This window comes from Streptomyces sp. CA-142005 (assembly GCF_050942335.1).
Taxonomy (GTDB): domain Bacteria; phylum Actinomycetota; class Actinomycetes; order Streptomycetales; family Streptomycetaceae; genus Streptomyces.
Genome location: NZ_CP192078.1, coordinates 391842 through 501209 on the forward strand (window position 1 = coordinate 391842; position 109368 = coordinate 501209).

At 68.6% G+C, this 109368-nt stretch carries 109 protein-coding genes and 15 pseudogenes (1 of these 124 cut by a window edge); 66 read left to right on the forward strand and 58 right to left on the reverse strand.

From position 1 onward, the window contains the following. Positions 1-81 carry the 3' end of a leucine-rich repeat domain-containing protein gene (locus ACQPXS_RS02045; protein ID WP_433446332.1) on the forward strand. 639 nt of this gene lie to the left of the window's left edge, so the window shows 81 of its 720 coding nt (coding positions 640-720); its start codon lies beyond the left edge, outside the window; the stop codon is at positions 79-81. A gap of 411 nt (positions 82-492) precedes the next feature. Here the strand turns inward: ACQPXS_RS02045 and ACQPXS_RS02050 are convergent, their stop codons facing one another. Then, positions 493-894 carry a DUF6417 family protein gene (locus tag ACQPXS_RS02050; protein ID WP_433446334.1) on the reverse strand — a complete coding sequence of 134 codons (402 nt, stop codon included), beginning with the start codon at positions 892-894 and terminating at the stop codon, positions 493-495. A gap of 137 nt (positions 895-1031) precedes the next feature. Then, complete coding sequence (locus ACQPXS_RS02055) at positions 1032-1355, reverse strand: TetR/AcrR family transcriptional regulator (protein ID WP_433446336.1); 324 nt, start codon at positions 1353-1355, stop codon at positions 1032-1034. 119 nt (positions 1356-1474) lie between these two features. Between ACQPXS_RS02055 and ACQPXS_RS02060 the strand changes: the two genes are divergently transcribed. After that, positions 1475-1993 (forward strand): hypothetical protein, encoded by a 519-nt coding sequence (locus ACQPXS_RS02060; RefSeq protein ID WP_433446338.1) that lies wholly within the window; start codon positions 1475-1477, stop codon positions 1991-1993. Positions 1994-2159: 166 nt separating this feature from the next. Here the strand turns inward: ACQPXS_RS02060 and ACQPXS_RS02065 are convergent, their stop codons facing one another. Both ACQPXS_RS02065 and ACQPXS_RS02070 read right to left on the reverse strand, forming a co-directional pair. Then, entirely contained in the window at positions 2160-2429 is a 270-nt protein-coding gene (locus ACQPXS_RS02065) for a hypothetical protein (RefSeq protein ID WP_433446340.1), read from the reverse strand. Between the two features lie 437 nt (positions 2430-2866). Continuing rightward, entirely contained in the window at positions 2867-3445 is a 579-nt protein-coding gene (locus ACQPXS_RS02070; protein WP_433446342.1) for a TetR/AcrR family transcriptional regulator, read from the reverse strand. A 91-nt stretch (positions 3446-3536) separates the two neighbouring features. Between ACQPXS_RS02070 and ACQPXS_RS02075 the strand changes: the two genes are divergently transcribed. Then, the gene (locus tag ACQPXS_RS02075) at positions 3537-3983 is read left to right on the forward strand and encodes a DUF1772 domain-containing protein (protein ID WP_356318481.1); all 447 of its coding nucleotides are present in this window, start codon (positions 3537-3539) and stop codon (positions 3981-3983) included. 156 nt (positions 3984-4139) lie between these two features. On the opposite strand, the gene ACQPXS_RS02080 is transcribed toward ACQPXS_RS02075, so the two are convergent. Continuing rightward, entirely contained in the window at positions 4140-4715 is a 576-nt protein-coding gene (locus tag ACQPXS_RS02080; RefSeq protein WP_433455662.1) for an IS200/IS605 family accessory protein TnpB-related protein, read from the reverse strand. Continuing rightward, the gene (locus ACQPXS_RS02085; RefSeq protein ID WP_433456265.1) at positions 4604-4936 is read right to left on the reverse strand and encodes a hypothetical protein; all 333 of its coding nucleotides are present in this window, start codon (positions 4934-4936) and stop codon (positions 4604-4606) included. The genes ACQPXS_RS02080 and ACQPXS_RS02085 overlap by 112 nt, the downstream gene beginning before the upstream one ends. A 1091-nt stretch (positions 4937-6027) precedes the next feature. On the opposite strand from ACQPXS_RS02085, the gene ACQPXS_RS02090 reads away from it, so the two are divergent. Together ACQPXS_RS02090 and ACQPXS_RS02095 are read left to right on the forward strand one after the other, a co-directional pair. Continuing rightward, on the forward strand, positions 6028-6822 hold the full coding sequence (locus tag ACQPXS_RS02090; protein ID WP_433446344.1) for an SGNH/GDSL hydrolase family protein: 795 nt from the start codon (positions 6028-6030) through the stop codon (positions 6820-6822). Between the two features lie 129 nt (positions 6823-6951). Next, on the forward strand, positions 6952-7119 hold the full coding sequence (locus tag ACQPXS_RS02095) for a hypothetical protein (RefSeq protein ID WP_433446346.1): 168 nt from the start codon (positions 6952-6954) through the stop codon (positions 7117-7119). A gap of 46 nt (positions 7120-7165) precedes the next feature. Here the strand turns inward: ACQPXS_RS02095 and ACQPXS_RS02100 are convergent, their stop codons facing one another. After that, entirely contained in the window at positions 7166-7555 is a 390-nt protein-coding gene (locus ACQPXS_RS02100) for a hypothetical protein (RefSeq protein ID WP_433446348.1), read from the reverse strand. A 70-nt stretch (positions 7556-7625) separates the two neighbouring features. Between ACQPXS_RS02100 and ACQPXS_RS02105 the strand changes: the two are divergent. Then, a pseudogene (locus ACQPXS_RS02105) lies at positions 7626-8586 on the forward strand (IS982 family transposase). Positions 8587-9190: 604 nt separating this feature from the next. Here ACQPXS_RS02105 and ACQPXS_RS02110 read toward each other — a convergent pair. The 4 genes and pseudogenes from ACQPXS_RS02110 to ACQPXS_RS02125 form a co-directional block, all read right to left on the reverse strand. Beyond that, a complete protein-coding gene (locus ACQPXS_RS02110) occupies positions 9191-9610 on the reverse strand; it encodes an ATP-binding protein (protein WP_433456267.1) in 420 nt (139 codons plus the stop codon). Beyond that, complete coding sequence (locus ACQPXS_RS02115; protein ID WP_433446350.1) at positions 9528-9776, reverse strand: AAA family ATPase; 249 nt, start codon at positions 9774-9776, stop codon at positions 9528-9530. The genes ACQPXS_RS02110 and ACQPXS_RS02115 overlap by 83 nt, the downstream gene beginning before the upstream one ends. Positions 9777-10019: 243 nt before the next feature. Then, positions 10020-10346, reverse strand: a pseudogene (locus tag ACQPXS_RS02120) (transposase); the annotation flags it as partial. Between the two features lie 501 nt (positions 10347-10847). Next, positions 10848-11354, reverse strand: coding sequence for a transglycosylase SLT domain-containing protein (locus ACQPXS_RS02125; protein ID WP_433446352.1), 507 nt, complete (start codon positions 11352-11354; stop codon positions 10848-10850). 1359 nt (positions 11355-12713) lie between these two features. Between ACQPXS_RS02125 and ACQPXS_RS02130 the strand changes: the two genes are divergently transcribed. Together ACQPXS_RS02130 and ACQPXS_RS02135 are read left to right on the forward strand one after the other, a co-directional pair. After that, positions 12714-13034 carry an ArsR/SmtB family transcription factor gene (locus tag ACQPXS_RS02130; protein WP_433446354.1) on the forward strand — a complete coding sequence of 107 codons (321 nt, stop codon included), beginning with the start codon at positions 12714-12716 and terminating at the stop codon, positions 13032-13034. Next, positions 13027-13488 carry an SRPBCC family protein gene (locus ACQPXS_RS02135; protein ID WP_433446356.1) on the forward strand — a complete coding sequence of 154 codons (462 nt, stop codon included), beginning with the start codon at positions 13027-13029 and terminating at the stop codon, positions 13486-13488. Before ACQPXS_RS02130 ends, ACQPXS_RS02135 begins: the two co-directional genes overlap by 8 nt. Positions 13489-15486: 1998 nt before the next feature. Here the strand turns inward: ACQPXS_RS02135 and ACQPXS_RS02140 are convergent. Together ACQPXS_RS02140 and ACQPXS_RS02145 are read right to left on the reverse strand one after the other, a co-directional pair. Further along, on the reverse strand, positions 15487-16287 hold the full coding sequence (locus ACQPXS_RS02140) for an alpha/beta hydrolase (protein WP_433446358.1): 801 nt from the start codon (positions 16285-16287) through the stop codon (positions 15487-15489). Beyond that, positions 16284-17150, reverse strand: a complete 867-nt coding sequence (locus ACQPXS_RS02145; protein ID WP_433446360.1) for an alpha/beta fold hydrolase — start codon at positions 17148-17150, stop codon at positions 16284-16286. Before ACQPXS_RS02145 ends, ACQPXS_RS02140 begins: the two co-directional genes overlap by 4 nt. A 136-nt stretch (positions 17151-17286) precedes the next feature. On the opposite strand from ACQPXS_RS02145, the gene ACQPXS_RS02150 reads away from it, so the two are divergent. After that, a complete protein-coding gene (locus ACQPXS_RS02150) occupies positions 17287-17862 on the forward strand; it encodes a TetR/AcrR family transcriptional regulator (protein ID WP_433446362.1) in 576 nt (191 codons plus the stop codon). A 347-nt stretch (positions 17863-18209) separates the two neighbouring features. Further along, positions 18210-20093, forward strand: coding sequence for a glycoside hydrolase family 15 protein (locus ACQPXS_RS02155; protein WP_433446364.1), 1884 nt, complete (start codon positions 18210-18212; stop codon positions 20091-20093). Between the two features lie 411 nt (positions 20094-20504). On the opposite strand, the gene ACQPXS_RS02160 is transcribed toward ACQPXS_RS02155, so the two are convergent. Together ACQPXS_RS02160 and ACQPXS_RS02165 are read right to left on the reverse strand one after the other, a co-directional pair. Beyond that, positions 20505-21434: an NAD(P)H-binding protein gene (locus ACQPXS_RS02160; RefSeq protein ID WP_433446366.1), complete on the reverse strand. Its 930-nt coding sequence runs from the start codon at positions 21432-21434 to the stop codon at positions 20505-20507. 99 nt (positions 21435-21533) lie between these two features. After that, on the reverse strand, positions 21534-21779 hold the full coding sequence (locus tag ACQPXS_RS02165) for a hypothetical protein (protein ID WP_433446368.1): 246 nt from the start codon (positions 21777-21779) through the stop codon (positions 21534-21536). 196 nt (positions 21780-21975) lie between these two features. On the opposite strand from ACQPXS_RS02165, the gene ACQPXS_RS02170 reads away from it, so the two are divergent. Further along, positions 21976-23112 (forward strand): HoxN/HupN/NixA family nickel/cobalt transporter, encoded by a 1137-nt coding sequence (locus ACQPXS_RS02170; RefSeq protein WP_433446370.1) that lies wholly within the window; start codon positions 21976-21978, stop codon positions 23110-23112. A gap of 167 nt (positions 23113-23279) precedes the next feature. On the opposite strand, the gene ACQPXS_RS02175 is transcribed toward ACQPXS_RS02170, so the two are convergent. Continuing rightward, positions 23280-23480 carry a hypothetical protein gene (locus ACQPXS_RS02175; protein WP_433446372.1) on the reverse strand — a complete coding sequence of 67 codons (201 nt, stop codon included), beginning with the start codon at positions 23478-23480 and terminating at the stop codon, positions 23280-23282. A 47-nt stretch (positions 23481-23527) separates the two neighbouring features. Between ACQPXS_RS02175 and ACQPXS_RS02180 the strand changes: the two genes are divergently transcribed. Continuing rightward, the gene (locus ACQPXS_RS02180) at positions 23528-25426 is read left to right on the forward strand and encodes a SpoIIE family protein phosphatase (RefSeq protein WP_433446374.1); all 1899 of its coding nucleotides are present in this window, start codon (positions 23528-23530) and stop codon (positions 25424-25426) included. On the opposite strand, the gene ACQPXS_RS02185 is transcribed toward ACQPXS_RS02180, so the two are convergent. The 4 genes from ACQPXS_RS02185 to nthB form a co-directional block, all read right to left on the reverse strand. Then, positions 25414-25875 carry a flavin reductase family protein gene (locus ACQPXS_RS02185; RefSeq protein ID WP_433446376.1) on the reverse strand — a complete coding sequence of 154 codons (462 nt, stop codon included), beginning with the start codon at positions 25873-25875 and terminating at the stop codon, positions 25414-25416. The two genes, ACQPXS_RS02180 and ACQPXS_RS02185, sit on opposite strands and share 13 nt — an antisense overlap. 199 nt (positions 25876-26074) lie before the next feature. Then, positions 26075-26431 carry a nitrile hydratase accessory protein gene (locus ACQPXS_RS02190; RefSeq protein WP_433446378.1) on the reverse strand — a complete coding sequence of 119 codons (357 nt, stop codon included), beginning with the start codon at positions 26429-26431 and terminating at the stop codon, positions 26075-26077. Then, positions 26428-27027 (reverse strand): nitrile hydratase subunit alpha, encoded by a 600-nt coding sequence (nthA, locus tag ACQPXS_RS02195; RefSeq protein ID WP_433446380.1) that lies wholly within the window; start codon positions 27025-27027, stop codon positions 26428-26430. The genes ACQPXS_RS02190 and nthA overlap by 4 nt, the downstream gene beginning before the upstream one ends. Then, a complete protein-coding gene (gene nthB / locus ACQPXS_RS02200) occupies positions 27024-27689 on the reverse strand; it encodes a nitrile hydratase subunit beta (protein ID WP_433455664.1) in 666 nt (221 codons plus the stop codon). The genes nthA and nthB overlap by 4 nt, the downstream gene beginning before the upstream one ends. 279 nt (positions 27690-27968) lie before the next feature. On the opposite strand from nthB, the gene ACQPXS_RS02205 reads away from it, so the two are divergent. Continuing rightward, positions 27969-28193, forward strand: coding sequence for a hypothetical protein (locus ACQPXS_RS02205; RefSeq protein WP_433446382.1), 225 nt, complete (start codon positions 27969-27971; stop codon positions 28191-28193). Between the two features lie 203 nt (positions 28194-28396). After that, positions 28397-28690: pseudogene (locus tag ACQPXS_RS02210) on the forward strand (transposase); the annotation flags it as partial. 17 nt (positions 28691-28707) lie between these two features. On the opposite strand, the gene ACQPXS_RS02215 reads toward ACQPXS_RS02210, so the two are convergent. Beyond that, on the reverse strand, positions 28708-29910 hold the full coding sequence (locus ACQPXS_RS02215; protein ID WP_433446384.1) for an IS110 family transposase: 1203 nt from the start codon (positions 29908-29910) through the stop codon (positions 28708-28710). Between the two features lie 165 nt (positions 29911-30075). Here ACQPXS_RS02215 and ACQPXS_RS02220 point away from each other — a divergent pair. After that, a pseudogene (locus ACQPXS_RS02220) lies at positions 30076-30594 on the forward strand (IS5 family transposase); the annotation flags it as partial. A 52-nt stretch (positions 30595-30646) separates the two neighbouring features. On the opposite strand, the gene ACQPXS_RS02225 reads toward ACQPXS_RS02220, so the two are convergent. The 4 genes and pseudogenes from ACQPXS_RS02225 to ACQPXS_RS02240 form a co-directional block, all read right to left on the reverse strand. Beyond that, the gene (locus ACQPXS_RS02225) at positions 30647-31075 is read right to left on the reverse strand and encodes an SMI1/KNR4 family protein (RefSeq protein WP_433446386.1); all 429 of its coding nucleotides are present in this window, start codon (positions 31073-31075) and stop codon (positions 30647-30649) included. Between the two features lie 221 nt (positions 31076-31296). Then, positions 31297-32673: an IS1380 family transposase gene (locus ACQPXS_RS02230; RefSeq protein ID WP_433446388.1), complete on the reverse strand. Its 1377-nt coding sequence runs from the start codon at positions 32671-32673 to the stop codon at positions 31297-31299. A 396-nt stretch (positions 32674-33069) separates the two neighbouring features. Continuing rightward, positions 33070-33189: pseudogene (locus ACQPXS_RS02235) on the reverse strand (hypothetical protein); the annotation flags it as partial. Positions 33190-33430: 241 nt separating this feature from the next. After that, the gene (locus ACQPXS_RS02240) at positions 33431-34147 is read right to left on the reverse strand and encodes a hypothetical protein (RefSeq protein WP_433446390.1); all 717 of its coding nucleotides are present in this window, start codon (positions 34145-34147) and stop codon (positions 33431-33433) included. A 180-nt stretch (positions 34148-34327) separates the two neighbouring features. Between ACQPXS_RS02240 and ACQPXS_RS02245 the strand changes: the two are divergent. Continuing rightward, positions 34328-34492, forward strand: a pseudogene (locus ACQPXS_RS02245) (IS1380 family transposase); the annotation flags it as partial. 140 nt (positions 34493-34632) lie between these two features. Here the strand turns inward: ACQPXS_RS02245 and ACQPXS_RS02250 are convergent. Then, entirely contained in the window at positions 34633-35433 is an 801-nt protein-coding gene (locus tag ACQPXS_RS02250; protein ID WP_433455666.1) for an MBL fold metallo-hydrolase, read from the reverse strand. On the opposite strand from ACQPXS_RS02250, the gene ACQPXS_RS02255 reads away from it, so the two are divergent. Next, positions 35407-35847, forward strand: coding sequence for a hypothetical protein (locus ACQPXS_RS02255; protein WP_433446392.1), 441 nt, complete (start codon positions 35407-35409; stop codon positions 35845-35847). The genes ACQPXS_RS02250 and ACQPXS_RS02255 overlap by 27 nt on opposite strands. A 173-nt stretch (positions 35848-36020) precedes the next feature. Here ACQPXS_RS02255 and ACQPXS_RS02260 read toward each other — a convergent pair whose 3' ends face one another. The 3 genes from ACQPXS_RS02260 to ACQPXS_RS02270 form a co-directional block, all read right to left on the reverse strand. Then, entirely contained in the window at positions 36021-36251 is a 231-nt protein-coding gene (locus ACQPXS_RS02260; protein WP_433446394.1) for a hypothetical protein, read from the reverse strand. Positions 36252-36961: 710 nt separating this feature from the next. Beyond that, positions 36962-38443, reverse strand: coding sequence for an MFS transporter (locus ACQPXS_RS02265; RefSeq protein WP_433446396.1), 1482 nt, complete (start codon positions 38441-38443; stop codon positions 36962-36964). Positions 38444-38758: 315 nt separating this feature from the next. Then, positions 38759-39436 (reverse strand): hypothetical protein, encoded by a 678-nt coding sequence (locus ACQPXS_RS02270; RefSeq protein WP_433446398.1) that lies wholly within the window; start codon positions 39434-39436, stop codon positions 38759-38761. Positions 39437-39766: 330 nt separating this feature from the next. On the opposite strand from ACQPXS_RS02270, the pseudogene ACQPXS_RS02275 reads away from it, so the two are divergent. Next, a pseudogene (locus tag ACQPXS_RS02275) lies at positions 39767-40567 on the forward strand (IS5 family transposase). Between the two features lie 291 nt (positions 40568-40858). Here the strand turns inward: ACQPXS_RS02275 and ACQPXS_RS02280 are convergent. Together ACQPXS_RS02280 and ACQPXS_RS02285 are read right to left on the reverse strand one after the other, a co-directional pair. Further along, entirely contained in the window at positions 40859-41338 is a 480-nt protein-coding gene (locus ACQPXS_RS02280; protein WP_433446400.1) for a MarR family winged helix-turn-helix transcriptional regulator, read from the reverse strand. A gap of 487 nt (positions 41339-41825) precedes the next feature. Beyond that, positions 41826-42287 carry a MarR family winged helix-turn-helix transcriptional regulator gene (locus tag ACQPXS_RS02285; protein WP_433446402.1) on the reverse strand — a complete coding sequence of 154 codons (462 nt, stop codon included), beginning with the start codon at positions 42285-42287 and terminating at the stop codon, positions 41826-41828. 121 nt (positions 42288-42408) lie between these two features. Here ACQPXS_RS02285 and ACQPXS_RS02290 point away from each other — a divergent pair, with 121 nt between their 5' ends. The 5 genes from ACQPXS_RS02290 (at position 42409) to ACQPXS_RS02310 (ending at position 47630) form a co-directional block, all read left to right on the forward strand. Next, positions 42409-42969 (forward strand): NADPH-dependent FMN reductase, encoded by a 561-nt coding sequence (locus ACQPXS_RS02290; RefSeq protein ID WP_433446404.1) that lies wholly within the window; start codon positions 42409-42411, stop codon positions 42967-42969. A gap of 108 nt (positions 42970-43077) precedes the next feature. Then, complete coding sequence (locus ACQPXS_RS02295; protein ID WP_433446406.1) at positions 43078-44142, forward strand: LLM class flavin-dependent oxidoreductase; 1065 nt, start codon at positions 43078-43080, stop codon at positions 44140-44142. A 722-nt stretch (positions 44143-44864) separates the two neighbouring features. Next, positions 44865-45764 carry a DMT family transporter gene (locus ACQPXS_RS02300; RefSeq protein WP_433446408.1) on the forward strand — a complete coding sequence of 300 codons (900 nt, stop codon included), beginning with the start codon at positions 44865-44867 and terminating at the stop codon, positions 45762-45764. A gap of 509 nt (positions 45765-46273) precedes the next feature. Continuing rightward, a complete protein-coding gene (locus ACQPXS_RS02305) occupies positions 46274-46972 on the forward strand; it encodes an SDR family oxidoreductase (RefSeq protein ID WP_433455668.1) in 699 nt (232 codons plus the stop codon). A 67-nt stretch (positions 46973-47039) separates the two neighbouring features. Next, on the forward strand, positions 47040-47630 hold the full coding sequence (locus ACQPXS_RS02310) for a VOC family protein (RefSeq protein ID WP_433446410.1): 591 nt from the start codon (positions 47040-47042) through the stop codon (positions 47628-47630). Between the two features lie 66 nt (positions 47631-47696). Here ACQPXS_RS02310 and ACQPXS_RS02315 read toward each other — a convergent pair whose 3' ends face one another. After that, the gene (locus ACQPXS_RS02315; protein WP_433446412.1) at positions 47697-48878 is read right to left on the reverse strand and encodes an alpha/beta fold hydrolase; all 1182 of its coding nucleotides are present in this window, start codon (positions 48876-48878) and stop codon (positions 47697-47699) included. 274 nt (positions 48879-49152) lie between these two features. Here ACQPXS_RS02315 and ACQPXS_RS02320 point away from each other — a divergent pair, with 274 nt between their 5' ends. The 3 genes from ACQPXS_RS02320 to ACQPXS_RS02330 all read left to right on the forward strand — a co-directional run bounded on the left by ACQPXS_RS02320 (position 49153) and on the right by ACQPXS_RS02330 (position 52015). After that, positions 49153-49782 (forward strand): isochorismatase family cysteine hydrolase, encoded by a 630-nt coding sequence (locus tag ACQPXS_RS02320; protein ID WP_433446414.1) that lies wholly within the window; start codon positions 49153-49155, stop codon positions 49780-49782. Further along, positions 49779-50651, forward strand: coding sequence for an aldehyde dehydrogenase family protein (locus ACQPXS_RS02325; RefSeq protein WP_433446416.1), 873 nt, complete (start codon positions 49779-49781; stop codon positions 50649-50651). Before ACQPXS_RS02320 ends, ACQPXS_RS02325 begins: the two co-directional genes overlap by 4 nt. A 95-nt stretch (positions 50652-50746) precedes the next feature. Continuing rightward, positions 50747-52015 (forward strand): MFS transporter, encoded by a 1269-nt coding sequence (locus ACQPXS_RS02330; protein ID WP_433446418.1) that lies wholly within the window; start codon positions 50747-50749, stop codon positions 52013-52015. 98 nt (positions 52016-52113) lie between these two features. Here ACQPXS_RS02330 and ACQPXS_RS02335 read toward each other — a convergent pair whose 3' ends face one another. Further along, on the reverse strand, positions 52114-52485 hold the full coding sequence (locus ACQPXS_RS02335) for an alpha/beta fold hydrolase (RefSeq protein ID WP_433446420.1): 372 nt from the start codon (positions 52483-52485) through the stop codon (positions 52114-52116). A gap of 62 nt (positions 52486-52547) precedes the next feature. Next, positions 52548-54011 carry an IS1182 family transposase gene (locus ACQPXS_RS02340; protein WP_433446422.1) on the reverse strand — a complete coding sequence of 488 codons (1464 nt, stop codon included), beginning with the start codon at positions 54009-54011 and terminating at the stop codon, positions 52548-52550. Positions 54012-54049: 38 nt separating this feature from the next. On the opposite strand from ACQPXS_RS02340, the pseudogene ACQPXS_RS02345 reads away from it, so the two are divergent. Continuing rightward, positions 54050-54186, forward strand: a pseudogene (locus ACQPXS_RS02345) (RNA-guided endonuclease TnpB family protein); the annotation flags it as partial. Between the two features lie 488 nt (positions 54187-54674). Here ACQPXS_RS02345 and ACQPXS_RS02350 read toward each other — a convergent pair. Next, positions 54675-55259 (reverse strand): TetR/AcrR family transcriptional regulator, encoded by a 585-nt coding sequence (locus tag ACQPXS_RS02350; RefSeq protein WP_433446424.1) that lies wholly within the window; start codon positions 55257-55259, stop codon positions 54675-54677. 2070 nt (positions 55260-57329) lie between these two features. Here ACQPXS_RS02350 and ACQPXS_RS02355 point away from each other — a divergent pair. Beyond that, entirely contained in the window at positions 57330-60962 is a 3633-nt protein-coding gene (locus tag ACQPXS_RS02355; protein WP_433446426.1) for a S8 family serine peptidase, read from the forward strand. A 341-nt stretch (positions 60963-61303) separates the two neighbouring features. Here ACQPXS_RS02355 and ACQPXS_RS02360 read toward each other — a convergent pair. After that, a pseudogene (locus ACQPXS_RS02360) lies at positions 61304-62646 on the reverse strand (RNA-guided endonuclease InsQ/TnpB family protein). Between the two features lie 27 nt (positions 62647-62673). Between ACQPXS_RS02360 and tnpA the strand changes: the two are divergent. Further along, positions 62674-63105 (forward strand): IS200/IS605 family transposase, encoded by a 432-nt coding sequence (gene tnpA / locus ACQPXS_RS02365; protein WP_433446428.1) that lies wholly within the window; start codon positions 62674-62676, stop codon positions 63103-63105. 66 nt (positions 63106-63171) lie between these two features. On the opposite strand, the pseudogene ACQPXS_RS02370 reads toward tnpA, so the two are convergent. Next, positions 63172-63374 (reverse strand): annotated as a pseudogene (locus tag ACQPXS_RS02370) (IS256 family transposase); the annotation flags it as partial. A gap of 262 nt (positions 63375-63636) precedes the next feature. Here ACQPXS_RS02370 and ACQPXS_RS02375 point away from each other — a divergent pair. From ACQPXS_RS02375 to ACQPXS_RS02395, 5 genes are all read left to right on the forward strand, one after another. After that, positions 63637-64824: a CE1758 family FMN-dependent luciferase-like monooxygenase gene (locus ACQPXS_RS02375; RefSeq protein ID WP_433446430.1), complete on the forward strand. Its 1188-nt coding sequence runs from the start codon at positions 63637-63639 to the stop codon at positions 64822-64824. After that, a complete protein-coding gene (locus tag ACQPXS_RS02380; RefSeq protein ID WP_433446432.1) occupies positions 64824-65291 on the forward strand; it encodes a MarR family winged helix-turn-helix transcriptional regulator in 468 nt (155 codons plus the stop codon). The genes ACQPXS_RS02375 and ACQPXS_RS02380 overlap by 1 nt, the downstream gene beginning before the upstream one ends. Then, positions 65288-66016, forward strand: a complete 729-nt coding sequence (locus ACQPXS_RS02385; protein WP_433446433.1) for a CE1759 family FMN reductase — start codon at positions 65288-65290, stop codon at positions 66014-66016. The genes ACQPXS_RS02380 and ACQPXS_RS02385 overlap by 4 nt, the downstream gene beginning before the upstream one ends. A gap of 379 nt (positions 66017-66395) precedes the next feature. Then, positions 66396-66542, forward strand: coding sequence for a heavy-metal-associated domain-containing protein (locus ACQPXS_RS02390; protein ID WP_433446435.1), 147 nt, complete (start codon positions 66396-66398; stop codon positions 66540-66542). Between the two features lie 583 nt (positions 66543-67125). Then, entirely contained in the window at positions 67126-68010 is an 885-nt protein-coding gene (locus ACQPXS_RS02395; protein WP_433446437.1) for a LysR substrate-binding domain-containing protein, read from the forward strand. Between the two features lie 79 nt (positions 68011-68089). Here the strand turns inward: ACQPXS_RS02395 and ACQPXS_RS02400 are convergent, their stop codons facing one another. Continuing rightward, a complete protein-coding gene (locus ACQPXS_RS02400; protein ID WP_433446439.1) occupies positions 68090-68842 on the reverse strand; it encodes an SDR family NAD(P)-dependent oxidoreductase in 753 nt (250 codons plus the stop codon). Positions 68843-69506: 664 nt separating this feature from the next. Between ACQPXS_RS02400 and ACQPXS_RS02405 the strand changes: the two genes are divergently transcribed. From ACQPXS_RS02405 to ACQPXS_RS02415, 3 genes are all read left to right on the forward strand, one after another. Next, the gene (locus ACQPXS_RS02405; protein WP_433446441.1) at positions 69507-69779 is read left to right on the forward strand and encodes a hypothetical protein; all 273 of its coding nucleotides are present in this window, start codon (positions 69507-69509) and stop codon (positions 69777-69779) included. Between the two features lie 128 nt (positions 69780-69907). Beyond that, the gene (locus tag ACQPXS_RS02410; protein WP_433446443.1) at positions 69908-71380 is read left to right on the forward strand and encodes a dihydrolipoyl dehydrogenase family protein; all 1473 of its coding nucleotides are present in this window, start codon (positions 69908-69910) and stop codon (positions 71378-71380) included. A 102-nt stretch (positions 71381-71482) separates the two neighbouring features. Further along, on the forward strand, positions 71483-72274 hold the full coding sequence (locus tag ACQPXS_RS02415) for an alcohol dehydrogenase catalytic domain-containing protein (RefSeq protein ID WP_433446445.1): 792 nt from the start codon (positions 71483-71485) through the stop codon (positions 72272-72274). Here ACQPXS_RS02415 and ACQPXS_RS02420 read toward each other — a convergent pair. From ACQPXS_RS02420 to ACQPXS_RS02430, 3 genes are all read right to left on the reverse strand, one after another. After that, positions 72187-72867: a hypothetical protein gene (locus tag ACQPXS_RS02420; protein ID WP_433446447.1), complete on the reverse strand. Its 681-nt coding sequence runs from the start codon at positions 72865-72867 to the stop codon at positions 72187-72189. The genes ACQPXS_RS02415 and ACQPXS_RS02420 overlap by 88 nt on opposite strands. 11 nt (positions 72868-72878) lie before the next feature. Continuing rightward, entirely contained in the window at positions 72879-73415 is a 537-nt protein-coding gene (locus ACQPXS_RS02425; RefSeq protein ID WP_433446449.1) for a hypothetical protein, read from the reverse strand. A 324-nt stretch (positions 73416-73739) separates the two neighbouring features. Next, on the reverse strand, positions 73740-73961 hold the full coding sequence (locus ACQPXS_RS02430) for a hypothetical protein (RefSeq protein WP_433446451.1): 222 nt from the start codon (positions 73959-73961) through the stop codon (positions 73740-73742). 201 nt (positions 73962-74162) lie between these two features. Between ACQPXS_RS02430 and ACQPXS_RS02435 the strand changes: the two genes are divergently transcribed. Beyond that, on the forward strand, positions 74163-74534 hold the full coding sequence (locus tag ACQPXS_RS02435; protein ID WP_433446453.1) for a cupin domain-containing protein: 372 nt from the start codon (positions 74163-74165) through the stop codon (positions 74532-74534). 207 nt (positions 74535-74741) lie between these two features. Continuing rightward, a complete protein-coding gene (locus tag ACQPXS_RS02440; protein ID WP_433446455.1) occupies positions 74742-75308 on the forward strand; it encodes a hypothetical protein in 567 nt (188 codons plus the stop codon). Positions 75309-75451: 143 nt separating this feature from the next. On the opposite strand, the gene ACQPXS_RS02445 is transcribed toward ACQPXS_RS02440, so the two are convergent. Then, positions 75452-75607 (reverse strand): transposase, encoded by a 156-nt coding sequence (locus ACQPXS_RS02445; RefSeq protein ID WP_433446457.1) that lies wholly within the window; start codon positions 75605-75607, stop codon positions 75452-75454. 143 nt (positions 75608-75750) lie between these two features. Here ACQPXS_RS02445 and ACQPXS_RS02450 point away from each other — a divergent pair, with 143 nt between their 5' ends. Continuing rightward, positions 75751-76494, forward strand: coding sequence for a VOC family protein (locus tag ACQPXS_RS02450; RefSeq protein ID WP_433446459.1), 744 nt, complete (start codon positions 75751-75753; stop codon positions 76492-76494). Here ACQPXS_RS02450 and ACQPXS_RS02455 read toward each other — a convergent pair. Continuing rightward, a pseudogene (locus ACQPXS_RS02455) lies at positions 76400-76695 on the reverse strand (RNA-guided endonuclease TnpB family protein); the annotation flags it as partial. The gene ACQPXS_RS02450 and the pseudogene ACQPXS_RS02455 sit on opposite strands and share 95 nt — an antisense overlap. Positions 76696-78240: 1545 nt before the next feature. On the opposite strand from ACQPXS_RS02455, the gene ACQPXS_RS02460 reads away from it, so the two are divergent. The 4 genes from ACQPXS_RS02460 to ACQPXS_RS02475 all read left to right on the forward strand — a co-directional run bounded on the left by ACQPXS_RS02460 (position 78241) and on the right by ACQPXS_RS02475 (position 81464). After that, entirely contained in the window at positions 78241-78663 is a 423-nt protein-coding gene (locus ACQPXS_RS02460; protein WP_433446461.1) for a GNAT family N-acetyltransferase, read from the forward strand. Positions 78664-78763: 100 nt separating this feature from the next. After that, the gene (locus ACQPXS_RS02465) at positions 78764-78919 is read left to right on the forward strand and encodes a hypothetical protein (RefSeq protein WP_433446463.1); all 156 of its coding nucleotides are present in this window, start codon (positions 78764-78766) and stop codon (positions 78917-78919) included. 111 nt (positions 78920-79030) lie between these two features. Then, a complete protein-coding gene (locus ACQPXS_RS02470) occupies positions 79031-79417 on the forward strand; it encodes a hypothetical protein (RefSeq protein WP_433455670.1) in 387 nt (128 codons plus the stop codon). Between the two features lie 325 nt (positions 79418-79742). Further along, a complete protein-coding gene (locus ACQPXS_RS02475; protein ID WP_433446465.1) occupies positions 79743-81464 on the forward strand; it encodes a hypothetical protein in 1722 nt (573 codons plus the stop codon). Between the two features lie 23 nt (positions 81465-81487). Here the strand turns inward: ACQPXS_RS02475 and ACQPXS_RS02480 are convergent, their stop codons facing one another. Beyond that, entirely contained in the window at positions 81488-82201 is a 714-nt protein-coding gene (locus ACQPXS_RS02480) for an LmeA family phospholipid-binding protein (protein ID WP_433446467.1), read from the reverse strand. A 338-nt stretch (positions 82202-82539) separates the two neighbouring features. Between ACQPXS_RS02480 and ACQPXS_RS02485 the strand changes: the two genes are divergently transcribed. From ACQPXS_RS02485 to ACQPXS_RS02495, 3 genes are all read left to right on the forward strand, one after another. Further along, entirely contained in the window at positions 82540-83124 is a 585-nt protein-coding gene (locus tag ACQPXS_RS02485) for an Rv1733c family protein (protein ID WP_433446469.1), read from the forward strand. Positions 83125-83659: 535 nt separating this feature from the next. Then, the gene (locus ACQPXS_RS02490; protein ID WP_433446471.1) at positions 83660-84184 is read left to right on the forward strand and encodes an NUDIX domain-containing protein; all 525 of its coding nucleotides are present in this window, start codon (positions 83660-83662) and stop codon (positions 84182-84184) included. Between the two features lie 368 nt (positions 84185-84552). After that, positions 84553-85083, forward strand: a complete 531-nt coding sequence (locus ACQPXS_RS02495) for a hypothetical protein (protein WP_433446473.1) — start codon at positions 84553-84555, stop codon at positions 85081-85083. 126 nt (positions 85084-85209) lie between these two features. Here the strand turns inward: ACQPXS_RS02495 and ACQPXS_RS02500 are convergent, their stop codons facing one another. The 4 genes from ACQPXS_RS02500 to ACQPXS_RS02515 form a co-directional block, all read right to left on the reverse strand. Beyond that, a complete protein-coding gene (locus ACQPXS_RS02500; RefSeq protein ID WP_433446475.1) occupies positions 85210-85446 on the reverse strand; it encodes a hypothetical protein in 237 nt (78 codons plus the stop codon). A gap of 109 nt (positions 85447-85555) precedes the next feature. Next, positions 85556-85735, reverse strand: a complete 180-nt coding sequence (locus ACQPXS_RS02505; RefSeq protein ID WP_433446477.1) for a hypothetical protein — start codon at positions 85733-85735, stop codon at positions 85556-85558. Positions 85736-85903: 168 nt separating this feature from the next. After that, positions 85904-86932 (reverse strand): class I SAM-dependent methyltransferase, encoded by a 1029-nt coding sequence (locus tag ACQPXS_RS02510; protein WP_433446479.1) that lies wholly within the window; start codon positions 86930-86932, stop codon positions 85904-85906. A 521-nt stretch (positions 86933-87453) separates the two neighbouring features. Further along, positions 87454-88026 carry a TetR family transcriptional regulator gene (locus tag ACQPXS_RS02515; protein WP_433446481.1) on the reverse strand — a complete coding sequence of 191 codons (573 nt, stop codon included), beginning with the start codon at positions 88024-88026 and terminating at the stop codon, positions 87454-87456. Positions 88027-88162: 136 nt separating this feature from the next. Here ACQPXS_RS02515 and ACQPXS_RS02520 point away from each other — a divergent pair, with 136 nt between their 5' ends. The 4 genes from ACQPXS_RS02520 (at position 88163) to ACQPXS_RS02535 (ending at position 90946) form a co-directional block, all read left to right on the forward strand. Then, complete coding sequence (locus ACQPXS_RS02520; RefSeq protein WP_433446483.1) at positions 88163-89005, forward strand: SDR family oxidoreductase; 843 nt, start codon at positions 88163-88165, stop codon at positions 89003-89005. Between the two features lie 157 nt (positions 89006-89162). Next, positions 89163-89891, forward strand: coding sequence for an SDR family NAD(P)-dependent oxidoreductase (locus ACQPXS_RS02525; protein WP_433446485.1), 729 nt, complete (start codon positions 89163-89165; stop codon positions 89889-89891). A gap of 52 nt (positions 89892-89943) precedes the next feature. Beyond that, positions 89944-90699, forward strand: coding sequence for an SDR family NAD(P)-dependent oxidoreductase (locus tag ACQPXS_RS02530; protein WP_433446487.1), 756 nt, complete (start codon positions 89944-89946; stop codon positions 90697-90699). A 46-nt stretch (positions 90700-90745) separates the two neighbouring features. Then, positions 90746-90946, forward strand: coding sequence for a hypothetical protein (locus ACQPXS_RS02535; RefSeq protein ID WP_433446489.1), 201 nt, complete (start codon positions 90746-90748; stop codon positions 90944-90946). A 305-nt stretch (positions 90947-91251) separates the two neighbouring features. On the opposite strand, the gene ACQPXS_RS02540 is transcribed toward ACQPXS_RS02535, so the two are convergent. The 3 genes from ACQPXS_RS02540 to ACQPXS_RS02550 form a co-directional block, all read right to left on the reverse strand. After that, on the reverse strand, positions 91252-91671 hold the full coding sequence (locus ACQPXS_RS02540) for a hypothetical protein (RefSeq protein ID WP_433446491.1): 420 nt from the start codon (positions 91669-91671) through the stop codon (positions 91252-91254). A 383-nt stretch (positions 91672-92054) separates the two neighbouring features. Next, positions 92055-92207 (reverse strand): hypothetical protein, encoded by a 153-nt coding sequence (locus ACQPXS_RS02545; RefSeq protein ID WP_433446493.1) that lies wholly within the window; start codon positions 92205-92207, stop codon positions 92055-92057. Between the two features lie 11 nt (positions 92208-92218). After that, positions 92219-93031 carry a LysR family transcriptional regulator gene (locus ACQPXS_RS02550; protein WP_433446495.1) on the reverse strand — a complete coding sequence of 271 codons (813 nt, stop codon included), beginning with the start codon at positions 93029-93031 and terminating at the stop codon, positions 92219-92221. 182 nt (positions 93032-93213) lie between these two features. Between ACQPXS_RS02550 and ACQPXS_RS02555 the strand changes: the two are divergent. Together ACQPXS_RS02555 and ACQPXS_RS02560 are read left to right on the forward strand one after the other, a co-directional pair. Next, positions 93214-93702: pseudogene (locus ACQPXS_RS02555) on the forward strand (nuclear transport factor 2 family protein). 11 nt (positions 93703-93713) lie between these two features. Beyond that, complete coding sequence (locus ACQPXS_RS02560) at positions 93714-94625, forward strand: NADP-dependent oxidoreductase (RefSeq protein ID WP_433455672.1); 912 nt, start codon at positions 93714-93716, stop codon at positions 94623-94625. 176 nt (positions 94626-94801) lie between these two features. Here ACQPXS_RS02560 and ACQPXS_RS02565 read toward each other — a convergent pair whose 3' ends face one another. Then, positions 94802-95140, reverse strand: coding sequence for a DUF2000 domain-containing protein (locus ACQPXS_RS02565; protein WP_433446497.1), 339 nt, complete (start codon positions 95138-95140; stop codon positions 94802-94804). A 46-nt stretch (positions 95141-95186) separates the two neighbouring features. Between ACQPXS_RS02565 and ACQPXS_RS02570 the strand changes: the two genes are divergently transcribed. Both ACQPXS_RS02570 and ACQPXS_RS02575 read left to right on the forward strand, forming a co-directional pair. Continuing rightward, positions 95187-95867, forward strand: a complete 681-nt coding sequence (locus ACQPXS_RS02570) for a hypothetical protein (protein WP_433446499.1) — start codon at positions 95187-95189, stop codon at positions 95865-95867. A 26-nt stretch (positions 95868-95893) separates the two neighbouring features. After that, entirely contained in the window at positions 95894-96112 is a 219-nt protein-coding gene (locus ACQPXS_RS02575) for a helix-turn-helix domain-containing protein (protein ID WP_433446501.1), read from the forward strand. Between the two features lie 7 nt (positions 96113-96119). On the opposite strand, the gene ACQPXS_RS02580 is transcribed toward ACQPXS_RS02575, so the two are convergent. After that, complete coding sequence (locus ACQPXS_RS02580; protein WP_433446503.1) at positions 96120-96425, reverse strand: hypothetical protein; 306 nt, start codon at positions 96423-96425, stop codon at positions 96120-96122. A 13-nt stretch (positions 96426-96438) separates the two neighbouring features. On the opposite strand from ACQPXS_RS02580, the gene ACQPXS_RS02585 reads away from it, so the two are divergent. The 3 genes from ACQPXS_RS02585 to ACQPXS_RS02595 all read left to right on the forward strand — a co-directional run bounded on the left by ACQPXS_RS02585 (position 96439) and on the right by ACQPXS_RS02595 (position 98937). Further along, positions 96439-97494 carry an NAD(P)/FAD-dependent oxidoreductase gene (locus ACQPXS_RS02585; protein ID WP_433446505.1) on the forward strand — a complete coding sequence of 352 codons (1056 nt, stop codon included), beginning with the start codon at positions 96439-96441 and terminating at the stop codon, positions 97492-97494. 147 nt (positions 97495-97641) lie between these two features. Further along, positions 97642-98292 carry an ATP-binding cassette domain-containing protein gene (locus tag ACQPXS_RS02590; protein ID WP_433446507.1) on the forward strand — a complete coding sequence of 217 codons (651 nt, stop codon included), beginning with the start codon at positions 97642-97644 and terminating at the stop codon, positions 98290-98292. 21 nt (positions 98293-98313) lie between these two features. Beyond that, on the forward strand, positions 98314-98937 hold the full coding sequence (locus ACQPXS_RS02595) for an ATP-binding cassette domain-containing protein (protein WP_433446509.1): 624 nt from the start codon (positions 98314-98316) through the stop codon (positions 98935-98937). An 81-nt stretch (positions 98938-99018) separates the two neighbouring features. Here the strand turns inward: ACQPXS_RS02595 and ACQPXS_RS02600 are convergent, their stop codons facing one another. Further along, positions 99019-99423 (reverse strand): hypothetical protein, encoded by a 405-nt coding sequence (locus ACQPXS_RS02600; RefSeq protein ID WP_433446511.1) that lies wholly within the window; start codon positions 99421-99423, stop codon positions 99019-99021. 82 nt (positions 99424-99505) lie between these two features. On the opposite strand from ACQPXS_RS02600, the gene ACQPXS_RS02605 reads away from it, so the two are divergent. Together ACQPXS_RS02605 and ACQPXS_RS02610 are read left to right on the forward strand one after the other, a co-directional pair. Then, a protein-coding gene (locus tag ACQPXS_RS02605; protein ID WP_365331516.1) for an IS5 family transposase occupies positions 99506-100314 on the forward strand; the annotation gives its coding sequence in 2 pieces (ribosomal slippage) (positions 99506-99850 and positions 99853-100314; 807 coding nt in all). A gap of 307 nt (positions 100315-100621) precedes the next feature. Next, a pseudogene (locus tag ACQPXS_RS02610) lies at positions 100622-101049 on the forward strand (IS110 family transposase); the annotation flags it as partial. A 46-nt stretch (positions 101050-101095) separates the two neighbouring features. On the opposite strand, the gene ACQPXS_RS02615 reads toward ACQPXS_RS02610, so the two are convergent. Further along, positions 101096-101581 (reverse strand): hypothetical protein, encoded by a 486-nt coding sequence (locus ACQPXS_RS02615; RefSeq protein WP_433446513.1) that lies wholly within the window; start codon positions 101579-101581, stop codon positions 101096-101098. A gap of 75 nt (positions 101582-101656) precedes the next feature. Here ACQPXS_RS02615 and ACQPXS_RS02620 point away from each other — a divergent pair. The 3 genes and pseudogenes from ACQPXS_RS02620 to ACQPXS_RS02630 form a co-directional block, all read left to right on the forward strand. After that, a pseudogene (locus ACQPXS_RS02620) lies at positions 101657-101955 on the forward strand (ATP-binding protein); the annotation flags it as partial. Positions 101956-102048: 93 nt separating this feature from the next. Further along, on the forward strand, positions 102049-103146 hold the full coding sequence (locus tag ACQPXS_RS02625) for an IS630 family transposase (RefSeq protein ID WP_433446515.1): 1098 nt from the start codon (positions 102049-102051) through the stop codon (positions 103144-103146). Between the two features lie 853 nt (positions 103147-103999). Then, positions 104000-104272, forward strand: a complete 273-nt coding sequence (locus ACQPXS_RS02630) for a hypothetical protein (protein WP_433446517.1) — start codon at positions 104000-104002, stop codon at positions 104270-104272. A 441-nt stretch (positions 104273-104713) separates the two neighbouring features. Here ACQPXS_RS02630 and ACQPXS_RS02635 read toward each other — a convergent pair whose 3' ends face one another. Further along, a complete protein-coding gene (locus ACQPXS_RS02635; RefSeq protein WP_356316984.1) occupies positions 104714-104956 on the reverse strand; it encodes a hypothetical protein in 243 nt (80 codons plus the stop codon). A 234-nt stretch (positions 104957-105190) separates the two neighbouring features. Here ACQPXS_RS02635 and ACQPXS_RS02640 point away from each other — a divergent pair, with 234 nt between their 5' ends. Continuing rightward, entirely contained in the window at positions 105191-105532 is a 342-nt protein-coding gene (locus tag ACQPXS_RS02640) for a hypothetical protein (RefSeq protein WP_433446519.1), read from the forward strand. 380 nt (positions 105533-105912) lie between these two features. Beyond that, positions 105913-106221 carry a hypothetical protein gene (locus ACQPXS_RS02645; RefSeq protein WP_433456269.1) on the forward strand — a complete coding sequence of 103 codons (309 nt, stop codon included), beginning with the start codon at positions 105913-105915 and terminating at the stop codon, positions 106219-106221. On the opposite strand, the pseudogene ACQPXS_RS02650 reads toward ACQPXS_RS02645, so the two are convergent. After that, a pseudogene (locus ACQPXS_RS02650) lies at positions 106105-107330 on the reverse strand (RNA-guided endonuclease InsQ/TnpB family protein). The gene ACQPXS_RS02645 and the pseudogene ACQPXS_RS02650 sit on opposite strands and share 117 nt — an antisense overlap. Before the next feature lie 221 nt (positions 107331-107551). Between ACQPXS_RS02650 and ACQPXS_RS02655 the strand changes: the two are divergent. Next, positions 107552-107719 (forward strand): hypothetical protein, encoded by a 168-nt coding sequence (locus ACQPXS_RS02655; RefSeq protein ID WP_433446521.1) that lies wholly within the window; start codon positions 107552-107554, stop codon positions 107717-107719. Between the two features lie 193 nt (positions 107720-107912). On the opposite strand, the gene ACQPXS_RS02660 is transcribed toward ACQPXS_RS02655, so the two are convergent. Further along, positions 107913-109055: a PP2C family protein-serine/threonine phosphatase gene (locus ACQPXS_RS02660; protein WP_433446523.1), complete on the reverse strand. Its 1143-nt coding sequence runs from the start codon at positions 109053-109055 to the stop codon at positions 107913-107915. Positions 109056-109368: the final 313 nt, after the last annotated feature.

A 109368-nucleotide genomic window follows, 5' to 3' on the forward strand; every position in this document is an offset into this window, starting at 1 on the left:
GACCTGCGCTGGAATGCCTGCTCTCCTTCCCCGGCGCTCCTGGACCAGCTGGAGCGGCGCGGCTGCGTCGTCCTGCTGTGAGGCGTGCCGGCGCGCCCTGCAGCAAGCCCATGCAGCAGCAAGGCCATACAGCGGAGCAGGCTCGCGCCGCGATCGCTCGGCACGACGCGGACCCCCCTACCAACTCGTTGGGCCACAGTGGGCAACGGCCGTGGTCCTGCTCAGGGTGTCCTGCATGCGCGGGACTGCGGGGAGGCGCCAAGGACGCGCCTTTGCTCGATCTGGACCGAGCCCTGGACGGTGCAGAGAACCCGGCGACACGGCCGTGCACGCTGTGTGGCTGGGCCCAAGAGCCCACGCCGCTGCTGCGCGGCTTCGATCACATCGGCGACTCCGACGACTCCCGACCCCGAGTTCGGCGCGGCAGCGGTGCCGACGCGCAACACGGCGAGCGCGCCCCGATCCGACGAACCGGACCAGGAGTGTCCGGGGTCAGCGCAGCCGGGTCAACCGCAGACTGTTCGTCGACCGGTCCGAGCGGAAGGCGACGCCGTACTCGCGAGCAAACCTGTTCGCTTCCGTGACAGAACCGCCCATCGAGCGCAGGTGGAAGGCGTAGGCCACCGACTCGATGTGCTCGGAGTTCAAGCACAGCGGCCATCGGTTTCCGGCTCGGTCACAGCAAGCCGTACGCACCCGCTCCGCCAGGCCTTCGGCCGGCGGCACACGCAGCAGCGCCCCGATCCTCATATGCGCGCGCAGTGCGTCCATCTCCGACGGCCGCAGCTCGACCAGCGTTTCGTCGTCCGCCGGGCCCTGGTGCGGCTCGTGAGCAGGGCTGGGGCCCGGTAGGTGAGCACGTAGTGGCCGTGCGGAGACAGACGAGCTGCCCACAGGATCGGCCGACCTTCGGTCGCGGACGACTCAGCGCGCATTTCCCGGTCGGCCGGCTCCGCGAGTGCGCAGATCACCTGACAGCAGCTTCGGCGGCGGTGAAGCCGGCGGTCTCCTGCAGGGCGAGGCTGTGGTCGTCATGGCGGGCTTTGTTCTCGCCGTAGCGCGGCGAATGCCTGCACCAGCCAGGGACGGCGCAGGAACATCCGGTACAGGTCAGTGGCCATAGCGGTGGCCGTGGCGCGCCAATCGGCGCTGTCGAGGTCTGGTAGGTCGAGTTCACCCCACACATGGTCGGTGGCGAGCAGGAGCAGGTTGTCCTTGTTCTCGACGTGCCAGTACACCGCGGTGGCTGGGGAGTTGAGGCGCGCGCCGAGGGCACGCATGTTCAGCCCTTCAAGGCCGAGCAGTTCGATGGCGGTGCGGACGCTCTGATCGCGAGTGAGCGTGTCGCGTTCCATGGCCTCACCGTAGGCATTGCTTGCACTAAGTTCAAGAAGAGCCTTGCACGGTGTTCAAGTGACGGGCTACCGTCGTGCTCGTCCGCTGACTGAACTAAGTGCAATTCAGAGAGGGATCCATGAACAGCCTTGCCGCGGTCATGCAGTTGCTGGTCGCCGCCGCCTTCGTCAGCATCCCGCTGGTGCGCCACCGCTACGGCCCGGCTGCCAAGGCCGCGGCTGTGGCGGAACTGCGGCGGCAGGGTGTTCGCCCGGAGGTGCTGGAGGAGAACAAGCTCCGCTTCGACGCCGGCGGTCACGAGACCGCGGCCCCGGCGACCGTCGCCATGGTGATGACCGCCCTCGCCGTGATGAACGGCGCCGGGATGGAGTCGGCCCGGCTGCTGACCTGGATATTCTGCTCCTTGGTCTTGCTGATGAACGTGGGCATCGTCTACAGCAACCTCACCGCGGTGAAGTCCGTCGAAGCGGCTTTTGGCCGCAAGGGCGACCCGGAGCTGGCTCGCATTGAGGTAGGCCCGTTCCTGAAGGCCGCGGAAGACGCCTTCCCGGACTGGGTGCGGGCACAGACCTACGTGCGCAACACCATCGTCTTCGCCGGCTCCGTCCTCGCCATGGTCGCCGTCACCTTCGCCTGACCACAGGCAATCGTCCCGCTACGGCGAACGCAGGCAGGCCTTCTGGGCAGTGGCACCGCCCATGGCCTGCACATTTGGTGGGCCCGGATAGAACGTCGCGAACGGGCACGGCGGCAGGATTCGCGCGGCAGTCTTCTGACGGGCTCGTCCGGGGGACTTCTCGGAACTAGGGGGGCCTGTGGGAGCGGCGTGGCGAAAGAGACACCCGTACCCCGCCGCACCGGCTGGACCAACTCTGACCGGCGGCGACAGCCGCGGCACCGTCGGAGCGCATGCGGTTCTGCAGAGGGATGACGCATGACAGCATGGCGTCCCGCTGCGCGTACTGGTAGCGGTTGTACATGCGGCGTGCGGAATCGGCCAGGCTCACGGCCGCGGCCTCCACGCTGTCGAAGTCACCCGCGGCCATGCCGTCGGGCTCCCATTCCCAGGCCATGTGCACATCCATGCCAATCCGAGTAGGCCTGCCGGACTCCATTCATGCCATCACGCCCATAGTTCTTGCCTCATTCTCACCTGGCGCACTGCCGGCCGAACATGGCGTGACGGACCGCTCCCGCGGCAGGCCTCCTGCCGCATGCGCAGGGGCCTGACCTGGGACTGTTTGCTCAATCCACATAGTGCGGTAGCCGCGCGGCGCTTTGGGGGAAACGCGAGCTCAGCCGAACGTAGGCGCCCCAATGCGCTGTGTGGTCGCCGACCGCTCCCTCCCGGCTGGACAGTCTGCGAGTAGCGCGCCTCGTCATTCACCGGCCACCACGGCGGCAACGACGACCAGCCCAGACATCGGGCCCAGTGTCCGCTGCCGCGCATAGGGCGGCGCCCCACCGCCAGGTCGACCGAAAGGCCCCGACCGACCGCCGGGATGGTGTGTCAGAGGATGGCGAGGCGGTCCACCAGCAGCTCCACTCTCGGCTCGGCGTCCTCGGGCAGCAGGCGGCCCGCTCGGGTCAGGGTGGCGAGCCCGTGCAGGGCCGCCCAGAACACCTCGGTGAACAGCCCCGGGTCGATGCCCTCCCCGGCGACCTCGTCGAGAGTTTCCAGCAGGGCGGCGAAGGCGTCCTTCAGCGGCTCGGGGGTGTCCTCCTGCGCGTACGCCAGGCCGCCGTCGAGCTGGAACAAGGCGTCGTAGACCGCCGGGTTGCGCTCGGCGAAGTCGAGGTAGGCGCGGGCCAGGGCGGTGACCCGGGCGCGCGGGTCGTCCGCGACGGAGGTCGCGGCCCGCATCGCCGCGGCCATCTCGGTGGCGCCCTGGAGGGCGACGGCGCCGATGATCTCGCGCTTACCGCGGAAGTGGCTGTAGAGGACGGGCTGACTGTATTCGATGCGCTCGGCGAGCCGACGGGTGGTGACCGCGTCCCAGCCCTGCTGCTCGGCGAGTTCGCGGGCCGTCGCCACGATGAGGCGCTCGCGCTCCGCCCGTTCGCGCTCCTTGCGTTCCTGTACCGACATAAATCGATCCTAGCACCGCTAGACAATCGAGCGGCAGCAGTACTAGCATTGCCTCATCAGCTAGCAATGCTAGATCCCTGGAGGGGGCATCATGCTCAACGCACTCGAGGTCTTCACCACCGTGATCGTCGGCCTGATGGTGGGGGTGGAGTTCTCCGTCGCCTTCATCATGAACCGGATCCTCAACGCGCTTCCCGAGGACAGCGGCCAGCTCGGCCACGCCCACGGCGGCCGGATGCTCGGCGCCCTGATGCCGTTCTGGTACATCGGCTCGCTCGTCCTCAGCGCGATCTGGGCCGTCGCCGGATGGCACCACCACGGCGCCGGACTCGTCGTCACCGCCGCCGGACTGCTGATCGTCAGCGTGGTCATGTCGATGCTGCTGCTCGTCCCGATCAACAACCGAAACAAGACCTGGACCCCCGAGAACCGGCCCGCCGACTGGAAGCAGCAACTGCGCCGCTGGGACCGCTACCACTACGTCCGCGTCGCCGTCATCATCGCCGCCTTCACCCTGCTCGCCACCGCCCTCGTCTGAGCCCACGGGCCCAGACGGCGCACCTGGTCAGCACCCACGGGTGTCCGTCCTCGCCTTGACTGCCGGTCAACTACTCGGCCCTGGAGGACCGAGCTTGTTGGCTCAGTCCGGAAAGGGCTCTGTTTATGCTCCCGACTGCCCCCTACGGCAGGGCGGTCACGGGTCACATCTGCCGGCCTGCGCGCTGGGCGGGGACCGGGTCGGGCATGTCGACGAATACCCACGCCGTGGCCCCGCCTGTGGCGATGTTGGCCCCGGCGACGTGGTCGGCCGGCCCAGCGAGGCCGCACCGACGACAGTGGAAAGGTCCCGGGTACGCCGGTTGGCGCGCTCGGTGTGGCCGCAGCGCGGGCAGCGCTGCGAGGTGTAGGCCGGCTCCACCTCGGCGAACGGGACTGCGGCGCGCTTGGCCTTGTAGGCGATGAACGCGCCGAGTTGGTGGAACGGCCAGGAGGACTGGCGTGCTCGCTGGTCGCGCAAAACCGTGACCCGCTCGCGGATACCCCTCAGTCCTTCGAGGGCGATACCGCGTCCGGTGCGTTGGGCGACAGCAACGACAGTCTTGGAGACCTTGTGGTTGATGTGGGTGGCGTGCCGGGCCTCGCGTCGGGCACGCTTCTTCAGCAGCTGTTTCGCACCCCGGGTCTGTTTGGCCTGGATTTCGGCCTTCTTACGGGCCTGCCACCTGCGGTAGCGGCCCAGACGCGCCCGGAGTGGTTGTCCCCGTCGGATGTGGTGGCGAGGTTGTTGATGTCCCGGTCCACCCCGATGAAGCCCTTCGGCTCGAACACCTCCGGCTCTGGCATGTCGATCGTGGCGAGGAGGAACAGCTTCCCGTCCCGTGCGATCAGGTCCGTTTCGCCCTTGCGGTGCTCGGCGAGCTGCTTGAGTGTGCCGGGCGAGCAGGCGAACTGTACGTTCTTGAGCCGTCCGTCCAGAGTCCAGATGCTCACGCGCTGCGCGTCGTAGTTCCACGACAGGCAGCGATCGTCATACGCGTGCGCCGCGTCCGGGCGGAAGACGATGGGCTTGGACTGCGCCCTGCGGCGACGCTTGGAGTGCTCGGGGCCGAGGTTCCCGGCCGAGATCGCGACGCCGCCGTACGGCGTGTCGACGAGGTCGGCGACCCCTATGCAGTTGCTCCCGGCGCCGTCCGAGTACGAAGACTTTCACCAGCGCACGCCGGCGCTGACTGCGCCGCGCAGGCTGATGCCGTGGCGGCAAGCCAGCGAGTCCACGCCCGGTAACCGCCCCCAGATGCGGACGTTGCGCCCGAGCACTGGGCAGTCAAACCGCCGCGTGCCCACACGCTTGTCGGGGTGATGCACGAACTGGTATGTACGCAGGGGGATTTGGGGCTACCGCAGGCGAGTACGCGTTCTGGTGCTACACGCGCAGATTTTGGCCCGACTACTTGCCTACCGCACTTAGGCCTCGGATAATCAAGACTTGAACTTGTCAGGAGCACGCCGAACATGGCACTTCGGCGGGCGCCGTGCCGTACCCCCCTGAAGGCATCCCCTCCCAGGAGGACCGCGTGCGGTTCGAAACGTGCAGCACCACGAGACACGCCGGGCAAACCGCCCCGGCGTCCGACTTGTTCACGACGGCGGCACCCGCCGCGCCCACAACCCGCACCCACGGCCTGCTCCCCCACGGCGCCAGGGCGGCTCAACCGCACTCGGCGACAGCGGCGGCCCCAGAGGCAGTACGCCTCCCGTTCAACCGGTGACCAGGAACTGAGCACACAGGGCACCCACGTGCGCTGACACCCTCCGACCCCACACCCCCTCCGGCCGCGTCTGCACTCGGTCGCGCACCGCCCCGACCGAGCCTGCACTGCGCGCGCCACCACTCCCCCGTCAATCCGTCGCCGACGCAAGTCACCGGCAGGCGACGGTCGTTCACGTCACATCCGCTTGCGCTCCCGCACGGCGCGGCGCACGCGGAGTCTACGCGAGAAGAACGCTTGTCATGAGCACGCCTCATTGCGTTCGTCGTCTTCCGGCCCCACGGCAACCGGTTTTCGCTCTCGGGAGGTTTCGTGAGACCCGTCAGATCTCTATCAGCCCTCGCCACGCTGTGCTTCGCGACCGTGCTCAGCCTGACCCTGACCGCTCCCGCACAGGCCGCCGGCGCCTCCTACGTCGCCCTCGGCGACTCCTACTCGGCCGGCAACGGAGCCGGCAACTACGACAGTGCGAGCGGTTCCTGCCACCGCAGCTTCAGCGCCTACCCCTACCTGTGGAAGAACGTCCACGCCCCGTCCTCGTTCGCCGACACCTCCTGCTCGGGTGCAGTGACCACGGACGTGACCAACTCCCAGCTCGGGCCGCTGAACTCCTCCACCACGCTGGTCTCCGTCACCATCGGCGGCAACGACGCGGGCTTCTCCGACGTCATGACCACCTGTGTGACCGGATCGGACAGCGACTGCGTCAACCGGGTCAACCAGGCCGAGAGCTACGCCCAGAACACGCTGCCCGCCCGCCTGGACGCCACCTACAACGCGATTCACGCCAAGGCACCCAACGCCAAGGTCGTCGTGCTCGGCTATCCGCGGATGTACACCCTCGGTGTCTTCTGCGTCGGACTCAGCGACACGAAGCACCGCAAGATCGACGAATCCGCGGACGTCCTCGACAACGTCATCGCCGGCCGGGCCGCGGCCCACGGCTTCGTCTTCGGCGACGTCCGCTCCACCTTCAACGGACACGAACTCTGCTCCGGCGACGACTGGTTGCACTCCCTGGTGGTTTCCCCGAGCTGGGAGTCCTACCACCCCACCGCCACCGGCCACGCGTCCGGTTACTACCCCGTCCTCAACGCCAACAGCTGACCGCTCTCACGAAGAACCGGAACCCACGCCCCTGGCCCGCGGTCTTCCGTGGACCAGGGGCCCTGCCCACGGATCGACTCCGATGTCCCGATGCTCCGCAACAGCGCGGGCGTCCCCTGAGCCTCTCCCATGGCCGCACAGCGCCGGGAGACGAACGCTCCGACCGCACCGCCGGCTGGTGCCGCCGTAGTGGACACGTATGTCGTGGCCGTCCTGGCCATGGCGCACCCGGACACGGGTGAACCGTCCTACGTCGCGGTCGAGTTGAAGCGGTGGAGCCAAGCCGAACCGGACTAGATGATCAATTCCAAGGGGTGCCTGCGGAAGGCGTGGGGGTGGGCGGTCAGGCGCCGGGGTCGACTTCGGGGTGCGTGAACCGCACGGGCTTGCCCAGCGACCGGGCGTAGGCGATTTCGGCTCGGGTGCTGTCTCCGATGTAGTCGCCGACTACGAGCACCTCATCGGCGAGCCTGATCTTCGCTCGGTGCAGATCGTCGAGTCGAACCTTCAGCGCCTCGGCCTCAACAGGATCGGACCAAAGTTCGTGCGGCGACTTCATGTCGCAACCCGGCTTGACGACAATCTTTCCGGCTTTGGTCTCCCGCAGATCGGCCTCGGTCATCTCGGTCATGAAACGGGTGGAGCCGCAGATCACGACGATGCGCGGGAGGCTCAGCTGCTTCTTCGCGTCGGCGAGTTTCTCCTCGGGGGTGAGCGGTTGCGGGTATGACACTGGTTCCTCCTGGTGGTGTGGTCCAAGGGGTGCCTGCGGAGACGAGAACGAGGGTGTCCAAGATCGTCTTATGGCGAACGACGTGGACACCCTCGCGAAAGCACTCTATGCGACGACCGACGACATGCTGAAAGAGCATCCCGACCTGGCGCCGTGGCGCCCGCCGGTCGGCATTACGCCCCGCCTGAGCGATGCCGAACTGGTCACCCTCGCCATGATGCAGGCCATGCTCGGCTTCACCTCCGAGGCCACATGGCTCCGCCATGCCCGTGCCCACCTGCGCCACCTCTTCCCCTACCTGCCCCAGCAGCCCGGCTACAACAAGCGGCTGCGCAAGGCCGCCGGTCTGATGCGAAGCGTCAACCGGATCCTGGCCACCACCACCTCGGTGTGGAGCGCCGACGTATGGGTCGTGGACCCCACCCCGGCGGAATGCGGCCGCTCCCGCGAGACCGTCAAACGCTCCGGCCTGGCAGGCTGGGCCGAATACGGCTACTGCGCCAGCCACAGGCACTTCTTCTGGGGCCTGCACCTGCACCTGCACCTGGTCTGCACCCTTCAGGGCCTGCCCATCGCCTTCGCCCTGACCGGAGCCAAGGCCAACGAACGCGAGACCCTCCTCGACCTCCTGGCCGCCGAATGCGAGCTTCTGCGCGGGCCGTGGTTTCGAACGCGAACTGTCCGAGCGTGGAGTCCAGTTGCTGCGGCCGGCCCGTAAAGGTGAACGGGAACGGCCTGGTGCAGCCCTGTTCAAACCACTGCGGCCGGTCATCGAATCGATCAACGAAACCTTCAAGGGACAGCTTGGCCTCGAACGGCACCGAGGGCGCACACCCGGAGGGGGCATAGCCCGCGTCATGCAACGCATCCTCGCGCTGACCGCCGCGATCCGGCACCACGACGCCACCGGACAAACCGTCCTACGCCCACTGATCGCCTACGATCACCGACCCCTTGGAATAGATCATCTAGGACGATGCGGAGCTGCGCCGCATCGACGCCTACGCGCATGCGGCCCTCAACCCCGTTGAGCAAGTACGCCGCTACTGCGAGCATGTCGTGAATCTCTACGGTGCGGTGGCCGAGCATCCCCAGTGGGTCCACGGTGTGGCCTACCTGCACAACACCACCACCCAGTTCGGCGTGAGCGGTCTACGCGCCGTCGAGGCCAACACGCAGGGGCAGTTGTTCACCGGTGAGCGGCGCCGGGGGCCTCGACTATCTGCGGGCCGAACTCAGCGGCCGGCAACCGGGCGCCCGCGCGGCCGAGGTAGCCGCCCATGTTCCCTTCACAGCCTTTCTTCCAGGCGCTCACGCATCAGGGCCGATCGGGTTGCCCATTGGGCCGACTCCTACGCGTGCTGGGATGACCCCAGCGTCGCGCTGCAGACTCTCTCGATCGGCACCACCGGTCACAGTCACAGTCGGTTGTTCGCGGCTTTGCCGGGGGCGCCACACCAGGCACACCTCATCGCTGAGCAGTCACGACCCACAAGATCGTGTTACGAGCTCACGGGGACATCGGAGTAATGGTCGGTCCTTGTGGGCCAGTTGAATTGGTTCAGGCTGCGGTTGCGTCGGTCCCTATGGTTTTGGTTCCGGTGTCAGCGAGTAAGTACCCGCAAGCGGTGGCTGTCACCCGGCGGCGAAACGGCCCGTGCGCAGACCGTCGACGACCTCCACGGTGGTCTGCTCCACGGACTGGGATGTCGAATCGATCACGTTCCCCTCGAGCGGGCCCATGTTCCTGAATGCTCCGTAGAGGCCGACGATCGGCTCGATCTCCTTGAGGTGCCTTCCTTCGCGCTGCGAGGCCCGCGAGAGTGTCACCTCCAGGCTGGGGCGCAGGACAACGTAGGACAGGTCGAGATCACGTTTTCGGCATTCGGCGCGGAAGGCGTCAAGCAGCCAGGGGCCGAGGATGCCGTCCAGAACAACGTCGTAACCGCCGCCCGCGTATGCGCACGCCGCATCAATCATGACTTTCTGCACGACCTCGTTCTGGCGCTGAGCTTCCGGCAGGTAGGGCAGGACGAAGCCCGAGCGGATCCACACGTAAAGGCCTGCCGGTGGGCACGTGGACGGTGGGTCGATCGGCACTCGAGGCGACCGCATCGGCAACAGTGGATTTCCCGGACCCTGGCGGTCCGCCAAGAAGCGTGAGACAGCCCGGCCGTGCGACGACGGCAACATCTTGGGACGACAAGTCCGGACTCCGCATTCCCTTGGACGGCGGGTGACACCGGCGGAGCGTAGCCAAATGGAATGGAGGAAATCCAAGCGGCGGAGCAAAGAAATTGCGTCAAGCGCGCCTCGATATGAAATGTGTCACGAGCAGTGGCAACTGGGGTCGTCCGACTGCCCGTGCCTGACTGGCGTCGTCTTCCCGGACCTGCTGACACCGGTCGGTCTGTGCCACACCGGTCTTGGCTGCGTCCTTCGCCCGCGCTGCATGAGCTTGGAGGCGCTCGATGAGGTGTCCGCGTTCGAAGCGGGCTCCGGCCCCGGACCAGGGCCACGTAGCGGGGTGCGTTCACGACCCGGCCACCGCTGCTGAGCGGACTCGATGAGCTTGAAGACCATGGCCGGGGCGGCGGCCGGACTGCCGGCGCCCCGGGGTCACTTTCGTGCGCAGGCGGACGGTGGCGAACGCCGACTCGCTGGGATTCGTGGTGCGCAAATGTGTCGAGTGTTCGGCCAGGAAGTCGCAGAACGCCAGCAGTTCGTCGGCGTCGGCAGTGACCTTCCTGACAGCCCTGGGGAACTTCGCGCCGTAGGTTGTATCGAACGCGGTTGTGAACCCGGCACCTTTGATGACAGGCCTCGGAGAACACGGGGCCATGGCTTTCCGGCAGCCCAGGGCGTCGTCACCGACGGCCAGCGTAACGGCATCGGCGGCAAGGGCGTTCGAACGCCTCCCCGTGCTGCAGACCTGCCGCCCGCAAGCCGCCGGACGTTACGCCCGACCGGGCACTGGCCGGTCCTGTGATCACCGACTGCGACCGCACCCTTCGGGCGCGGCGACATCACCCCCAGGTCATCCGATCGACAGGGGCCAACAGCCCTGCCGGGTCCGGAGGCCGATGGCTCTCTCACAGGACCGTGAAGAAGACAACTGTGAGAGTTCTTCTGCGGCCCGGGATGGGTTGCCGCCAGGCCCAGTGCTCGTGATCCGGTATGACTCGCAAAACAACTGGCGTCCCGTCAGGGACTGCCGTTCCGCCGAGATTTCTGCCGGAGACGCGCGCCGACCTGGCCCACCTGTTGGCTTGATCAGCAGCTTGCCCGCCGGTCAGTAGGCGGAGTTGACGTTGTCGATGGAGCCGTAGCGGTGGGCGGCGTAGTTGGCGGCCGCGGTGATGTTGGCGACCGGGTCGGTGACGCTGTTGGCGGTGCCGGCGACGTGGTAGGCGTGGAAGGTGGGGTCGATCACCTGGAGCAGGCCCTTGGAGGGGGTGCCCTGCTTGGCGTTGACGTCCCAGTTGTTCTGGGCGCTGGGGTTGCCGCCGGACTCGCGCATGATGTTGCGCTTCAGGCCCTCGTAGCTGCCCGGGATGCCCTTGGCCTTCATGATGGCCAGGGACTGCTTGATCCAGCCGTCGAGGCTGCCCGCGGAGCCGCTCGTGGAAGCGCCGTGGCTGTCGTTGCCGGAGGCCGTGACCGCACGGGCATGCGCCTGTACCGGCTCGGCGGCCTGCGCGTTGGCCGGCATCAGGGTGAGCGCTGCGGCGGCGGCGCCCGTGGTGGCGATACCGGTCAGGCCGAGACGGGCGATGCGGGTGCGGTTGATCATGGCCATGCGAAAGCAACTCTCCGTGGGGGACGTAAGTCGGTGCCGGCCGCTTGCCTGCGGCGGCGTCGGCCGCCCGTGCACACGGGCAGACCCTTAGGGGGGTCGCTCGCTTCCGGCCATCCGGCTCGCGGCGACGACAGCCATGATTAGCGGCGGCCGAGGGCGGGCGCAATGATGTGACCTACTACCCCCATACGTATATTTGTCCGTTTTGTGCATGAATGGGGCTGTCGGTGCATTTCAGGGGCATCCGGTCCTACGGCCCTGGTTAGGATGTGATCCCGCTCGCATGGCCGACATCACGCCCACACCCACCAACCCACCCCTCACCCCCCAACCCCGGGCGCGGTCAGCAGCCGGAAAACCCGGGGCATCCGCCGGCGACGGCCCGACCGACGGGACCAGGTCACGGCAGTGGCCGGCTGCACCCCGGCCGCCCGGGCAGTGCCGGCGCCGCACCGAGCCCTTGCCGGGACGCTGGGGACGAGACGGGGACACAGGTGTCACCCTCACCGTGTTCATGCCGGGTCTGGCCGACACCGGCTTCTTCCGCCAGGCCGCCAGCATGAGTGCCGAGCAGGATCAGCAGCGCGGGCGGGCACGGCCCGGGTCGACGTCGCCCGTGCAGGGTCTGCTGCGGGACGGCAGGGACCTGCGACGGCCGCAACCGGACTCCTCAGGGCAGGGGAAGGCGGCCGGCTCGGCCGAGCGGGGCAGGCCCACTCACGGTGGTGGCAGACGGCCGACGCGCGGCGCGGGCGGTAGCCGGAGCGGGCCGCGGCCGTGCCGGCGGTCAACTGCCCGCGGTGCGGGCCGGGCCAATGAGGCGATGCGGTCGCGCGACGGGACGAGGTCGACGGCCCCGGCAGGCCCAGGCACGACGCCCCCTCGGGCATGAAGGCCCGGCCGCGACACAGGACCCGTCGATGCCCATGGCCCGGCACACCCCACCCGCCGGGACGGTCACACCTCCATCCGGCTCTCGCCGCGCTCCTCTCCACGGCACGCAACAGTGGCGAGGGCCTGCCCGGTCCGCCGGCGGGTCGGCGGGGCACCGGCACACGGCTGAAGCGGCCGGGCCTCTCCTCCCTCCGTGGCCGCATCGTGTTGGTCGCCACTCAGGATGAGGACGTGGAGCTCGGGACGTGCCAGTCGTGATGAGCATGTCGGACTGCTCATAGGCGGGGGATCGATCTTCACGGTTGCGGGCGGCGCGGTGACCATGTCCGGCTCGCTCGCGGTCTTCGGCCCGCCTCCTTGTGCGGTGTGCCGCGCCTGGCGCCCGGCCGGGGGCTTGGTCGCTGGTTGTGGCTGTGTCTCGTCGTCCTGCTTGACCCGGCCATCCGTAAGTCCTAGCTTACGTAAGTGGCGACTTACGAAGATGCCTTGTCCGCGCTGGCCGACCCGACGCGGCGGGCCGTCTTCGAGCGTCTCGTCGACGGTCCCAAGGCAGTGGGGCAGCTGGCCGAGGACCTGCCCGTGAGCCGTCCCGCCGTCTCCCAGCACCTGAAGGTGCTCAAGGAGGCCGGCCTGGTCGTGGACCGAGCGGTCGGCACGCGACGCGTGTACCAGCTCAACCCAGCCGGACTGGGTGCTCTGCGCGCCTGGCTCGACCGGTTCTGGGATCAGGCACTGGCCGCGTTCGCCGCGGCCGCCGAGAGCGAAGGAAAGCACGAACATGCCTGATGGATCCGTCCGCAAGAGCGTGACCGTCCACGCGCCGATCGAGAAGGCGTTCACCGTCTTCACGCAGGGCATGGACAGCTGGTGGCCGCGCAGCCACAAGATCGGCCAGGGGCAGCTGAAGGAGGCGGTCCTCGAGGGCAGGGAAGGCGGTCGCTGGTACGAGATCGACGCCGACGGCAGCGAGTGCGAGTGGGGCCGGGTGCTGACGTGGAAGCCGCCCACCCTTCTGGTGCTGGCCTGGCAGATCGACGCCGCCTGGCGCTTCGACCCGCAGCTGATCACAGAGGTGGAGATCCGCTTCGCCCCCGAAGGTCCACATCGCACCCGAGTGGAGCTCGAACACCGTGACCTGGACCGCTTCGGCGAAGCCCAGGACGAGGTCCGCGCCGCGTTCGATTCGCCGGGCGGCTGGCCGGGTCTCCTCGACGCGTTCGCCCAGGCAGCAGCGGCATAGCCGCCAAGGCAGGCATACCCCTGCGGTGCGGTGCCGGGCATGGTCGCGGAATCCGTGTTGCACACGGCCCTCCCGTCACGATCGGCAGCAATGTCGGGAAGGCCGTTCTGGTGCGCTCGAAGACACTCCCGGTCACGGTAGAGGCGGATGCCCGCACATGTCGAACGGCGCCTCGCAGCTGGCGAGTTGACATGCCCGAAGTATGGCGGGTCCAGCGCGGGCAGGGATGGGAGCGGTGCCGTCGGTTGCGCGAGCCGGCCGGGTCGGTGGAGGTGCATCCGCGCCGGACCCATTGCATGACCCACTCGGACACGCATGTCCCTCGCCCAGCCTTCGCCCTGGTCAGGCGGGCGCATGTGGTGGAGGTGGTGGGGCTGGACTGGAGGCGGCCGCATGCGGATGGGCCATCGACGAATCGCGGAACGCCTGCGCCGACCCGCCTCGACGCTGCGGGGCCGGCTGCGGTGCTGCTCCCGGCGGGCAGTGCCGGGCGCCGCGGTGTCCACCTCCTTTGCTGGTGGCACTCGCCGCCGGTCGGAAGTGGGCCACGATTCACGCGTCGCCGACACTCCACGAACCGAAGCTGAAATCCGGTTGTCCTATGGGACGTCTACGCTCACCGTCCCCCTGCTGCAGACAGGAAGATCCGATGCCGCTCGAGGTCGACGCCGAGGACCGCGATCACCAATGCCCGACCTTCCACGACAGGTGTCTCAGGGAGTTCTCCTGGTCGACGGCCCTCGCCCGCGACGGGGCGCCGAGGACAAGGCCGCGGACGGTGTGGGGCCTGGCGGCCACGAAGCGGGTTCCATAGTCCCTGACGCTCCCCCATCGGGCCAGAGTCATGGGACACAGTCGGACCATCACAGGCTCAGCCCCGAATCGGCGTGGGTTCGCCCCTCGATGATCGTCGGATGACGTTGCCTCGGGCCGGAGTTGAATGCTCCATTTGAGGGAATTGCGGTGACTGACCGCGCGGCGGGACGTTGAACGAGTATGAGTGCAAGTCATAAACGCAAGCGGTCACGGTCCCGAGCATTCCAGCAGGTGCAAGCGCAACTGACCCGTGCGGCTGCAGCGATGGCCGCGGGGAGGAAGCCGCCGCGACAGCTAGTGGAAGAAACGGTTCACCCGGCAGATACAGAACCGGACACCCGCCATGACAAAACGGCACCACCCGGCTTGACCTGAGACCCTCCGCGCGCCTTTCTCGCCGCCTCACCAAGGCGGCTACCTCGACGAGGGTCGGCCCGTTGCCGAACACCGCGAACCTGGCCAGCACTTCCTCAAGGCCTGCCCCAGCCCCCTCGTGCTTTTGTCCCCGCTCCCAGCCCTCAACAGTGGAGTGCGGCGCACCTCGCCTGCACACCGAGCAATAGCCGCGAAAGACCCGGCCGAGGGCGGCGAAACGGTCGCGGTCGGCCGCCTTACCGGCCTCGCGCCTCCACGTCCCGCAGCCTGCTTCGAGCTGCTCGAGCCATGCCGACCCCGGGCTCGCGCATGCCGCGCCTGCGGCATGCGCCCAGCAGCCCGACCCACGACTCGACCGACTCGCATAGACCCTCGGTGTCATCGCCCGACACGCACGCGCAGCCGCGATCCGGCGGGGCCCGGTTCCGGCAAGCAGTGCGGCCCAGCTCAGACGCCTGCACCGCGTCCTCATCGACGGTGTCCACACTGCACCCCACTGATCACGTCCGCCGACTCCAGCCCCTCGGCCACCAGGTCACTCTCGAACCCGCAACAGCCTGATCGGCCCCACCCCGACCCGACATCGGTCCACAAGCGGCCAGGATGCCGCCGCCTACCCTCCCGAAGATCGAATTTCCGTTGAGCGTTCCAGGCGTCGTCTGGTCGACCCCGCCGCGGCGGGGCCGGTGGGCGTCGCAGGCATCAAGCCTCGGCACAGCGCCCTGTCGCGGGTACCAGCGGCTCGTCGCCGGTACCCGCGACCGGATCACTCGTGCGGTTGCTTGCGCCTGTTTGCGGAGCCCCGCGTCAGCGGGCCGGGGAGGTGTCGTGCTGCCCGACCCAGTCGAGCACGACGTCGGCGACCTCACGCCAACCGCTGTCGAATACCAGCGAGTGCCCGCGTCCCGGGATCCGCCGATAGTCGGTGTTGGTTCCGGGCTGGTAGAGCTCGGCCGCCTGGCGTGACACCACTTCGGGGATGGTGTGGTCGCGATCCCCACCGAGGATCAGCAAGGGCCCGCGCACGCGGTCGCTCAGGTCGACCGCGGTGGGCGAGCGCGGGTCCTTCTTGGCGGCCGTCAGGTCGAATATCGGCCGCCCCGGTCCCGGAATCGCCCAGCGCCGGTACAACTCGTCGGACTCCTCGCGGCTGACCGCGTTGCCGAACGCGTAGCGGAACTGGCGGCGGGTCAGCATCACGGACCCGGCCCGGTTGGCCTTGCTGCGCAGCACCGGCAGCGCCGAACGGATCTGCGGGATCGGCAGGGCCTTCACCCCCTTGATCGGCGCCGGGTCGATGGCGACGGCGGCCGAGGCGATGCCCGAGGCCAGGAGCTTCTGAGCGATCAAACCGCCGAATGAGTGCCCGATCACCACGGGGCGCTCGTGAAGCCGGCCGATCTGGCGCGCGATGTGGTCGGTGATGTCTTGGACCCCGTAGCCGGCCACCTGGCCGGGGCTGCGCCGGGCCGCCTCGACGGTGTCTCCGTCACCGGGCCAGTCTGCCGACCGCGCCTCGTAGCCGGCGCTCGTGAAGAGGTCGACCCACGGGTGCCACGCCGAGGCGTGGATCCAAAGTCCGTGGACGAACACGACCGGGGAGCTCACTGCGCGCCGCCCGCGGAGGTGGCTGCGTCCTCGATCACCTTCGTGACAGCGGACGGAACCTCGAGCATCGACAGGTGGTCCGCGGCGGCGGTCACGACCGTGCCGTGCGCCCGCGCTGCCATGGCCTGCTCCTCGGCGGGCGGGAGGACCCGGTCGTTGGCTCCGATGAAGAACCAGCTGGGCACGGTCTGCCAGGCCGCGGGTCCCGACTGCTCGTTGAGGGCGCCGCCTGCGATCGGGGTCTGGGCGGCGGCAAGCTCGGCGCCGATGTCGGCGGGCAGGCTGCTGGCGAACGCCTTCGGGAACAGGTCGCGCTTGACGTACAGGTCCGGGTCGCCCTGCGGCTGGGACGGGTCCTGAACGGCGTCGAACACCGCGGTCGGGTCGGGGACCGCGAGCGAGGAGCCGGGCTTGGCGCCGGTCAGCTGGGCCACGGTCTCCCCCTGTGCCGGGGCGTACGCGTTGATGTACGCCAGGGCCTTGACACGCGAGATGCCGGCCGCGGCATTGGTGATGACCGCTCCGCCGTACGAGTGGCCGACGAGCACGACAGGGCCGGTGGTGGCCTGATTGACGAATGCCGCGACAGAGGCGGCGTCGGCAGACAGGCCGCGCAGCGGGCTGGGCGCGTCGAGGACGGTGTAGCCGTCGTGCTGGAGCCGGGACGCCACCGGAGCGAAGCTCGATGCGTCCGCCCAGGCTCCGTGGACCAGGACGATGGTGGGCTTGGTGGCAGCGGGCTGATCGCCGGCGTGGGCGGGGGCTGCGTCGGCGCTGTCGGTCACCGCGAGGGCCGCGGTCACCGCTGCGGCGGCCGCCAGGATCGCGGCGCCGCGGCGTTTGAGCGAAGTATGCACGGTCATGAGATGTCTCCTAGAAAGGAAGGAACGTTCGTTCCCCCCTCGACGGAAGCATCTGTGGGTGACCTGCGTCAAAGAGGTCGACTGTGACATGTCCCACAGACAAGAAAGAACGATCGGTATCGACTAGTATGTGGTCATGACTGCAGACGCCAAGGCGCGTACCGCGGGACCACGGGACCACCTGCTCGAGGTCGCCAGCGACCTGTTCTACCGGGAGGGCATCAACACGGTCGGCGTGGACCGGGTCCTGAGCGAAGCCGGCGTGACCCGGTCAACGATGTATCGCCACTTCGCGGGCAAGGAACAGCTCGTCATCGCCTACCTCCAGCGCGAGGACGCACTGATCCGGGCGCAGTTCGAGGCCGCTGCCGAGCACGCGGTGTCGCCCGATCACCTTCTGGAGCTGGCCGTCGAGGGCGTGGCGGAGGACGCCGCGCGGCACCACACCCGGGGCTGTCCGTTCATCAACGCCACAGCGGAGTATTCCGACCCTGCGAGCCCGGTGCGCGGCGTGGTTGCGAAACATCGGGCCTGGTTCCGTGCGGCGCTGCGTGAGTACTTCGCCGCGGCGGGCCGTGACGATCCGGAGGGCAGGGCCGACACGTTCGTCATGCTGCGTGACGCGGTGCTGGTGGGCAGCTACCTCGACGATCCCGACAAGGTGCGCACGACCTTCCTGCGTAACGCCCGCAACGTCGCGGGGCTGCCCTAGCCGGATACTTCTGCCGCAGGTCGCCCCGCGAATCGCTCCTATACGAAACCAAGAGCAGCTCACTGCCATCGCCCCACGGATCGCAGAGGCGAAGGACGGAACGCGCCGCATCCCCGGTACGTTTCGGCGTTCAACGGTGCGAGTGAACGGAAACGGCGTGCGACTGCACGTTGCTGTGTCCCGCGGTCACCGGCTGCACTTGCTGCCGCAGGGAGCACGCGCCGAGAATTGAGGGGCCGGCCGTGATGGCGTCCACTCGCACCGTGTCCGCCATGAGACTGGATGGGCCCAGGGGCTTCCAGGCGCGGCCGCGGTGTCTGCTCTAGCGAGCAGGGAGTACCGCTGAAGTGACCTGTACGCCGATCGCCGACTACGCTCTGCTATCCGACTGCCAGACCGCAGCGCTGGTGAGCCGGGATGGATCGGTGGACTGGCTGTGCTTGCCTCACTTCGATTCCCGTGCGGTGTTCGCCCGTCTGCTGGGGGAGGAAGCAGGCCACTGGTCCATCCGTCCACGGGGGTCGTTCCTCAGCCGTCGCGCTTATGTGGAGCGGTCATTGGTGCTGCGGACCGAGTTTCGCGCCCCGTCGGGCACGGTGGCTGTGGTCGATGCTTTGGCCAGCGGGCCCAGTGCGGACGGCCACGACCTGGGAAGCCGGGCGGAGCACCTTCTGCTGCGCGTTGTGGAGGGCATCGAAGGGGAGGTCGAGGTCGAGGTGGAGTTCGCTCCCCGGCCCGAGTACGGCTTGCTGCGTCCGCTGCTGTTCCCGGTGGAAGGGGGGCTGCGCTGCCATGGCGGCCCGGACACACTGGGCCTGGCCTCGCCGGTGTCCTTCGATGTCACCGACAGGGCGAAGGCTCGGTTCACGGTACGCGCGGGAGACAGGGTGCCGTTCGCTGTGCAGCACGTCCCCGCGGGCCGGACGGCACCGCTGTGGCCGGCGGGGGAGATCCTGGCCCGACTGGAGGAGACGGTGGGTGCGTGGCAGGCATGGTCGAACCAGCACCAGGTCTACCAAGGAATGTGGCAGGAAGAGGTGCACCACAGCGGTCGGGTATTGCAGGCGCTGACCTTCCGGCCGACGGGAGCGGTGGTGGCGGCCCCTACGACGTCGCTGCCGGAGGAGGTGGGCGGTGTTCGCAACTGGGACTACCGGTTCACGTGGGTGCGCGATGCCGCGTTCACTTTGGACGCATTGTGGATCGCGGCCTGTCCGGACGAGGCGGTGGCGTTCTTCGACTGGATGGCGCAGGCAGCCGCGGTGGATCCGGAAGGGCAGCCGAATATGCAGATCATGTTCGGGATCCGCGGGGAGTGCGACCTGAGCGAGCGGGAGTTGGAGCACCTGCCGGGCTGGCGCGGTAGCGGGCCCGTGCGGGTGGGAAACGCCGCCTGGCGGCAGCGACAGCTGGATGTGTACGGCGAGCTCCTGGGCGCCGCGCATCGCTTGGGACCGTATCTGGCGGACACGAATCCAGCCACCAAGTGTTTCCTCAGCAGGCTCGCCGACGCCGCTGCCGTTCGGTGGAAAGAACCAGATCAGGGCATCTGGGAGGTCCGCAGTGCGGCCCAGCACTTCGTCTACTCCAAGGCCATGTGCTGGACGGCCCTGGACCGCGCCATCGCCATGGCCGATCTCCTGAAGGCCGGCACGCGGGTACCCGCGTGGTCGCGGGCGCGGCAGGACATCCGTGAGGCGATCGAGGCGCAGGGCTGGAACCCCGACCTCGGCGCCTACACACAAGCCTTCGGTTCCGACGTCCTGGATGCGTCGGTTCTGGTGCTTCCCCTGGTGGGCTTCACCCCGGCTGGGGGCGAGCGTATGCGATCCACCATCAACGCCATCCGTGATCGGCTAACCGATCCGCAGGGCATGGTCTACCGGTACAAGGCCTCGGATGACGGCCTGCCCGGCGGGGAAGGCGCGTTCGTGTTGTGCACTTTCTGGCTGGCGCAGGCACTGGCCGTGGCCGGTGAGGTCGACGAGGCACAGTCGGCCTTCGAGCGGGCCGCGACCGCGATGAACGACGTGGGCCTGATGGCGGAGGAGGTCGACCCCGCCACTGGGGAACTCCTGGGCAATTTCCCTCAGGCGTTCAGCCACATCGGACTGATCAACGCGGCCTGGTCGATCTCCCAGGCCAAGCAGCACCAGTGGGACCCCGCGCGCATCGTGGAGGGCTCGGCGTTCTACCGGCAGATCTGTCTGCCCACCCCCACCCAGTCGTGAGGTCGGCATCATGGCACGGGCCGCATGAGATTCTGCCTCCCCCGGCCACCCGACAGGTGTGCGCCGTCAATCCGCGACCCTGAGAACCCGTTGATGCGCCCATGTGGGCGCGCAGAATAGGCTGTCCCACCCGCGCCCATGCCGCCCACGAGGCCCCGCACACCCCGGGACCAAGATCCGGACCGTAGTCGGTCCACGAGGTCGGCCGAGCAGCCATACGAGGGTCGATTCCGCTGGTCACAAGGGCCGCTTCTTGTACCGTCGGACCAAGAACGTTCTTTGTGGCTACTCCCCCGAGAAGCTCGGCTTCTTCCAGGACGGACAACCAGGTCGCCCGGCGCGAGATCTGAGGGCCGGGCGACCCTCGTCCAGATGAGCCTGCAGCCCGGTTGGCGGCCTGAGCAAGCAGCTTCAGCGAGTGAACATTTCGGGGTTTCTGCGGACGTAATCGGCCACTCCGGCAGCGGGCCGCCCCATGATCCGTTCCATGCCGTCCGCCTGGCGATCGTAGCGATTGGCCGCGTGCAGGCGGGCCATCGTGGAGGTGTGCTGGAAGACGTGATCCGGCAGCCCTAGTGCTCGGAGATCGTGGTCAAGCCATTGCTCCAGGGGAACGTTGGTGTAGCCGACCGTTCGGCCCAAAGCCGCGGAGATCTCCGCCGCCATGGCGGCGATGCTCTCCGATCGGGGGCCGGTCAGCTCGTAGACACGGCCGACGTGACGGGCCGGATCGGCCATGATCTCCTCAACGGCGGCCGCCACGTCGTGGGCCGCGATCGGGGAGGTCTTCGCCTGGCCGAACGGCAGCCTGATGGTGTCGTCCCGCAGGATCGATGAGAAACCCACCTGGAAGAGCGGATTCTCCAGGAAGACGGTGGGCCTGACCTGGACCACGGGAAGGCCTGACCAGCCGAGAAGCTGTTCGACCAACCACTGCTGCCGTTGCTGATGCGACTCGGACGTGCTGGTGAGATCCATCTCGGAGACGGTCAGCTGCGACATGTTGACGAAGGCTTCCAGCCCGCCGTAGGCGCGCGCGGCGACAGCTGTCGTCACGGCGGCCGGCAGATACTGCTCCGATACGGCCATGCCGAAATACACTCGCCCACAGCCGTCCAGAGCGTCGGCGACGTCGCGTGACGACGTCAGGTCACCGACCACGACTTCGGCACCGGTCGCACGCAACGCCTCAGCGCGGTCATCATCCCGGCGCACCAGGGCCCGGACCTTCAGCCCCCGCCGCCGAAGGCCCTCGACCACGGTCCGGCCGACAGCGCCGACCCGGCCCGCGGCACCGGTCACCAGAGCGGGCCGCATCCGTGCTTCCGGGGTGTGGTCCACGGAGGCAGCCTGCGACCCGCACGGCCAGGGCGCAACTGGAGTGATCCGCCCGGCGTCCCGGCCGGCAGGGGAACGCTGTCGGCCGGGACGAGTAGTCCCCTATGTGCGGACGGCCCTGGTGAAGTCGTCGACGGCGATCGACGGCACGCGGCTACCGCGAAGCGATACCACCTGGCCCAGAAGGGCGCCCAGGTCGCCCAGGATCCAGCTGCCGCAGGTGACCACCGGGGTGCCGGGGTCGGCGCTGCGCACGAGCCGCTCGAAGGCCACCGTCTTCTCACGCAGCACCGCCGGATAGATGTCGGTGGCGGGCGGCAACGCTGCTGGGGACTGATCCACAGCCACACAGCCATTAGGAGTATATACTCGTATGTGCGGGCGGCGAGAACGGTCCCCGAGTCCACACCCGCCGGCCCACCGCCGGCCGACGAAACCGGACACCAGCACCCACGCTGCTCATTCGGCTTCGTCCGCCAGCCGGGAGACCGGCCGCCGCACCGCACGAAACTCATCCGCAAGGCGCTGGAGAGGCCGAACCCAGATGACTCTGCCCGAAAACGCTTCCCTGAGCGCTGTCCGTCCTGTGGCGGCATCCACCACACCGGCCATCCGCTGGCAACGCCGGGACTGGTGGCGCGCCGGCGGACTCCTGGCCGTCATCACGGCACTGCACCTGGCGGCGTTCGGGATCCTGGCCGCGCTTGTGGCCCCGCACCACTACAAGGTCGGCAGTGAGGTCTTCGGCCTCGGGCTCGGCGTGACCGCCTACACCCTCGGTATGCGGCACGCCTTCGACGCCGACCACATCGCCGCCATCGACAACACCACCCGCAAACTCATGGCCGACGGCAAGCGCCCCATCTCCGTCGGCTTCTGGTTCGCGCTGGGCCATTCCACCGTCGTGGTGCTGCTGGCTGCCGGGATCGCCGCGAGCGCGCGACTGACGACGACCCTGACCAACGACAACTCCAGCGCACGCCAGAGCCTGGGCGTGGTCAGCACACTGGCGTCCGGCAGTTTCCTGTACCTGATCGCCGCACTCAATCTCGTAGCGCTGGCCGGGATCTGGCGGGTCTTCAAGGCGATGCGCGCCGGGCGGTTCGACGAACACGAACTGGCCAAGCACCTGGACAGCCGCGGCTTCATGAACCGGATCCTGGGCCGGCTCACCCGCTCCGTCTCGCGCCCGGGACAGATGTATCCGGTCGGGCTACTGTTCGGGATCGGGTTCGATACCGCCACCGAGGTCACGCTCATGGTGATGGCCGGCTCCGGCGCCGCCGCAGGACTGCCGTGGTACGCAATCGTCTGCCTGCCGCTGCTGTTCGCCGCCGGGATGAGCCTGTTCGACACCCTCGACGGGACGTTCATGAATTTCGCCTACCACTGGGCCTTCTCCAACCCGGTCCGCAAGGTCTACTACAACCTCACCATCACCGGCCTGTCCATCACGGTCGCCTTCCTCATCGGCACGATCGAGTTGGTCGGCTCCCTGCACGAGCAGCTCCGCCTGACCGACCCGGCCACCGGCTGGATCTCCGGGATCGACCTGAACAACGCCGGCTTCGTCATCGTCGGCCTCTTCGTCGTCGTGTGGGCCTGCGCCTTGGGCTACTGGCGCATCGCCAAGGTCGAACACCGCTGGAACCACGCGGGCAGCCAGGCCGAACCAAACTGATTCGCCAGGGAATCCTTGAGTCCACCCGCATATGGGCTGGAAGTGTGCCGTGGCCGGACGGCGTGCCCGGCACAGCTCTGTTCATGGGAGCAGAAACGACCGCACCAAGCGGCGTCTACCACCGTATGGTGCTATACCGCTCGTAAGCGGTGAGGCATGAAAAAGGTCTATATACTCGCGCGGAAGGGTTCGTTTCTGTGTCGAGCAGCAACCCGGCCGGTGAACACCGCCGTGGAGGCGGGTTCGGACGGATCCGGGGCACAGATCTCGCGGCGGTACTGCATTGCGCCGTCCGCGAGGCCCTGCTGCGGCTGAATCCCGTGACGGTAGCGGTCTACCTGCTGGACGAGGACCACGCCGAACTCCACCTCGCGATGATCGGCGGCAGCCCGCCGTCCCTCTTCACCCTTCCCGGGTGGATGAGCCTGGATGCGCCCTGCGCTTCCGCGCGTGCACTGGCCTCGGACAACCGGCTGTTCTTGTCGATCCCGACCCGCCCGAAGCGGATCAGCAGCATGTGCCGCCCTATCCGTACGTCGCCCTTTCGGTCCCTGTCACCGACGCAGACCGGCGCTTCGGCGCCCTCACCGTCCTTCGGCTGGAGACCTTCGGCACCTTCCACGCGACAGAGCACGCAGATTTGCAGGAGATCGGCAACGAACTGGCCACGGCCCTTGCCCAGCTCGCCGAAAGCGGCGCTGCGATCGAAGCCGGCCCCACACCGATGCTCGTGCCTGTGGGTTCCGACCCGGATACGAGCATCTGCACACCGGGCTGGGGAGTATCGGGCGTCCCTGGCTCCGCGGGCACCAGCCTGATGTATCCGCTGCGGCGGCTCGACGACTTGCTGAACCAGGCCACGACCATGGACGCCATCGTCGGGGCAGCCCGGCACTGCCTCATGTCCCCTTTCCGCGCTCAGGCCCTGGTGCTGGCCTCTGCCGGCGAGGGCCGTCTGTGGGTCCTCGGGCCCAGCGGAACCTCCTCCGGCATGGTCCGCAGTCTCCATGGAGCCGGGCTGGAGGCCCGGACACCGGCGGCCGAGGCAATGCGTGGGCGCCCATTGTTCATCTCCGACAGCCGGTCGACGGCAGCCGACTTCGGCTGGAGCGACGGCGAGTCACAGGCCGAGGCGTACCTCCCTCTCATCGGGGGCGCCCAGATCACGGAGCTTCCATTCGTCGGGAGCGGAAGGGTGGTCGGCGTCTGCTGCCTGTCGTTCAAGGAGCCTCGCCGCTTCCCGCCCGAGGAGAGGGCCGTCCTGCGCATGATGGCCGGCAAGCTGGGTGCGGCGGTGGAGCGCGTCGAACTGAATACGAAGCAGCGCGCAGTAGCCGAATACCTCCCAAGGCGGCTGCTGCCCCCTACGCTCCGCGAACTGCCCCGGATGACCACCACGGCGCGGTATCTGCCCGCCGCTGTCACGTCCAAGGTGGGCGGCGACTGGTATGACGTGATCGAACTGCCGGGTGAACGGATGGTGCTGGTCGTCGGCGACGTGGAAGGCCACGCCTTGGAGAGCGCCGCCATCATGGGCCAGGTGCGCACCGCGGTGGCTGCCTATGCGGCCGAAGGCCACCGTCCCGCCGCGGTGATCGACCGGACCGGCAGGCTGCTCACCCAGCTGGGCACCGACCTGCTCGTGACCTGTTGCGTCGTCGCACTGGACACCGTCGACGGAACAGCCGAGGTCGCCCTGGCCGGCCACCCCGCGCCTTTGGTGCTGGGGCCCGACGGGACTGTCGGCACCCTGAAAGCGCCCGCCAACATGCCCCTGGGCATCGACGTGCCGGAGGCCTACCAAGGGCGTGAGCACACTCTCGAGCCCGGGCACGTCCTGATGCTGTACTCGAACGGCCTGGGCGACTGCACGGCAAGCGACCCGGACGCCGACGCGAGAGCGCTGCTCAGCGCCGGCAGTCGCGAGGCCGGGACCGATCTCGAGCAGTTGGCCGACCACCTCGTCACCGATTCAAGTCCCCGGCACCGCCGCGACGACGCGGTACTGCTCCTGGCCCGCTGTGAAGGCGCCGTCGGCGAGGACGCTCCGTGGTCGGGGAACCTGCACATCCAGCGTCGCGACCTGCAAGGGGTGAAGACGGTGCGCGACTTCGTTCACGACCGGTTGTCCTCGTGGGACCTCACGGACATGTCGGACGCCCTTCAGCTCATAGCCTCCGAGATCGTGACCAACGGGCTGATCCACGCGGGCAGCGACGTCGATGTGCGCCTGCGGGCTTTCGCCGATCACGTCCGGCTGGAGGTGCGGGACTCCGACAGCAACCCCCCGTTCCTTCTCCCCTACACCACATGATCGACGCCGTCGTCGCCGACCGGGCTGATGCGGTTGACCACGCGCTCCAAGGAGATCGGCGCCCCCTTCACCAGAGGCACGCGCACCACTTCGGACGGCTCCTTCACCAGGCCGAGCGCCTCGAACTCGTCAACCCCCGAGTCGAACTCGAACGCCGAGCTGTGCAGGGCATGCGCCTGCGGCGATGTGGCCAGGTTGGTGACGAACTCGCCGGTCTGACGGATGTTGACGAGGGTGTCCTTCAGCATGACCGCGTCGGAGCGCGGCTGCAGGGAGAGCGAGGCCATCGGGGGCTTGCGCCCGACCGCGGTGAAGAAGGAGATCGGGGCAAGGTTGGCGACGCCCTCGTGCGAGATGGTGCTCACCCACGCCACGGCGCGCGGAATGATGCTCCCGATCAGCAGTTTGTACGCGTGTGCGGCGTCGAGTTCCGCAGCGTCAATAATCACCGAGGTTCTTCCATCTGGGTTAACTTGGCCACGGCGGCACATTCACTGTGGTGGCCTGCCTCGATTGCGGCAGGCCAGATTCGCTGCCCGCGCAGGGCTCTCCGATTGACCCCGGGGTTCGGAACCCGTGTGTGGCACTTGCACCACCTCCTCGGCCGTCGCCCCTGAAGGTGTTGCGAGGCCGAGAGGGTGTTGCACATCAATGCGCGTGGTCGTGATCGCCCGTGTGGTCGTGGCCCGGGGGGCGTTGGGCCAGGGCGTGGGTGCGGGTGGTGACCTCGTCCGTGGAGACCGCGCACAGGTCGGCGAGGACGTCTTCCAGGGCGGCGAGCCACAGTTGGTAGTAGTTGTATGGTTCGTCCGGCGTCGCGGAGATCTCCCAGGCGGTGATCCTGGCGATGAGCGCGGCCTGGAACTGCGGCCAGGTGAACGCGCCTGCCTCGTAGAGACTGACGGCCATGCCGAAGGCGCGGCTCTCCCACGGCTCGGCGAACACCAACTCCCCGTTGGAGCGGGGCGGTGCGGCCGGGCCCTCAGTGTCCAGCGGCGCACTCATGGCGTTTCCACCTTCGCCACGCCGACCATCGCATCCCTTGTCACCAGCGGCACGAGTTCCTCCTCGGTCAGGTGCTCGGTGCCGGCCGGACGCTCGGGCAGCACCAGCCAGCGGACCTCGCTGCTGGAGTCGCGGACGGTGATCTGCACGTCGGCGTCGAGGTCGAGTCCCATCTCGGACAGCACCGTGCGCGGCTCCTTGACGATCCGCGAGCGATAGGCGGGGTCCTTGTACCAGCTCGGCGGAAGGCCGAGCACCGGCCACGGATAGCAGGAGCACAGGGTGCACACCACCACGTTGTGGCTAGTGGCGGTGTTCTCCACCACCACGATGTGCTCCCCTTGCATCCCTCCGAAGCCCAGTTCCTTGATGGCGGCCGTGCCGTCCTCAAGCAGCCGATGGCGGTACTCGGGGTCGGCCCACGCCCTGGCGACGACCTTGGCGCCGTTGAGCGGACCCACGTTGGTCTCATAGGTGGTGATGAACCCGTCGATCACCTTCGGGTCGATCAGGCCCCGCTCGGTGAGCAACTGCTCGAGCGCCTCGGTACGCAGAGCAATGGGAAGATGCTCAGCCGATCCGTTGGTTGTGGTCATGAGTTTGTCTCCAGGTAGCTCTCGAACATCTCGATGGTGATGGCGAAGGGTTCGGCGTCGGGGCCCCACAATTCGCGTGAGTCGAATCGCACCGAGTAGACGTACTGCGGGTTCTCGCCCAGGAAGTGGGCGTTGGTGTCCGGCAGCACGTGGGCCGGCTGAACGATCTCGACGACGCCGGTATGGCCCCGCACATAACCCGGCAGCCGTGTGTGCCCGGGTACGGACACGTTCTTGGCGCGCACGCGCTCGCCGACGGTGAAGGCCGGAGGGGCGTCCATGGTGCGCAGCGAACCCTCGGCGGTCGGCGCATAGTCCGGCTTGGCGGGCTCCGGGACCGGCGGTTCCTCCACGTGTTCGCCACGCAGGTTGCGGGCACGGGCGTCGACCGCGCCCGGCGCCAGGATCGCGCTGTCGAGGAGCCTCAGCTCCCCGGCGTTGAGCCAGCGCCCGTAGTAGCCGTCGTCCAGATAGGCGGCTCGATCAAGGCGCTCCAGCGCATGCCGGAAGGAGTCCAGGTTTCCCCCGGACACCCGGTTGGACAAGATCGCCACCGCGAATGCCCGACCCTGCCAGGACTCTTCGAAAACAGGTTCATCGCGTCTCGGCGGATGCATGGGGCCCCATCCCGGGGTTCCTCCCATGTCAGCAATACCATCCATCACATAACCTCTCAGACATTCGAAATAGAGAACATATGTGGTCGATTCTTTTTCGGGTGAGACCCCGAACGTCACCACGCGGGCGGCCCTCGAAGCTATTGATCGCCTCGGGCGTCCCGGCCTCTGCCGCCTCACCACCTGGGAGTGGCCAGCGGTACACCAACAAGTAGGAGCATATACTCCTATTGCTGAGGTGGCAAGGACGGACGATGTGCGGATGCAGGACGTGACTGGGCTCTGTCTGTGCCGGCAGGCGGTGCGCATCGGCCGAGGGTCGATATGTTCATCCCGGTCGGCGCCTGCCGACTCAACCTCCAAGAGGGCTGGTGGCGCATCTTCCGCAAGGCCGCCCTGGCCGGCCGTTGCTTCGGCGACCGCGACCACATCACCCACGCCACCGAAGTGGCCACAGCCCAGCTCAACGCCCGCGCCCGACTCCGGATCCGGGGCAGATCCCCGCCACCCACCACGCGCCTACGCCGCCACTATGTGTACATCCTCTGAGGAATCCAGCAGTAGGAGGCGCCGCAGCCCGGTGCCTCCTCGAGCAACGCCGCACCCAGCAACCGGGTGAGCCGGTCGAGGCGAGCGTGGAGGTCCGCGATCTCCTCCAGCCCAAAGCCCCGCGCCGCGTTGATCCGGCGCGGCACCAGCAGCGCGCCGCTGCCTCAGCCCCGTGCCCTCGTGCGTGAGGTAGACACCGGCGGGTGGTGCCGCCGACGGAGGTGGAGGGTCCGCAGGGCGGGGGTCGGCGGCGGAAAGGTGACCGCGAGACCCTTGCGGCGATCATCTTCGTGGCTACCTCGGGCTGCACCTGGCGTCAACTGCCGCCAATGTTCGGGCCTGCCTGGCCCACGGTCTACCGGCGTTTCGCCCAGCGGAGCCGGGCCGGGGTCTGGGCCAGGCTCCACCGGGTCATCCTCGACGAACTCGGCGCCCGCGGTGAACTGGACTGGTCGCGGTGCGCGATCGACTCCGTCAGCGTCCGGGCGGCAAAAGGGTGCCCCTATGGTCTTCGTCAAGCGGGTGTGACGGCCGGGGCCTGGTAGAAGGTGCCGTCGCGGAGCATGGCGAAGAGCACGTCGATCCGTCGTCGGGCGAGCGCGATGACGGCTGCGACGTGGTGCTTTCCTTCCCTGCGTTTCTTGTCGTAGTAGGCGCGGGACTCCGGCTGTTTGAGCGAGGCGAACGCAGCGAGATAGAGGGCGCGTTTGAGTTGCCTGTTGCCGCGCCGGGAGGGGTGCTCGCCGCGGATCGAGGAGCCGGAGGCCCGAGTGACCGGGGCGAGGCCGGCGTAGGTGGCCAGGTGGCCGGCGGTGGGGAAGGCGGTGCCGTCGCCGACGTCGATGAGGATGCGGGCTGCGGTCCTGACCCCGATGCCGGGCATGGAGGTCAGGACCTGGGAAAGAGGGTGGGCCTCCAGCAGGTCCTCGATCCGGACGGACAGGGCTTTGCGCTGTTCGAGGACGGCGGCGAGGGAGGAGGCGAGACTGGGGACGATCAGTGCTGCGGCCTCGGTCCCGGGAACGACGACGGTCTGCTCGTCGAGTGCGGTGAAGATGTCGTTCACCAGGCGCTCGGCCATGCGCGGGGCCTTCGGCCGCAGCAGCGTGACCAGGCGGCGGCGTCCGGCTTTGCGGATCTGGGCGGGTGAGCCGTGTCGCTCCAGCAGGGCGAGGACGGCGGGATGGTCCAGGCGGGGGCCCAGGACCTGTTCGAGGGAGGGGTGGATCTGGGTGAGCAGGCCACGCAGGCGGTTCTTGATGCGGGTGGTTTCAGTGGTGAGGTCGTCGTCGAAGCCGACGATCATCTGCAACTCGGCCGTGGTCTCATCAGCCGGGCCGATGGCTCGGAGCGTGTGCGGCATAGTGCGGGCTGCGTCGGCGATGACGTAGGCGTCCCTCGCGTCGGTCTTGGCCTCGCCTGGATACAGGTCGGCGATCCGACGCATCGTCAGTCCCGGCAAGTAGGCGATCCGGCAGCCCATGTCCCGGGCGACCGCCAGAGGCAGGGCGCCTATGGAGGCGGGCTGGTCGACCACGACCAGTACGGTGCCGTGCTTGGCCTGGAGCTTCGCGAACAGCTCGCGCAGCTTGGGCTCGGTGTTGGGTAGAGGCTTGTCGAAGGCCTTCTTCCCGGCCGGGGTGAGGGCAGTGGCGTGATGCTCGCCTTTGCCGACGTCCAGACCCAGGTAGACGTCGACGGTCTCGTCCTGGTTCACGCGAACATGCTCCCCACCGCAGAACGGTCCCGGCCTGCCTGCGGCATCAGCGTGCCGGCATCCACGTTACGGAGAGCCTGCCTCACCCAGTGCGGGTTCGGCGCCCATGCCCCTGATCAGCGGTCTGCCGATGCCTCCGTGCCCGGTGACAGCACCCTTTCGATCATGACTGACTGGGCCACAGAATCATGCCGGGACCGGAGGCCGGGAGCCCCGTTGCGGGGCCATGAAGAAGGTAACGGGCCACTGACCGGACCGAATCCGACCGACCGCGGCAAGAACGGATCGAAGATCCACCTGATCACCGACCGGAACGGGCTGCCCCTGTCGCTGGGCATCTCCGGCGCCAACATGCACGACAGCCTCGGCCTGAAACCTCTCGTGCGCGGCATCCCGCCCATCCGTTCCCGGCGAGGCCCACGCCGCCGACGACCGGCCAAGCTCCACGCCGACAAGGGATACGACTACGACCACCTGCGCCGATGGCTCCGCAAGCGCGGCATCCGCCACCGCATCGCCCGCAAGAGCATCGAGTCCTCCACACGGCTGGGCCGCCACCGCTGGGTTGTCGAAAGGACCGTGTCCTGGCTGGCCGGCTGTAGACGCCTGCACCGCCGCTATGAGCGCAAGGCCGAGCACTTCCTCGCCTTTGTCGGCATAGCCGTAGCCCTCATCGCCAGCCGACGTCTTACGGACAGGATGAAGAACACGGCGAGATGTCACCAGCTCCGTAGCGCTACCGGTACCAGTCCCCGGTCTCTCGCAGGGCCCTGTGCAAGTACTGCTCCAAGCCGTACGTCACCAGATACCTGCTGTCCGTTTCGTGGTCCCAGACGAAGACTTCGTCCCGTGCGGGGGTGCGGATACAGGCGAACTGATCGCCTCCCCAGTTGCTGCCGAAGAACATCAGCGGTTCAAACGGCATGTAGAGGTCCACAAAATCCCGTGAGCCACGGAACGCTGCGTTGTCCGCAATGATCCGCTCGACTGGCCAGATCACGTCCAAGCCCTGGTAGGTCACGCCGTTGCACTCCTGCAGCAACTCCGCCAGGTCTTCGGGAAGCCGTTGCCCAAGCGCCTGCTCGACTCCCGTCAGGACGTCGTCGCCTGCCGGAGGCCCGAGCTCGACAGCCGAGGTCACCTCAAGGATCAGATCTCGCCACATGGCATGAGCTTCTCAGACGACGGCCAGCCATAAGCAACGGCGTCTTAGCCTCGATCTTTCGTGACGGTCCGTCGGTTCGTCCGTCGGTTCGTCCAGCGGGCCGTTTCGGCTTAGCGGGGACTGGTGGGCACGCTGGTGGCCCGGCTGTCGCGTCGGGTGGGCGCCGGGTTCCACTGCTCCGGTCAGGAGTCAGGCTCGTCTGGACAGGACATCGTGGCTGCTCAGCCGGGGTCCGGTAGGGCCTGCAACCGCTCGAACGCGGTGATGATCGCCTGTGTCCAGGGCCAGTGGCGGGCAAGCCGAAGCCAACGACGACGGCCTGTCGTGACGAGCTGGGCGGCGGCGGAGAACAGGCGAAGCCGCAGACGCTTGGGCTCCCAGCGCCGGGCGGGTCCGTCGAGGGCGAGCATGGGCATCCACGCGAGCAGGTCGAGGGCGATCTGCACGATCTCCAGCCAGACGCGGTTCTGCGCGGCGTCGTGCAGGGGCAGATTGCGCAGGCCAGTGTCACGGGCGGCTCGGATCCGATCCTCGGCCCTCGCCCGCTGGCGGTGCCGCAACTCCAGCTGCGCGATCGGGACGCCGGTGGTGTTGGTCGCGAAGCAGGTGATCCTCATGCCGTCGGCGTCGGTGATTCGCAACTGAGCGCCGGGGTGCGGCCGTTCCTTGCGGACGATCAATCGCATGCCCTTCGGCCAGCCCTTCAGGACGTCGCCGGCGATCTCGCAGACCCAGGCGCCGTCGCGGACCTGACCATCCGGTTCGACCGCGGGCGTCCACGCGGAAGCGGGGGCCAGGAGGACGGCCTGGTGGACCGCCTCGGTGACGACCATCCCGACCGAGTACGACAGCCAGCGTCCCCGTGCGGTCAGCCAGTTCAGGAAGTCGTGGGTGCCGCCTGCGGAGTCGGTGCGGATCAGCGGGCGCCGTCCGCGTCGGTGCTTGGTCGGCAGCTGGGCCAGCGCCAGGCGGGCCGCTTCGATGTGGTCGCTCGCGGTATTGCTGCCCGCGTTGCCCGGCCGCAGCAGACCCGCGACCGGCTCCCCAGAGCCCTCAAGGCCGTGATCGACGAAGGCGAACAGTGGATGATGGCCAAAGGTCTTCTTCCACGTCGCGGCGGCGTCCTGCTTCTCAGAGTGGGCGAGGACCAGCACGCCGTCGATGTCCACAACGACGCGCCCGCCTGTGTTCGGAGCGGCCAGGCCGGCCAACTTCCACACCTGCTGGCGGACTTGCGACCGGGCCCGGCGGACGGCCACGAGCGCACGCGGACCGGCGGCTGCAAGGGTGGCGACCAGGCGTGAGACAGTTGGGTCGGAGGCGACCTGCCCGAACACGGCGGGCTCGGCCCGCAGCACTCCGACGTCCGCCAAGCAGTCCCCGCCCAGCGCGACCGCCAGGGCGACATCGAGCAGGATCTTGCCCGGGTCGTGCACTGCCCGGGGTTTGCACCAGGGCGCGAGCGCCGTCGACAACGCGACATCCAGCCCGGCCCTGCGGGCGGTCTCCACCAGCAGTACCCCGCCGGCCTGCGAGACCACCCCGCTGCCGTCACCCGAAATCCGCAGGCGCGGGTAGGAATCGATACGCTTGCTCACCTGAGAAGTGCCTCCGGCTGGTGCGGGAACGAGGGCCTCGACAATCCTCATTCTCGCTGGTCAGGGGCACTTTTCGCTGAGCTGATCACCTGCCGGACAGCCACTTGCGTGAGCATTGAACGGCCTCGCGCACACGATCCGCGAGGAGGTGAGGCAAACGACCCTGTCCGCACCCCGGGTCCCGTTCTTTACCGTGCGGGCGACCTCACCGATGAGAGCGTACCTCGGCACACGCAACCGGTCGGGCTCCTATCCCTTCACCTACAAAGTGCCTCCGCAACGACAGTCGGCAGCACTCTCAACAGCCCCATCTGGGCACGTCAGCGACCTTCCGGAAGTACCGATCAAGATCAGGTAGCTCGACTGGTGAAAGCCCGAGGTTAGTTGGCCGCAACTGAGCATGCGGACACGGCGTATGACGGCGTACGAGCCGTTCGCCATCCACTCCGGGTCGCCCGACAGGGGCACGAAGATGGGCTCCTCGAAGTCGGTGTCGGTCGGTTTGGGATTTCGGGTGCTAACGCAGGAAGTCCCCGGCTCTGGCGAGGAAGTCGTCGACGTCTTCGGTGAAGTGCCAGCTGTCCCGACCCGTGCTTCATGATTCCCGACGCGCCGGACCGCTGGGAATGCGCACGTCCAAAGACGTCATCGCCGACCTGCCCGGTGCCGCCGCCCGGAAACAGCCCTCACTGTCCGGGGTCCGGTTACCGGCTTTCCCCACGAACGAGCACGGAGGTCACCGGACTTCAACTACCCGTCAGATGAACAGGACACTCTCGACATCGATCGTGACGAGTTCCACGTCCCGGTCCACCGTTCCGTCCTCCCGCCGCCGGTGGACGCGCCGCCGGGTCGGGACCATGATCCCGTCGAACTCCTTGTAGTCGGAGACGTAGTGCGCGGCGGGCCCGGCGCCGATGACCTCGGGCGTGTAGTCGTGCCTGCGCAGCAGCCCGTCGGAGCCGAAGTAGAAGACCTGCTCGGCGCAATGCGTCGCGATGTGGTCAGGGAAAGTGACCCGCAGGCGCCTCCAGGTCTCCCCCTCCTCCGTCACCGGGGAGACTTCCACGGCCTCGAAACCGGGAGAGGCGAAGGTGAACGGCGACGTCAGGTAGGTCCACATGGCCTCCCCTGCGAAGTAGGCCACGTGCAGCACGTCCCAGGGATCGCGCACGTCGCTCGGGAACGACGCACGAGGGTCGGTACGCTCGGCCGTCACCTCTCCGGTCACGGTCTCCACGGCCACCCGCTGCGCGGTGAAGGACGTCCGCAGATGCGGTGCGGTGAAGGGGTAGTGGCTGGCACGCTGCTGGTGCAGGTCGAGCCGTACGGCCACATGGCTCAATATCCCTTCCTGCCCCTTCAGCCTCCACAGCGAGCCGCCGACCCTGTGATGCACAGTCGCCGAGGTGAACCGGTCGTAGCGGTCCAGGCCGCCGTGCGCCTCGATGACGCGGGTGACGAGATCACTCATGGCGGACTTCTCCTTGCCCTGTGGATTTTCGCGGAAATACGACCGGTCGGTACACCCCGGCCGCCGAGGCGACACACCGGCCGGTGCAGCCAACCTCTCATTACGAGTATATGCGCACATTGAGGAACGGCCAGCCGGTCGGGAACCGCTCAAGCGCGACCGGCGGGAGAACGGGCTTGCCAGGTCCGCGACGGGGCCTGGGGTGCCGAGCTCACGGGCAAGCTGCTGGACGGCTGGCGCAGCGGCATGCGGCTGATCGTCCGCAAGGAACTACCTGTCCCAGCCGGCCAGTTGAGAATCACGGACGCGGACGGCATGCGGATCACGTGGTTCGCCACCAACACCCCCAGCCACCTCGCCCGCCTCGCACTCGCCCTCGCAGCTTCATCAACTCAATGGGCAACAGGGTCCCATGATCACTCAAACCTGGTCGGGTACGCCGCGGTAGGCGCAGTTCTCTTCTGTCGCAGGGGTCCGCGTCAGGCTCAGGCGGGCGCGCTCTCAAGGTGCAAAGACGTGCCGGACGAGCTTGGTACCCAGGCCGACGGGAGCGCAGCAGCCAGTGCATGCTGAGCACGCCAGCCTGTGCAGCGGCCGGGAACGACTAGGCTCGGCGCGAATTGCGCCAGGGCGGTGATTGTCGGCGGAATGATCGGTTCGAATGCCGGCCCGCTCAGATGCAGTCCGCCGACGAGGGCATGGAGCCGTTCGACCTGGGTGAGGCGTAGGGCGTGCCGAACGAAGTTGACCGCGCCGGCGTGGCCGCAGCCGGTCAGCACCACCAGTCCGTGCCCCCGGAGGTTCACGACGAGGGCCTGATCGTCGATGATTTTCGCGTCGTGTGCCCACCGCTCGCCCGTCCACGCCTCATGACTGGGCGGCATGCCCCGTTCGAACTCGGTTGTCCTGTCGACTTCACCGGTGATCAGTACGCTCTCATCGAGGAGCAGGGAGGGTACGCGCCGTTCCACCACGTCGAATCCCCCCTGGCGCAGAGCCTTCTTGCTGACGGTGGGAAACGGCTGGATCTGTGAACCCGGGAGCACCATGCGACGGCGCGTCCACACCTCGGCATGTACGAGCATCGGCATGGTCGAGGCGCGCCGACGTCCCGCGAGTCCGGCCAGACCTCCGGCGTGGTCGAAGTGGCCGTGACTGAGCACGACCGCTTGGAGATCGTAGAAGCGCACTCCGAGCCGGTCGGCGTTGACGACCATTGCTGTCGGCGAGAGCCCGGCGTCGAACAGCAGCGAGCTGGTGTGTCCGAGCCGCTTGATCGTGACCAGCGCGGAGAAGCCGTGCTCGGCGACGAGGCCGACGAAGGTCTCGCCCTCCTCGAAGTGCGGCGCCGGCTTGACACCGGCGCTGAAGGGAGCACGGCGCGTGCGCTCATCGCCGCCCAGCAGAGCGTCGTAGAGGTTGTCGACGAGAATCGTGATCTCGACCTCGTCGACCGGTTAAAGACGAATGGGGTCCACCGCGGGCCCGAAGGCGGGACGAGGCGTAGCACTCGCCGCTTCGGCGGCGATACCTGCAGCAAGACACATGGGATTGGCTTCTGCCGATTGTTCGGCTTGTTCGTCGCTGACGCGCCGCCCACGACTATTGACGCGGACCTTCTGGTTGGCCCGATCAGCCGGGTGTGCCGTGACGGCCGCGAGGGGGCCATTGACATCGCCACAACCACCACAGTGGCCTAGAGCGGGGGCGCACGCAGCCGGGACACGTGCCGGACGGGCTGCGCACCGAGGCGGCCGACCGGGCTCTGTCGCTGCTTTCGAGGCAGCCCGGCCCACGGTGATGCTGCGCTGCTCATCGTTGCGTGCGGAAATCAGGGGCGGCTGCCTGCTCCGATCGGGCCCCTCGGGGGCGGTCAGCTTGCCGACCTGGCGGGGCCGAGCCCGAACGCGGAGCGGTTCTCGTTGATGAACTTCTCGACCGTGACCAGCGGTTGACCGGTGATACTCGGGGCCGCGTCGCTGACGCCTGCCAGCAGCCCCTCCTGCTGGTCGATGATGATCGCCTCGAAGTGCTTGAGCTTGGCGGTGTCGTTCAGAAGCCACGAGCATGAGCCCGGCGAGGACCGAGCCGAACAGGACCGCACCCACCACGTCGCAGAGGCGCGAGGCCACATGCCGGGTGCGCGGCACGACGAGAGCCGCCGACACGAGTGCGCTCCCGCTCACCATCGCACCAAACCGGAAGCTGCCGTGGTACCCGAGGGCTTCGGTGCTCAGACCGATCAATGGGTACCCCGGGCCGACACCGGTCACGGTGATGATCAGCAGCAGCGCGATGGTCGAGCACGAGCGGTCCGGCGGCAGGCTGTCCCGGGCGGTCGCGATGTTCAAGGGGCTCAGGCCGAGCCCGACGCCTTGAAGAGCCCTGCCCGCGACAAGCGAGCCGAAGGGCCGCGAGCACGCTACCCACCAGCACGACCGACAGACGAACAGGATCATCGGGCGCCACGGCGGACCGTCGCCCAGCTACCCCTTCGTGGGTGTGGCGACCGCCCCGACGAGCAGGGTGATGGTCAGGGACCACGGGGCTTTGGAGAGCAGCATGTGCTCGACGGCGGCAATCGTGGGTAATCAACGGCGAGCCGAGACTGCTGATCACCGCCATCACTGCGTTGAGGGATACGAGCACGGGTACCAGTGCTCGCCGAAGCCGAGCAGCATCTAATGGTTCCGTGCCCATGTTTCTCTCCCGCGTGTCCCGACACGGTTTGGGTGTCGGTGAGCAAGCGGCCCTGGCGAAGGTCATCAAACCGATTCCTCAGTCCCAGGGCAGGCCAGGGGCTGCCATCGGCGGTCAGGCGGTTGGTGCCGGTGCGGTGGCGCGGCGGAGCTGGGGAAGACAGATGATCACTCCGCTGAGCAGGCCCAGAGCGCCGAAGAGCCAGTAGGCGTTGTGGAAGGCGTTGAGCGCGGTGCTGACGCTGCCGGGTGTGCCTACGACGGCGGCGAAGAGGCTGACACCGAGGACGGCGCCGAGCTGGCGGAAGCTCTGGTTGATCGCGGAGCCGACCGCGAACTGGGCAGGCGGCAGGGGCTGGGTGGAGGCGACGGACAGCGTGGGCAGATTGATGCCGAGGCTGATTCCGGTGACCGCCATGGCGGGAAGCCAGAGGGCGGCCCAATGCGAGTGGGCGGAGAGCGCCAGCGCCAGGGCGCCCTGGGCAAGGGCGAAGAGGACCGCCCCGATGAGGAACACGACCTTGTGCCCGTATGTGTGCACCATCCGGGTGGCCGGGCGTGCGGTGATCACCGTCATGACCGGGTTGGGCAGGCAGGCCAGGGCAGCGATCAGCACCGAGTAGTGCCACACCGTCTGCAAGAAGATGAAGTTGCTCAGGATCACGGCGAAGAACGCCAGACCGAACACCAGCGAGGCCGCGTTGACCAGCCGGAACTGGTGGACCTTGAACAGCGTCAGATCCATCACGGGCCGGGCCGCGGTGCGGGTGCGCCACACGAAGACCGGCAGCAGCACCACAGCGACGGCGAAGGCGGCGATCACCCAGAGGCTGGACCAGCCCCAGCTCGGGCCCTCGACGATGCCCAGGCTCAGCGCGGCGGGAATCACCGCGATCAGCACCGCCCCGAGCGGGTCGGGGATTCCGCGGGCGCCCTGCTCGCGAGTCTCGCGCAATAGCCGCAGCCCGACGACGAGGACCAGCGCGCAGATCGGCACGTTCACGAGGAAGATCCAGCCCCAGGAGGCGTACTTGATGAGCAGTGCACCCAGGGTGGGGCCGATCGCGGCGGCGGCCGCGGCCATCGTGCCCCAGGTGCCGATGGCCGCAGGGCGGCGCGAGGGCGGGAACTCGGGCAGGATCAGGGCCAGCGAGGTCGGGATGGTCAGCGCGGCGAAGACCCCCTGCAGCCCTCGGGCGATGATGAGCACCGTCACGCTCTGGGCGAGCCCGCACAGCGCGCTCATCAGGCCGAAGCCGGTCATGCCGATGAGGAACACATGCTTGCGGCCGTAGCGGTCGGCCAGGCGTCCGGCGGGTATCAGCACTGCGGCGAAGACCAGGCTGTAGATGTTCAGCACCCAGCTCAGGCGCCCGGTGGTGGTGTGGAAGCTGTGACCGATCGTCTCGAAGGCGACGTTGACGATGGTGGTGTCGAGGAACACCACGAACACACCGAGGCTGCTCAGGGCGAGTACGCGCCCTGCGTGTCGGCGCGCCGCAGGGTCCTGGCGCTCGTCCAGGGCGGTACCACCCTGGGCCGCGCCCGAGGCCGTGCGCGGGGACGGAGCGCTGGTGGTCCGCTCGGGAATGGACATGTGCCGTTCCTTGTCTCGTGGGCGGCGGCCGCAGGTCCGGATCCGTTGCCCGAGGAATAGATAGGAGCATATCCTCCTATTCGGGTGAGATGCAAGGACCAGGGGGGAAGAGCAGGCCGGTCACCCGCCGGCACCGCCCGGCACGCTCCGGGCAAATGTGTTGGTCGACCGGCCCGTTGACGCCAGGAACTGCCCGATCGCGGCGGCGCTGGAGATCGCCGGCGAGCGGTACGTCGCTGCCGGCGCCGCGCGAGATGGCACACGGCGTGCACCGGTTCTCCGAAGATCACCGAATGCAATCCCACCAGGGGCCTCCTACTTCTTCAGCACGCCCCAGAGCTGGTTGTCGTGGACACGCGCCGGGTTGCCGAGCAGGTGAGCAACGCGTATCGGCTTGTCGGCCGCATGCCTGTGGCCCGGCTCGCCGTAGTAGGTCATCGCGAACGGGTGGGCGTAGTCCGTGCTCGAGCCATTGACGATCGGGAAGTACCCCTTGGCCGCAGTCCTGGGAGAATCGGCGGTGTCGATGATCCACACCGTGGTGCCCGGCATGTCGCACGACTGCAGGGAGAGCCTCTCGTTCTGGTGCGCGGCAGCCTCGAGACCCACGCACAGGTGGCTGGGCACCCCCCTGGGCGCGAACTCGAGCTGCGCGGCGTTCAGGTTGCCGTAGTGCTTGTTCACGTCAGCGGATACCAGGCCGGCCTTGAAGAAGTCCGAGACCAGACCCCCGCGGTGGCCGATGATGTCCTGCCCCGGGTTGGAGCCGTTGACGCGGTTCAGGACGGTCGGCTGGCCGACCTTCGCCACGCCATGAGACACGGTCTCGATGAAGTTGGGGTTGGCGGCTGTGCCGAACTCAGCGCTGAAGACCGCGATCTTCGCAGGGGCGGGAGTGGCCGCACGCGCGGAGAACGCACTCGCAGTGCCGATGCCGCCAGCCGCCGTGGTCAGCAGCGCCGCCGCCGCGAGTGACTTGATCTTGATGAACATATCGGATTCCTTTCTCAGGTCGCAGCCCGTACGCGGATGGCACGGTTGGAGTACTTCAGATAGGAGCATATGCTCCTAATTGAGGTGTGGCAAGCGGGTCTCCCCGTCCCTTCCTCGTCTGTCCCGCAACGGGATGCCGGCCCACCCCCGGTCGGCATGACGGTCCGGATCAACAACCCCTTTCAGGCACCCGGCTTACCGCTGCGCATCACCGGCACCGCGCCGACCCTTCACCGCCGGCAAGCAAGTGCCGGCCAAAACCGTGTCAGCCCCGGGCACATAGACGTCATCTCATTTGGCTGCCTGGGTAGGCTGTCGGTCGTGGTGGGGATCGTTGAGCGGCTGGTGCCGGACGAGTTGTGGGAGCTGTTCCAGCGGGTGGTGCCGGAGGCGCCGGTGCGGCCTCAGGGCGGTGGCCGTCGTCGGCATGGTGACCGGGAGGTGCTTGCCGCGATCGTGTTCGTGGCCACGTCGGGTTGCACGTGGCAGCAGTTGCCGTCGGCGTCGTTCGGGCCGTCGGGTGCGACGGCCCATCGACGCTTCGCCGAGTGGACGAAGGCCAGGGTGTGGGCCAGGCTCCATCGCCTGGTCCTGGACGAACTCGGCTCCCGCGGCGAGCTCGACTGGTCTCGCTGTGCGATCGACTCGGTGAACATGCGGGCGCTGAAAAGGGGGACCTGACGGGCCCGAATCCTGTCGACCGGGGGCAAGTACGGCTCGAAGATCCACTTGATCACCGAGCGGACCGGTCTGCCCTTGTCCGTCGGGATCTCGGGGGCGAACCTGCACGACAGCCAGGCCCTGATTCCTCTGGTGAAAGGCATACCGCCGATCCGCTCTCGCCGCGGCCGGCGACGGCGCAAGCCGGGCAAGCTCCACGCCGACAAGGGATACGACTACGACCACCTGCGGCGATGGTTACGGCAGCGCGGGGTCACCCACCGCATCGCTCGCAAGGGAATCGAGTCCTCGCAGCGGCTGGGCCGCCACCGGTGGACCATCGAACGCACCATGTCCTGGCTCGCCGGCTGCCGCCGCCTGCACCGCCGCTACGAGCGCAAAGCCGAGCACTTCCTGGCCTTCACCAGCATCGCCTGCACCCTCATCTGCTATCGCAGACTGACCAAATGAGATGACGTCTTAGGCTGCCAGACTGCGTGCGGGGACACACCGGCGTCGTCGAGGCCGCCCAGCCCGCCGCCGCGCTAACGCACACCAGCGCCCCTCACCTGAGCGAAACCCCGCAGCGCGTCTGCTCAGCATGGGTTCGACTCGTGCGAGTTGCGGGCGTCAACGCCGAGCCATGCGCATTCCCAGTGGAGCTGGACGAGAGCCCGGACGCACTGGCAGGCGCGCTCCGAGCCGCAGCCGGTGCGGTTCCGAACGCCCCCAACCAGCCTCAGGCCTTCGCCGTCGGCGGCTTTACTCGGCCCAGGGCGTGAAGCCGGTCTGGAGGACGGCTTCGAGGAACGCGCGCATCTGGGCTGCCTCTTCGGCTCCGAAACGCTCCTCGAACCGGGCCTGCATCTCCCGCCACAGCGGCAGCGCCGCCTTCATCCGGGACACCCCCTCCGGCGTGATGGCAACGATCCGTGCCCGGCGGTCGGCCGCCGAGGGCTCGACGGTCACCAGGCCCTCCCGCGCCAACGGCTTGAGGTTCGAAGCCATCGTCGTACGATCCATCGCGATCATGTCAGCGAGCGCGGTGATCGTCATCTCCCCGTGCGCACTGAGCTTCTGCAGAATGCTCAACTGCGTCGCACGAAGACCGACCGAGGTCAGAGCCTTGTCATAGGTCGCACTCAGGTACCGGGCCGCCTTACGTAGAGCCAGGTTGTTGCACGCATCGGCGGGGTCCGTCGGTGTAGTGACCATCTTCTCCTCCAGAGCACTCCCACCCATGATAAGAGCATATGCTCTCCATAAAATTACAGCTCAGGCCCTACTCGCGGTGCCCAGCACCCGGCACCCGAGGAAGCCACTCTTGCCATCCGGACAAATAGGAGCATACGCTCCTGAAGTCTCGGTCTTCTTCACCGGCGGGGCCCAGGCAAAATTCGAACCGCTCGTCACGCCCCAGCCACAGGCGGGCACCCCGCCCTCTCCAGTGACCGCACCGCAGCCGCACAGCACCAGTCGCCGCCCGACCGCGCAACCCATCGGTGCCAGGCAGGGCGCCCGACGGGACACGCCCCAGCTGTCCCGCGACGACCCGCTCCTGTCCCAGTCGTACGACACCTATCGACATGCCTCGTATCGCCACCAAGCGTGACGGGGCGGCGGCCACGGATGGTAGTTCTGCACGGTAGTTCTGCAGGAGCCACGGGCAGCCGATGGAACGCCGCCCGCCGCTGCACGACGTCTGGCCCGTGACGGGTTGCTCCACGCCTCAGCATGCATTCGCGATGTGCCGCAGTGCGGTGGCGAATTGGGCGAGGTCTTGGCCGGCGAGGTTGTCGAGCACGCGCCGCCGCACGCTGGCCAGATGGGAGGGCCACGCCTCCCGCAGGCGGGCGAGACCGTCTTCGGTGAGGACCGCGTTCCAGCCGCGCAGGTCCTCGTCGCACCGGACCCTCTGGACGAACCCCTGTTTCTCCAGGCGGATGACGACGCGGGTCATTCCGCTGAGCGTGAGGTTGCAGGCCTGGGCGAGTTCACTCATCCGCATCCGGCTGTCACGGGCCTCGGACAGGAACATGAGGGGGGTGTACTCGGACAGCCGCAGGCCTCCGTCGCGGATCATGTCCGCGTCGACGGCGCGCGGCAGCGCCATCATGACATCGCCCAGCGCGCGCACGAGTGCTTCTTCGGCGGCGTCCAGGGGGCGCAGGGTCTGCTCTGGAGGGGACATGCCTCACACCCTATCTCCTTGACACGTCAATCAAACGTCCCATCTACTTGACGCGGCAAGTACCTGCACATGCATGCATGTACTTGACTCGGCAAGTACCTCCTCTTGCAAAGGTGAGCACATGACGAAAATAGGCATCATCCTCGGCAGCACGCGGCCTGGGCGTAACGGTGAGGCCGTGGCCCACTGGGTGCTCGAGCACGCCCGGCGCCGCACCGACGCCGAGTACGAGCTCGTCGACCTGCAGGACTACAAGCTGCCGCTGCTGGATGAGCCCTACCCGCCGGCGATGGGCCAGTACAGCCAGCCGCACACTCACGAGTGGGCCGCGAAGATCGCCTCTCTGGACGGCTTCGTGATCGTCACGCCCGAGTACAACCACTCGGTGCCCGGTGCGCTGAAGAACGCCATCGACTTCCTGGCGGCCGAGTGGGCCAACAAGTCGGTCGGCTTCGTCAGCTACGGCTCCACCGGCGGCACCCGGGCCGTGGAGCATCTGCGTCTGATCGCCGGCGAGCTGCAGATGGCGGACGTCCGCTCCCAGGTGGCGCTCTCCCTGTTCACCGACTTCGAGAATTTCAGCGTCTTCAAGCCCGCCGACACCCAGGCCGATGCCCTCGCCGGCACGCTGGAGCAGGTGGTCGCCTGGAGCAAGGCTCTGGCGCCGCTCCGCGCCAGCTGACGAACCGCCCGGCCCGAGGCCGCCCCCGTATCCGTGCCCGACGACACCGGTGCGGGAGGCGGCCCGTGCCCCACCTTCCGCCCGTCATCGCACGTGAGAAGCCTGCCCATGCCCCACGAAGCTCCCTCCCCTTCGGGCGGGCACCCCATCACTCTCGGCCTGGACACGTTCGGCGACGTGTCCCACGATGCCCAGGGCCGGCTCCTGCCGCACGGCGCGTCCATTCGCAATCTCATGGCCGAGGGCATTCTCGCCGACCAGGTCGGGCTCGACCACTTCGCCATCGGGGAACACCACACCGACTGGATGCCCCTGTCCGCGGCGGACGTGGTCCTCGCGGCGATCGCGTCGCGCACCTCCCGCATACGGCTGGGATCCGGTGTGACCGTCATCAGTTCCGACGATCCCGTTCGGGTCTACCAGCGCTACGCCACGCTCGACGCCGTCTCCGACGGCCGCGCAGAGCTGATCCTCGGCAGAGGCTCCAGCACCGAGTCCTTCCCCCTGTTCGGCTACGACCTCGCCGACTACGACCTCCTCTTCGAGGAGAAGGTCAATCTCTTCGCCGAACTACGCAAAGAGAAGCCCGTCTCCTGGTCGGGAAGCACCCGGCCGGCCCTGAAGGACCAGCCCGTGTATCCACACAGCGAGTCCGGGGCGATCCCGACCTGGATCGGCGTCGGCGGAAGCCCCCGGTCCGTGGTCCGCGCCGCACGCTACGGATTCCCGCTCATGCTCGCCATCATCGGCGGCCCCACGGCACGGTTCGCTCCCTTCGCACAGCTCTTCCGGCAGGCACTGGAGCAATACGGCCACCCCGACCAGCCCGTCGGCGTGCACAGCCCCGGCCATGTGGCCGCGACCGACGAACAGGCGATCGACGAATTCTGGCCCCACTACGAGACAGCCGTCCGCAAAGTCGCCCGGCAGCGCGGCTTCCGCCCTCCCACCTTCGAACAGTTCATGCACGACGTCAGCCCCGGAGGCGCACTGTTCGTCGGATCACCCGAAACCGTGGCCCAGAAGATCGTCACCACCCTGAAGGACCTCGGAGCCAACCGCTTCGACCTCAAGTACGGCATGAACGGCCTGGCCCACGAGGCACTCATGACCAACATCGAACTCTTCGGCACCGAGGTAGCCCCACAGGTCCGAGACCTGATGAGCCCGTGATGCGCATCGCCGTTCCACTTCCGCGTCAATCACACCGGCAGCACCTGATATCCCGTGTCAGGGCGGCAGGAGTCGACGGCGGACCGAAAGGGGCAGGTCGGGCGGGCGGTGTGTGCAGTGGACGGCCGGGCACTGGTCGCGATGACCCCGCCCGTCAGGCGGGCGATCGCGGCCACACCCGGGCGGACGCGAGCGGCGATCCACGCACCGCGCCCGGCCTTCCCCCCGGCCGGTGGCGACCAGGCGGACCACAACGGCCCTTGGTCGATGAGCCGCAGGCCCGGTGCATCGAACCCGACGGCGAAAGCCGTGCCCGGGACGCCTCATGCGCTCCTGCCGGGTGTACGGCAGCGGGAGCCCGCCGACCAACTCGACTTCACCATGCCCCGGCACTCGCCCAACCGGACCGCGTAGCAGCCCCCGCCACCGCTGCGCCTGCGGGCTCGCGTCATGACCATGGGCGGACACGGACAGCCTGCACATCACGCCATGAAAGCGCCAGGCCCTCGAACGGGCTCTGCCGCACAGTGCACTGGTCGGCACGGTGCCCCTCCCATCCCGGCGCCCGGGCGCCGCACTCCCCGCCGCACACCGGACACGTGGCGGTGGCGCAGCACACCCACCACAGCACCGCCAGGGCCAGGTGGAATGCCACGTCAGACACGGCGGTTACCCCCAGCATGCCCGGAGCGGGGGCTGCAACGACCAAGGGATGACCGGCCATGGCTCTGTCCGTCTTTCTCGCCGTGCTTGCCGCATGCAGTAACGCGCTGGGAACAGTTCTGCAGCGGCGGGCGGCGCTGACGGTCCCGGCCTCGACGTCCCTACGCCTCGGCTTGATCCTCGATCTGTTGCGCCGCCCTGCCTGGCTCGCGGGCATCGCCGGCGTCACCGCCTCCGCGATCCTCCAGGCACTGGCCCTGGCCTCCGGCTCACTCGCCATGGTCCAGCCGGTCTTCATCCTCGAACTGCCGCTGGCCCTCGTGATCGGCGGCGCGGTCTTCCACGTGCACCGCTCCCGCAAGGCCTGGTTCTCGGTGGCCTGCATCGCCGCGGGACTGACCGTCTTCCTGTTCTCCCTGGCACCTTCCGGTGGCAGGGACACGGTATCCGGCTTCCGGTGGGCGCCCACGCTCCTGGTCGTCGGCGGCATCGCCACGGCACTCGTCCTCGCCGCCACACGAAGACCTCTGGGCATGGTGCGAGCGTCCTGCCTGGCTGCCGGAGCCGCCCTCGGCAACTCCCTCACCGCCGCGCTCATGAAATCGGCCATGGCCATCCTGGGCGATCGGGGCCTTGAGGCCTTCCTCCTGTCGTGGCAGACCTACGGCTTCGCGATGATCGGCGCCGCCTCCCTTTTCCTGCTGGGAACCGCCATGCAGGCCGGTCCCCTCATCGCCTCCCAGCCCGCGCTGACGCTGACCGACGCCGTAACAGGCGTCGCACTGGGCGTCACGATCTACGCGGAGGAACCTCGCACGGGAATGTGGCTGGTGCCGGCCCTGACAGGATTCGCCGTACTCACCTACGGGGTCCTCGCGCTGTCCCGTACACGGTGCCTGGCGAACTGCCTGAATACGGAAGAAGAGCAGCCCCACACAGTGGAACACGCCATGGGCTAGGAACCGGGAGGCCCTTGCCGCCCGGCCACTGCTCCCCCGCCGCCGGTCGCCCCGGCCGGCCCCTCCGATCGGCGCAGGCGGTCCTGCACTCCCCTGCATGTGTCCGATCAGACCTTCACGTACCGGCACAGGGTTGCGAGAAGAAACCCGCCGCTCATAGACGCTTCCCCACGGCCTTCGCATCTCGATGCGCTGGTGATTCTCGCTTGATGTCACTTGAACTCGAAAAGCGGCCCGACCAGGCCGTACCCGATGGATCTGGTGGCACTGGCTGCTGCCCTGGCGCTGCTTCCGTCAGTCTGCGCTTGACAGGGAGGATGGTCGCCGTAATCTGGATGATGCATTTAATCCAGAGTGGAAAGTCCCACGCCGTTGACACCACGGGCCGGGCTACACCGAGTCCCTTGTCCCCGGCGGTACGACTGCTCTCACGCCCGAGATCAGGCCGGCCGTCCATGAACCCGAAGGCGGAGGCTGTGCCGGATCGCTGCACAGCAAAGGAAACAACGATGGACATCAAGGGATCGGTCGCGCTGGTCACGGGAGCCAATCGAGGCATCGGTCGGGCATTCGCCCGTGCACTGATCGAGCACGGCGCGAGCAAGGTGTACGCCGGCGCCCGTGCACCTGAGGCGGTTGTGGACGAGGACCTCACTCCGCTGCGGCTGGACGTCACCAGTCCGGAGCAGGTCGCCGAGGCCGCCGCTCTCGCCGGCGATGTCTCCATCGTGATCAACAACGCGGGCATCGGTGGCGCGGACACCAAGCTCTGGGACGGCTCGTTCGACGGTGCGCGCCAGGCGCTGGAGGTCAACTACTTCGGTACGTGGGCTGTTTCACGCGCGTTCGCCCCGGTCCTCGCCCGCAACGGCGGGGGCGCACTGGTGAACATGCTGTCGCTGGCCTCCTGGGTCGGCCAGCCCGGCTTCCCCGGCTACGCCGCTTCCAAGGCGGCGCAGTGGTCCCTGACGGATGCCCTGCGCCAGGCGCTGCGTGAACAGGGCACCTTGGTGGTCGGTGTCCACGCCGGTTTCGTGGACACCGATCTGAGCGCCTGGGTGACCGATCCGAAGATCAGCGCGGCCGATGTGGCCGAGCAGACCATGCAGGCCCTGGCCCACGACCTGAGCGAAGTCCTTGCCGACGAGGAGACCAAGCAGGCCAAGGCTGCTCTGTCGCAGCCGCTCGAACGCGAGCCCGGCGTCTGAAACCCGGCCGTGCCCGGCGTAGCGTGCGACCCGGTGAGGCCCCCTGCACTGTGAACAGGATGGAGCCATGGGCCTCAAGGACGTCGACATGAAGGTCGATGTGCTCGTCATTCCCGTCGCGGACGTCGACCGCGCCAAGGAGTTCTACGCGGGACACGGGTGGCGGCTGGACCGTACTCCGCCCGGCGTCGTGCAGTTCACCCCGCACGGCTCCGCGTGCTCGGTCCAGTTCGGCCCGAACCTCACGACCGCCGCGCCCAGGTCGGCCAAGGGCTATCTGGTCGTCGCCGACATCGAGGCCACCAGGAACGCCCTGGTCGACAGCGGTGTCGAGGTGAGCGAGATCTTCCATCTGAGCCCGGACGGCCCGGTGGCGGGCCTGGACCCCGAGCGGCGCAGCTACTTCTCGCGCGCCACGTTCAGCGATCCCGACGGCAACACGTGGCTGCTGCAGGAGATCATGTCCCGGCTCCCCGGGCGGGTCGATGCGGGCCCGACGGCGTTCGGTTCCGTGTCCGACCTGGCGAACGCGATGCGCCGCGCGGCGGTCGCCCACGGCGAACACGGGAAGCGCACCGGCGAGGAAGACCCGAACTGGCCCGACTCGTACGCGCAGTACCTGGTGAACGAGCAGACGGGGGCAGAACCGCCCCAGTGAGGGCACCGGAGGTCCTCGGATGGCCGCGGGCCGGCGGGCCGGACCGTGCGGCTCGTCGGCCCGTGTTCAGCTGCCCGTCGGCGTGGCGGTCGGGGACTGCGCTCCTCGTCCTCGGGTGCGGTACGGGTCCAGGAACGCCGTCAGCGCCGCCAGCAACTCCTCAGGAGCCTCCTCGGCGACCGAGTGGCCGGAGCCGGGAGTGACCTCGGGCTGGACGTCGTGCGCGACGAGCTTCATCGTGCCCCCCACGTTCTCCCCGAGGCTCTTCGCTCCGCCGATCGCCAGGACGGGCATGCCCAGCATGTGCTTCTTGCGTTGCTCGTCCTGCGCGATGGTGGTGTCGAGCGCGCGGGTACCAGCCGAAGCTGCCACGGAGCGCGTTGCGTTGGGACGAGAGCATCCGAACGTAGTAGCTGACGGCGTAGTCGGGGAGTTTCCGTTCGGCTTTGGTGGCGAACTGCCAGCCGAAATAGATGTTCTCGCGTCCCTTGACGAGTTCTTCGTTCTTCCGTGAGCCGGTTGAAGGGAATGTGCCACAGCCGGTCGTTGACCTGTGGGGTGCTCACCATCGGCGGTGAGGGAGGTCACGGCCGGGAGGAAGGCCTCGGCGACGGCCAGGCGGTCGACCCGGTCAGGGGGGTCCGCGGCCAGTGCGTAGCCGATCAGGATGCCGGTGTCGTGGCCGACCACGGCGAACTTCTCGTGGCCGAGCGAGTCCATCAGCGCCACCAGGTCGCCTGCGAGGGTACGGGTGTTGTAGCCGTCCTTGGGCTTGTCGGACGGCCCGATGCCGCGCTGGTCGACGGCGAGGACCGCGGTGGTCCGTCCCCTCCGACGACCACGTGCTGGCGCAGTCCGCCCGCCTGGACGAACCGGCTGGTGAACGTCCTGGTGAACCCAGACGGGAGATGGGGCGCCTGCTGGACGGTGCCGAGGCTCCCGGGCGTCGGTACGGGGGTGCCGTGGGGGCTCGGGGACCCGGCGCCGGGCGTTGGGGCTCCGGTCAGCGTGACACCTGCCAGGCCGAGGCCCAGCGCACCGGTACCGGCCGCCCGCAGCACGTCGCGGCGGGGCATCCGGGGACCGAATCCGTCCGTGGGGTTCTGGTTCGCAGGTTCCCGAGGCATCAGGCTCCCCTTTCGCACCTGACGGGCGCCGGCTCGGTGAGCTGTCGGGACCGGTCACCTCGTCCGAGGCCGCGCCCGCCCCGCGCATGGCCCGAGGGCTGTCCGCACGGGGTGCGTCCATAGGTCCGAAGGACGGATGCGCATCCGGTACGTCCAGCCCATGCTGCGGCGCGCCCGGGCTCCCGCAATCGGAGCATCGGGCGAGGAGGGTCCTGTCTCCTGATCTCGTGCAGTCCTTTCGCGGCGGGGACGACCGCGTATGCAGGCGGGAAGTGGGCGGCCACGCGATGCCGCAGACCCGTACCCGACATTTTCCGGCTCCTCGTTTGGCATTCAAGATGACGGACGTAATCCTGAATATAGATTTTATCCATCATCTAGATTTCGGAGGAACCATGCCCGAGACCTACGACCCCCGCCACACCGCGGTTCTGCTGGTCGACCCCTTCAACGACTTCCTCTCCGAAGGGGGCAAGGTCTGGCCGCACCTGGAACCCGTGGCGACCGAGGTCGGCCTGCTGGATCATCTGCGCTCCGTAGTCGGCACGGCCCGCGAGAACGGCGTGCGCGTGATGTTCGTGCCGCACCGTCGCTGGGAGCCGGGCGACTACGACAACTGGGACTTCCCGAGCCCCTCGCAGCGCAAGATCCAGAAGTTGCACCACTTCGCCAGGGGCTCCTGGGGCGGGTCGTTCCACGACGACTTCCAGCCGCAGCCGGGCGAGGTGGTGGTCCACGAGCACTGGGGGTCGAGCGGGTTCGCCAACACCGACCTGGACTTCCAGCTCAAGCAGCACGGCATCACCCACGTGGTGATCGTGGGCCTGCTCGCCAACACCTGCATCGAGGCCACCGCGCGTTTCGCCCAGGAGCTCGGCTACCACGTGACGCTGGTCCGTGACGCCACCGCGGCCCTCCGCCCCGAGATGATGCGCGCCGCTCACGAACTGAACGGCCCCACCTTCGCCCACGCCATCGTCACGACGGACGAAGTCACCACCGCGTTCAAGGGAGCGCAGTCATGACGCTGACCGGAGAACTGCTGATCGGAGCGGCCGATGTGGCCGCCACCGCGGGCACGATGAAGGCGCTCAACCCCGCCACCGGCGAGGTCATCGAGCCGGAGTTCGCATTCGGGGGCGCGGCCGAGGTCGACCGCGCGATCCGCCTGGCCGACAGGGCGTTCGACAGTTACAGCCACACCGCACTGGCAGAGCGGGCCGCGTTCCTCGATCTCGTCGCGGACAAACTCGAGGCGGTCAAGGACGAACTGGCCGCACGTACGTCGCTGGAGACGGGACTGTCCGCCGCCCAGTTCGAGGGGGAGATCCTGCGCTCGGCCGCGAACTTCCGCAAGTTCGCCGGCGTCGTACGTCAGGGCCGGTTCCTCCAGGCGGCCATCGATCCCGCCCAGCCGGACCGGCAGCCCGCACCGCGCATGGATCACCGGTTGCAGAAGATGGCCCTGGGACCTGTGGTGATCTTCGGCGCCGGCAACTTCCCGGTCTCCTACTCGGTCGCGGGCGGCGATACCGCCTCGGCCCTGGCCGCCGGCTGCCCCGTCGTACTCAAGGCGCGCAACGCCCACCCCGGCGCCTCCGAGATCGAGGGCCGCGTCATCCGGGAGGCCGTCACCGAGGCGGGACTGCACGAAGGCGTCTTCTCGCTGATCCGGGGCGCGGGCAACGAGATCGGCGAGACGCTGGTGGGCCACCCCCTGGTCCGGGCGGTCACCTTCACCGGGTCCGCGGGCGGCGGCATGACCGCGATCGAGCGGTTCCCGCGCCCGGTCACGTACCAGAACTTCCCCGACGAACTGCTGCCCGAGTCACTGCGCGAGGCCAATCCGCTGCACCTGTGGCGCCTCGTCGACGGCGAACTCACCCGCGACTGAACCCCTGGTCCTCGCCGCGCAGGGGCCCCGCGTCGCACCTGGGCCCCTGCTGCCTTCCCCCTCTTCCCCACTCTCCCGCCCCGTAGGAAGCCGCTGTGAGTGCACAGTCCACCGTCCCGGGCGTGAGGCGCGGCACCATCCCCGTCTTCGCCACCGCCACCGCGATCGCCGTCGCCAACATCTACTTCACCCAGCCCCTTCTCGAGCAGATCGCACAAGACCTGCGCATCTCCTCCTCGGCCGCCGGCATCATCGCGACCGCCGGCCAGATCGGCTACGCGCTGGGCATCGTCGCGATCGTCCCCCTCGCCGACCGCGTCCGGCTGCGCCGCCTGACCACGATCCTGCTCGCCGTGACCGCGCTGGCCCTGCTCGCCGGAGCACTGGCGCCCTCGATCGCGCTGCTGGGCCTCGCAACCTTCGTCCTGTCGACCACCACAGTGGTCCCCCAGGTCATCATGCCGACCATCGCCTCGATGTCCGCCCAGGGACAGACCGGCCGGGCCCTGGGCGCCGTTGGCACCGGGCTGACGCTGGGAGCACTGCTCTCCCGCACCGTCTCCGGGGCACTCTCGGAGGTGACCGGGACGTGGCGCGTCGACTACTTCGCCGCCGCCCTGGCCACAGGCTGCCTGTTGCTCGTCCTGCCCCGCTACATGCCGGAGCGCAGCCCGGCCGCCGGGGCGGCAACGACCGGCTACCTGAAGCTGCTTGCTTCCATCCCGCCGCTTGTCGTCCGCTATCCCACGCTGCGGCTGTCCGCCCTGCTGGGCTCGGTGAGCTTCGCGGCCTTCTCGTCGTTCTGGGCCACGCTCGCCTTCCACCTGTCCGAGAAGCCCCTCCAGCTCGGACCGGCCGCGGCAGGACTGTTCGGCCTCAGCAGCGTGCCCGGCGCTCTGGCGGCCCGCTACTCCGGCCGGCTCTCCGACCGCTACGGCCCCGACACCGTCAACGCGATCGCGCTGGCATCCGCCGGCACCGCCTTCGTGGTCTTCCTGCTCGGCGGCGAGTCCTTGGCAGCCCTCATGATCGGCTGCAATCTGCTGGGCTACGGCACCACGAGCGCCCAGATAGCCAACCAGACCCGTGTCTTCACGGGACCCGCCGCCATCCGCGCCCGCCTGAACACGGTCTACATCTTCTCCCTGTTCGCCGGCGGGGCGATCGGTTCGGCCGTCGGCATCGCCGTGTTCGAGGCCCATGGCTGGACGGCGATGGTCTACATCGGCATGGCGTACCTCGCCGTCGGGGCTCTGCTTCTGACGGGCCACGCCCATGCCAGGCGCCGTACGTCCGTGGTGCCGTCCACCGCGCCGGAGATGAGCGCCGCGTGCCCCGCACCGGCCGTCTCCGAGCGCCGGTAGGTCCTCGACGACCACGCGCAACCGGTGGGGCCGAGTGGGCTGGGAACAGCCACTCGGCCCCACCGTGCGCAGGCGTCCGAACCGGTCGGTTGCCCAAACTACGCGGCAGAGCGGGGACGTGCGCTCCGTCGCCCGTCGCGGTACGGGGCCAGGAAGGTGGTCAGCGCCGCGAGCATCTCGTCGGGCGCCTCCTCGGCGACCCAGTGGCCGCAGTTCGGGATGACCACGGTCTGCACGTCGTGTGCGGCGCGGCTCATCGTGACCCCGGCGCCGTCCTTGATGCTCTGCTCTCCGCCGATCGCCAGGACGGGAAGGGTGAGCAGGCCGGCCTTCTGGCGTGCCGCGTTCTGCGCGGTCGTGGTGTCCAGGGCGCGGTAGAAGTTGAAGCTGCCGCGCAGCGCGTCGCGGGTCGTGAGGCCGCCGACGTAGTAGTCGACGGCGTAGTCGGGCAGCTTCTTGACGGCTTTCACCGGGTTCCTCCGAGGATGCACCGGCCTTCAGGACTCTGCTGAGAATGTCGCGAACTGGGTTGTCAGGCGGCGAGTATCAGGGCTTCGAGGCGGGATGTGCGGGTGCCGCCGAGCGGGGTGCCGGTCAGCCATCGGTCGATGCGGATGATGTTGAGCGCGGTGGCGGCGAAGACGTGGCCGAGACGAGTCGTGGGCAGGTCGCGGTAGCGGGTGCGGCGCAGGCCGGTGACGCGGACGGCCTGGGAGTTCGTGCCCTCGACGCCGGCCCGGATCGCATAGCGGGCCTTCCACTCGTCGGTGTCCTGGGCCTGGCGGACGGCTTCGAGGGCCTCGTGGCGCTCCCGCGGGAGAAAGGTGATGCCCCTCCCCCGGCAGCCGGACGGGGGCTTGGTGCACTGCGCCTGCTGCGGGCAGGGGCGGCAGTGCTCGGCGGAGAAGAACACTTTGAGCACCGGGGTGCCGTTACGGTGGTGTTTCTGCTCCCACCACTCGAAACTGCGGTGCCCGCCCGGGCAGACGGCGCTCTCGGTATCCCAGTCGATGGTGAAGTCGGCGCGGGAGAAGCCCTGGTCCTGCCGGGACTGGCGACTGCTGTCGTGCGGAGCTGGTCCCAGCAGTACCATGCCCCGTTCGGTCGCGGTCACGAACAGCGCGGCGGAGGTGTAACCGGCATCCACTACGTGCACGCCCGGTAGCAACTCCCGCTCGGCGAGCGTCTGGTGGACCGGTTCGGTCATCTCGGTGTCGGCCACCACCGCGTCGGTGGTGGACACCTGGGTGATCAGGTGTGGTGCGTCCGGTTCGCAGGTCTCCGTGAGGTGCGTCTTGTAGCCGGTCCACCCGGAGCCGCGCTTGATCCCGTAGCGGGCGTCGGTGTCGTAGGGCGAGCACAAGCGGTGATGAACCGGCGGGAGGTCCATGCCCTCCCGCCAACGCACCCCCCTCTCGTCGCGGTGATACTGCTGGACCCAGGACTGCCGCAGCACCTGCACTGCGTCGATCTCGCGCAGCCAGGCGGGGGCCGAGGAGGCATAGACCGCTTCCAGCAGGAAGAACCCGTCCCGTCCGACCTGCTGGGACCACTGCACACGGACCTCTTCGCCCTTGGGGAAGCGGTAGTCGTCCACGCGTGGCCCGTAGCGCTCGGCCCACTCGGCGGAAACCAGGCCGGATAGCCACCCCGGGGCCGCGACCGCCAGCGCCTCCAGCGTGGACCGGAGCGTCTCGCCGACGAACTCCATCCGGTTCAGCGTCCGCACCGCTGCCAGGACATGCGTGGAATCGGTCCTCTGCCGACCGCCGGCCTTCAGCAGCCCCATCTCCCGCAGCCGCTCCAGCACCAACTCCAGCGTCCTCTGCTCCAGCCCGTGCTTGACCAGACGAGAGCGGAACAAGCTCAGAACAGAGGGATCGAACCCGGGATCATCCAGCTCCAGGCCGAGCAGAAACTTCCCGTCCATCCGGGCCCGCACCTGGTCAGCGGCCTGCCGGTCGGTCAGCCCCTCCCCGTACTGCAACACCGACACGAGCGCCAAAGCCCCCGGCGACACGGCAGGACGCCCCTTATGCCTGCACCGCGTGCGCAGCCGTGTCCCCCAGGGACAAGAACTCCGCCCGCGTGATGCTGGTCCGGGCAGGTTGGAACCCGGACGTGCCGAGCGCGGAAGACCACCCGAGCCGCCGGCTCCGGTGGCGGCCTGAGCCGTAAATCCCCGCTCAGCCCTGGGGGGTGAGGAATCGCCTCCCTTCAGGGAGGGGAGCCTTCAACATCGTCCAGCCGCCCACCCTCACGGCTGGGCCCGCCACCGGCACCTACCGGCACCTACCGGCACGGCGACTACCGCGGCAAATCCATTCTCGGCAACATATCCCGCGCCGACCTGGTCGCGTTCATGCTCGACAACCTGGAACAGGACCGCTACCTCAACCAGTCGGCGTACGTGCAGCAATAGGACCTACCGAGACATCCGCCGTGGAGCCGGTCGACTCCACGGCGGATGAAACATCCCACCCGAGGGTCATCGGATCCCGGTCCCCACCTCGCGTTCCTGGGCCCGCAGGTCGGTCACCAGGCGGCACTCCACGTCGAGGATCATCGTCTGGGCGTGCCTTTCGGCCGCGGCACCGCTCAGGGCTCGCGTGAGCTTCCCGGCCGCGGCAGGCGCGGCCGGGGCCTCGCCGGGGTGAGATCAGGCGGCAGGGGCCGGTGCCGCGTGTCGCTTGAGCTGGTCGGCGACGTTGGTGAGCAGTTCGTCCGAGAGGTGCGAGTCGGCGACGGCCCGGGACATGAGGGTGGCGCCGACCAGGGCGCTGAGGGTGAGCATGGCCTCGGACCGGGCCTCCTCGGAGTCCCCGCCGAGACCGGCGATCAGGTCCAGATAGGAGCGAACCTGCTTCTCGTAGGCCTCCTTGAAGCCCTCGTCCCCGCGTCCGGCCGCGGCGCCGAGCGTGACCAGGGCGCAGCCGGTGGCCGGTGCGTCGCGGTGCCGTTTGCCGAGGTAGGCGTCGATGAGACCGGTGCGCGGTTCCTTCTCGTTCTTGCGGGCGGCCTGCTCCATCTTCGCGGTGCCCTCTGCCAGGGCCTCGGCCACGGCCTGGTTGATCAGGTCGTCGCGCGAGGAGAAGTGCTTGTAGAAGCCGCCGTGCGTCAGACCGGCCTCTTTCATCAGTTCGGCGATGCCGGGGCGGGTGACGCCCTCCGCGCGGACCTTGCGGGCCGCGATCCGCAGCACCCGCTCACGGGACGCCGCCTTCTCCGCCTGTGAGTGTCCCATGCCGGGCCTCCCTCCGAGGAGCGGCCGTCGCCGCCCAGAAGCTAGATGAAACCCATCATACACCTGAGCCGAAAAATGGGCTCTGATCTGCACATTCTCGCCAGACCGAGATGACGGAATACTTCCTGAATCTGGATGTTTTACATCATGCAGATCGGTGGGCGCCCTCGCCGGCGCCCCACCGGATCCCTGCTGGCGATGCCTGTGCCGGTGCGCCGACGAAGTCCGGTTCCTCAGCGGTGAAGCCGCGGCGCACGAAGTCCGAAGCAGCCGCCCGGTTGCCCGGCCAGGTCAGCGATCGGCGGCGGCGCCGTTTGCGGCCGGCCGGCCCGAGTTCGGCTATTCAACGACATCCGCCGGTCCCGGCGCACCAGCTCGATGAACACCTTCGGCGAGCCGTAATTGCCCCCGGACCGGCGGAAGATCTCCCCGATCTCCTCCGCCAGGTGCTGCCGACGCACCTCCCGCGCCTCGCCCCCAGCCGCTCCAGCTCGGTCCGTTCACTCTGCCGTAGCCGACCACGGGAAGGAGACGGCTCTGCCACCGGCCGGTCCGACGACGGCGACCCCTTGCGCCGTGCCCGCGACACCCGACTGTGCGGCGTCCTGGGTGGGTACCAGGTCCTCGGCCATCTCTGGAACCGGCTTCCGGGTTCCGTCACGATCCGACCATCCATCCGATCGTGGTCTCAACAGTAGGAGGGGAGGTGCACCCTGGCATGGCCACTTCTCGCATAGATACCGCACGTGTCGGAAATGACTTGTCGTCAATCCTTGCGGGAGCGAGCCGCGGCTGTCTGCGACAGATGCGGCGTCACTGCCATCCGGCGGGTGACCTATATGTGACATGGCGCAGTTGGGACAGCTGCGAAGAGTTGTCACCGACTGTTGTCCGGCCGACCATCGGTTCATGCGCCTCACAACCATGAAGCGGACCCTGCTCGCGCTGAGTTTGAGCACGGCCCACGCCGGAGTCGCGGCCATACCCGCCACCGCTGATACCAGCACCCTGAACTCCGCCACCGCGGCTCAGTGGCAGCTCATGGGCCCCAATGCCGGCGGCGGACCGGCTCACCTTCACCTCGGCCGTGCCGTCCGGTGTGTATGTGTTGTCCGAGCGCGGCATGCGTATCGACCGCAGCGACGACCACGGTTTGATGTGGCAGCGCAGGTCAGGTTGGGAGTTCCCGACGGTGTTGGGAATGGGACTGGAGGCCGTTCCCCACGACTCGGACGTCGCCTGTGCGGCGAGGAGGACGGGGGCAGTGACTCGGGATTCCTGCTGCGCAGCGAAGACGGCGCCCGGAGGCTCCATACGGGGGTGGACAGCCCCATCGAGATGTCCGATGTCATCGTGTCGCCTTCAGGACAGTATGTCTTCGGCCTCCGGTGATGCAGGGGTCTTCGCCAGTTCGGACCACGGGCTGCACTGGCAGAAAGTCCCCGGCTCGCCGAGCGGAGCAACTCGACTCATGCTCAGCGACCACCACTTGTTCGTCGGCACCGGCAAGGGGATCTACCTCATCTAGGACGCCGGCCGGGCGCAGAAAACTGCCGACGCCCCCGTGATCTCTTGGTGGATCAGATGTCGGCGCGCGGTGACGGAATGATCAAGGTGAGCCATGGCGGCGGCGCAGGGAGGCGCCCGGCCGCTGGGGCGGCTGCAACCCCTACCGGCTGCGCGTCGGTCCACGCGCCGGGCGGCACCCGTCCGGTGGTGTCACAGCCCGAGGTCCTGCCCTAGCAGTCGGCAGTACCGGCGCGGGCGTTCGGGCTCCGGCGCGCTGTCCGGCCAAGGCTTGCGCCGAAGAGATGTACCGCAAAACGGGTCTCTTACCTCACGGACATCCGCCCCGTAGTGCCGCCTCGGCGGGTTATTTGACGCAGCAAGCGGATTTGACAGCGAGTCATTTCAGGCAGCTGCCGTATTCAGTAAGGAAGTGCGATGCCATACATATCCGCCCGTAGACGGGCAGCACTGGCCTCGGCCGGGGCCATGCTGGCCGTTTTCGCGGCCCAGTTGCCGGGCTCAGCCTCTGCCGCTCCGGGGACCAGGGCCCCGGAACCGTCCTTGACCGGCACCGCGGCACATCTGCCGACCTCGCGTACGGTCACCTTGATCACCGGTGACAAGGTGACGGTGAACACCGACGCCGCCGGAAAGGTCACCCGCACCGTGCAGGGCGCGGACGGTCGGCTCACCGGCTTCGTGACCTACAAGGTCGGCAAGGACACCTACGTCTACCCGGACGCCGCCTTTCCCTACATCGCCGCCGGGAAACTGGACCGTGAACTCTTCAACGTCACCCAGATGCTGGCGGACGGTTACGGGGACGCGCAGAGCAGCAGCTTGCCCCTGATCGTCACCTACACCGATGCCGCCGTTCGTGCGCGTACGCAGGCGGTGCCCGCCGGCGCCAGCAAGACCCTGGCGCTGAGCAGCATTCAGGGCGCAGCGCTGTCGGAGCAGCGAACGAAGGCCGCCAAGTTCTGGTCCGCCCTCACCGGCGGGACCGCGACGGCAACCGGACGCAATGCCGACGCCAAGCCCCAACTGGGCAGCGGGATCGCGAAGATCTGGCTCGACGGGAAGGTCAAAGCCGACCTGGCCGACACGACCGCGCAGATCGGCGCTCCCCAGGTGTGGGCGGACGGTGACACCGGCCAGGGCGTGGACGTGGCCGTGCTGGACACGGGTATCGACACCCAGCACCCCGACCTGGTCGGTCAGGTGAATGCGAGCGAGAGCTTCGTACCCGACCAGGACATCGAGGACCACAATGGTCACGGCACGCACGTCGCCTCGACCATCGCCGGTACCGGCGCCGCCTCCGACGGCAAGGAGAAGGGCGTCGCCCCCGGTGCGCGCCTGGACGTCGGCAAGGTTCTCGGCAACGACGGCAGCGGCCAGGAGTCCTGGGTGCTGGCCGGCATGGAGTGGGCCGCCCGCGAACGGCACGCCAAGGTCATCAGCATGAGCCTCGGTGCCGGGCCCAGCGACGGCCACGACCCGCTGAGCCAGGCCGTCGACGAGCTCAGCGCCGAGACCGGTGCGCTGTTCACCATCGCGGCCGGCAACGACGGCCGGCACACCGTCTCGTCTCCGAGCGTCGCCGACGCCGCGCTGTCCGTCGGGGCAGTAGACACCTCCGACACCCTCGCCGACTTCTCCAGCACCGGCCCGCGGCAGGGCGACGCCGGCCTGAAGCCGGAGCTGACCGCACCGGGCGTCAACGTGCTGGCAGCACGCTCGCAGTACGCCGAAGAGGGCGAGGGCTACTACCAGACGTTGAGCGGGACCTCGATGGCCACCCCGCATGTCGCCGGCGCCGCCGCACTGCTCGCCAAGGCCCACCCGGACTGGTCCGGGCAACAGCTCAAGGACGCCCTGGTCAGCACCACCGAGGCGACCCCCAAGTACACCCCGTACGAGGGCGGAAGCGGCCGTCTGGACGTCGCCGCCGCCGTCAAGGGCACGGTGTTCGCCACCGGCAGCGTCTTCGGTGGCTACCGCGACGGCACGGCGCCGGCCGGCGACAAGTCCGAGAGGGAAGTGACCTACACCAACACCGGGGACGCTCCGGTCACCCTAGACCTGGCGCTCCAGGTCCCCGGTGCGGCCACCGGCGCGTTCTCGCTGTCGGCACCTCAGGTCACCGTCCCCGCACACGGCAGCAGCAAGGTCACCCTCACCACCAGCTTCGACCTGGTCAAGGAAGACACCACGACCTCGGGGCAGATCCTCGCCACCGACACGTCCGGCACGCTGCTGGCCCACACCATCATCGGCGCCTACAAGCAGGCCCCGCGCCACACCCTCACGCTCAACGGCAAAGACCGCAGCGGCCGCCCGATGGGCGGCGAGGTGTACGTGTTCAGCGACAAGGTCTTCCTGCCGCTGCAACTGGACGATTCAGGCACCGGCACGGTCAACCTGCCTGCCGGCACGTACTTCGTGAGCCTGGGGAGCGATGTCCAGGGCACTCACGGGCCGCACTCCCTGGGTAAGGCCATTCTCACCGCTCCCGAGGTCGTCGTCGACCGGGACACCACGGTGAACCTGGATGCTTCCAAGGCCAAGCAGGTCTCCGTCGTGACTCCGCAGGAGACCACGCCCGCCGAAACCCGCATCGGCCTCTACCGGGGATTCGACAACGGAAGCTCCTTGACCATGACGCGGTGGCCCAACCCCACCTATGACAATGCCCCCTACGACAGCGTCTGGGCCCTGCCCAGCAAGCCGGTCACCACGGGCACCTTCGACTCCGGGTACAACTGGCGGCAGACGGAGCCGGCCCTGACGGTCGCGTCTCGCACGCACACCTTTGACGACATGATCGTCCAGCGCGGACACATCCCCCTCAAGGAGGGCACGCGCCAGTACGAGGCCGTCTATGCCGCGGAGGGCGGCGCCGCCGACTACGTGGGGCTCGACGCCAGGGGCAAGGTCGTCGTGGTCCGGCGCAGCGATGACGTCGATCAGGCCGAGCAGGCCGAGACGGCAGCCAAGGCCGGTGCGAGTGCGCTGCTCGTCGTCAACGACGGCTACGGACGCCTGGACCCGTGGAACGACAACCCCTGGTCCGCCACCGACAATCCGGCTCCCCTGACCGTGGCCACGCTGACCGCGGACGAGGGCGACGAACTGATCGCCCAGATCAAGCAAGGCCGGACAGCGCTCCAGGTGACCTCCCACCCGACCACGGACTACCTCTATGACATCTCCCGCGACGAGACCGGCATCCCGGCGGACCTGACCTACCGGCCGCAGCGCCGTGACCTTGCGCGGGTCGATATGTCCTTCCGCAACAACCGGCCCGCCAAGGGCATGGAGTTCCGTTCCGCCGTCTGGCTCGGCGACTACGGATACAACATGTTGCCCACTCCCACCCAGGCCGAGCGCACCGACTGGGTGTCCAGCGACACGGACTGGGCCCAGAGCGCCTTGGTCAACCAGCAGCTTCAGATCTCCAGTGACTCCCTGACGCGGTACCCGGCCGGCACCACCTCCCACATGGAGTACTTCGGGCCGATCCAGCGTCCTCGGATGAACGATTACTACCGACCGGTGCGCCTGGGCAACGCGGTGTATGTGGAGGTCCCGGGCTGGGGCGACTCGGTTCCCGGACATGTCGGCACGACGTTCGGCAATGTCGATGTCGAGAACAAGGTGAAGATGTATCAGGGCGACACCCTGCTCAGGGCCTCCGACACCGACACCCTGGGCAGCTACCGGTTCCCCCTCATGCTGTCTCCCGAGAAGTTGCGGTACCGCCTGGTGTCGGAGAACGCCCGGGGCACCTGGGCCAACGACTACTCGACCACCACTCGGACAGAGTGGGGCTTCGACTCCCAGCAGGGGGCCGCCGGCGTCTTCGAAACGCTGCCGCTGATCCAGCTCGACTACACGGTCGAGGGCATGGACGCCTCTGGTAAGGCACATCGCCACGCCGACATCACCGTCACTCCCTCGCACCTGCAGGGGGCACCAAGCTCCGACACCATCAAAACGGTCGGCCTGGACGTCTCCTACGACGGCGGCGTCACCTGGCACCACACCACCCTGACCCGTACCGCCCAGGGCTGGAACACCCAGCTGGACGCCCCCGCCCATGCGCAGTTCGTGACGCTGCGCACCAGCGCCGCCGACACCGAGGGCAACAGCGTCACACAGAACATCACCCGGGCCTTCGGCCTGAAGTAGGTACCCATCGGATCAGCCAACTGACCGAGCAGGGGCGGGGCGGCAACCAGCGCCCCGCCCCTCGAACCGTCCGCACGAGGATTCCTCGCGGGCGACTCGCTCGATCTGCCCGGGCAGCTGGGAGAGCACCTGGCCTGGGTCACCGACGTGTGCGCAGCGCGTCCAACCGAGTCCTGAGCTGTGCCGTTGACGGCTCCTGACTACGACCAGCGGCTTGAGGCCGCTCGTCAGCGACTTCGGCCGGAGGACTGACCACGGTCTGAACTCCGCACCTATCCGCAGCGGGTTGAGGTTCTTGAAGTTCTCCCCTCCCTTCGCAAGCTCAGGAAGGGGATTCCCGTCTACCTTTCGGTGACAGGCTTGACGGTTTCACCCGCCCTACGACCGCGCCTTCCGGCGGCCGGGATCTCCATATGACGTGGCCGATCCGATACAGGTGCAGGATGTTCCGGGCCGCGTTCCAGTCGGCGTTTCCGGTCCATCCACACTCGGTGTTCTTGCACGCGAACAGCTCTTGGGTCTCTCGGCTGCCTGGCGTGATGGAGCCGCACGCTGAGCATCGCTGGGAGGTGTACGGGGCCGGTACCTTGACCAGCTCGCCGCCGCACCGGGCGAGCTTGTACGTCAGCATCATGACCGTCCGCCCCCACGCCTCTTGTGTGATGGAGCGGTTCGTACCGGCCTTGGCCTTGGCCCCGTTGCGCAGGTAATTGCCTTCGGTGTCGGGGTCGGGCTTCGGCTTGGGCGCTGTGGTCATGCCGACGATGTTGAGCTGTTCGACCACGACCGTGCCGTAGGTGCGGGCGAGGTAGGTCGTCGTCTGGTGCTGCCAGTCCAAGGCTCGTCGCGTGGCTTTTGCTCGGAGCTGCTTGATCTGGTCGTAGGTGTGCTGCAAGCGGCGGGAGGTCTTCTCCCCCTTCTTGCGGAAAGACTTCTGGTGTGCGGCCTGCCGCTCCAGCGTGAGGAGCTTGGCCTTCTCCTTCTCGGTGAGCCACTTGTCCCGGTCAGCGGTGTGGTCCGCAAGACGGGGCGGACGTCCGTGGTCCTGGTGGTCCTCGTTGGAGAGGGCGAGGGGGATGTTCACTCCGGCGTCGATGCCGACCTCCGGCCCCCGGCGGGGCTCGGGCCTGGCCTCCAAGGTCTGCACGCGGAATGCGATGTGCCAGCCCACAGCGTCCTTGACCAGCCGGGCGCCGGTGATCCGGTTCTCCTTGGTCGCTTTCTTGCCCACGGGCAGGTCTTTGGTCCAGCGGAAGCGAACCCGGCCCACCTTGGGGATGTTGACCATGCCCCAGCGGCGGTGGACGCGGACGATGTTCAGGTCCCGACCCTGCGGGATGTCCACGGACATCGCGGAGCGGAAGCGGCCCTTGTAGTTCGGCTCGCCGGCGCGGCCTTCCCAGCGGTTCTTCCAGCTCTGGAAGTACGTCTTCAAGACAGCCTGCGCGGCCTGCGCGGGCAGCTTGCCGAGGTAATCGAGATCCTTGCGCCCCTGCCGTATCGCTGCGTCGGCGGCGGCAAGGGTGCGCTTGCCCTTGGGGAGCATCGTCCACCAGGAGTGCAGGCAGTTCCACATCGTGCGGGCCGCGTGCGCCTGGTCGTCCAGGAGCCGGGTTTCGGCAGGGCTGAGCGCCAGTCGGGCACGGTGCCCGAACTGCCGTTTCACCAGGCCGAGTTCGCTCATAACGATCACCAGACTAACAGTGGGCCTATGTCACCAGGCTGGAACCATAATCCCGATGTCAGGACCGGACGCCACGTCGTCTACAACCTTCACGTCCACTTGGTGTTCGCCACCAAGTACCGGCGCAAGGCGACCACCGACGAGATGCTGACGCGCTGCGAGAAGATCATGCGAGAGGTGTGCACCGACTTCGAAGCCGAGCTGAAGCAGTTCAACGGCGAACAGGACCATGTCCACCTGCTCGTGCACTACCCTCCCAAGGTCCAGCTCTCCAAGCTGGTCAACTCCCTCAAGGGCGTCTCTGCCCGGCTGCTGCGCAGGGAGTACGACGCGCACGTGCGCCGGTACCTGTGGGGCGGACGCTTCTGGTCCGGCTCGTACTTCGCCGGAAGCTGCGGCGGGGCGCCGCTGACCGTCGTACAGCAGTACATCGAACGGCAGCAGCGCCCCGTGGGCTGAGGCATACAGTGCCGACCCGTGCTCACGTGCGGGTCAGAGCGGGCTCGAGACGGCCACCGCCCTGAAGGGCGGCGCACTGGCCAAGATCAAAGGTAGACACACTCAACGCGGCCTGCTCGTTCGGGAAGCGTCCGCGGGCCTTGACCGCTCGCCGGATCCGCGCCTTGACCGACCAGAGTGAACCTCTCCCAGGCGTTCTCCCACAGTTTCACGATCGAAGGACGCTTCCTGCCCCAAGCGTCGACGAACTTTGCGAACCGCTCCAGGGCAGGTCAGCCCCCTTCGGCCAAGCACGTGCGGTACTCCTCGCCGGCAGCCGGAAACCCTTCCCGGGCCGGGCGGGTGTTCTTCACGGCCCCCGGGGTGGTACCGCTCGTCACGCGCTCCCTCCAGCGACGCAAAGTTGAAACACCCCCGAGCTGACGTACGGACTATGACCGGGATCACAACCACGGCGAGCAGTTCGGGGAATGCATGCGGAATCATGTTGTTTGGATACATGCGAAGTCATGTAACAGCAAGGAGCGCGACATGCAGTTCGGCATCTTCGGGGTCGGTGACATCTCGCCCGACCCGACCACGGGACACACCCAGAGCGAGGCGGAGCGGATCAGCAACCTGATCAAGATCGCCCGGCGGGCCGACGAGGTGGGCCTCGATGTCTTCGCGCTGGGCGAGCACCACAATCCACCGTTCGTGATGTCCTCGCCGCCGGCCCTCCTCGCCCACATCGCGGCGCTGACGGACCGGATCATCCTGAGTACCGCGGTGACCCTGATCACGACCAATGACCCGGTCAAGATCGCCGAGGACTACGCGATGGTGCAGCACGTCGCCAAGGGGCGGCTGGACCTGATGCTCGGACGCGGCAACACCGTGCCCGTGTATCCCTGGTTCGGCAAGGACATCCGACAGGGTGTCCCCCTCGCCCTGGAGAACTACAACCTGCTTCACCGGCTATGGCGCGAGGACGTGGTCGACTGGGAAGGAAGGTTCCGCACCCCGCTGCAAGGCTTCACCTCCACCCCACGCCCGCTGGACGACGTCCCGCCGTTCGTGTGGCACGGCTCGATCCGCAGCCCTGAGACAGCCGAACAGGCGGCGTACTACGGCAACGGGTTCTTCGCCAACCACATCCTGGCCCCGAACTTCCATTTCAAGCCGATCGTCGAACTCTACCGGCGACGGTACGAGCACTACGGCCATGGCACCGCCGAGCAGGCCATCGTCGGACTGGGCGGCCAGGCGTTCGTCGCCACGCGCTCCCAGGACGCGGTCAACACCTATCGGCCCTATTTCGAGAACTACCCAGTCTTCCGCGGCTCGAAGCTGGAGGACTACATGGCGGGCACGCCGCTGACCGTCGGCAGCCCGCAGGAGGTGATCGAGAAGGTCCTCACCTTCCAGGAGGGCTTCGGGGACTACCAACGCCAGCTCTTCTCGGTCGACGCCCTCGGCCTGCCCCTCGACATGGCGTTGGAACAGATCGAACTGCTGGGCACTGAGGTGGTGCCCGTGCTGCGCAAGGAAATGGCGGCCCGCCGCAAGCCCGGTGTCCCAGACGCTCCGACGCACGCTTCCCTGGTCAGGGCGAAGTACGGCGACGCCGAGCCGCGTCAGCCGCGGCCGAACCCGAACCGGGGCGACAACCTGTCTGGCACCTCGCCGTACCAGGACAGCGACCCGGCCGTCGAAGCCGGCTTCCCGGCGGCGTTCTGATGACCGGCGTCAGCCGACTGGCGAACGAGGCCTGGGAGGCGATGTTCCGGGCCCAGGCGACCCTCGCGCGAGAGTTCGAGTACGAGGGCGACTGGGGTGGCTTCCCGCCACGCGAGTACGGCGTGCTCTACGCGCTGGCCGGAGCGAAGGACGGCCTGCGGATCACCGACCTGATCGACGACGCCCTGCTCACCCAGGCAGGGGTGTCCCGGCTCGTCGCCCGCATGGAGAAGCGGGGCCTCGTCGAACGACGGCCCGATCCCGACGACGCCCGCGCCTGCCGCATCGTCCTCACCGCCGAAGGCCGTGAGGTCCAACGGCGCCTCGGCCGCGCACATGCGCGGCACGTCACCACCGCTATGACCCGGGCCCTGACCCGCGAACAGCTGGAGACGCTCCGCGAGCTCGGTCGCGCGCTGGTCGCCGCCGCCCATCACCCGAAAGCACCCACGAGGGATACCACATGAACGACCTCACCCCCGCCGTGACTTCGTTTACGATCGCCATCGTCAACGCCGGCGTCGGCGATCCGTCCTCGACCCGGCTGCTTGCCGACCGCATCGCCCAGAAGACGGTCGACACCCTAGAGGCGTCGGGCACGACAGCGACCGTTCGTGCGATCGATCTCGGACCTCTGGCCATCGACATCGCGCAGGGCATCGTCTCCGGCATGCTCAACCCGAAGGTGCAGACGGCCATGGAGTCGCTCGCCGGGGCCGACGCGGTCATCGCCGCCACTCCGGTCTACAAGGCGGGGATCAGCGGCCTGTTCAAGTCGTTCGCCGACTTGATCGACAACGACCTGCTCATCGCCAAACCGGTCGTCCTCGCCGCGACAGGCGGGAGCGCTCGACACGCCATGGTCGTCGACGACCAGCTCCGGCCGCTGTTCGGATTCCTCCGCACCATCCCGGTGCCCACCTCCCTGTACTCCGCACCCGAGGACTGGGCATCGACCGACCTTGGCAAGCGCATCGCCCGAGCCGCGCAAGAACTCTCCGTCATGCTGCTGAGCGGAGCCGGCCGGCAGATCGCCAACAACAACTGGGGCAACTACCAACACCAGTTCGGCGGCAACGCCACACAGGCGCAACGGCCCCTCGACGGTGTGGATTTCACCACCGACCTCATGCGACTCGCCACCGGCGGAAGCGCACCCCCGCGAGGGGGTGACCGGGCCGATGCACATTGACGCACCCGCAGAGGAAAGGGGGCAGGCCGGATCCGAGCAGGCAGGCCGACGCGTGAGCGTAGTGGTCATAGGCAACGGACAGTCGGGGCTCTCGGCGGCTACCACCTCAAGCGGCGCGGCTTCGCCGGCGCCCTGACCAAGCCGGTCGGCTCCGACAACGACCGGGCCTACTTCAACCAGCCCGAGAGCCACACGCCCGGCAACGAGATGACGTTCGCAAGATCGCCGCCCGCTACACTCTGCACGCCACCCAGCGAGGCAAGGACCTCGCCACCGAGGTGCACTTCTTCGGTCACTTCACCGCCGACGGCCGCATGCGCCGGGCGCACATGGGCACCCGCACGGTGCCTGCCCACGACAGCAGTGAGAAGGGGTCGGCGTGACCGAGGCCGGCTACACCGTCACGGGCATGGTCTGCGCACACTGCGCGGCATCCGTCACCGAGGAGATCAGCATCCTAGGGGTCAGCTCCGTGACGGAGGACATCGACAGTGGAAGGGTCGTCGCGGCCAGCAACAGACCCTGAACGTCATGGACGTACGCTCCGCGGTCGAAGAAACAGGCTACGAACTGACGACCTGAGCTCGGCGCACCAATGCCGGATCAACCCGGCTTCGCCTGAGTCGCGCTGGACGGAAGCACGATCGACACCAGAGCGGGCCGTCGCCGTCCGGTTCGTCAACCGGCGTCGGCTCCGGTACGCAAGCGCGGGTTCACACCGTAAGCGTGCAGCTGGGCCCCGCGTGCGGGTTCGGTTCCGGCCCCGAGTCGGGATGGGGCGCGTCCCGATCTTGTCGGTGAGACCGCCTGTCCCGGGGGCCAGGAGAAGACCGAAGTCCTGCGGAGCAAGCGAAAGGCCGGCGCCGATCGTGCCCTCGTGCCGAACCTGCTGGTAGTACAGCGGCAGCAGGAACGTGCCGCCGAACATCGTCAGACTGCTCACGAGAATCAGCCTCGACGACGCGGCGAAGAAGCGAACGCGGAGAAGCCCCGAATCGACAAGGGTGGGCCCAACGCGAGCTGACGTACCCGTCGATGAACCCGCCGAGCATGCGCGGTGTGACACACCGCGGACGGCGTGGTGGCATGGGGGAATGGAGTTGCGGGAGTTGCGGGCATTCGTGGCGGTGGTGGAGGAGGGCGGGCTGTCGGCGGCGGCGCGGCGGCTGCATGTGAGTCAGCCGGCCCTGTCTCAGACGGTCAGCGGGCTTGAACGGCAGTTGGGGGTGAAGCTGCTGGTGCGCGGCACCGCCGGGGTGCGGGCCACCGAGGCGGGGACGGCCCTGCTCGGGGAGGCGCGTGCGGTGCTGGCCCGGCATGATCAGGCGCTGCGGGCGATGGCCCAGTACACCGGCCCGGGTGGCGGGGCGCTGTGGATCGGGATCCCGCTGGAGCTGCCCTCCGGACTGCTGGATCCGGCGTTGGCCGAGCTTTCCGGGGCGCATCCGGACACGCGGGTGCAGGCCCGGCATCTGTCCACGGCGGAGCAGCTGGCGGCGCTGCAATCCGGGGAGCTCGATGTCGGCTTTCTCCGGGAGCGGCCGTCGGGTCCGGAATTCGACGCGCTGCTCGTGGTGCGGGAGAGGCTGGGGGTGCTGCTGGCCGCGGAGCAGGCAGCCGAACTCGCTGGACCCGACGGCATCGCGCTCGACGCGCTGGTCGGACTGCAGTGGGTCGGATTCCCGCGTTCCGGTAGCCCCGCATGGTACGACGAGCTGACCGCGATCCTGCGCGGCCACGGCCTCGACCTCGGCCCGGAGGCCCCTAAGGGGCAGGCGCTGATCGCCGACGTGAAGCTGGCAGCGGTTGCCTCCGGACGGGCCTTCGCGCTGGCTCCGCCTGGCTGGCAGCAGCCGCTGCCCACCCGCGTGACCTGGTCGCCGCTGGTCGGGCACCCACTGGTGCGGCGCACCTGGGTAGTGTGGCCGACCGACTCGCGCCGCCGTGACCTCGGCCGGTTCATCGCCGCGCTCGACCGGTCGGCGAGCGCCTGAGTCCCGCCCCGAGCACGGTATGCGCTACGGGGGCACCGGGCGGTAGAGGCCGGCGCCCCCGTAGGACAGTCGGTGCGCGTCAGACGGCCGTACGGCCGCCGTCGACGGGCAGCACCGCTCCGTGGACGAAGCCCGCCGCGTCGCTCGCCAGGTAGGCGATCGCCTCGGCGATCTCCTCCGGTGCGGCCGGCCGCCTTGCGGGCGCCTGGGCGGCGAGGGCGTCGAGGCCGTCGCCCATGCCGGCGGTGCCCTCCGTGCGGGTCGGACCGGGCTCCACGGCGTTGACCCGCACCCCGCGCGGGCCGAACTCGGCTGCCCACGCCTTGGTCAGCAGGTTCAATGCCGCCTTGCTGGAGCCGTAGAGCGCCATCCCCGCGACGCCGTACTCGGCGACCATGGTGCTGACGTTCACGATCGCGCCGTGGCCGCGCTGGGCCATCGCCGGTGCAAGCTCCGCCACCAGGTAGAACGGCGCCTTCACGTTCAGGTCGTAGACGGCGTCCACGTCGCTGGGTGACGCCTCCTCCGTCGGACCGAACGGGAAGATACCGGCGTTGTTGACGAGGATGTCCACCCCGCCGCCGCCCAGCCTGGCGGCTTCCCGGGCCAGGCGCCGCACCGACTCCGCCTCGCGCAGATCGGCGGCGACGAAATCGGCCTTGCCGCCCCGCTCACGGATGGCGGCGACCGTGCCCTCGCCCCGGGACACATCACGCCCCGCGACCAGCACGTGCGCGCCTCGCTCGGCGAGCAGCGCCGCAGTGGCGGCGCCGATACCGCTGGTCGCTCCGGTCACCAGGGCCACGCGTCCAGCCAGATCAAGAGAACCCATGAGGGCCATCCTTATGCATCGAATTGGGGAGTAAATCAGACGTTCGGGTGTGCCGCGTCCGTTGTCCCGTCTCCTCGTTCGTGAGGTGACACGGATGAAAGCGCCCGGCCTTTCCGGCGATTCCTTCTCGGCCATAGGTGGATACGAGGCCCCCTATAAGCGGCGGCACCGCGCAGTGCGGTCCACGGCGCCGCCGCACCGTGCGGTCCAGGCCCGCGACAGGCGCAGCGCCGCCCGCACGCCGGTCGGTCACGTGTCTGGGGCCCGAAGGCCGCGCTTATGACCGCTCTTCGTGAGCCGTATGACCAGAGTGCGATGAGCAGCGGACACCTCGCGGTTACATCACCCGGACAGCGCACCGATGCGCTTCCGGCTCGTTGCGGGCGGCAGGGAATTGGGCCGTCACCCAGTGAGCCCTTCAGGCCTCGGAGTCTGCCCGCCGTGGCGCTCGCCGAAGTGCGCACCACCCTTGGTGCCGTCCCGAACATGGCGAAGGTCATGGCCAACAGCCGGGCCCTGGTCAAGGGAGGGCTCGCCCTGTCCGGCGCGCCGAGCGGGGGCGTGATCACGGCCGGTCGGGGAACGGCTGGCGATTGCCACCGCGGAGTACAACAATTGCACCTACTGCCTCTCGGCCCACACCTCCATAGGGGCGCACGTCGCCATGGTCGACGCCGGGGAACTGGAGCGCGCCCGCGACGCCGAGTCCGTCGACGCGCACGCCGCCGCGCTGCCGGCCTTGTCCGACGCCATCGCCCACGGATGCGGCCACATCGGTGAGACGCAGTTCAAGGCTGCCCGGGCCGCGGGCGTCACCGACTCCGAGATCGCCGAGGTCGCGGGCAATCCGGCGTTGAACATCCTCACGAACTACTTCGATGTCCTCGCCGATACCGACAACGATTGGCCGGTCGTCACCCCGCACACCCACGGCTGACCGACGCGCCGCGCCCTGGCCTGGTCGGCGAGCCCCCGGCATTCCCGACCAGGCACGGCCAGGCCCGACGGGCGGCGTCAGCACCGCCTCGACCGTCGTCAGGCACTCCCAGGAATGCGAGCAAGAACATGAGCGAACCGCACGAAACCCGCGAAACCCAGGAAGGCGTCCCTTACGACGTGGTCGTGCTGGGCGCAGGCCCGGTCGGGCAGAACGTCGCCGACCGTGCCCGTGCCGCCGGTCTCTCCGTAGCGGTCGTGGAACGGGAACTGGTCGGGGGTGAATGCTCGTACTGGGCGTGCGTGCCGAGTAAGGCGCTGCTGCGGCCGGTCCTCGCGGTCGCCGACGCACGCCGCGTGGACGGTGCCCGGCAGGCCGTCACCGGCCGGCTCGACACCGGCGGCGTCTTCGCCCGCCGCAACCGGTATGTCTCCGACTGGGACGACTCCCGACAGGCCCTGTTCGTCAAGTCCATCGGAGCCGACCTCTTCCGTGGCCACGGCCGTCTCGACGGGCCCCGACGCGTCAGCGTCACCCGTGACGACGGCGCCCGGCAGACCCTCACGGCCCGGCACGCGGTGGCCATCGCCACCGGCAGCCGACCGGCGTTGCCCGACATCCCGGGCATCGCCGAGGCCCGTCCCTGGACGAACCGGCACGGCACCGACTCCAGCACCGTGCCCGCCCGCCTCGCCATCATCGGCGGCGGCGGAGTCGCCATCGAGATGGCCACTCTCTGGCAGGGCCTCGGCGCCCAGATCACCCTGCTCGCCCGCCGCCGGCTGATCCCCCGCATGGAGCCCTTCGCCGGCGAACTGGTCGCCCAGGGACTGAGCGAGGCGGGCGCGGATGTGCGGATCGGCGTCCAGGTGACCGCCCTGCGCCGCCCGGACCCGCAGGGACCGGTCACCCTCACCCTCGACGACGGCGGCGAGCTGGAGGCCGACGAGGTCCTGGTCGCCACCGGCCGCACCCCGGCCACCGACGATATCGGCCTGGACACGGTCGGCCTCACCCCCGGCTCGTGGCTGGACGTGGACACCACCTGCCTGGTGCGGGGTGTCGACGGCCACTGGCTGTATGCCCTCGGCGACGTCAACCACCGAGCCCTGCTCACCCACCAGGGCAAATACCAAGGCCGGACCGCAGGCGACGCCATCGGCGCCCGCGCCGCCGGCCGCCCTCTGGACGACACGCCCTGGGGCGACCACGCCACCACCGCCGACCAGCACGCCGTACCCCAGGTCTTCTTCAGCGACCCCGAGGCGGCCGCGGTGGGCCTGAGCGCCGAACAGGCCGAGCGCGCCGGGCACCGCATCAAGACCGTCGACCTCGACTTCAACGCCGCCCAGGGCGCCAACCTCTACGCCGACGGCTACCAGGGCCACGCCCGGCTGGTCGTCGACCTCGACCGGGAAGTCCTCCTCGGCGTGACCTTCGTCGGCCCCGGCGTCAGCGAGCTCCTGCACTCGGCCACCGTCGCGGTCGCCGGCGAGGTCCCGCTCAAACGGCTCAGGCACGCGATCGCCCCCTTCCCCACCGTCAGCGAGATCTGGCTCTTCCTCCTCGCCGCCTACCAGCACGATCAGGAGACGCCATAGACCACCGCCACCCGACACCCCGCCTCCAGTCCCGGCCCTTGACGCGGCCGCCTGCACGGCACTGACCCCACCCGGCGACCCGATCTGACGAAGGGACCAGTAGTGAAAGCAAGCGGAGTCTCCGCGCCCGGGGCGATGGGGGTCACCCTCCTCGACCTGCCCGAACCTCCGCCGCCCGGCACGGGCCAGGTACTCATCGCGGTCGAGGCCGCTGGCGTGGGGCCGTGGGACAGGCTGCGGAACACCGGCGGCTGGGACGTCGGCCTGCGTCCCCCCGCCGCGCTGGGCGTCGAGGGTGTCGGCCGGGTCCGCGCCATCGGACCCGATGTCCAGGGGATCCCCGTCGGTGACCGTGTGGTGGCGCATGAGGCGCCACTTCCGGGCGGCAGCGGCTTCTGGGCCGAGCAGGTCCTTGTCGCCGCCGCCCACACAGCCCCCGTCCCCGACGAACTGGAACCCGCCGCGGCGGCCGCACTCCCCGTCAACGGCCTCACCGCACTGCAGGCCCTCGAGGCGCTGGACCCCGGCACAGATCAACGCCTCCTGATCACCAACGGAGGCGGCGGCACCGGCTCCCTGGCCATCCAGCTGGCGAAGGCCGCCGACGTGGAGGTGACGGCAACGGCCTCGCCGTCCGCCGAGGAGTGCCTCCGCAGCCTCGGGGCCGCCGAGGTCATCGGTTACCACGACCCGGCGTGGCCTGCACGAGCACAACGAGGGTTCGATGCGGCCCTCATCGCCGCGCCCGGCACGGCAGTGACCGCCTTGCCGCTGCGGGCCGGGTGCCGCCATATGGTTCCGAGCCGTCAGTCGTCGATGCAACGGTGGCTCGAGGCGCTGCAGACTCTTGCGTGCCGCGGTATCTCGATGCCGAGGCCGACGTTGCCGCGGTAACCCCACTGCACGAATGTGACCGCGCGGCCCGGTTGCATAACGGCTCTGGCCTGGTACAGGACGCCACGGTGGTCGTCGCCGGTGAGGCGGAACGGGCCGGCGTCATCAAGGATCACGGCAAGCCTGTAGTAGTACTGGATGGGCGCGTCTTGCGACATCGGCAGGCGGTCGGCGAATATGCCCAGCCGGCCGACAGTTCGCACGGTGGCGTAGTCCGCCCCGGACGCGGAGGGGCCGGCGGTGTCGTCGTAGGGGCGGCAGATGATCTCGTATGAACTCTGGTAGCTGTGGCCGAGGCAGTAGCTGTCGCCCGAGATCCACCCGAAGACCCTGGAGCCCTTGCGGCCCCGGTGGACGACCACCACCGCCTCCTGAGACGGTCTGGGGCTCTCACCGGGGAGGGTCGCCGTGTTGAGCAGCTTGGCCAGGGCGCTGTCCCCCGGCCCGAGCTTCGCTGCCGCCCCCACTGGACGGGCTGGACCCGCGACCGCCGTCGGCGCCGACGGAACCGATGAGCGGACCGGAACGACGGGACCGCGTGCGCCCTGTCCGTTGCCCCCGTTGGTACAGCCGACGAGGGCGAGGAAGAACACGCCGCATGCCGTCAGTCGTCTGACCCGCCCAGCTCCCACTGGTTCCCCCCTCGGCCGTCCCCTGCGTGGCGGCAGTATCGGACATGTCCTGCCGCGTGTGGAAGCGGCGCCGGCGATTGTGACCTGACGCCAAACAACGCCATGTCACGCCTCATCCGGCGGGTTGGCTCTCCACCTGCCCTCGAGCGCGCTTCGCTCCCGTCGCAGCGCCATGAGTACGGATCGGGAGCGCCATCGGGCGGGTCTGGCACGAAGATGACGTGCAGTTCGCAGGTCAGGCTGGGTTGCGACTGCAGCAGGTAGTAGACCGCGCGCCAGTAGTCCGACGTCGCCCCCATGACCACGATCTCGACACATCGCTCCTGCAGCCAGGCCAGCAGCCGCAGGGCCGCGCTGCGAGTGGTGACGAAGCGTTCCGTCTCCAGCGTCCCGTTTCCCGCCCGTTGGAGGTTCGGAGTCCGCACAGAGGCAAGCAAGATCCGCTTGCCCAGGTCCGCCCCCGCCGACCGCAGATCGATGACCTCGTCCTTCACGTTTTCCCGGGCCATGGCCTACGCCCTCCCGCGCGACCGCAGCAGGCACCCCAGAGGGCCAAGGAAGATGCGGAGTCTGACACACGTGTTCCGACGCCGGAAAACCAATGCCCTGGCAGCAGTCCGTAGTTCCCTGGCTGGCCCCTATCGCCGTCCTGTCAAAACGAGCTCACCGGCATCACCGACCCATCGGCTGACCGGGACACCGAGGCCGTATTTTCCTGCACCCGAGGTCAGGATCGTGCGATGGATATCAACTCCCTTGTGGGAGGGTCCCTTTGGGCTTTCAGTGGTGGTCATCGAGGACGTGGCGGACGGCTGCGCGAATGTGCACGGGCATCACCACCGGACAGTGGCGGACGCGCCGATCAACGGCCGCCAGGTCGTCAACGACCTGCGCGTACGGCCGCTGGCCTGTCCACGCCAGGGTTGCCCGCAGCAGACCTCCGCACGCATCTCCCGTTCGGCCGGCTCCACCAGGCCCTGCCGGGCCACCATCTCCACCGCCTGGCGATGGTGAGGACGCAGCACACCGAACAGCAGCCAGCCGTGCTCAGCCACCTCCTCATAGCTGCCCGACGCATTGGCATTCAAGAGCTGCTGGTGGGATACCGGGCTTGGCGAACAGTGCGGTGGCCGTGGGCCGGTTCGGAACGTAGGGCTGTCACAGACCGGGAGGCCGTCTTGTCTTCGTTGTGAACACTTCCTGATTGGAACAAACACATGAGTGCTGAGCACGCAAACCTGCCCCCAGGCGTTGAGGTGATCGCTACCCTGCCGGAGGCGACGGCCGGGATACTGGCAGGCTCCGAGGCCAGGACCGTCCGGGTCACCCTGGCGCCAGGTGACCCCGGCGCGCCGCCGCACCGGCACCCCGGGCCGCTCTTCGGCTACGTGACCCAGGGCGAGATCCTCTTCGAGCTGGAAGGGCAGCCACCCCGAGTTCTCAAGGCCGGTGACGCCCTTTTCGAGCCCGGGGGCGACGTGATCCACTACCTGGGCGCCAACAACCTCCCGGACGCGCAGTCGGAGCTGGTGGTGACCATGTTCGCGCCGCCAGGTACCCCCGTTCTGACGGTGGTGAGCGCGGAGGAATTGGCCGAACGACGACACCTACGGTTCACCCAGCCTTGATGACCTCCGGTATTGCGGCTCCCTCTTTCCGCCCTGGTCGAGCAGCAGCTGGTGGCCGCCAGGGAGGCTGCGCAGCGGAGCCGATAACGCCCCCGGCGTGTAGGTAGGCTCCTGGGTGCGGCAGGCGCGTCATCCAACGCCTTCGGGCGGGTGGGGGATACCCCTACGCCTGCCGCACCTCAGGCACTCTTCGGCTTCCGGTCCGTCGTGCTCTTCACGGCCGTCTTCTTCCCCGTGGCCGTCTTGGCCGGCTGCTTCTTCGCGCCGGTCTTCTACATGGGCTTCGGCAGCCTGCCCCCGGCCGAGCCGGTCTCGATCCCGTACAAGGACACGTCCCTGCCCGGCTATCTCGTCAGCCCGCAAGACGCCTCCGGACCGCTGCCGACGCTGATCGTCAACAACGGCGGCGACGGCCCGGAAAGTTCCGCCTTGACGCTGCTCGGCGCGCCGGCGGTGGCACGCGGCTTCCGCGCCCTGTTGTTCGACGGCCCGGGTCAGCAGTCGATGCTCTTCGCACACGGGGTGCCCTTCCGGCCCGACTGGGAGAACGTCGTCACGCCCGTCGTGGACGTCCTCCTCGCCCGTCCGACGTCGATCCCCGGCGGATCGTGCTGGCCGGCATCAGCCAGGCCGGTTACTGGGTCCCGCGCGCACTTGCCTTCGAGCACCGGATCGCCGCCGCGGTCGCCGATCCGGCGTAGTCCGCGTGGTGGACAGCTGGTGGCACAACCTGCGCCCGGACCTGCGCGCCCTGTGAGAGTACGGCGACCGTGAGACCTTCGATGGCTATATCGAGGAGAGCCTGCGCCAGGACCCCGCGCTCGCCGCGATGTGGGGCTGGCGGGCCAAGCCGTACGGCATCGACGCGCCGTTCGAGCCGCTGACCGAGGTCGCGCGGTACGACCTCACACCCGTTGTCAACCGCGCCCCAGCCCCCCGGTCCGGGTCCCCCGCCGTATGCCGTCGATCAGCCGCCGACGGGTCCAGGTCCGTGGGCGGCCCGGCTTCTTGCCCACCGGCAGCAACGGCTCCAGCCGGTCCCACTGGGCGTTCGCCAGAGAACCACGTTTCACGGACCAGTGATCATCCACGACCTTGATCCACTTTCGCAACCGACGCTGGTTGGCGAGCTGAGCATTGGGGCTCGTGAGCGAGTTGATCTCTGCTTGGCGACGGTGCCTGCGTCGTCGCAGAGCGGGTGCATAGGATCGCCGGCATGGCACTGCGACCCGTCATGGTGAACATAAAGGCTCTTGATCACTCGGCGGTCGGCCGGTTCTGGGCGGAGGCGCTCGCCTGGAGCGCCTACAGCCCCGGCGCGACCACCTACGTCGGACCCGGAGGCGGACTCGTCTGGCCGGACCCGGTCGTCGTCGGCATCGACATCGTTCCTGTCCCGGAACCGAAGACGACAGCGAAGAATCGTCTGCACCTCGATCTCGCCACCACATCTGCAGCCCATCAGGCGGAGTTGATCGCGCACCTCCAGTCTCTCGGAGCGACGCTCGCCGACGTGGGCCAGGGCAAAGTGCCGTGGAGGGTCCTCGCCGACCCGGAGGGCAACGAGTTCTGCGTGCTGGAGCCTCGGGATATCTACCGGGACACCGGGCCGATCGCCCGGGTGGTGGTCGACTGCGCGGATCCGCGGGTCATGGCCCGGTTCTGGGGTGAGGCGATGGACTGGACTCTGCACGAGGTGACCGACGACCACGCGGTGTGGCGCTCCGCCAAGGGCGTCGGCCCGTATCTCGAGTTTTCCCGCACGCCAGACGTGAAGACTGCGCCGGACCGCGTCCATCTCGACCTGCTGCCGTACCCCGGTGACGACAAAGCAGCGGAGGTGGCCCGGTTGCGGGCCCTCGGCGCCACCGACCTCGACCTCGGCCAGGGCGACGTCCCGTGGACGTGTCTGACCGACCCGGAGGGCCACGAGTTCTGTGTCCTCGCCCCCTCACACTGACCGCTGGTGCCGGTCGTCAGAGGAGGAGTCCCAGCGGCAACCGTCACCGTCCTTCGGGAACGTGACGGTGCCGAAGCGGCCGACTCCCTTGAAGCACGGGTAACCAGGCTTCTCCCCGTTACTGACGCGGCGCAAGAACGCGGCGAACGCCTTGTCCAGTCGGCGCAACGTCGCCTGCTGCGAGGAGAACGACCAGCGGCCCTACCGCTCGTCTGCCTGGAGGCTTCCGGCCGAGCAGCCAGATTCGAGTCATACCGGCGGAGTCATACGCTGCGTGCCCGACGGCCGATCTCTTCGGCTGCAGCGCAGGACCGCCATCTCCAGGCGCTGATCAGCCCCGTCGGACAGAGATCAAGCGCGCCGCCACAGCCAGCACCAGCCCCGCCGCAATCAGGTAGAGGCCAAGACGGTCCTCGGGCACTGCCCGTGACCACACTCGCCAGGCCGACGGGGTGTAGACATCGGCCGCAAGGAAGTCCCGGTAGACCCTGGGGGGCTCGCTGGTCTGGTCGCGAATCCACAGCAGAGCACCTATGGCCGCGCAGGTCGCTGATATCGCGTACAGGACAGCGGCGGCGCGCGGAGCGGGTCTGGTCACGGAGTCTCCTTCCGTCTGGGCTTCTGCCCTTGACGGTAGTCAAGCCGCGCGTCGCACGTGTGGAGAGTCAGGAGGTCAGGTGCGTGCAGCGGCAAGGCGTACGTGCAGCGCCCGTGGACGGCCGTCCACCGTTCATGGCTGGATCGGCGGCAGCTTCCGGCCGCCATGGCCGTTCCCGGGCGTGTCCGAGCCCCGCGCCATCAGAAGGCAGCCTGTGATGGCAACTGCTGCAAAACACAAGGAGATGATGAGGCCGAGTGGCTGGCGGTCTCCGGCCAACGAGCCTACTGCGCGAATCAACTCGGCTACTGCGAGGACCAGCCCGCCCCAGCCCGCAAGGGTGCTGGCGTGCCGACGGCGTTGGCGCCAGACCAACCACATGCCGAGAGCTGCCCAGATGACACCACCGGCGCCGAAAACCACTGCAGTGATCACCCGCCTCCGGACGGAAGCGTATCGATCCGGGGTCGTGAGGAGCCGATGAGGTGACGTCACCGTTGACGGTGACAACGGTACCGAGACAACACGAGGGTCAGCGATCGGCCCGGAGGGACCGTTCGTCACAGACCCCCACCCGGTACTTTCAGGCAGTCGTTGTGATTCGGGGTGGGGTTGACCCGTACTCGCGCCTTCATACGCCGCCGCCCCGGCACGCTTTGACGATCGCATAGCACTCCATACCGCCCGGCAACCGTCACGGTCCGCCCGGACGGACAGCGACATTTACCTTGACCGGCACTGATGAGCCGGTGCCGCCGAACTCACCTGGCGCCACGACGGCAAGATCATCGCGTCTGGGACTCCGACATCGAAGTCATGTGAGTCAAGTGTGACCCGTGCGGCAAGGGAGGTTTCTCTGTCGCGAAGGATCACGGGTCGGCAGCATGGGCGAGCGGCGCCGACGCCCGCACATCCTACGCATAGGCGCCGAGCTGGCCAGTCTGACAAGACTGGCGGCGATCTGGCTGAGCAACCGCGGTGGCCCGGGCCGGAGGCGAGGCTGCACCGGAGACGATCCTGCTGTCTTGTGAGGGGCGGGCTCCTGTGGATCAAGAAATAGCCATAGCCCGGTAAAGGCAGCCGTGCAAGGATGCGGCGACGCGCCCTTTGGAGAAGACACAGCCCGCTTTGAGCCGGAGCGAACGAGGATGACCTGGGTCCGGAGCAGCAGCGCATACGACGGTACGGCTTCCTGCCCCGAGGGGGTCATTTCCCGGCGCCTGGACCGGCCCCTGGAGATTGTCCACTTCGATACCGGCCGGCAGACGGTGGCCCGGCTGCGTTTCCGGGTGTGTGCGGATTGCCGCACAGGCCGGATCCTCGACATCTGGGTCAGCGAGGACTGGCAGCGACAGGGTCTGGGGCGCGAAAGCCTGCACTCCTTGCTCGCCCTCCATCCAGACCACCGGTGGAGCACGACGGCACAGTCCCGGCAGGGGCGGCTCTTTTTCGCGGCGATGACTCGGGAGACACACACGGGCTTTCCTGCATCCGGTCCACTGTGTCCGCATCTGCACGGATGGTTCGGGCGCCTCACACATCGATCCCTCGCCTTGCATCGTTTGGCTTGAGGTTTCTGTGCGCTCTGGCGCTTCTTGACAGTGAGCAACGGATACGTCTGCGATCATGCGCCCCGTGGTCCGGTGCCAGAGGGAGACTGACAGCCCTAGCGTGGGCTTTCTGCCGCTGGTGGTGGGCCCGGCGTTCGCCCTGCTGGACGGCGAGTGGAAGCGCACCGCGTGCATCGGCGGGGTATCACTGCTGCTCTGCCTCGCGCGGGCCTCGTACGACGACGACATGTCCAGCATGCCGAGCGCGGCGCCGTGATCCTCGCTTCGGTTCTCGGCGTCACGGTCGCGGGACTGGTGGCCGTGTCCGTGCGCCGCAAGTGCGAGGCCGAGCTGGACAGGTGATCGTCGATGACGTCCAGGGCGAGGCCTGGAGGCGGTGGAGACCACGGCCCCGATTCTCGGGGCATTCCGCGAGGCGGCCCCCGACGCAGTGGACCTCGTGCAAGTGGGACGCACACCGGCCTGCTCCCTCGACCGGCAGCTGGACGGCGAGAAGTGCGTCACCGCCGTCCTCGCGGAGGTGAGCGCCCATCAGGTGACTTTCCTCAACTTCGGCCATCCATCCCGCCCGATGCCGCTGCGTGCCGTCGGCACCGTGGATCTGCCGAACCGGACTCCCATGCACTGCCACTCGCCCTGGGCTCCCACGGCACCGCCGAGCCGGCGCCCTACTTCGCCGGCTCTCCCCAGCGACCAGCTGCCGCTCTATACCGACGACAGGAGCACGACCCCGAGGCCACGCTGGAAGCCCTGAGCCAAGACCCGCTCCAGCACGTCAACGGTCCTCTCAAAGACGACGCCGCGATGCTGCTGCTGCGCAACCGGTCAGGAATCCAGGACGCGCCATCCGGCAGCGTTCCCGGTATGTGGTTGTGCTTCAGCACTCCCACGTCCTGGAACATTGCCGTACACCGGCAGTGCCGAGACGGCGTCCGTTCCCGCATACTCCCCGAGTGCCCGATACACCTGTTCTGATTGCCGCCGACTCCGTCCCGGCAGGTACGCCCACCTGGTCCACCGAAGACGCCGCCGCATGGACGCGTGCCCGCCGCGGAGCCTGGGCGCGGCCGCTCTGGTCGGTGTCGGCCCTGCTGATCACCGTGGTGTGGGCGAACGTGGCGACGCCAGATCAGCCGTGCGGTGATGACAGCCCGTGCGGTGCTGACTGGCTGGGCATGGCCGAGATGGGCTTGGCCGTCGGCCTTCTCTACTGGCTCCCCCGGCTACCTGAAGTGACGCTGATGGCCGCCCCTGCTCTTGCGGCACTTGTGACGTGGCTGGAACTGCCGGGCGCCGGGCCGATGGCATTGGCCGCCAACCTCTCCGTACTGCTGGCCCTGGCTTTCGGCTGGGCAGCGGCCGCGGAGCGGCTTGCCGCCCGTCGCCGCCAGCGCGCCGCCGCAGCAGCACGCACGGCTGGTATCCGCTGCCCACTGCCAGGCCCCGTCTCCCCACTGCGGCGCGGGACGATCCCGATCACTGCCGGGCTGCTGCTCATCGGGGTGGCCGGTTTCGCCGTCGTCCAGGCCCTCGACGGCATCAGCGCGGATCAGCGCCGTGCGGACGGTGCCACACGCACCAGCGCGCGGGTGCTCAGCCGGGGAGAGGAGTCGGTTCGGGTGCGCACCGACGACGCCCGGCGTCTGACCCTCGGCGTGTCCTACCCGCAGGACTACCGCGTCGGCGAGACCGTCACCGTGCTGGAGGACGGGACGTGGCGGCGCCTGGCCACCGAGCCCTACGACGCCTTCGGCTGGCAGCTGCTGATCCTGGCCGACGGTCTGCCCGGTTCCTCCATGCTCCTCACCGGCCTTCTGGCCCGGCGCCGCGCCGCCGCCCTGGGCCGTGCCCCGGTGCCGGCCCTGCGCGTATGGGAACGCAGCGACGATCACGGACGTATCTGGGTCTACGCGGGCGATGACGACACCGGCGGTACGCCACTCTTCAGCGGCCGTTTCACAGCGCGTCCGCCGGACGTGGATCAGGACGAGACGGCGTCCGATGATGACGCCGGCGTAGACGAAGACGAGTTGTTCACCATCGACACGCGGCTGCACGAAGCCGTCATGTTCGGTGTTCCGTACGAGGGCGGCGAACTTGCCCTCGCCACCACTGACCGGGCCTTCCGACCAGTCGTGATCCACACGGTCGGTCCCATCAGGCTGCCTCGGCCCGGCAAGGGGCCGGTGCTGTCAGCCGAGGAGACGGACACCGCGCCCGCAGCCCCGTCCACGATGGATGGCGTGGCGCTTGCTTTGGCCCCGACGGGGCAGCCTCGGCGCTGGGGACCGAGCGCCTTTGCACGCACAGGCAGCGTGGTATGGGCGTTGTGCCTATTGGCGGCCTGCACCTTCGTCGTTGATCTGCTGGTGACCGAAGGATTCGGCTGGAAGGTCCTGCTGCTCGCAGGCATGCCGGCACTGGCCGGGTCGGCAGCCAACCAGCTCAACTGGCGGGTCACTGCCGACAGATCGGGCCTCTGGCTGACAGGCCCGTGGCGAGTGCGCCATGTCACCTGGGAGAGGCTGCGAGGGGCGCGTTACACGGCGGGCGGGGATGTGCGGATAACCCTGCGGGACGGCAGCATCTGGGAACTCACCGGTCTGGGCTGGCCGAAGGCGGAACTGCGGCTTGGCCTGTGTCCTTCGTACGTCCGCATGGTCGAGGAGGTGACCGCCCTGCACGCGCATCCTGAACTGCGGCCCACGGAGCTGGTCTCGCCCCGCGACCGTGGTCTGCCCATGGGCCCTGTCCTGATCGTCTTCGCCGTCCTCGCTGTGGCGTCCTGGCTTGTTGGCTGAGCAGGGCCGGTGGCGGGGCGGGGTCACCTGGGGAAGCGTGATTGGCCGAGGTTCACCTGGTGGCCGACCATGCTGATCTGTACGCCGTCCGCGGTGGCTCGTGCCGCTGTGAAGTCGACGTTTTCGGGGATTTGGACTCGCCAGGTGGCCGTGGGCTGTTCTGCACCGGGGAGGGTGAGTGCGATCTCTGTGCCCTGGGCGAGCAGTGTTCCCGTGCTGTTCAGTGCGCGTCCGCCGACGGTGCCCGTGACCTTGACCCGCGCGGCCTGCTCGGTCGAACCCGCGGCCTGCGAGATCTCGATAGGGCCGCCGTTGCCCGCGAGTCGGGTGACCACGCCGGACAGTGCCTCGTACGACAGCGTCAGGGTGCCGGTGGCGAGGTTCGCCTCGGCGCTGCGCGCGGTCAGGGAGGTCACCGTCACGCCACGCAGGTCGAGCTGGAGTTGCTTGACCGGCAGGTAACCCCCTTGGGCATTGGTGGTGGTGTCGATGGTGAACTGTCTCGCCGTCAGCTTGACATGGCCGAATTTCTGGCTGAACGCCTGGGTCAGGAAGGGGAAGCCCTCGATGGACACGTCGAGGTGACCGTCGGTGCTGTTGTCGTAGTCGTACTTCTCCGCGGCGAGGTGGGTGGCCTCTTTGTCGGCGTAGTGCACGGCTACTCGGTCGGCAACGGTGAAGAGAACGGCCAGCCCCACCACTGTGATCGCAAGGACCTTGACCCACCGACGTCTCATGTCTCTCCCGCTTCTTCGGGCTCACGCGGAACGCGACCCGTTCGGGGTCCGATCATGCATGATCGGCAGACCGGGCAACAGCCTTGCCGGAGGTATGACGGTTCCACGACGGGGCGAGGGGCCGGGCAAGGTCGAGGTACGGCTCACGTGGGACCGAGCGGCCGGTCACCGCACGGCACCATCGTCATGACCGATCCGGTGCTCTTCACCGCGGAGATGGGCAGCCGGCAGCACTGATCGCTCTCGGGGGCTTCTCGATCAGCGGCGCTTTCCCTACCGTTCCGGAGGACACTGCAAACAGGTGCTGGTGCTCGTGAGGGGGGTGTCGGCTCGTGGCGATGAGACCTGCTCGGCGGAGAACGCTCCGTGCAAGGCTCTGGCGGTTCAGGCGCAGTCCGCTTCGCCGGGTGAGCGATGTCGTCGAGGCGTGGCTACTGCTCACTGCGTGGGTCGTGGGGGTGCTGGGTGGCGCGATCGCGGGCGTGCTGGCCGCGGTGGAGGCGGACCAGGGCTTCGAGGAGGAGCGTTCCGGGCGCCGGGAGGTCGTGGCGGTCCTCCTGGAGAACGCCAGGGACACGGTGCCCGGGCACGCGGACGTGAGCAGGGCCAGTGCGACGGTCCAGTGGACGGCGTCCGATGGCCGCACACACACCGGCCGGACGACGGTGGCCGCGCACACCCACGCGGGAACGCAGGTGCGGGTCTGGACGAATGCGCGAGGTGACCTGGTCTCCCAGCCCCCGGCGGAGTCGGACGCGGTGATGAGGTCTTCCTTCGTCGGCGTGGGCGTGGCTGCAGTTGCCGCGGGCGTGGTCTGGGGTTGCGCGCGGACCGCACGTGCCCTGCTGAACCGGCGTCGCATGAGGCAGTGGGCGCTGGAGTGGGAGCGCGTCGACATCCGGCGGGGTGGCAGGACCGCTTGATCCGCACTCCTGGTCGTGCTCGACCCTTGCCGGCCCGGAGCGAGGCGGATGCGGGCTCCACCCGTGTGGACGATCACGCTATTGCCCACCTCGACGGTCACGTACTCCCCCAACCCCTCGGGCAGCGGGGGACGGCGCAGGCCGACTCGTGGCTCCCCGTGCAGACAGGCCAGGGCTCGATCTCTAGGCTGACGGGGTGATGCGGGACTTGATCGCCCGCCTTCAGCGGCTGCTCGGCGGCGGATGACTGAAGCGGAGAGCAGGTCGGGGCGGCTGGGTTCGCGGATGTGCTCGTCCCGGGTGCGGTCAGCGTGGCCGCCGGCGAGCTCGGCGAGGATGCGGCTGGTCTTGGTGAAACGACGCTGGTGCCCCCGCAGATCGCGAGGTGGCCGAGGGCCTGGGCGACGTGTGTCTTGCCGAGGCCGGTCGTCATCGAGGGTTGTGTTCGAGATTCGGCATGTCGTTGCCGGGTGGCACCTTCATGAGATCGATGTGACGTGGCTGCGATGTCAGTGCTTCCTCGTATGTTGACCCGATGACTCAGAAGGTGGTCGATGAGCGGGCCATCGAGGCGGCGGTGAAGGATGCCGAACAGGCGATAGCCGAGTTCGACGGTGCCGGTCAGTGGCTGGCTGCTGCACGGCAGGGACCGATGGAGCCTCTTGCGGCAGAAGTCTGGGTTTTCGACAAGGATCTCGCCCGGGTGGTGCTGGTGAAGCATCGCTGGCGGGGTTGGGTTCCCCCGGGCGGAAAGGTCGAGGCCGGGGAGACACCGCGCGAGGGTGCGGCCCGGGAGCTTGTCGAGGAGACGGGTCTTCGGGCGGAACTGCTGCCCGAGCCGGCAGCGGTTGCGGTTCGCTCCTATCACCCGGACTGGCCGGTCACTCTCGGGCTGTCGTATGCCGCCGTCGTTGATGCAATGGCCTCGTTCGTCCCGGAGGCCGGGCAGCCGGTGGCTTGGAAGAGGTTGGACGAGGGCTGGGAGAGCTGTTTTCCCGACGATCTGTCTCGAATCCGTCTGCATGCCGCATGGTTGGCTGATCGATTGGGTCGTCACTGAGGGACTGCTGGGTTTCCTGTGCGGCGGGCCATTTCGCGGCGGAGGTCGAGATTCAGACAGGCCGAGGCCCGTAACCCTCAGCAGGGGTTACCGGGCCTCGGCGCGCCACGGCGAGGGACCGTTCCTCCGAGAGGTGGCTGCGGTGGAATGGCCCTTCGGCGCGTCGTAGTGCCTCAACGCAAGGGCTGGGGCAGCTGCACCACCGGCATCCTCGGTGCCCTGACCGGCGCTAAGGTAATCGACGACGCGCAGGTCGGCCGGGCCGTCGCCACCGCCGGAGTACAGACCTGGCAGGCGCCAAGGCCACCGGCAGCTGGATCAAGTCCGGTGCTGGAACAGTCTCTTCTCCTCGGGACGGTGATGCAGTGGTGACCGGGTACTGGATCGAGCGCAGAGTCGTGGGCTCCAGCGCCATCGCCGGTCTCGCAGTGTTCGCGGGTCTGGAGATTGCGCGGGTCTCCGACCCGGGGTTCTGGCAGCTCGCCTCCGTACTCCTGGTGCTGCTCGTGGTGAGCTCCCTGGCCTACCGGACGCTGATCCGGCCCTCGGTCGACTGCGACCAGGAGCGGATCGTCGTCCGGAACGCGCAGACCGAGTACACCGTCCCCTGGGGCCGGGTGAAGAGGTTCGACTGGAACGGGCGGAGCGGTCGGCTGAGCATCGTCCTCACCGACGGCAAGCAGGTCTGCCTCGAGGCATTCAGCGTCTGGCCGACGCTGGGCCGCCACGACCAGGTGAAGGACGAGCTGGAGCGCCTGCGCCGGGAGGCCCCCGAGCAGGCGGATCCGGTGCCGGTGAGCGAGCGGCAGTCCGCCGCGTGGGCCGGTTCGCTGGTGACGCTGGCGGTCGCCGCGGCGCTGCTGGCGCTCGGCGTCGAAGGGCTGGCGGGACTGCTGTGAGCGGTCCGGTTGTTGATGCGCCGAGGCACCGTATCTCCTGCTGAGGGTTGGGGGGCCTCGGCGTATCCGTATCCGCTCGGTGCATGCACATCATCAGGAATGCCGGCGGTCTTTCGGCGCTCGGAGTCAGAGCTCCAAGGGTGCTCGGGGATAGAGCCGACGGTCGATCAGCGCACGTACCCGGCCGGTGGTGAAGGCGACATCTACCAGGTTGACGGTGGTGTGGCGGAACGTTCCGGTGACAGGATCGCCCTGAGCGCGCGCTGTCGCCGGGTCGGTGGCCAACAGCAGATCACCGGTCCGTACGTCACGTAGTGCCTTGCGGCTCCCATCGGCGAGGAATACCAGGGTCGTGCCGGGCAAGCTGTTGACAGGGCAGGCTGTCCGTGCCTCCTCGTACAGCTCGACCTGGTGCTCGATGTCCGCCAGCGTCTCGGCGTCGACATCCAGTGTCTTCAGGGCCTTCCATGCATCAGAGGTCCAGGGTCGCGTCGAGAGCGGCGATCTTGACCTTTTTGCTCTGGCCCTTGATCGTCACGGTCTTGAGGACGACCAAGTCCTCGGCCGGGCCGCCGGACACGGTGGCGGGCACGTCCGGGTTGAGGCACAGGTAGCAGCTGACCACCGCGTCGAAGTGCGCGATGTACACCATGGTGTTGCACTTGAAGTTGTGACAGTCGTTCGGCAGTTGCTCGGGTCCCGTCCTGCTTGATGTCGTCGATTGCGGAGAACACTCCCCCGACACCAGTCGCCGCACCCGTATGGACCTGCTGGTTGGGCTTCTCGGTTCGGTGCGGCAAGTCTGATGGGCATCCTCGTGTCAGTGGCTTTCGGCGACAGCCACGCGACCCGATTGCAGGGAGGCCCGCCCCCTGGCCGGGCCGCCGATGGTGTGCGCCAGGGCGAGGAGCGTGTCGTCCGACACCACCCGCATGCCGTACTCCGCAAGCAGTGCGGCCATCTGCTGCGGCCTCCACAGCGAGCGCCACGGCTCACCCGACGTGATGGAACTCCCGAGCACGCGCGTCAGCAGCCGCCCTGCGGCCGCCTTCACCGATGGCGTCTGATAGTTGACGATGAGCGAACTACCTGGGGCCGTCCGGGCGGCGAGCGTGGCCAGAGTGGCGCGCACCGCGTCGCGGGTGAGGTACGGCACGACGCCCTCCCACAGCCATGTCGTGGGTACGGATGGGTCGTGCCCGGCGGTATCCAACGCCGCACCGAGATCGTCGACGGCGAAATCCACTGGTGTGAACCGTACAGAACGGGCCATGGTCGGCAGTCCAGCAGCCGCGCGATCGGCCCCGTCCGGCTCTCCGGCTGCTTGCGCGGCATCGGTGAGGCGAGCGCGCTTGTCCCGCTGGGAAGCCGGATGGTCGACCTCCCACACATCCGTCCGCGCAAGCTCACGCAGACGCCACGCGCGCGTATCAAGACCAGCACCGAGGATCACCAGCTGGCCGGCCACACGAGCACGCAGGGCCTCATCGATCGCCACCGTCCGCGGCACGACCACTTCGGCACACGCCCGCACACTCTCGTAGATGGTGCGCGCCCGCCACCCCTGCGGTGGAGTGCCCGCGCGCACCTCGTCCACCGGCGTCCGCTCGGCGGCACGCAGCAGCCGTACCGCCACCGGATCAGCGAACCGGCCTGGAGCGGACCTGCCGTCCGCGGCCGCCCGCCCCTGACAGACCAACACCGCCGTCTGGCTCGCCACCCGCCCACTCTCGTTCATGAGACCGCATTCAACACCAGCCTCTCCCAAGCCTTCGCCGCTGAAGAGCGTGCCTGTGTCGGTCTTGCGAGGACGGCTGGTCCACTCGAGGATCAGCCGGTGGCTGTTCATCTATGTGGGCCTCGTCCCCACGTCGGAGCAACCCCCCAGATCAGGTCGACCCGTACGCCACGCCCGGACGCAACCCGCCGTGCGTCGGCGCGTGCGAGGGCCGGCAGCGAGGTGGTCTTGTGCCCAGGGTTCTCGGTCGGGTCGGCCCGCGGTGTCGGTAGCGGCTGAAGTCGAGCCGTTACCGACATGCAGGACCGTGCGATGCTGCGGGGCGGTTTCGGAGCGGGCGTGCGGAGCGTTGGGCCGTCGTCTCGCGGTGTCGGCTGTTTCGAAGGCGAAACGCGTGATCTCCTGCTTGGACACAGCCCAGGACTGCTGTTGACGCAGCCGATCAGACCATTGCGTCACCGGCTGAGCATGCGGCGCCGCACGGGGCGGAGGCTACATGGCACCTCCTCAGCCACCATCGACCTCGTGCCTCGTCGCCCCGCCCACGAAGCCGGCATCAACTGTCGCGACAACGCATCCAAATGTCCCCGACAACCGAGAACCAAACGCTCAGCACCTCGCCGGGTCAGGTGTCAAGTGGTCGCGGGCAGCGTGGCGTCGATGGCAGCCTGGACAGCCTTCATCATGGCTGACCGGTGCCGGGCGAGGCGGGCGGCCTCATCGGCACCGTTCGGGTTGCGGATCTCCGGCGCCGTGGTGGCCCAGGCCTGGGCGGCTGCGACGACGAGCATCAGGATGTCCATCCCGGCCTCGACGCTGACGCCATGGGCTTCGGCGATCTCGGTGGCCTTGGTGACGTGTGCTTCCCGCTCCAACTGTGAAGCGCCGGGACGTTCCAGAGCCTTCCACTGGGTGAGGCGCAGCAGTCCGGTGTCCGCGGTCAGCGCGTCGAGCAGGGCGCCGGTGTAGCCGGGCAGGTCTGCGGCTGTGAAGGGCACCATGTCCGCCAGGACCGTCAGCCGGTCGGCGAGCACGGCGTCGAACAACGCGTCCTTGGAGCCGAAGTAGGCGTAGATGGCCTGCTTGTTCGCTGAGGCGGCGGTGGCGATGCGGTCCACGCGCGCGCCGGCGAGTCCGACGCGCACGAACTCGTCGAAGGCGGCATCGAGCAGCCGGGCCCGGGTGGCGGCGGAGTCGTATCCCATCCCGCAAGAGTAAACCAACCAGGCGGTTGCACTACTGGACGGCAGGCCGCAATAAATCCAACTGGATGGTTGACATGCGGGAGGCGCCTATATACGGTCCTGGAACACAACCAACCAGTTGGATTAAGGAGTGGTCATGGCAACGCAGACATGGTTCGTCACCGGCGCGTCGGCCGGCATCGGGCGGACGGTGGTCGAGCAGCTGCTGGAGGCAGGGCATCGGGTCGCCGCCACGGCGCGCAGGCCCGAGGCCCTGGACGACCTGCAAAAGCAGTACCCGCAGCTGCTGTGGACGGCGGCACTGGACGTCACCGACACCAGCGCGCTCCGTGGGGTCGTCGGGCAGGCGTTCAAGGATCTGGGCCGCGTGGACGTGGTCTTCTCCAACGCCGGGCGTGGCGCGGTCGGCGCCGCCGAGGAGCTGTCGGATGCGGCGATCGACGAGCAGATCGCGCTGAACATGACCGCGCCGATCCAGCTCTTCCGCGCGGTCGTCCCGCATCTGCGGGCCCAGGGCGGCGGACGGTTCATCCAGACCTCCACCATGGGCGCCCACATCTCCGGCCCCGGAGCCAGCATGTACCACGCCTCGAAGTGGGGTGTGGAAGGCTTCCTGGAGTCCGTGATCGGCGAGGTCGCCCCCTTCGGCATCGGCGTCACCATGATCGAGCCGGGCATGATCCGCACAGGATTCGGCGCCTCCCTGAGCGTCGCCGAGCCGCTGCCGGTCTACGCCGACACCCCGGTCGGACAGGTGCACCAGGCCGTCCGAACCGTCGGCAACCTCACCGGCCAAGCCCCCGGAGACCCGGCCAAGGTGGCGGCCGCGATCATCGACTCCGCCCACACCACGCCCGCCCCACGCCGCGTCGCCCTGGGCAGCGACGCACACGCGGCCATCCGGGCCGCGCTCACCAGGCGCCTCGAAGAGGTCGACGCCGGCCAGCAGCTCGCCCGATCCATCGACTTCCCCGCCTAGACCCGAGACGTGGCCACGGCCACGCCGAACCAGTCCGGCGCACTTTGGTGGCACGTCCCGCCGATCCCTCCCCAGCCGGGAGGCCCGCGCCGGATCGCCCCCCCTTCTTCGTCGACCGCTCGGTCGACGACACCCGCAACACAGTGAGGAAACACCCATGCCCCAGGTTGTCGCCATCTTCGGTGCCGGCAGCGGTCTCGGTACCGCGCTCGCCCGCCGCTTCGGCAAGGAAGGCTTCCGCGTTGCCCTGGTCGCCCGCCGAGCCGAACGGCTCCAGGCCATGGCCGAAGAGCTCGCCTCAGAAGGCATCGAGGCAGTGGCCTTCCCGGCCGACCTGTCCGACCCGGCCAACGCCCGCCCGGTCGTCGAGGCCATCCGCGAGCACTTCGGCCGCATCGACGTCGTCTCCTACCAGCCGCTGCCCGGCGGCACCGCCTTCATCCCCGCCACCGAGCTGGACGCCGCCCGCCTGGCGCCGCTGGTCAACCTGTTCCTGCTCACCCCGGTAGAGATCGCCCACGCCGTCCTGCCGGAGATGACCGAACGCGGCGACGGCGGCTTCATCGTCACCGGTGGGTTCACGGCCGCCGACCCGCAGCCGCACATCAGCGGCATCGGCCCGGCCATGTCGGCCATCCGCAACTTCGTCTACTCCCTCAACGGAGAGGTCGCCGGCGCCGGTGTCTACGCGGGCGTCTCCACCCTGGCCGCGCTGATCAAGGACAGCGAGTCCTACGCGGCGATGTCGCCCGAGGACCTGGCCACCGTCACCGGCGGTGTCACCGGCCTGCACGTCCTCGACCCCGACGAACTCGCCGAAACCTACTGGCAGCTCTACACCAAGCGCGACCGGGTCGAGTACCGCTTCCCCGAGATCAACGCCTGACCACCCCACCCGTCCGCCGCAACCGGCAATCAAAAGAGAAACGACATAAGAAATGACTGATCTCACCGGCAAGACCGCCCTGGTCACAGGATCCGCCCGGGGTATCGGCAAAGCCATCGCACTGCGCTACGCGAAGCTCGGTGCCAACGTCGTGATCAACTACTCGGCCAACGCCGCCAACGCCGAGCTGGCGCTGAAAGAGGCCGGCGAGCACGGAGCACAAGCGATCGCGGTCCGGGCCGACATCTCCAAACCCGCGGACGTCGACCGCCTCTTCGCCGAGACCAAGGATCGCTTTGGTTCCGTCGACATCGTCGTGGCCAATGCCGGCCTCGAACTTCTCGGGGTCCCGATCGTCGACCTCAGCGACGAGCAGATCGACGACCTGGTCAACGTCAACGCCCGAGGCGCACTCCTGACGATGCAGCGGGCCGCCAGGAACATCACCGACAACGGGCGGATCATCTACGTCACCTCCACAGCCATCGCGTTCCCCCAGCCGGGGGCAGCCCTCTACACCGCGACGAAGGCCGCGGGTAGTCACTTCGCGGCAGTCCTCGCCAGAGAGACGGCCGCTCGTGGCATCACGGTCAACAGCATCATGCCGGGACCGATCGACGACGCCGGCGTCTTCATCGACTCCATCCCCGCCGATTCCCCATTCCGCGCCCAGCAGGCCGACGGCCGCATCGGAACCCGCATCGGCACACCCAATGATGTCGCCGACGCGGCCGAGTACCTCGTCAGCGACCTCGCCGCCTGGGTCAGCGGCACCACCATCGGCATCACCGGTGGGTTGCCGCAGTAGCGCCGAGCGCACCGGCCGCGGCGCCATGATCGCCTTCGATCGCGTCGTGTCCACCGAGGTCGGAATCCGGGGCATCACCGTCAACCGATCGCCCCGGTGCCGTAACCACCACGGCACCCAGAGAAGGTGCTGGGCCGACCTCGTCCCCGGCCTCGTCGCCAGCGCCCGGGCCATCAAGGGCGTCGGCCGCGGCAGCGACGCCGCCCTGGCCTTCCTGGTCTCCGACGGCGCCTCCCATACACCATGACAACGAGCCCCAGAGCCCACACCCCAGATCGACGTACACGCCCACTTCCTCACCCCGCGCTGTGTCCGGGCCGCGCAGGACGCGGGAAACGCGCAGCCGGACGGCATGGCCCCCTTCCCCACCTGGCAGGCGTCCGTCCACCTGGAACTGATGGACCAGTGGGGCGTGGCGACGCCCCTGCTGTCGATCTCCTCACCGGGCGTGCACTTCGGCGAAGACGCGGCCGCCCGCGCCCTGAGCCGGCACGTCAACGAGGCCGGGCCGAGATCAAGCGCCAAAGCCCCGCCCACTTCGGGCACTTCGCCTCAGTGCCGCTGCCCGACGTGGACGGCGCCCTGGCCGAACTGCAGTTCGCGAAGGACCAACTGGACAGCGACGGCGTCACGTTCGAGACCAACACACACGGCATGTATCTCGGAAACCCGCGCCTGGAACCGCTGCTCGAGGAGCTGAACCGGCGAGGCACGCCCGTCTTCGTCCACCCCACCTCGCCGCCGAACCATCAGCAGGTCGCCCTCGACCGTCCCCGGCCCATGCTGGATCATCTTCGACTCCGCCCGCACCATCAGCGACCTCGTCTTCAGCGGACACCTCTCCAAGTACCCGGAGATCCCCTGGGTGTTCACCCACGGCGGTGGCGTGCTGCCGTTGCCCGCCGATCGAATGCAACCGTTTCGCAGCGTGTTCGCCCGGGACAGCGACCCCACGGGCACCGCCCCGCCCATCGGGCCGGTCCCGGAAGATCGGCCGACTCTGGTTCGACATCGCGGGCGCTCCGTTCCCGCACCAAGTGCCCGCACTCACCACCGTCTTCGGCACCGATCGGGTGCTGTACGGCAGCGACTACTGCTTCACGCCCGCAGTCGGAACCAAGGCGCAGATCGCCTGTATCGGCGCCGCGCCGCCAGCCGGACGGCGACACCTGGCGCACACTCACCACGCGCAACGCCTGCCGCCTCTTTCCGAGTCTGAAGGACTCCGCGAACGGTTGAGCCCTGAAGCCGGCCGCGAGTGGCCGTCGTCCAAGCGGGCGGGCCGGGCCGGAGCGGCGAGGAGCGCGCCGCGCCGACGCCGTAGACACTGTGCCCGCCGCGGGAGCCCTGACCGTTCAGATCCGGTCGGCCGTCTCCTCGAGGACTGTGGCGGCCAGGCGGAGCGCCGCGTGCAGTTCGGTTACCTCGACGAGGGTGGGGCGCACCACTCGGATCACTCGCCTCGCAGCAGCGGCCAGGAACGGTTGGGTGTCGTCTGGCTCCCCCATGGGTTCTGACGCTACGCCGCCCCCGCCCGCAGCGGCGACGCCCCCGCCGCCAGAGTGTCCGCCAGCTTCAGCAGCTCCGGGTTGGTCGTCTCCGGGGACCAGCAGAAGGCGAGTGTGGTGGGCGGCAGATCGGTGACCGGCACGGCGGCCACCCCGCCGGGCATGCGGTCCGCCGCTGCCGAGCCGACCACGGTGACCAGGCGCCCGAGGGCGACCCGGTCCATGATCTCGTCGAGCCCCACCTCGGGACAGTGGGAGCGATACCCCGGCTCCCCCTGAAGGTCGGCAACGGTGACCGCGGCCCGTCCGGCCAGGACATGATCCCGGCGCAGCAGCGCGACCGGTTTCTCCTGCCCCACCTCCACGCCTTGCAAGCCGGCCAGGTCGTCGCTGCCGACGCACAGCACAGCGGCGTCCGCGATGCCGTCGCGCACCGCGCCCGCCTGGTCGTGTGTGAAGGCCAGCTCGGGTTCCGGCCCGGTGTGGCGGCGCAGGACCTGCGCAAGCAGCCCGCTGCCGGTTCCGGGGCGCACGGCGATGACGAGGCCGGGCATGTCGGCGGATCGCCGGGTGCGCCGGACCGCTACGTCGAGCTGGCGCAGCAGGCGCCTGCATTCGTGGTGGAAGGTGCGGCCCGCTTCCGTCAGCTCCACCTTCCGGCTCGTACGGTTCAGCAGCCGGACGCTCATGCGCCGCTCCAGGCGGGCGATGGCGCGGGAGAGCACCGGCTGTGCGATGCCCAGGTTCTCCGCTGCCCGGCTGAAGTGGAGTTCCTCGGCCACGGCGGCGAAGTACACGAGCTCACGGGTCTCCAGGCGATCCATACCTCCAGGGTATCGCCGCATGTCGGATTGGTCATGGCTCGGGGCGGCGGTGTCTGGTCGACTGGGAGACGGGCCCGGCGGCCGGTCCACCGCCCGCCTCTTCCCCCATGTCTTCCCCCCATGTCCGAACCCCGCGATGCCGTGGCGCCGCGCGCCGCGCACCACACCAGGAGAGCCGATTCATGACCGATGAGCGCAAGGTGCAGGAGGTCCTCGCTCGCTACGTCCGTGCCACGGACGCGCGTGACGGCAAGGCGCAGGGCGCGCTGTTCACCGACGACGCCGTCGTGCAGATCCACACCAGGACGAACGCCGGCGGCTACGATCCGTTCGGTGAGCCCCTGATCGGTGGCGCGGCGGTGCAGTAGGCGGTCGAGAACTTCATGGAGCCGCACCCCGAGGGAGGCTTCAGCCACCACGTCACCTCGGACCACGTGATCGAGATCGACGGCGACCGTGCCCACCTGAACGCCCAGTTCATCGTGTTCCGGGTGCGCGCCCGACGCCGCCCGCAAACCGGCTGGCCGCAGGGCGCCTTCGGCGCCCAGGGACGTGTGGAGCCGTACGAGTCCGGCTACTACGACACCGACCTGCACCGCAGAGACGGCGAGTGGAAGATCGTGCGCCACGACGTCCTGCTGGACATGCCGATGGCCGTTCCGGGGGTGTGAGCGTGAGAGCCATGGTCTACCGCCGGTACGGCGGCCCCGAGGTCTTGGAGGCGGCGGAGCTTGCGCGGCCGAGGACGCACGTCGACTCGGTGCTGGTCCGGGTGCGGGCGGCGGCACTCAATCCGGCCGACCTGGCGCTGCAGCGCGGCGCGCTGGACGGCGCTGTCGACACCTACTTCCCGGTGATCCCCGGCTGGGACATCTCCGGGGTGGTGGAGAGCGCCGGCGTCGCCGCCGCCGAGTTCTCGCCCGGTGACGAGGTCGTCGGGTACATCCGCAGCGACGTGCAGCATGCGCACGGCGCACTGGCCGAACTGGTCTCGGCCGATGTGCGCATGCTGGTGCACAAGCCCCGCACCATGGACTTCGCGGAGGCCGCCGGGCTGCCGCTCGCGGGTCTGACCGCCTATCAGGCCGTCGTGCACGCCTTGGACGTGCGGCCGGGCGAGACGCTGCTCGTGCATGGCGCGGCCGGCGGCGTCGGCTCGCTCGCGGTGCAGATCGGCCGGGCGCGCGGCGCCCGGGTCGTGGGCACCGCCTCGGCGCGCGACCACGGCTACCTGCGCGCCCTCGACGTCACCCCGGTCGCTTACGGGGAGGGGGTGGCCAAGCGCGTCCTGGAGGTGGTGCCCGCCGGTGCGGACGCCGTTCTCGACACGGTCGGCCACGGCACCCTGGCGTCGGCCGAGTCCGCCGCCAGGCCGCGCGCCCGGTGCGCTGCCGTGGCGGAGGTGGGGCTGCCCGGCGTCACCGCGGTCTTCTGCCGGCTGGACGGCGAGGATCTCAGGGCCGTGGCCGAACTGGCCGACACCGGCCGGCTGAGCGTGCGGGTGGGCGCCACGTTCCCGCTGGAACGCGCCGCCGACGCCCAGCGGACGCTGGCCGCCGGCGGCACCGGCGGCAAGGTCGTCGTGACCGTGTGATCCGCGAGGCCGTACAACCGCCGGGGTGGGAGACCAGCCGGTAGCTGCTCGTCTCGAGCGCATCGCCGAGAACGCGCACGGCAAGCGCTCTGACGGCGGCTGAAGCCGGCCGAGCGAGACACCTCGGCCGGCTTCAGGCGTAATGCCCGACTCCTGTGGGGCTCCGGGACTATTGCTCAGCGGAGCAAAGGCAGGCTTCTTCCGGTGAGGCTGTTGACGGCCTTGCGGGTGCCGTAGACCGCGATGGCGGCCCGTTCCAGCTTCTCCGTGGGGGTCGCGGCGACCAACTCGGTGAGTTCGTGGTAGCTGTTGGTCGTCTGCGCCAGGGCCGGGAACTCGCACAGGCCGAGGCCGCGCTCGACCGCGCGCGTGCAGAGGCGGCTCAGCTCCTCGCGGTCGGCGCGCAGCACGGGCAGGCCGGTGGTGTAGGTGCCGGTGTGGGCCTGGCCGTCGGCGTCGCGGAGGTCGGCGCCGAGCAGGTGCGGCATGGTGGCGCCGACGATGAGGCCAGCCACGGCCGCGTTGGCCAGGTGGCCGAGCGGCAGGTCCTGGTCGACGACGATGACGAGCCGCCGCCGGGCCCAGCAGGGGCTGGCCCTGGAGTCGGTGGTCAGCGCCTACCACGTCGGATATCGCGAGATGTGGAACATCCTGCTGCACCGGGTCAGCCCCGACGACCGGGCCCTGCGCTCGGAGCTGGCGGGCGTGGTGGGCACGGTGTGGATGTGGATCGAGCGGGCGAGCAGCGCCGCGGCCGATGCGTACGGGGAAGCCGTGCGCGCCGAGGATGCCGCCCGGCTCACCCTGACCCACCGCTTCCTGGGCGCGCTGATGGGCGGCGGGCCGCGCGCGGCGGAGCATGCGCACATGGCACAGGCCCTCGGCTTCGACCCCTCCGGCATGTTCCAGGCCGTCTGCGCGCCGGGGCAGGCGTTCACGGAGCGGGAGATGACGGTGCTGCGCAACCGGATGCGCTGCCACCGCGGCGTGTTCCTGTGCGCCAACCGGGACGACGTGCTGATCGCCGTTCTGCAGAGAGTGCCGGCCGATGCCTTCCTCGACGCCCTGCACGCGTCGAGCCCCCAGGTTCCGGCGGGGGTCGGTCTCGCCCGGGAGGGGCTGAACGGAGCCGGCGTGAGCATCGTCGATGCGATGGAGGGCCTGCCCACCGGGGGCACGGCCGTGGCGCGTTCGAGGAGGACTGGCTGGCCGCGACCGTGCGTCCGCAGTCCGGCAGACTGACCGCCCTGCTCGGCCCGTGCGCTCAGGTGGCCCGGGATCAGCCGGATCTGGCGGAGACGATCTGCGCGTTCGCACGGCACGGCTTCTCGCTCACCGCCACCGGCAGCGCGCGGCACATTCATCCCAATACCGTCAGGTACCGGCTGGATCGCTGGCAGGAGCTGACCGGCTGGGACGTGCGGACGTGGGCCGGCCTCAGTGCCAGCATGGTGGGCTTGGACCTGTGGGGTCGCCCGGGGTCGTGATCGGCCGTCAGCGGACCTCGGCCCGCTGTTTGAGGGCGTCGAGCCGGCCGTAGCGCAGGAAGTCCTCCCACTTGGGACGGGAGGCGCGCATGGTGATCGCCGTGGCACCGCGCGCTGCCTGCTCCGTGGTGACGATCGTGGTGTCGTGCTCCGGTTGGACCCAGGCGTGGTAGAAGTGTAGCCCCGGTCCCAGTCCCGACCAGCCCAGGCGGACACCGGGCTGCCATTCCCCGTCGTGATCTGGGAAGAAGGCGTTCGTGAGGAGCGGGTCCGTGAAGCGGTCTGAACGGGTTGCTGTCATCGGAGTGGGCATCGTCGGAGCGTGTGTGGGCTGGAACCTGTCCCGGCACGGCGCCGAGGTGGTCTTCATCGACGCAGGCCGGCCGGGCGAAGGCGTCACCAACTGGTCTTTCTCGTGGGTCAACGCCAGCAACAAGACCGCGCGCAAGTCCTACTTCGACCTGAACGTCGCGGGCATGGCAGCCCACCGTGAGCTTGCCGGGAACATCGGGCCGGACGCGTGGTGGCATCCCACCGGCCACCTGCGCTGGGCAGACGATCCCGCAGCGGAGACGAAACTCCTGGAAACAGCCGAGCTGTTGGCTGGCTGGGACTACCGGGTCCAGATGTACACGGGGGCCGAGGTCCGCAGCCGCCTCGAACCTGCTCTCACGATGCCCGACGAACTTCCAGTCGTGTTCTATCCCGACGAAGCCTGGGTCCACGGACGTCATCTCGTCGGCCGCCTGGTCGGCCAGGCCGTCGCATCCGGCGCCGAGATCCGGTCCGGCAAGGCGGTATCCGACATCGGCATCGGTGCCGATGGGAGCATCCGCACAGTTGCTTTGTCCGACGGGAGCCGCCTCGACGTCGACATCGTCGTGAACGCGGCGGGCCCCAGCGCATCCCACGTCGCCGGGCTCATCGCACGGCACTTGCCGATGCGCCGGGAACCCGGCGTCGTCACCCGGATCGACTGTGCTCAGGTCCCCGTTCACCGGGCCATGCACGCGCCTCACATCGAGATCCGTCCTGACGGGGACACTTCGGTGGTCCTCCACAGCCGCGAGATCGACGCACTCATCGACACCGGCGAAGATCCAGCCCAACTCGCACGGCTGCTCCACGAATCGGCGCGCCACGTCGTCCCCGAGCTCCGCAACTCCCGCATCGCAGAGACACGAATCGTCGACCGGCCCATCCCGGCCGACGGATTCCCCTCGGTGGGATCGGTGCCGTCCGTGCCGGGCTACTACGAGGCCGTTTCCCACAGCGGCATCACGCTCGGGCCGGTGATCGGCCAACTGCTGGCTTCGGAAATCCTGAGCGGGAAGAGAGACGAGCTGCTTGCGGACTTCCGCCCCGAGCGGTTCCCCTCGTGACAGCGCAGGCAGGCGCCACCACGGCCACAACCAGGCGGGTGCGTCACGCGCGGTCCCGGGCACCGTCGGCGTGACGACGATGACAAGGGTTGTTGGTCAGGCAGCGGCCGTCATCACGGCGGCGGTCGATGCCCGCGTTGGTCGGGCGTGTCGGCTTTCGGGTGCGACGGCGGCCTGCGCCTGCGCAAGGACGTCACCCGACGCGAAGCAGCCGCCAGGCCCGTCGCCCAACTCGCCGAGGTGGGCATCCCGGACGGCGAACGGCGCCTGGCCCAGTACCCGCACCAACCGTCCGGCGGCCTGCTCCAGCGCGTCATGATCGCCGCCGCACTGCTCGCCGAACCCCGCCTGATCCTCGCGGACGAACCCACCACCGCCCTCGACGTGACCACCCAGGAAGAGGTCCTGGCCATTCTCGACGAGCAGCGCCGCGAGCGCGGTCTCGCCCTGATCCTCATCACGCACGACCTCGACCTCGCCGCCGCCGTCACCGACAGCCTCGCGGTCCTGTACGCGGGATCGATCGCGGAGACCGGCCCGGCGGCCACGCTGTACGAACGCCCCCTGCACCCCTACACCGCGGCCCTGCTCGCGGCCCACCCCGGTACGTCCCGGCGCGGCCGGCTCGCCGCGATACCCGGCCGCCGGGCGCCGCTTACGAGATCGAGAAGGGATGCGTGTTGGCCCCGCGGTGTCCGTACGCGCTCGTCCTCTGTCGCGAACAGACGCCCGACGTGCAGCCGTTGGGCGGTCACCAGGCCGCCTGCCATCGCGCGCAGGAACTGCGCGGGACCCTGACCCGCAAGGAGATGGCCGCTCATGACTGATCTGCTCACCGTGACCGGTCTGCGCAAGACCTTCGCCGTGCAGGGCGAGGAGTTCACGGCCGTCGACGACGTGTCCTTCAGCATTCCTCCGGCCGGATCCCTGGCCGTGGTGGGCCAGTCCGGTTCGGGGAAGACCACTGGTGCCCGCATCGTCGCCGGTCTGGAGCCGGCCACCGGGGGAACGGTCGAGTTCGCCGGAGAGCCTCGTTCCACCGGGCGGATCGACCGGGCCGAACGCAAGCGGCGGGCCCGTCAGGTCCAGATGGTCTTCCAGGACCCCAACTCCTCACTCGGCCCACGCCAGACGGCCACCGCGGCAATCGCGAGGTCCTCGACGAGCATCGCGACGGCGGCCCGCGCGCCACGCACACGCAGGTCGTGGAGTTGCTGGAGCAGGTCGGCCTCGACGAGCGCACGGGACGCTGCCGGCGTAAGACCGCGGCCTCTGGTTTTACGGATCGATCAACTCCCGGCGGGCCAGACGCCGCGCAATGGCCGGTGTGGAGAGGCCAGCCACCTCTCCCCAGCAAAACCACTGCCTCGCGGAACCGACCATCGCTACGCCTGCGGTGTCTGCCCCAGCCCCTCGGGAAACGTACGTCCTCATCGGTGGTGAAGAGGCCGTTTCTCACCTTGGGCAGCCTCCGATACGGCTCTCTGGAGATGCGAGCTTGTCGACCGCGCCAGTTGCGCTCGGTCAGGACGCAGGACGCACGACGCGGGCGAGAGGTCCCCCGTCTCCGTACAGTGCGGCGTGCAGTGCGGCCGCGAGTTCGCGGGCTCGGGCTTCACTCCGCACGTCGTGCTTTATGAAGTAGACCGGTCCCGCGTAGGCGTCCAGGTCGACCTCGCGGTTTTGGATCAGATGGGTGATCGCAACCCGGACTGCATCGTTCACGGCTTCGTCGACGGTGTGACCGGAGCCGGCGGTAAGTGTGTCTGCCTTGACAGTCCACCGCTGACGTTTCTCGAATTCGATGGCGACGAATACGGCGTGCTGCGCCATGGCCTGCCGATACGCGGCGTCGAAGGCGTCCGTGCCGGTGGCGTCCGGGATGAGGTGGGCGGGGCAGGGAACCGGGAGGGGCTGCACAAGGGGCATTGTGCCAACTATCTCCGGGGCATATGCCGGACCCGCCGGTTAGACGTCGTTTCCTTTGGCGTGATCGCTCGTTGAATCGTGCATGACGGATCTGGTCGAGCGGTTGGTACCGGACGAGTTGTGGGTGCTGTTTCGCCGAGTGGTCCCGCCGACGGAGGTGAAGCGTCCGCAGGGCGGAGGCAGGCGGCGGGCGGGTGATCGCGAGTGCCTAGCGGCGATCATCTTCGTCGCCACATCGGGCTGTACCTGGCGGCAGCTGCCGCCGGTGTTCGGGCCGGCCTGGCCCACGGTCTACCGGCGCTTCGCCCAGTGGAGCCGGGAGAGGGTGTGGGCCAGGCTCCACCGCATCCTCCTGGACGAGCTCGGCGCCCGCGGCAAGCTGGACTGGTCGCGGTGCGCGATCGACTCCGTCAGCGTCCGGGCGGCAAAAAGGGGCCACTGACCGGACCGAATCCGACCGACCGCGGCAAGAACGGATCGAAGATCCACCTGATCACGGACCGGAACGGACTGCCGCTGTCGCTGGGCATCTCCGGTGCCAACATGCACGACAGCCTCGGCCTGAAGCCGCTGGTACGCGGGATCCCACCGATCCGATCCCGGCGAGGCCCACGCCGCCGACGACCGGCCAAGCTCCACGCCGACAAGGGATACGACTACGACCACCTGCGCCGATGGCTCCGCAAACGCGGCATCCGCCACCGTATCGCCCGCAAAGGCATCGAGTCCTCCCAGCGGCTGGGCCGCCACCGCTGGGTCGTCGAAAGGACCGTGTCCTGGCTCGCCGGCTGCCGGCGCCTGCACCGCCGCTATGAGCGCAAGGCCGAACACTTCCTGGCCTTCGTTGGCATCGCCGCAGCACTCATCAGCTACCGAAGACTCACCAACTGAAACGACGTCTTAACACCTTCATGTTGCTTTGGGCTGAAAACTGCTCTGGAGTCAGTGGGGGGAAGTAGCACGCTGTGGATGTAAGTGTCTGCTTCGTCATGGAAGGGCCCACATCGCGTGCGGCGCGCCAGCGTGCCCCTCGGACGCCGCTGCCGCGGCCGACCACAGACCATTCGTCCGCCCCCCGTTACCGTTTGGAGGGGCTTGAGCACCGGCGTCCCCCGGGCCGGAAGAGCTCTCCGCAACGTGGATGTGGCAGCTCGGTGCCGTGTCAGGGCCGGACAAAGCGTGATGGAGGGGCCTGCACGTGATCGACACCGGCGACAGCGACGATTCCCTCGGCCTGGACGTCGGCAAGGGTGAACACCACGCCACCGCCGTGACATCGGTCGGAAGAAGGCGTTCGACAAACGGCTGCCCAACACCGAGCGCAAGCTCCGCGAGCTGTTCGCGAAACTCCAGGCCAAGCACGGAACGGTGCTGGTCGTGGTCGATCAGCCGGCCTCGATCGGCGCCCTACCGCTTGCCGTCGCCCGCGACATGGGCTGCCCGGTCGCTTATCTGCCCGGTCTGACGATGCGGCGGATCACCGACCTCGATCCGGGCGAGGCCAAGACGGACGCGAAGGACGCGTCCATCGTCGCGGACGCGGCCCGCGCGATGCCTATCGCGCTGCGGGCGATCGACGGCGAGGACGAGACGGTCGCCGAGTTGGAGATGATCGTCGGCTTCGACATGCCCCGCGACGGGACCTTCTACGAACCCCAGCCGTCGGCCTCAGTCACCTGACCTGCGGGTCTGCGAGGAGTACGACTCGATCGGCCTCGATGTCGAAACCGAGCACCGGATGGCCACAGTCGCCTTCCGGGTCCATCTGCACGGGCTTGCCCAGCCGCCGCCCGATCTCCCGAAGGAAGCCGCAGAACACATCAAGTCGATCCTGGCCCTGCAACTCCCGCAGGTCGACGTCGAAGTCGACTTCATCGTCGGCACGGAACCGGAAGATCGCCAACACGTCGGCAGTCGGCCACACCCTCAGGTCCGGGTACTCGGCATCCGTCGGGCGGGACAGCACCGCCTCTGCCCGGGGCACCGGAAGCACCGTCTCTCCCTCGGAGTACTGGCACTTCCAGCCCTTCTCTTGCACAAGATCGAGGACCGCCTGCCAGTCCTCCACCGAGGCATTCGGGACACGCACGTCCGGCAGCGACCCCATCAAGTCCGGGTCGAAGAAGGAACTCACGTCATCCCACAGCAGATCAGCCACCCCGCCATGCTGCCCGGCTTGCCGACCCAACGCCCCCCGTTTCCCTTGACCAAAGCCATAGGGCACCCCCTCCCGGCGGTCCGCGACGCACAACTCGCCAAGATCACACACTTGGTGCGCCCCCTGTCCGGGGCACCACGCCTGTTCGATCTGTGCGCACAGGTCGACCCCGGTGAGGTCGCCCTGAAGATGATCGAGGGCATCGAGCCAGCCGAGCTGGCCCCAGGTGCGGGCCGGCACCCGTGGGTGGAGAACGTCGAGGCCACCCTGGAGCTGCTCGACGACCAAGAGATGCACCGCCGCACCCTGTGTGGCTGGCCGTGCCCCGGCAGCCCGAAACCGGCGGCCGGCAGATGTCGGCGTCTTTCGGCGCCACCTAGTGGCTCGGCACACAGCCTTGGCCTGGTAATCGATCCGTTGCTCGTCGGCCAGCAGACTGTCTCCAAGACCTGATCTGGGAGGTGGTCGTGGGACGTCGACCGAGTGTGTTCGTCCGGCCGGTCACGATGGACGAGGGCCGGAAGCTGCAGCGGATCAGCCGGACCGCGAAGGACCCGGTGAAACTCCGCCGGGCGATCGTGGTGCTGATGTCCGCCCAGGGCCAGACGGTCAAGGACATCTCCACGCTGATCCAGGTCGGCGAGGACTACGTCCGCGATGTCATCCACGCCTTCAACGAGCGGGGGTTCGACGCGCTGGACCCAAAATGGAGCGGGGGACGCCCCAAGACGATCAGTGACCAGGTGCGCGAGCACATCTGCCTGATCGCCCGGACATCCCCCGCCGACTGGAAGATCACCGCGTTCTCCACCTGGAGCCTGAGCAAGCTCGCCGAGCACCTCATCAAGCAGCAGGTGATCGCAGCCATCAGTCGGGAGACCCTGCGCCGGATCCTGCGCGCCGGCAAGGTCTCCTGGAAGACCACCACTACGTGGAAGGCGTCCACCGACCCGGAGTTCATCACCAAGATGCACCGCATCCTGGCGCTCTACGACACCCCGCCGACGGACGGGCGGGTGATATGCGTCGACGAGTTCGGGCCGCTGAACCTGATGCCCCGCAAGGGCAAGACCTGGGGGCTGGTGAGGCGTCCGCGCAGGCTGCGGGCCACCTACAACCGCTATGGCGGCGTGCGGCACATGCTCGCCGCCCTCGATCTGGCCACCGGCAAGCTGTACTACCGCATCCGCCCGCGCAAGCGCTGGCGCGAGTTCCTTGGCCTGCTCAAGGCCCTGCGTGCGCGCTGGCCTGGGGAGAAGCTGTATGTGGTGCTGGACAACTTCTCCCCGCACAAGCATGCCCAAGTGCGTGCCTGGACCACGGACAACGACGTCGAGTTGGTCTTCCTGCCGACCTACGGCTCCTGGCTGAACTGGATCGAGGCCGAGTTCGCGGCCCTGCGCTACTTCGCCCTGAACGGCACTGACCATCGCAGCCACGGCGAGCAGAACGCGGCCATTGCGGCCTACGTCCGCTGGCGCAATGCCCGCGCCGAGCCGAAGACGGCGTTCGCGCCCGACTCACCGATCCGGTCCTGGACCGATTACCCGACCAAGACTGCGTGACGAGCCACTAGACCAAGATCACGCCGATGCTCGGCATGCGCCCGGCACCCCTCGGCCCGACCAGAAGTAACCGCCTACCGCGAGCAAGCAGTGTCAGGGGGAGGCCGCGCTCGCTGGCGGCATCGCCGTCCGCCCCGCCCGGTCGCCCGCCCGCCCGCCCGCCCGGCAGAGATCGTACGGACGATCCAGCACGCCCTCCACCGCGGCCTCGCGGAACCTTTGTTCGCCGAATCCGAGACCAGCGACCTGTACGGCGGACAGATCCGTAGCAGTGTGCTGTGCTACCCGGGGCCTCGACGACACAGGCGAGCACAAAAGCGCCGGCCGAATCACGCCGTCGGGGCGCAAGGCCTGGTGGCCACTGAACACCGGCTCGCCGCTCAGGCGGCGCTGGACGCAGATCGAAACCGACACCGGGACCGTTGGACCGCCGCCACACTGCTGGCCACCCTCGGCGACGGCACCAGCTTCCCCACCGCTGGCAATGGGAGTGAGTCCCCCTCCGTGCTCAGGACCCCGCTCGCCCCCTCCGCGCCGCCGGCTGCTCGGCGGAATCAGAAACCGTCGCATCCCGAATTCGACGGCGGAGCAATCCCGACGAACGTCATTTCCGTATGAATCCATAGCAAGCAAAACCTTCTCCACAACAACATCGACGGAGAGGTTTCGCAAACCTTTATGGCCGATATCGGAGGTGATGGTCCGCCGCCTGAAGGCGCTTCGCGGGCGGCGAGCGACGCACAGAGCTACGCGCAGGCTCTGAAGCGCAGGGGCGGCCTGTCGAAGCCGCCGGTAAGTCAAGGACACCCTCAGAGAGGGGACTCACATGCGCGCGCACACACGTATCAAGAGAGTGGCTGTCGCGGTTGTGTCGGCACCGATCCTGGCCATCGCCGCCGGGGCTGGAGTCGCCCAAGCGGCCGCCACCTCCGCGCCCGAGCACGTCGTCTCGTTCCACCAAGACGACGGCTGGGGCTGGGGCCACGGCGGCGGCTGGGGCCACGGCTGGGGCTGGGGCTGGGGCCACGGCTGGGGCTGGGGCCACGGCGGCGGCTGGGGCCACGGCTGGGGCTGGGGCCACGGCTGGGGCTGGGGCCACGGCGGCGGCTGGGGCTGGGGCCGCTGAGTCTCGGCGGAACTGATCACAACCCCTGACAACAAAAGGCGGATCCGGGTGCTCGATCCCATCGGGCACCCGGATCCATATGACGCCGCACACCCTACGCTCGCTCGAACTGACCGCGAGGGCGGCTTCGACCATGCCCTCGCCGTCGAAGCCATCCGCCCAAGGCCTCGGCTTGCGGCGCCGAGCCTCATGCCCATCAGCCGCCCGGCGGTCTCGGCCGCCCGGCCGTGCCAGCTGCCCACACATCACCTCGGCCGCCGAGCGCTGCCGTCCCACACCACCGCGCCAGGGTGCCGGTAGACGCCAGGGCGGGCCGACACCAGGCCCGGGGGCGCGGCAGCCGGGGACGCGGCTGGCGACGGAAGGCAGCGGCCTCACCGCGCAGGGGAGGTGACCACGAGCTCGGGCCTGTCTGCGCCGGCGTGGACGGGCTGGGTCAGGTCAGGAGCTACTGCGGGCTAACAGAACGGGACGCAGCCAGGCTCCAAATCCGTGGTCACCGGTGAAGCTCTGGTTGGTGTCGTCGACGGTGATGCCGCGCACGATCCGCTCGCCCTCCCGGCGCAGGAGACCGAACAGGACGTGGAGCGTGGCGTGGCAGTCACCGAGAGCCGTGTGCGAACCGACCGCGCCGTCGGGAACGTGCCCTTCGGCCAGTGCGTTGACGGACGCGTATCGGGTCAATCGCCTTCAAACGCTCCACGCCGACGCGGGCGGTCGCAGACCGGATCGCATCTGTACATGAGAGGTGCAGCTCCACTCGGCCTCCCTATTCCTCCTGCTGTGGGTGATTTGTTTCACCGTGGTAGTTTATTGTTCAACCAAGTGGGAGCGCGTAGCTTCCATAGCGCAGCAGCACCGACGGGTTCCACCGGTTCTCACTGACCAGACCAACGGGCTGCGCAAGGAGGAAAGACCATGAAGAAGATCATCTGGCGTGTTTCGCGTGCGGCGATTTCCGCTGCACTCGTGGGTGGCGCGCTCCTGGCCGCCGGCGGCTCCGCAACTGCGGCCACATCCAAGGCGGATGAACGCATCACAGTGGTCGAAAGCGAGGGCCAAAACCTCCCCGGACACGGAAGCCGGAACGTCGGCTACGGGTACGCCAGTGAGCAAAAGGCGGCTCACGACCGCCACCCTGACCCGTGGGTCGCAGGCCAGTTGGCGATGTTCGACCCGTGGATCACCGACCAGTTGGCAATGTTCGACCCCTGGATCACCGACCAGCTGGCGATGTTCGCACCCGGCCTCGCTCGGTGAGACGAAGGGCTTGACTGCGGCATCGCTGTTCACTCGGATCTCCTGGCCGCTGACCGTCAGCGACATGCCTCCCGCCAGGTTCGACAGGCCGGCGCGGCAATCGGGCACCCGTCGACACGTCGGCCATCTCTTAAGGCTGCTTCTGGATCACTATCGGTGCTGAACCACGGACGGTCACCACAACCGCGATGACGAACGGCCTTACGCTGCACGGAGGACTCGCTTGCGGAGCAGGTCGAAGCCGGCCCAGCCGAACATCTGTCGCTTCAGCCGGGCCTCGACGGATGGGCCGAGGCCCGGCGCCAGGGAAAAACCCGGGCGGCTTCAGGCTGCCGGGGTCGGTTCGGCCATGCCGAAGAGAAGGGCGAAGCCCGAGGGGGTTGGGCAATGGCGCGGCTGAGGAGGTCGGGGCCGACAAGCTGGGCGACGACGGCGAAGACGGTGCCGACGCCCCATTTCGCGGTCTCTTCCATGGCTCCTTCGATCCAGGCGGCGGCCATGACGAACCACTCGGGTCCAGCGGCTCGCTCGCCGCGCTGGCCTGCATCGGGTCGATTGACATCCTCGCCCACCTAAAGGAGGGCGATTCCCGTCTGCCGCGCCGTTGTCGGGTGCGGCTCCGGGCGGGTTCCTGCTTCATCGCGCTGTGCCGGTACGGGTACCGGTCTTACCTGCGCTCCACGGGCTGACACGGCCAGTCCGGCCGCCTTCGCGACGTTGACCGCCGCGTTGATGTCTCGGTCCAGGACGGTCCCACAGGTCCCGCAGGTCCACTCTCGGACGTGCAGGGGCTTGGGGCCGTCCTTGACACCGCAGGCCGAGCAGACCTGAGAGGTCGGCTCGAACCGTCCGATGCGCACGAACGTGCGCCCGTACCGGCTGGCCTTGTACTCCAGCATGGTCACGAACTGCGACCATCCGGCGTCGTGCACGGCCTTGGCCAGGCGTGTGCGGGCAAGTCCCTTGACCGCCAGGTCTTCCACCGCGATGGCTTGGTTTTCGCGGAACAGCGTGGTGGAGAGCTGGTGGTGGAATTCCCGCCGTGCGTCCGCGACGCGGGCATGCGCCCGTGCGACGCGGACCCTGGCCTTGTTCCGGTTGGCGCTGCCCTTCTCCTTGCGGGACAGGTCGCGCTGGGCCTTCTTGAGCTGTTTCTCGGCCCGGCGCAGGAAGCGGGGGCTGTCGATCTTCCGGCCGTCGGAGAGGACGGCGAAGTGCCCCAGGCCGAGGTCGATGCCGATCTCGGGCGTGACCGGGTGAGGACTTCTTCCGGGCCGGTCTCGATGACGAACGAGGCGAAGTACCTGCCCGCGCTGTCCGTGATCACGGTCACCGTGGACGGGGTGGACGGCAGGGCGCGCGACCACTTCACCGTCAGGTCGCCGACCTTGGGCAGGCGCAGCTTTTTGCCGGGTGTGATCTTCCATCCGGCGTTCGCGGTGAAGCGGATCGCCTGCCGGGTGTCCCGCTTCGACTTGAAACGGGGCGGCCCCATCTTGGGACGCTTGCCCTTGAGGGAGCCGAAGAAGTTCCGGTAGGCGGTGTCCAGGTCCCGAAGGGACTGCTGGAGGATCACCGACGACACCTCGGCCAGCCACGCCCGCTCGGGTGTCTTCTTCGCGGCCGTGAGCCGCTTGGACAGCTCGGCGGAGGTGACGAACGGCAGCCCGGCGGCGCGGGCGTCCTCGCGGACGCGCAACGCGTCGTTGAAGACCACCCGAGCACACCCGAACGCCCTGGCCAGCGACTGACGCTGACCGGCGCTCGGATACACGCGGAACGAGTACCGAAGCTGCATGGCGATCATCACAGATACCCACACTGGAACCCAAACCCCGACGTACGCACGGGGGCGTATGAGGACGTACGTCTCGGGCAGCCGAGCAGCGAGTGCGGCACGCTCCTCGCCCATGAGGTGAATGCCCAGCGAGGCGAGGACGACGCAGGCCCCCCTGTCCGCCTCCTGCTGCGAGAGGACTCGCCGCGTTCCTCGACCACCTCCAGGAACGGTCCCATCTCATGTGCACCACCGTGCTCGCCCCCCTCGACGGGAAGGCGCGCGGAGGGTGGCCGACGGGGATGGACATCGGCAGCGAACCAGGCCAGGGACTGCTCGGCCACCTCGACACCTGCGGTCGGCAGGCGGCCGCGCCCCACCGGGAGTGGGCTCCGCGGGAGCGGGCATGATCAGCATCGCTGTGTACGGTGCCACGTGTTGCTCCGCGCGTTCTGCGCGACCAACTGATCACTCCCGCCGTGGCGGTGCCGACTCCCTCTGCACGGCGCCGGCCCGGCCGACGGGTGCGGCAGCCACCGATCGTGACCGAGGATCTGCTGTGGCGACGCTCCGCCCGCCTTAGCGGAGCTTCGCGGACTTCCCTCAGGCGGGCGCCGGTGCCCCGCCCCGCTGTACAAGCATCATGGCCATGTCGTCGTTGAGCAGACCGCCCGCGTACGCCCGTAGGTCGGCTGTGATCTCCCGCAGAAGCGGTCCGGGGGCTTGTCCGGTCCACCTCTGTACGCGCTCGGCGAGCGGGTAGAAGGTGCCCTCGCTGTCGCGCGTCTCGGTGACGCCGTCGGTGTACAGCAGGATCCTGTCCCCGTCATAGAAGGGGAAGGTCGCCGCCGTGTATACGGTCTCGGACATGGCGCCGAGGCCGAGTGGTGGGGCGGGTTGGGTCACATGGAGGGCGGTGGTGGTCTGGGCCGCCCGGCGCAGCAGCAGGGGCGGCGGATGTCCGCAGCTGATCATGTGGACCACCGGTTCGTCGTCCGGGATGTCGAGCACCACGGCGGTCACGAAGCGTTCGGCGGCTTCGGGCTCGGATTCCGAGAACTCTGCGAGGCCCCAGGAGACCGCGTCCTCGACGTAGGCGACCAGTTCCGCCAGCGGGATCTGACGGTGGGCCGCGGCACGAAAGGCCCCCAGCACGATCGCCGTGTCGCTGATCGAGGCGAGGCCCTTGCCGCGGACGTCTCCGATGATCAGTCGGGTGGAGTCGGAGGTACGGGCTGCGGCGTAAAGGTCGCCGCCGATGTAGGTGTCGGCCTCGGCGCTGTGGTATTCCGCTGCGAGCGACACCGCTCCGGCCTGCTCGGGGAGCGGGCGCAGCACGACGCGCTGGGCCTTGTCGGAGACGGCCCGCGCCCGGGCAAGTTCCCGCTGGTGCCGGTCCCGCAGAAGGGTGAAGGCGACCAGGAGGATGCAGAGGGCGGTGAGCGAGACGAGTTCCACCAGGACGCTCTCGGTGCTCAGTACCCGCCGCTCCGCCCCAGCCGCGATCAGCGCGAGTACGGAGAGGGCGCCGATCAGTGCCGTGGGTCGCGGACCGGTGCCGATGGCGGTCACCGCGGTGGCGACGACCAGCAGATGGGCGAGGTGGATGTCGGGTGGAAGGAACGCATCGGCCACCGGAATGCAGATGACCAGAAGCAGCGGGGTGACCACCCAGAGCGGGCGCGGTGCTGCACGCCACCAGGCCTGGAGGGTCCTGTTCGCCTTCGCGGTGGTCGCAACGCTCACTTTTTGCTCCGGTGCATGGTGTTGGATCATGGCCTGGCGCGGTCGTGCACGAACCGCGTCAGCCATCCGACCAGCAGCCCCCGTTCTGCCAGGGTGAGTGACTGCGAGCGTGACGGCGCAGTCAGGCTGGTCACGGCCCACTGAGTGGTGACCGCCCTCCAGCGGATGGGTCGCTCTCTTCGTCTTCAGAATCCGCGATCCACGTTGGTGACAGTATGAACCGGGTAAACAAAAGGGGTATTCCGGATGATCAACTCAAGGGTGACAAGATCGAACCGCGCACCGTGAGAGCGAGGAGATCCAGCTGAGCAAG

What these genes read in the sequence shown, in the direction of transcription:
- ACQPXS_RS02055 (WP_433446336.1), bottom strand. Translation starts at nt 1,355, where the DNA reads ATGGAACGCGACACGCTCACTCGCGATCAGAGCGTCCGCACCGCCATC.
- ACQPXS_RS02060 (WP_433446338.1), top strand. Translation starts at nt 1,475, where the DNA reads ATGAACAGCCTTGCCGCGGTCATGCAGTTGCTGGTCGCCGCCGCCTTC.
- ACQPXS_RS02065 (WP_433446340.1), bottom strand. Translation starts at nt 2,429, where the DNA reads ATGGCCTGGGAATGGGAGCCCGACGGCATGGCCGCGGGTGACTTCGAC.
- ACQPXS_RS02070 (WP_433446342.1), bottom strand. Translation starts at nt 3,445, where the DNA reads ATGTCGGTACAGGAACGCAAGGAGCGCGAACGGGCGGAGCGCGAGCGC.
- ACQPXS_RS02075 (WP_356318481.1), top strand. Translation starts at nt 3,537, where the DNA reads ATGCTCAACGCACTCGAGGTCTTCACCACCGTGATCGTCGGCCTGATG.
- ACQPXS_RS02095 (WP_433446346.1), top strand. Translation starts at nt 6,952, where the DNA reads ATGGCCGCACAGCGCCGGGAGACGAACGCTCCGACCGCACCGCCGGCT.
- ACQPXS_RS02115 (WP_433446350.1), bottom strand. Translation starts at nt 9,776, where the DNA reads ATGCGGAGTCCGGACTTGTCGTCCCAAGATGTTGCCGTCGTCGCACGG.
- ACQPXS_RS02125 (WP_433446352.1), bottom strand. Translation starts at nt 11,354, where the DNA reads ATGGCCATGATCAACCGCACCCGCATCGCCCGTCTCGGCCTGACCGGT.
- ACQPXS_RS02135 (WP_433446356.1), top strand. Translation starts at nt 13,027, where the DNA reads ATGCCTGATGGATCCGTCCGCAAGAGCGTGACCGTCCACGCGCCGATC.
- ACQPXS_RS02145 (WP_433446360.1), bottom strand. Translation starts at nt 17,150, where the DNA reads ATGACCGTGCATACTTCGCTCAAACGCCGCGGCGCCGCGATCCTGGCG.
- ACQPXS_RS02150 (WP_433446362.1), top strand. Translation starts at nt 17,287, where the DNA reads ATGACTGCAGACGCCAAGGCGCGTACCGCGGGACCACGGGACCACCTG.
- ACQPXS_RS02170 (WP_433446370.1), top strand. Translation starts at nt 21,976, where the DNA reads ATGACTCTGCCCGAAAACGCTTCCCTGAGCGCTGTCCGTCCTGTGGCG.
- ACQPXS_RS02190 (WP_433446378.1), bottom strand. Translation starts at nt 26,431, where the DNA reads ATGAGTGCGCCGCTGGACACTGAGGGCCCGGCCGCACCGCCCCGCTCC.
- nthA (WP_433446380.1), bottom strand. Translation starts at nt 27,027, where the DNA reads ATGACCACAACCAACGGATCGGCTGAGCATCTTCCCATTGCTCTGCGT.
- nthB (WP_433455664.1), bottom strand. Translation starts at nt 27,689, where the DNA reads ATGGATGGTATTGCTGACATGGGAGGAACCCCGGGATGGGGCCCCATG.
- ACQPXS_RS02205 (WP_433446382.1), top strand. Translation starts at nt 27,969, where the DNA reads ATGTTCATCCCGGTCGGCGCCTGCCGACTCAACCTCCAAGAGGGCTGG.
- ACQPXS_RS02225 (WP_433446386.1), bottom strand. Translation starts at nt 31,075, where the DNA reads ATGTGGCGAGATCTGATCCTTGAGGTGACCTCGGCTGTCGAGCTCGGG.
- ACQPXS_RS02240 (WP_433446390.1), bottom strand. Translation starts at nt 34,147, where the DNA reads ATGAGTGATCTCGTCACCCGCGTCATCGAGGCGCACGGCGGCCTGGAC.
- ACQPXS_RS02265 (WP_433446396.1), bottom strand. Translation starts at nt 38,443, where the DNA reads ATGTCCATTCCCGAGCGGACCACCAGCGCTCCGTCCCCGCGCACGGCC.
- ACQPXS_RS02270 (WP_433446398.1), bottom strand. Translation starts at nt 39,436, where the DNA reads ATGTTCATCAAGATCAAGTCACTCGCGGCGGCGGCGCTGCTGACCACG.
- ACQPXS_RS02280 (WP_433446400.1), bottom strand. Translation starts at nt 41,338, where the DNA reads ATGGGTGGGAGTGCTCTGGAGGAGAAGATGGTCACTACACCGACGGAC.
- ACQPXS_RS02285 (WP_433446402.1), bottom strand. Translation starts at nt 42,287, where the DNA reads ATGTCCCCTCCAGAGCAGACCCTGCGCCCCCTGGACGCCGCCGAAGAA.
- ACQPXS_RS02290 (WP_433446404.1), top strand. Translation starts at nt 42,409, where the DNA reads ATGACGAAAATAGGCATCATCCTCGGCAGCACGCGGCCTGGGCGTAAC.
- ACQPXS_RS02295 (WP_433446406.1), top strand. Translation starts at nt 43,078, where the DNA reads ATGCCCCACGAAGCTCCCTCCCCTTCGGGCGGGCACCCCATCACTCTC.
- ACQPXS_RS02300 (WP_433446408.1), top strand. Translation starts at nt 44,865, where the DNA reads ATGGCTCTGTCCGTCTTTCTCGCCGTGCTTGCCGCATGCAGTAACGCG.
- ACQPXS_RS02305 (WP_433455668.1), top strand. Translation starts at nt 46,274, where the DNA reads ATGGACATCAAGGGATCGGTCGCGCTGGTCACGGGAGCCAATCGAGGC.
- ACQPXS_RS02310 (WP_433446410.1), top strand. Translation starts at nt 47,040, where the DNA reads ATGGGCCTCAAGGACGTCGACATGAAGGTCGATGTGCTCGTCATTCCC.
- ACQPXS_RS02315 (WP_433446412.1), bottom strand. Translation starts at nt 48,878, where the DNA reads ATGGACGCACCCCGTGCGGACAGCCCTCGGGCCATGCGCGGGGCGGGC.
- ACQPXS_RS02320 (WP_433446414.1), top strand. Translation starts at nt 49,153, where the DNA reads ATGCCCGAGACCTACGACCCCCGCCACACCGCGGTTCTGCTGGTCGAC.
- ACQPXS_RS02325 (WP_433446416.1), top strand. Translation starts at nt 49,779, where the DNA reads ATGACGCTGACCGGAGAACTGCTGATCGGAGCGGCCGATGTGGCCGCC.
- ACQPXS_RS02350 (WP_433446424.1), bottom strand. Translation starts at nt 55,259, where the DNA reads ATGGGACACTCACAGGCGGAGAAGGCGGCGTCCCGTGAGCGGGTGCTG.
- tnpA (WP_433446428.1), top strand. Translation starts at nt 62,674, where the DNA reads ATGTCACCAGGCTGGAACCATAATCCCGATGTCAGGACCGGACGCCAC.
- ACQPXS_RS02375 (WP_433446430.1), top strand. Translation starts at nt 63,637, where the DNA reads ATGCAGTTCGGCATCTTCGGGGTCGGTGACATCTCGCCCGACCCGACC.
- ACQPXS_RS02380 (WP_433446432.1), top strand. Translation starts at nt 64,824, where the DNA reads ATGACCGGCGTCAGCCGACTGGCGAACGAGGCCTGGGAGGCGATGTTC.
- ACQPXS_RS02385 (WP_433446433.1), top strand. Translation starts at nt 65,288, where the DNA reads ATGAACGACCTCACCCCCGCCGTGACTTCGTTTACGATCGCCATCGTC.
- ACQPXS_RS02400 (WP_433446439.1), bottom strand. Translation starts at nt 68,842, where the DNA reads ATGGGTTCTCTTGATCTGGCTGGACGCGTGGCCCTGGTGACCGGAGCG.
- ACQPXS_RS02405 (WP_433446441.1), top strand. Translation starts at nt 69,507, where the DNA reads ATGGTCGACGCCGGGGAACTGGAGCGCGCCCGCGACGCCGAGTCCGTC.
- ACQPXS_RS02410 (WP_433446443.1), top strand. Translation starts at nt 69,908, where the DNA reads ATGAGCGAACCGCACGAAACCCGCGAAACCCAGGAAGGCGTCCCTTAC.
- ACQPXS_RS02425 (WP_433446449.1), bottom strand. Translation starts at nt 73,415, where the DNA reads ATGGCCCGGGAAAACGTGAAGGACGAGGTCATCGATCTGCGGTCGGCG.
- ACQPXS_RS02450 (WP_433446459.1), top strand. Translation starts at nt 75,751, where the DNA reads ATGGCACTGCGACCCGTCATGGTGAACATAAAGGCTCTTGATCACTCG.
- ACQPXS_RS02460 (WP_433446461.1), top strand. Translation starts at nt 78,241, where the DNA reads ATGACCTGGGTCCGGAGCAGCAGCGCATACGACGGTACGGCTTCCTGC.
- ACQPXS_RS02480 (WP_433446467.1), bottom strand. Translation starts at nt 82,201, where the DNA reads ATGAGACGTCGGTGGGTCAAGGTCCTTGCGATCACAGTGGTGGGGCTG.
- ACQPXS_RS02485 (WP_433446469.1), top strand. Translation starts at nt 82,540, where the DNA reads ATGAGACCTGCTCGGCGGAGAACGCTCCGTGCAAGGCTCTGGCGGTTC.
- ACQPXS_RS02490 (WP_433446471.1), top strand. Translation starts at nt 83,660, where the DNA reads ATGACTCAGAAGGTGGTCGATGAGCGGGCCATCGAGGCGGCGGTGAAG.
- ACQPXS_RS02505 (WP_433446477.1), bottom strand. Translation starts at nt 85,735, where the DNA reads ATGGTGTACATCGCGCACTTCGACGCGGTGGTCAGCTGCTACCTGTGC.
- ACQPXS_RS02510 (WP_433446479.1), bottom strand. Translation starts at nt 86,932, where the DNA reads ATGAACAGCCACCGGCTGATCCTCGAGTGGACCAGCCGTCCTCGCAAG.
- ACQPXS_RS02515 (WP_433446481.1), bottom strand. Translation starts at nt 88,026, where the DNA reads ATGGGATACGACTCCGCCGCCACCCGGGCCCGGCTGCTCGATGCCGCC.
- ACQPXS_RS02520 (WP_433446483.1), top strand. Translation starts at nt 88,163, where the DNA reads ATGGCAACGCAGACATGGTTCGTCACCGGCGCGTCGGCCGGCATCGGG.
- ACQPXS_RS02525 (WP_433446485.1), top strand. Translation starts at nt 89,163, where the DNA reads ATGCCCCAGGTTGTCGCCATCTTCGGTGCCGGCAGCGGTCTCGGTACC.
- ACQPXS_RS02530 (WP_433446487.1), top strand. Translation starts at nt 89,944, where the DNA reads ATGACTGATCTCACCGGCAAGACCGCCCTGGTCACAGGATCCGCCCGG.
- ACQPXS_RS02540 (WP_433446491.1), bottom strand. Translation starts at nt 91,671, where the DNA reads ATGGGCGGGGCGGTGCCCGTGGGGTCGCTGTCCCGGGCGAACACGCTG.
- ACQPXS_RS02545 (WP_433446493.1), bottom strand. Translation starts at nt 92,207, where the DNA reads ATGGGGGAGCCAGACGACACCCAACCGTTCCTGGCCGCTGCTGCGAGG.
- ACQPXS_RS02550 (WP_433446495.1), bottom strand. Translation starts at nt 93,031, where the DNA reads ATGGATCGCCTGGAGACCCGTGAGCTCGTGTACTTCGCCGCCGTGGCC.
- ACQPXS_RS02560 (WP_433455672.1), top strand. Translation starts at nt 93,714, where the DNA reads ATGGTCTACCGCCGGTACGGCGGCCCCGAGGTCTTGGAGGCGGCGGAG.
- ACQPXS_RS02570 (WP_433446499.1), top strand. Translation starts at nt 95,187, where the DNA reads ATGACGAGCCGCCGCCGGGCCCAGCAGGGGCTGGCCCTGGAGTCGGTG.
- ACQPXS_RS02580 (WP_433446503.1), bottom strand. Translation starts at nt 96,425, where the DNA reads ATGCCCACTCCGATGACAGCAACCCGTTCAGACCGCTTCACGGACCCG.
- ACQPXS_RS02595 (WP_433446509.1), top strand. Translation starts at nt 98,314, where the DNA reads ATGACTGATCTGCTCACCGTGACCGGTCTGCGCAAGACCTTCGCCGTG.
- ACQPXS_RS02600 (WP_433446511.1), bottom strand. Translation starts at nt 99,423, where the DNA reads ATGCCCCTTGTGCAGCCCCTCCCGGTTCCCTGCCCCGCCCACCTCATC.
- ACQPXS_RS02640 (WP_433446519.1), top strand. Translation starts at nt 105,191, where the DNA reads ATGAAGAAGATCATCTGGCGTGTTTCGCGTGCGGCGATTTCCGCTGCA.
- ACQPXS_RS02655 (WP_433446521.1), top strand. Translation starts at nt 107,552, where the DNA reads ATGTGCACCACCGTGCTCGCCCCCCTCGACGGGAAGGCGCGCGGAGGG.